The following is a 111675-nucleotide window of genomic DNA, read 5'->3' as shown; positions in this document are numbered from 1 at the left end:
CCATCGCAGCTATCTCTACGAACCGAACAGTTTCAGGCCGCTGGTCCTGTTGGAAGGCTTCGGCCCAAAAGACACCAAGCCCTACCACTACCAACTCGACCACCTCGGCACGCCGCAGGAACTGACCGACCCCGACGGCGAAATCGTCTGGTCCGCGCACTACCGCGCCTACGGCCAGATCAGCCGTCTCGACAAAGGCAAAATCGACAACCCGCTGCGTTTTCAGGGCCAGTACTTTGATCAGGAAAGCGGACTGCACTACAACCGCCATCGCTACTACAATCCGGATATTGGTCGCTATCTGACGCCTGATCCGGTGAAGTTGGCAGGTGGGATCAACACGTACCAGTACGTGCCCAATCCGACGGGGTGGGTGGATCCGTTAGGGTTAAGCTGTAAGATTGGAAATTGCCCGGATTCAAAAAACGATTTAACAAAAAAAGCACCTCCTGGAGTATTAACTACTCACGAGAAGGCTGGAGGACACCTGATTGAAAAACATGTCGGTCGAACAGACGAACAGTTAGCGGCAAGATTTGAATCTGAACCGCACATTCCAGCCTCATCCACCTTCAAAACTCTAGAAGAGGCTGAGGCTATAGTGTCCAAAAGCTTGACTGCACACCAGCAAGAAATAACTACATTTTTAAGTGGAAACAAGGAAAAACTCCTAATTAAAGACAGCTCAAGTCAACCCGTAGGGGTAAGCATTCTAAATGGAGCAACAAAATCCGTACCTGTTTATAAGTTCCTATTAGTCATAAAACGAGATCCTAAAATGCCAGATGGCTATCTATTGCTAACAGGATACCCAGAAAAATGAATGAACCATTAACAGAGCTACAACAATTTTTTGGTGCTTACTTTAATCAGGATTGGGCGGAAGATCATTCATCGGCCGATGATGTCATCGATACATTTCTACTAGACTCGCCTAGAGAAATAATCATGACAGTAAAACAGGAAATTTTAGAGCTGATAAGTTCGTATACCAACGAGCCAGACCTTCAAGAAAATTTACTGCATATACAGCATTGCTATTACTACTATCCATACCAATGGGCCTCAGGCCCGTTATGGCTAAATCACATAGTTCGAAAGTTTGATGAACACCTACAAAAAAACCAATATTCAACTTAAAAATCAGCCGTATAACGATCTTTGCTATTAATATTTTGGCCTGCTGCGCAGTCCACGCAGGGCAAGCCTGCTCACCACAAGGAATGAAGGCTCAGCCAAGTTGAATGGGTGAGCCTCCCAGGCTGATCAGCGTTTACTCAGCTCCATAATCATCCGACTCAGCAAGTAGATCCGTGGCGCCACGCTCTCCACCTCCGCATACTCCTGCGCCGTATGAATATTCCCCCCTACAATCCCAAACCCATCCAACGTCGGCGTGCCCACCCCGGCTGACAAACTGGCATCCGCCGCGCCGCCGCTGCCTTCAATGGTTAACTTTTTACCCAGCTCCCCATAAATGCCCTGGGCAATCGCCACCAGCTTGTCCGACTCCGGCGTCTGCGGCATGGGCGGCAGGCCGCGTTTGAGGGTGGTGGTCACTTCGGTTTCCGGGATCAATTTGTTGGCGGAGACCCGCACCAAGTCCTTCTCGATCCGATCGAACTCTTCCGGCAACGCTGCACGCACGTCGGCTTTGGCGGTGGCTTGGTCGGGGATGACGTTGGTGCGGTCGCCCGCGTTGATCACGGTGAAGTTAATCGTGGTTTTCTTTTCTTCATCGCCGAGTTTGCCCAGTTGCAGAATCTGGTGCGCGGCTTCCATGGCGGCGTTGCGCCCCAGTTCCGGGGCGACGCCGGCGTGGGCGGCTTTGCCTTTGACTTCGACCACGGCGGTGGCACTGCCTTTGCGCCACACCACCAGGCCGTCGGCGGGGCGGCCGGGTTCGAGGTTCAGGGTGACGTCGTGGGCCTTGGCGGTGTTGCGGATCAAGTCAGAGGCGATGTCCGTGCCGGTTTCTTCGCTGGCATCGAGCAGGAAGGTAATCTGTGCGTAATCCTTGAACCCTTGGTTCTTCAGGACTTTGAGCGCGTAGATCCCGGCGACGATGCCACCTTTGTCATCCATCACGCCGGGGCCATAGGCGCGGCCATCCTTGATGTGAAACGGACGTTCGGCAGCAGAGCCTTCCTTGAAGACCGTGTCCATGTGGGCCATCAGCAGGATTTTGGCCTTGCCGTTGCCCTTGAGGGTGGCGATCACATGGCTGCTGTTGGCGGCGGCATCCGGCACCCGTTCAATGGTGAAGCCCAACTGTTTGAGTTCATCGACGGCGATGTCACTCACCTGGGTCAGGCCTGGCCCGTAGCCGGAACCCGAGTCGATATTCACCAGGCGCTCCAGCAGTTTCAGGGCCGGGGCCTTGTACTGCTCGGCGTCCGCCTGGATCTGCTTGTGGGGTTCAGCGCTGTAGGCCGGGAGTGCGAAGGACAAGGCCAGCGTGGCGGCCAGGAGGGAACGCGGGAACGTGAAGAGCATGAACCGATCCTTGTTGTTTGTTGGGGTGCGGCCTCACCCTACCCCACTGAACCGATCGCAACCAAGTGCCTTGCACCGAACTGACCCGGTTGGGCCCGCTGCTCTTGGCTTCATACAGCGCCAGGTCTGCATCGTTGAGCCAACGGGTGGAATCGGCGTGTCCCGGTTGATACGGCGCCAAGCCGATGCTCAAGCTGGAAAGCCCCGGGCCAGCATCCACGCCACCCCCAGCAACAGCACCGCCATGACCCGCTGCAACAACACGCGGCGCCTGGGGTTTTCCAGCACTTGCTTGATGCGCTGGCCGAAGTAGCAATACAGGCAACCGCTGGCAAATTGCAGCACCAGGAAGGTCGCCCCGAGGATGGTGATATCCGCCGCCGAACTGTGCTCCCCTGCCCCGGTGAACTGTGGGAAAACGGCGCTGAACATGATGAGGGTCTTGGGATTGGAAAACCCGGTGAGCAGCCCTTTGCCGAACAGGCTCCGTGTGCCCTCCACGGCAGCCGCCTTGCCGATCGACGCGCCGCTGCTGGTCCACTGCTTGTAGGCCAGGTAAAGGATGTAGGCCACGCCGACACACTGAATGGCCTGGGTAATGGCGAGATTGCCCTTGATCAGTTCCGAAAAACCCACGGCAAAGATCAGGATCGAAATCAGGTACGACACACTGGCACCGAGTTGCGCCGGAATCGAACTGCGCAAGCCGCTCTTCAAGCCCAGGCTCAACAACAGAAGGGTCATGGGGCCGGGGCTGAAGGTCATGGTGGCGCAAAACAGCAGGAAGTAGAGAAACGAAGAGAGCGTCAGTGCGCTGGTCATGGCCTTGGACCCAGGGTGAGAAGGCCTGCAGTGTAGGCAAGCGACGTTGCATAAGGCAGGTAAAGTCAGGCCTAATCCGGCCGAACTTCACCGGTAAAATCACCGGCAAACACAAGGAAGATTCATGCTTGTATCCGCCATCGCCTTTGTGGACGGCACGCCCAAGGTGCAGCAGATCGTCGAGGCGTTCAGCCAGTTCATCGAGAGCGGCGAATGGGCACCCGGCAGCAAGTTGCCGTCGGTGCGTGAGTTGACTCAGACCCTGGGCGTCAGCAAGTTCACCCTCAACGAAGCCCTCGACCGCCTGCGCGGGCGCAACCTGCTCACCTCCAGCCAGGGGCGTGGCTACTTCGTGGCGATGGACAGCGCGCGCCCGGCCTCGGTGGCGTGGGTCGACCTGCTGCCCCAGGACCTGCTCAGCGTCTTGCGTCGCCCGCTGGTCACCGCCGGCGGCGAGCTGCGCCCCGGCGGCGGCCACCTGCCGGAAGCATGGCTGAGCACCGAGGCTATCCGCCAAGCCATGCGCAGCGTGGTGCGCGCGCCGTCGTTACGCATCGCCGGGCTCGGCACGCCAGCTGGCTTATTGCCGCTGCGCCAGGCCTTGCAACAAAAGCTGCACGGCGAAGGCCTGTCGGTGCCGGTGGAACAGATCATCACCACGCCCAACACCGTGCAAGGCCTGGACATGCTGATGCGCCTGCTCGCACGCCCCGGCGACACCGTGCTGCTCGACGCACCGTGCTATTTCAACTTCCACGCCAACCTGGCGCTGCACGGCGTCAAGGTGGTGACCATCCAACGCCGCCCCGACGGTTTCGATTTCGCCGCCCTCGAACAGCTGCTGGCCGAACACCGCCCCAGCCTGTACCTGACCACCAGCGTGCTGCATAACCCCACCGGCCATTCCTTCAGCCCCAGCCAAGCGTTTCGCCTGTTGCAACTGACCCAGCAGTACCACTGCCATATCGTCGAGGACGATCTTTACGGCGACCTGCACCCCAACCCGCCGCCGCGCCTGGCCGCTGTCGCCGGCCTGGACCAGGTTACCTACCTGTCGGGCTTCTCGAAGATCCTCAGCGCCAATACCCGGGTCAGCTTCGTGGTGGCCGCGCCGCAACTGGCCGCCAACCTGACCAATATGAAGTTGATGAGCGGTGGCGTGACCTCGGAGCTGTTCGAGCAGATCGTCTATCGCATGCTCAGCGAAGGCAGCTATACCAAGCACCGCAAGCGCATGGTCCAACGCCTGATGGAGGCCGGCGGGCGCGTGGAGCAATGGCTCCGACGCTGCGGGTGCGATTTGACGATGGCCTACGAAGGCGGGATGTTCATCTGGGCACGCCTGCCACCGGGTGTGAACGGCGAGTGGTTGGCCCAGGAAGCGTTGAAACACAGCATGGTATTGGCGCCGGGCACGCTCTTCGGCTACGACCCGGCCCATCGCGATTCGATGCGTTTCAACGTGGCCCACAGTGATGAGCCACGGGTGCAGCAGGTGTTTGAAGCGCTGTTACTGAAGGCCGTGCGCGGGTCCTGAACCGCAGCGGCGGCTCTGCCGTCCCTGCGACGTTCGATCCCTTCTTCTGCGTTGACCAGCTTTGTTACACACCATATAGTGTGCCCACAAACAGAACAGACCACTACATAGTGTGCAGTATCGGTATTGACCGACCACACTCTGCGCAGTATTTCAATGCCTGGCAGCCTGCAAATCAGATTTTTTTGGACGGGTTCACACGCCGTCAAAACAGAACAGAAGGGAGTATTTCAATGCTGAGTTGGGATGAAGTCGACAACGAGGACACCGGTGCAGCTGTAATCAAGGGCGCCAACGCCGGCCACGCCAGCGAAGCCAACATGGACCGTCTCGACGGTGCCGGCGCCGCCGCCGCCCTGGAAGCACGCAACGTGACCGCCAACGACTCCGCCGCGATCATCCGTGCCAAGGCTGCCCTGGACAAACTCGACGTCGCCGAAGGCCTCGCCGAACTCGAAGGTGCCTCCGCCCGCGTCGCTGTTGACGAAAAGCGCATGATCAACTGCCGCGCCGACCTCAACCAGCTCGTGCCCTTCAAGTACGACTGGGCCTGGCAGAAATACCTCGACGGCTGCGCCAACCACTGGATGCCGCAAGAGGTCAACATGACCGCCGACATCGCCCTGTGGAAAAACCCCGAAGGCCTGACCGACGACGAACGCCGCATCGTCATGCGCAACCTCGGCTTCTTCTCCACCGCCGACTCCCTGGTCGCCAATAACCTGGTCCTGGCCGTCTACCGCCTGATCACCAACCCAGAGTGCCGCCAGTACATCCTGCGCCAGGCCTTCGAAGAAGCGATCCACACCCACGCCTACCAGTACTGCATCGAATCGTTGGCCATGGACGAAGGCGAGATCTTCAACATGTACCACGAGATTCCATCGGTGGCCAAAAAGGCAGCCTGGGGCCTGAAGTACACCCGCTCGATCTCCGATCCGAAGTTCGAAACCGGCACCGTCGACACCGACAAGGAACTGCTGCGCAACCTGGTCGCTTACTACTGCGTGCTGGAAGGCATCTTCTTCTACTGCGGCTTCACCCAGATCCTGTCCATGGGCCGCCGCAACAAAATGACCGGCGTCGCCGAGCAGTTCCAGTACATCCTGCGCGATGAGTCGATGCACCTGAACTTCGGTATCGACGTGATCAACCAGATCAAAATCGAAAACCCACACCTGTGGGATGCCGAGATGAAGGAAGAAGCGACCCAGATGATCCTGCAGGGGACGCAGCTGGAGATTGAATATGCGCGCGATACCATGCCGCGTGGGGTGTTGGGCATGAATGCGGCGATGATGGAGGATTACCTCAAGTTCATCGCTAACCGTCGTCTGTCGCAGATTGGTTTGAAGGAAGAGTATCCGGGGACGACTAACCCGTTCCCTTGGATGAGTGAAATCATGGATTTGAAGAAAGAGAAAAACTTCTTCGAAACCCGAGTAATCGAGTACCAGACTGGCGGTGCGCTGAGCTGGGATTGATTAAAAACGGCCCCTTTCTGGGGCCGTGTTGTTTCACTTGTCGATGTTTTTTATGCCCAATCAAACCATCAAGACGCCGTGCATAGGCCTGTGTTCCACCGTTTACGGGGACCTGGTCTGCCGGGGTTGCAAGCGTTATCACCATGAAGTGATCCAGTGGAATGGCTACAACGCCGAGGAAAAGCAGGCGGTATGGCTGCGCCTTGAGCAGTTGCTGGTGCAGGTGATGGCCAGCAAGCTGGAAGTGTTCGACCCACAGCGCCTGCGCCAGCAATTGGAAGACCGCAAGATTCGCTTTATGCCGCACCAGTCGCCGTATTGCTGGGCCTACCAGCTGATTGCCCGGGGCGCGCGGGTGATTTCCAAGTTGGATGCCTATGGGTTGGCGTTGTTACCGGAGTTTCGCGAGCGCAGCCTGGCGGATTTGCGCGATGCAATTGACCGGGAGTTTTTCCTGCTGTCCGAGGCGCATTACGAACGGTATATCGCGCCGGGGTTTATCAGGGACGCCTTCGGACCTGCCCTGATCGCCACGCTTTAAAACTCAGCGCAACACTAAAATGTGGGAGGTCCCACTGCCTCTTCAACGTAGCGCTGTCGCGCAGCAAACTGGAACTTCTGTGGCGGCGGTCGCCCGACATTGTTCAGGCAAGACTCAAGACTTCAGGGTGAAATTTTAACCTCTTAAAATCAGTCAGTTATTTTAAGGTTGATAAGAGGGAGCTTGCCCCCTCCCACATTCAGACCCAGGAAGCTGCGCGATCCACCTGCACGCCATACCGTTCAATTGCCTGCTGGCATACGTGCCGTTCAAGACTGCCCTGCTCTACCAACGCGGTAAGCGCCGCCAACACGATGTGATGCCGATCCACCTCAAAGAAATCCCGCAGCGCCGCCCGTGTATCACTGCGACCAAACCCGTCGGTGCCGAGCACGGTGTAGCTTGAGTCCAGATAGGACGCAATCATCTGCGGGACCGCGCGTACGTAGTCGGACACGGCAACCACCGGCGCACCCGCCGGTAAGCAATCATGCAGATGACTGACGCGCTTGCCGGCCTGTGGATGCAAGCGGTTCCAGCGCTCCACTTCCCGTGCCTCCCGTGCCAGTTCGCTGAAACTGGTGACGCTGTACACCTCGCTCGCCACGTGCCAATCCTCAGCCAGTAACCGCGCGGCAGCCTGGGCTTCACGCAGCAAGGTCCCCGAACCGAGCAGGCGTACCTTAGCCTCAGCGGCGCGCTCCAGGCGATACATACCCTTGATAATCGCCGCCTCCACGCCTTCGGGCAGGCTCGGCTGCGGGTAGTTTTCGTTCATCAGGGTCACGTAGTAGAACTCGTCCACGTCATGCTCCAGCATCTGGCGCATGCCGTGGTCGAGAATCACCGCAAACTCCCCGGCAAACGCCGGATCGTAGGCGCGGCAATTGGGCACGGTGGCGGCGGTGAGATGGCTGCTGCCGTCCTGGTGCTGCAAGCCCTCGCCGCCGAGGGTGGTGCGCCCGGCAGTGGCGCCGAGCAGGAAACCACGGGCACGCTGGTCGGCGGCGGCCCAGATCAGGTCGCCGACGCGCTGGAAGCCGAACATCGAGTAGTAGATGTAGAACGGCAACATACGCAGGCCATGCACCGAGTAGCTGGTGGCCGCCGCCACCCAGGAACTGATGGCACTGGCTTCACTGATGCCTTCTTCAAGAATCTGCCCGTCGGTGGCCTCGCGGTAGCTGAGGATCGAGCCGATGTCTTCCGGCTCATAGCGCTGGCCGACGCTGGAATAGATGCCGATCTGCTTGAACAGGTTGGCCATGCCGAAAGTACGCGCCTCATCCGCCACGATGGGCACGATGCGTGGCCCGAGCGCCTTGTCCTTGAGCAGGTTGGTCAGCATGCGCACGAAGGCCATGGTGGTGGACATTTCCTTGCCGTCGGCCGCCGTGGCGAAGCCGGCGTAACCGCTCACGGGCGGTACGTTCACCGGTGCTGCGGCCTGGCTACGGCTGGGCACATAACCGCCCAGGGCCGTGCGCCGCTGATGCAGGTAGCGCAACTCGAGGCTGTCATCCGTGGGTTTGAAGAAGCTCAGCGATTCGGCCTGTTCATCGCTCAGCGGCAACTGGAAGCGGTTGCGGAACGCGAGCAACGCCTCGCGATCAAGCTTCTTCTGCTGATGAGTGGTCATCTTGCCCTGCCCGGCCTCGCCCATGCCGAAGCCTTTTTTGGTCTGGGCCAGGATCACCGTAGGCTTGCCCTTGACCCGGCGCGCCGCATGATAGGCGGCGTGGATCTTTACCATGTCGTGGCCGCCACGCTTGAGGCGGTCGATTTGCTCATCGCTCATACCCTCGACCAGCTTGGCCAGCGCCTCGCTCTGTCCAAAGAAGTGTTCGCGGTTGTAGGCCCCGTCCTTGGCGGCGAAGGTCTGGAATTGGCCGTCCACGGTGTTCGACAACGTGTTGACCAGTAAACCGTCGGCGTCCTTGGCGAGCAAAGCGTCCCAGTCCGAACCCCAGACCAGCTTGATCACGTTCCAGCCAGCGCCTGCGAACAACGCCTCCAGTTCATCGATGATCCGCCCATTGCCACGCACCGGGCCGTCGAGGCGTTGCAGGTTGCAGTTGACCACCCAGGTCAGGTTGTCGAGGCCTTCACGGGCGGCCAGGGTCAGGGCCGACATGCTTTCCGGCTCGTCCATCTCGCCGTCGCCGAAGACACCCCACACGTGGCGCTCAGCAGTGTCCTGCAGGCCGCGATGCTGCAGATAGCGCATGAAGCGCGCCTGGAAAATCGAACTGATGGGGCCAATGCCCATGGAACCGGTGGGAAACTGCCAGAAGTCCGGCATCAACCACGGGTGCGGGTAGCTGGACAGCCCGCGGGCGCCGGCCTTGGCGCCGCCGAGTTCCTGGCGATAGTGGGCCAGGTCGTCCGCGCTCAAGCGCCCCTCAAGGAAGGCGCGCGCATAAATGCCGGGGGCCGAATGCGGCTGGTAGAACACCAGGTCGCCGCCAAAGTCGTGGTTGCGAGCGCGGAAAAAGTGGTTGAAGCCCACCTCGAACAAATCCGCAGCACTGGCGTAGCTGGCAATGTGGCCACCGAGTTCGCCATAGGCCTGGTTGGCCCCCACCACCATGGCCAGGGCGTTCCAGCGCACCAGTGAGGCCAGGCGCTCTTCGGTGGCCAGGTCGCCGGGAAACGCCGGCTGCTGCTCGACGCTGATGCTATTGATGTAGGGCGTGCCGTGGCGGGGCTTCCAGTCGATGTGCGGAGCGCTGGCGTCGCGAGCCAGCAGGTCCAGGATCTGGCGTGCGCGCTCAGGGCCCGCATTGGCTACCAGCGAAGCCAACGCGTCACGCCATTCGTCGAGCTCTTGTTGATCCTGGGCTGTGTGATTCACTGCAGTCGCGATACCGTTCATGGGCACCTCCGGGCTTTTTTCCAGTTTATGTCGGTGCCTGAGGATTTTTTGCCTGTTATCAGGCGCAGCTTGCAGCATTTTGAGCATGAATCACTGCCCACAGGCGTTTTTCCAGCACGTTGTGCTCAATCAACCCGAAACCTCACCATTGTGTTTAAAATGCCGCCCGCTCAACGAACGACGCTCAACGATGAACCCAGACGCACTCGCCACCCTGCACGCTCACCTGCTCACCGCCCTGGCCAGCGCCCCGGCCGAAACCCGGCGCCTGTTCCACGGCCGTGGTCGCTGCTGGCCGGGCCTTGAGCAGTTGACCGTAGACTGGCTGCAAGGCGTGGTGCTGGTCGCGCTGTTCAAGGCGCCCGACGCGACACACCTGGATGCGTTGAAACAACTGTTGATCGACTTCGACTGGGCCCCATTCGGCGCCCACACCGTCGCCCTGCAACACCGCTACCTGCCGCAAAGCACCACCGAATGGCTGGTGGGCGCAGCCATCGACGAGTTGACCATCACTGAAGGCGGCCTGCGTTACCTGATCGACCTGGGCAAAAAGCAGAACAGCGGGCTGTTCCTCGATATGCGTTACGGGCGCAACTGGGTGCGCGAACAGGCCAAGGGCCAGCGCGTGCTCAACCTGTTTGCCTACACCTGCGGGTTCTCGGTCGCGGCCATCGAGGGCGGCGCCAGCCACGTGGTGAACCTGGACATGGCCCGTGGCGCCCTGAGCCGGGGCCGCGATAACCACCGCCTGAACGGTCATGACCTGAGCAAGGTCACCTTCCTGGGCCACGACCTGTTCAAATCCTGGGCCAAGGTCACCCACAGCGGCCCCTACGACCTGGTGATCATCGACCCGCCGTCCTTCCAGAAAGGCAGCTTCCTGCTGACCAAGGACTACCAGCGCGTGTTGCGCCGCCTGCCGGATTTGCTCACGGCCCAGGGCACTGTCCTGGCGTGCATGAACGATCCGGCCTTTGGCGAAGACTTCCTGATCGACGGCGTCACCCGCGAAGCACCGGGCCTGCGCTTTATTGAACGGCTGCAAAACCCGCCGGAATTTCCGGATATCGACGCGCAAAGCGGCCTCAAGGCACTGGTGTTTCGCCAAGGCTGATGCTGAAACTTCCTACGCTTGCTACGCTATGTGATGCGCCGGGTGGTGAACCTTATGCCCCCCTTCCCGGTCGATACCTGCATTCCCCGGCCAGACTCGACAGCGTCACGTTGTCGGCTGCCCCGTTTCACCTTTTGGAGAACCGCCCGTGATATCGACCCTGCATGTAGCCAGAATCAAAGCCTGGGGCGCCCACGGCTTCACCGCCACCGGTGTGGTATTGGCCTTCCTGGCCACCCTGGCGCTGCTGGAAAACTCACCCAAGGCCTGCCTGCTCTGGCTGGGCCTGGCCTTGGTAGTAGACGGCGTCGATGGTTCCCTGGCGCGGCGGGTGAATGTCAGCACGGTATTGCCTAGCTTTGACGGCTCGGTACTGGACCTGGTGATCGATTACCTCACCTATGTGTTTATCCCGGCACTGTTTATCTACCGCTATATCGACCTGCCGGACTTTACCCACCTGTTCACGGTGTCGGTGATCCTGGTGTCATCGCTGTTCTGCTTCTGCAACGTGAACATGAAGAGCAAGGACAACTACTTCGTCGGTTTCCCCGCCGCCTGGAACGTAGTGGCCTTGTGCGTGTACATCATCCAGCCGGCCGCCTGGGTCACCTTGCTGACGGTGATCGGCCTGGCCCTGCTGACCGTGACGCCGATGAAGTTCTTGCACCCATTTCGGGTCAAGCGCTTCATGCCGATCAATATCGCAGTGACCACCATCTGGTTGCTGTGCAGCTTTTTGATGGTGGTGGATTATCCCAACACCAACCCGTGGACGTTTGGGTTGTGGTCGGTAATGTCGGCGTATTTCCTCGGGATTTGCGTGTGGCGCACGGCGCTGGAGTGGATGGGAACCCACAAATAGCCAGATGAACACAGTTCAACTGTGGGAGGGGGCTTGCCCCCGATTGCGGTGTGTCAGTCAGCTTATCTGTCACTGATACACCGCAATCGGGGGCAAGCCACCTCCCACATTTGGTTCTGCGTACATCAGGCAGGTAAGATGGCAGCCCTTCGCACAGCGCTTTGCTGCGCACTGCCAACCATAAGCCCTGCCCAATGCCCTTCGAACTCAGCGTAGACCTCACCACCCTCGCCATTCTCGCCGTCGTGGCCTTTATTGCCGGCTTTATCGATGCCATCGCCGGCGGCGGCGGCCTGCTTACCACCCCGGCGCTGCTCACCGCCGGGATGCCGCCCCATCTGGTACTGGGCACCAACAAGCTCAGCTCCACCTTCGGCTCGGCCACGGCCAGCTTCACCTTCTATCGCCGCAAGCTGTTCCACCCGCGCCAGTGGGTGCATGCGATCGTCGGCACGCTGATCGGTGCGTTGGCCGGTGCGGTGGTTGCCCACTACCTGCCCGCCGAAACCCTGAACAAGATGCTGCCGGTGATCGTATTCGGTTGCGGTGTGTATTTGCTGTTTGGTGGCACGCCCAAGGCGCCGCTGGACGCCGACGCGCCGATCAAGAAGAAATGGCAAGGCGCCCAGGGTTTTGGCCTGGGCTTCTACGACGGCGTGGCCGGCCCCGGTACCGGTGCGTTCTGGACCGTGAGCACGATGCTGCTGCACCCCATCGACCTGGTGAAGGCCAGCGGCGTGGCGCGCAGCATGAACTTCGTCAGCAACGCGGCGGCGCTGTCAGTGTTTATCATCAACGGCTCGGTGGATTGGATTGTCGGCCTGGCAATGGGGATTTCGGTGATGTGTGGCGCATTCTTTGGCGCCCGCAGCGCGATCAGCGGCGGCGCCAAGTTCATTCGCCCGGTGTTCATCACCGTGGTCCTCGGCCTGACCGTGCGCCTAGCCTGGCAGCACTGGTTCAGCGTGGCCTAGGCGACGGGCCAGGTAGAGGTCGATCAGGTAACGCGCAATCGAGCGTGATGCCGGCAACGGCGGCAGGTCGTGGATGCTGAACCACTGCGCGTCCTCGATCTCGTCAGCCTGGGGCACGATGTCGCCACCGGCGTACTCGGCATGGAAGCCCAGCATCATCGAATGGGGGAACGGCCAGCACTGGCTGCCCATGTACTGGATGTTCTTGACCTCCACCTGTACTTCTTCGCGCACCTCGCGGATCAGGCAGTCTTCGGCCGACTCACCCGGCTCGGCAAAGCCGGCCAAGGTGCTGTAGACCCCGGTGACAAAACGCGGCGAGCGCGCCAGCAGGATCTCGTCACCACGGGTCACCAGCACGATCATGCTCGGCGAAATCCGTGGGTAGCTGCGCAGGTCGCAGGCCTGGCAGTACATCGCCCGCTCCCGCGGCACCTGGACCATCGCCTGGCCGCAACTGCCGCAGAACCGATGCTCGCGCGCCCAGGTGCCGATCTGCGCGGCGTAGCCCAGCACTTTGTACAGGGTGTGATCACCTTGCAGCATGAAGCCGCGCAGGCCCTGCCAACTGCAACCTTGCACCTCGCCCGCCGAGTCGAGTTCCAGCAGGTACACCGGCTCACCGTCGAGGTGGCCGATGCCGTGCTCGGCAAACACCGAAAGGTCCTGGCGCTTGAGCCATTCCCGAGGGAACAGCGGGCCATTGGCGTCATGCAAAAAGCCGTCGCGGCTGCGGGCGACAGCCCAGCCGCCGGGGGCGTCGTTGTCCAGCAGCGTTGTGGTAATCCAGCCTGGGGTCATGTCAGTCAATCCACGAATTCGGGTTTCTGCTTACTCATATGGGCCGCGATGGCCACGCGCAGGTCGTTGGATTGCAACATAGCCGAGTTCCAGGTGGCAACGTATTCCAGACCGTCATTGACCGTATGGTCACGCATATAGCTGATCATGGCTTTGGTGCCGGTGACCGCAATCGGCGACTTGGCGGCGATTTCATGGGCGATTTCAAACACGCCGGCCAACAGGCTTTCCTGGTCGGCATACACACGATTGACCAGGCCGATGCTGCGCGCTTCCTCGGCACCGAACTGTCGGCCGGTGTAGGCCAGCTCACGCAGCATGCCGTCGCCGATGATGCGTGGCAGGCGTTGCAGGGTGCCGACGTCGGCGGCCATGCCGATGTCGATTTCCTTGATCGAGAATTGCGCGTCTTCAGCGGCGTAGCGCATGTCGCAGGCGCTGATCAGGTCGATGGCGCCACCGATGCAGTACCCCTGGATCGCCGCCAGTACCGGCTTGCGGCAGTTGTCGACGGCATTGAACGAGGCTTGCAGCTCGAGGATCTTGCGGCGCAGCAAGCGTGCATTGCGGCCCACGTCCTTGCCGAAGTCATTGGCCACCGAGGCCAGCATCATCAGGTCGATGCCGGAGGAAAAATGCTTGCCGGCACCGCTGAGCACCACGGCGCGTACGGCATCGGTGTCTTCGACCCATTGGAAGATGTCGATGATCTCGGTCCAGAACGCGGCGTTCATCGCGTTGATCTTTTCCGGGCGGTTGATCTGCACATGGGCAACGTTGCCGGTGAGTTCGACGACGAAAGCTTGGTATTCGGACATGGCAGTGATCCCTGGCTGGCGAGTGATAAGGCCCGAACTATAACAAGGCTACGTGACGGCGCATCGGCCAAAAGCGGGACTGGCAACGGCGATGGAAAAGACGCTGGATAAAAGCCCCGGCACACGCCATCCTTCGCGCTTTGAGCCGCCCCATCAGCGGCGTTCGACGTTTAAAGGATATGCCCATGCACGCCCAACCCCTCGCCCCCGCCGATTTCGAATTCATCGAAGAAACCCTGTTGAAGTACGGCGACGACCATTCGGTGCTGAACCTGGCCGAGCTCGACGGCTACTTCACCGCATTGGTGTCCAGCCCCGCGCAGGTGGATATTGCAGAGTGGTTCCCGGCGATCTGGGGTGGGCAGAACCCGGAATGGGAAAGCGCCGAAGAGGCCAAGCAGTTCCTGGACTTGTGCGTGCGTCATATCAACCTGCTCGCCGGGCAACTGGCGACTGACGCCGAGGGCTTCAAGGCGCGCTTCGATGAAACCGAACACCAGGGCCAGGACGTGACCCTCGCCGAAGAATGGTGCTTTGGCTATATCCGTGGCGCGGCGATCGGCAACTGGCCGGAACTGCCGGCCGAGCAGGCCGCACAGCTGGAGAAAATCTCCTGGTGCGCCGAGCAGGACAACTTCGAGTTGCCCGCCGACCTGGATGTGAAGCTGCATCAGCAACGGGTCAGCGCTATCGAACCGGCGGCACGGGCACTGCACGATTACTGGTTGAGCAAGCGCTAGACCTCGACAAGCACCGCACCTTTGGCCGATTATTCGGGTCCGCCCGTCGGCCACTCCGTACCACCTTGCCTTGATCAGGAGCCTTGTACCTTGAGTTCGCAGAAAACCGTGACCGTTACACCGCCCAACTTCCCCCTGAATGGCAAGGTCGCGCCCCCCGGCTCCAAATCCATTACCAACCGCGCCCTGCTGCTGGCCGCCCTGGCCAAGGGCACCAGCCGCCTGAGCGGCGCCTTGAAGAGCGATGACACCCGGCATATGTCGGTGGCCCTGCGCCAGATGGGCGTGACCATCGACGAGCCGGACGACACCACCTTCGTGGTCACGGGCACCGGCAAGCTGCAATTGCCAGCGCAGCCGTTGTTCCTCGGCAATGCCGGCACCGCGATGCGCTTCCTGACAGCCGCCGTGGCTACCGTGCAAGGTACCGTGGTATTGGACGGCGACGACTATATGCAAAAACGCCCGATCGGCCCGCTGCTGGCCACCCTCGGCCAGAACGGTATCCAGGTCGACAGCCCGACCGGTTGCCCACCGGTGACGGTGCACGGCGTGGGCAAGGTCCAGGCCAAGCGCTTTGAGATCGACGGCGGCTTGTCCAGCCAGTATGTCTCGGCCCTGTTGATGCTGGCCGCGTGCGGCGAAGCGCCGATTGAAGTGGCCCTGACCGGCAAGGACATCGGCGCCCGTGGCTACGTGGACCTGACCCTGGACTGCATGCGTGCCTTCGGCGCCCAGGTCGATGTGGCCGACGACACCACCTGGCGCGTGGCTCCCACCGGCTACACCGCCCATGATTACCTGATCGAACCCGACGCTTCCGCCGCCACCTACTTGTGGGCTGCCGAAGTGTTGACCGGTGGCCGCATCGACATCGGCGTCGCCGCGCAGGCCTTCACCCAACCGGACGCCAAGGCGCAGGCCGTGATCGCCCAGTTCCCGAACATGCAGGCCACCGTGGTGGGTTCGCAGATGCAGGACGCGATCCCGACCCTCGCCGTGCTGGCCGCGTTCAACAACACCCCGGTGCGTTTTACCGAACTGGCCAACCTGCGGGTCAAGGAATGTGATCGCGTACAGGCACTGCATGACGGTCTCAATAAGATCCGTCCGGGCCTCGCCAGCATTGAAGGCGATGATCTGCTGGTCGCGGCCGACCCTGCGCTGGCCGGCACGTCGTGCAACGCCCTGATCGATACCCACGCCGACCACCGCATCGCCATGTGCTTTGCGCTGGCGGGCTTGAAAGTCGCGGGGATCCGCATTCAGGACCCCGACTGCGTGGCCAAGACCTATCCTGGGTACTGGAAGGCCTTGGGCAGCCTCGGGGTCGCGTTGAGCTACTGACTCACCGGCGTCGGAATGGGGAGGTAAGGATCATGATAATTCGCCAACCCTGCCCACCCGGCGCCTGCGTCTGCGAGCGTGAACAACTGCTGGATGCCCCCGGGGCCGACCTGCGTATCCTCAGCCTGACGCGTCAGGAAGAGAAACGCCTGATCGAGCGCCTGGAAAACCTGCAAAGCCTGCAAGACCTGGAGCGCATGCAACAGCGGATGCATGAGCTATTGGGCATTCGCGTGCATGTCGCACCGGGGCACACCGAGGTCAAAAGCATGCGCGGCATCCAGATCGTCATCGACGAACTGCCGGGCATGTGCCGCAAGACCCGGCAAGCGATCCCGGCGGCGATTCGTCGGGGCCTGGAAAAAAACCCGGAAATTGCCTATCGCCTGCTGGACGCCCACGACCTGTTTCGCGAAGGTTGAATCAACCGGCGACCGTCTCGGCCTCGAACAGTCTCTGACCTACCGCCTTCGCCGTCTTCAGATGCGCCGGGGCTGCGCCGCCTTCAGAGTCCAGCAACAACTCGGACGTGAGCACCTTCGCCCCGCAGTAATCGAAGATGCCGTAGTCGATCTGCGTGCGCATCGCCTTGGCATAGCCATGACGGTCAAATGCACTGTCATCCGCACCGCCGAGGGCCAGCACGTGCACCTGCAAGTGCCGCAGTTTTTTCACCACGGGCGTGTCCGGGCCGTAATCGATCGCCCAGCCGTTGACGAACACGCGGTCGACCCAGCCCTTGAGCAGGCCTGGCAGCGACCACCAGTAGATCGGGAACGCCAGCACCAGGGCATCGGCGCGATCCAGCCGCGCCTGTTCGGCCAGCACGTCGGCCGGGGGCGTGGCGTGGGTGCGGTGTACCCGATGGTCGGCGGCGGTGTAGCGCGGGTCGAAGCCCTCGGCGGCGAGGTCGGCGATTTCGAAAGTGTGGCCCGCAGCCGTAAGGCCGGCAGCCACCTGCGTGGCCACGGCGTGGGTGAGAGATTGTGGGTCGTGATGGGCAACGACGATGAGTGCGTGCATGACTTTGACTCCCTTTGGGATTAAGCTACGTTTAGTAAGTTACGCCCATTAAGTTACTTTTGGTATATAAGCATGTCAAGCAGTGAGTCCCCTGCCCCGCGTCGGCGCTTGTCCCGTGAAGACCGACTGCGTCAATTACTCGATGCGGCCTGGCAACTGGTACATGATGAGGGCACCGAAGCCCTGACCCTCGGCCGCCTGGCGGAACTGGCCGGTGTCACCAAGCCGGTGGTCTATGACCATTTCGTCACCCGTGCCGGGTTGCTCGCCGCGCTGTATGAAGACTTCGACGGACGTCAGAACCAGGTGTTTGCCGAGGCCCTCGACGCCAGCAGCGCGACGCTGGAAGAGCGCGCAGGCGTGATCGCCTCGTGCTATGTCGATTGCGTGTTATTGCAGGGCCGGGAAATTCCGGGCGTGATAGCGGCACTGAGCAGCTCGCCGGAACTGGAAACGCTCAAGCGCAAGTACGAGGCGATCTTCCTCGACAAATGCCGCGACGCATTGGCGCCCTTTGGCCAGGTATCACAGGCAGGATTAAGGGCGATGCTGGGTGCAGCGGAAGCGTTGTCCTACGCTGCGGCCAGTGGCGAGATCAGCCGTGAAGAGGCGCAAGAGGAACTATTGGCAACCATCCTGGCAATGGTCAACCGCGCACGGCGCTGAAGACTGAAGACTGAAGAAGCTTCTGTGGCGAGCGGGCTTGCCCCGCGTTGGAGTGCGCAGCGCTCCCGTTTTTTTGGGGCCGCTACGCAGCCCAACGCGGGGCAAGCCCGCTCACCACAAAAAACCCACCTACCAGGCCCAGGCTAACGCCCTGCCACGAACAGCTGCACCTTGCGCGACAGTTGATCGAGGTGCCGGTCCCGCTGTTTCTCGGCATCCACCATCGCCCGCTTGCCGTGCTTTTGCAGTAGGTAGGTGTGGATCTGGCGTACCTCCAGCGAGCTGTAGATCGCCGCCACGTCCAACACCCCCATCAAGCCGTCGGTACCGTAGTCCCGCGTATTCATCAGCACTTGCGTGCCCCGCGCACCCCGCACTTGAAAGCCCATGGCCTCGAAGGCCGGTACCTTCTCCACGGCACACGCCAACTCGGCATGGGGATAGCGCGCCAGCACGTCCGCCATCATCCCGCGCGCCACGCCCTGGCGCCTGAAGCCGGCCTGCACCGCCATAAAAGCGATGCCACAGGCTTCGGGATCATCTTTCACCGGCAGATACAGGCAAAAGCCAATCACCTGTTCCTCAACCATCGCCACGATCAGCTCAACGGCAATCCCCTCCGACCCGCCCACCGCCTCCAGGTACAGGTGCACCTCAAAACCGACGGCGTATTGGTAGATGTTGTAGAGCAAGTTGCTCGGCGGCAGCGCGACGCTGCTGATGTCGGTGAGGTTATCCACCACCATCTGCAGGATCTGGGCATTGATGGGCTCGGGGCACGGTGTGGTGTAGCGGGTAAGGCTGAACATGCAGATTCCTGGGGTTTCGCGTCAAGGCAGCGGCGATTGTACCTGTTGCAGGCCGTTCATTGCCCGCACACCTCACGCACACACCCGCGCAACCAGCGGTGGGCCAGGTCGGCATCCAGCCGCGGATGCCAGAGCATCGCCACGGTGAACGGTGCCAACGTCAACGGCAACGCAAAACTGTGCAGGCCTTCGCGCTGATGGGTGGTGTAGCGTTCGGGCACGCTGGCAATCAGGTCGGTGTCGCGGGCCAAGGCGATGGCCGTGGCGAATCCGGCGACGATAGTGCTGATCTGCCGGGTGAGGCCCAACGCTTGCAAGGCATCGTCGACCTGGCCGCGCGCCTGTCCACGGCGGGACACGTAGACGTGCCGACCTTCGGCGAATCGCTGGGCACTGACCTCGCCCTGGCTGAGCGGATGGCCGCTGCGCACCACACCCACCAGGCGGTCACGGAACAGCGCCTGGGTCAGCACTTCGGGGCTGGCGGTGGGATCAACCACGCCGGTTTCCAGGTCGACGCTGCCTTCGCGCAGCAACGTGCTGTCCTTGTCGGTCTTGCTGACGAAACGCAGGCGTACACCGGGAGCCTCCCGTGCGATGCGCGCCAGCAACGCGGGACCGAAGTTTTCGACGAACTCTTCGCTGGTGCGCAAGGTGAAGGTGCGCTCCACCTGGGCCAGGTCCAGGGATTGTGCCGGGCGCAGCACCGCGTGGGCGTCCTGCACCAGGCGGCTGACCTGCTCACGCAACGCCAGCGCCCGCGGCGTCGGCACCAGCCCGCGCCCCGCGCGCACCAACAGCGGGTCGCCGGTGGTTTCGCGCAGGCGCGCCAGCGCACGGCTCATGGCCGAGGGGCTTAACTGCAAGCGTTTGGCCGCTCGGGCGACACTGCCTTCGGCCAGCAAGACATCCAGGGTGATCAGCAAATTGAGATCGGGCATCGGCGCTCCTCATCAGGCGTTTGACGCACGTATTAACTGCAAACCCTGCGTCTTTCGCCATGTTAGGCGACGTCGTAGATTTATGACAGTTGCGTCCACTCAAGGAATCTCCCATGCACACCTCTTCACGCGGCGGCCTTGCCAGCCTGTCGCTGTCCATGTTGCTCGCCTCCCTCGGCACCAGCATTGCCAATGTCGGCCTGCCCAGCCTGGTCCAGGCGTTCGATGCGTCGTTTCACGCAGTGCAGTGGGTGGTGCTCGCTTACCTGATGGCGATCACGGCGGTGATTGTCATGGCGGGCCGACTGGGGGATCGCCTGGGCCGTCGCCGGCTGCTGCTCGGCGGGCTGCTGTTGTTTGCGCTGGGCAGTGGGTTGTGTGCGGGCGCGCCCTCGCTGGGCTGGCTGATTGCTGCACGCCTCCTGCAGGGCTTGGGTGCGGCGAGCATGATGGCGATGGCGCTGGGGATGGTCGGCGATACGGTGCCCAAGGAGCGCACCGGCCGGGTGATGGGCCTGCTGGGCACGATGTCAGCCGTCGGTACCGCCATGGGTCCCGCCGCTGGCGGGTTATTGCTCAGTGTGTGGGGCTGGCGCGCGCTGTTTCTGGTGGGCATGCCCTTGGGGGTACTCACGGCCTGCCTCGCGTGGCGCTATTTGCCGGTTGATCGTCGCCCAGTGGGATTACCTTCCAGCTTCTGGTTGCCCTTGAAGGAAGCGCCATTGCGCACGGGGCTGGCGATGAGTGCCTTGGTGGCGGCGGTGATCATGGCGACCTTTGTGGTCGGCCCGTTCTACCTGTCCCAGGGGCTGGGGCTTGATCCGCAATGGATGGGCCTGGCCATGGCCGTCGGGCCTTGTGTGGCGGCGCTCAGCGGTGTACCGGCGGGTCGCCTCACCGACCGCCAGGGCTGGCGACCGATGACGTTCGCCGGGTTGGGCATCCTGTTTTGCGGTGCCTTGCTGTTGTCGGTGGCCTCGGGGTTGATCGCCTACCTGGCGGGGCTGGTGATTCTGACGACGGGCTATAGCCTGTTCCAGGCCGCCAACAACACGGCGGTGATGTGCGACGTAGACAGTGCGCGCCGAGGCACGGTCGCAGGCTTGCTCAACCTGTCACGCAATATCGGGCTGATCTTCGGTACCTCGGCCCTGGGGGCGGTGTTTGCCTGGGCAACCCCGGATGTCACCCACGCCACCGCGCAATCCGTGGCGGGCGGCCTGCATGCAACGTTCGCCGTCGCCGTGGGCCTGATCCTGCTGGCTATCGCGATGGCAACGGGCCGCATCCGCGCCTGGAATGCCCCGCAGAATACCCGTTGAGGCAAAAAAACAAAAAAGGCGTTGCGCCAGACGGGGTTACATCGCGCATCATGGGCACTTTCAAGCTCAAGGGTAACGTCCATGCGCGTTCTGTCATTGATGATGGGCCTCACGACGCTGGCCGCCAGTACGGTGTTCTGCGCCAGCGCGATGGCGAATGAAGAAAGTCAGTTGGTGCAACAGATCAACGAGTACCGCAGCCAGGTGCAGCGCTGCGGCGACCAGGGTTCCCAGGAACTGCCACCGTTGGCCAGCGATACACGGCTGGTGCTGCCGGCCAATAACGTCGGCGACCTGCAGCAGGCGCTGGCCCGCGCGGCCTACCCGATGGTCAACGTGCAGGCCATCAGTCTGTCCGGCCCCAAGGACGCCCAGGCGGCCATGAAAGCCGTGCGCGAGAGTTTCTGCCGCGTGGTGCTGGACCCGCAGTTCGTCGACATCGGTGTAAGCAACAACGGCCAGGACTGGCGCATCGTGCTTGCTCGCCCGTTGCTGTCCAGCGGCCTGGGCGATTGGCAAACCGAGGGCCGCAAACTGCTCGACCTGATCAATGCCGCCCGTACACAACCGCGCCAGTGTGGTACCCAGGCGTTTACCGCAACCACGCCATTGTCGTGGAACGAGGAGCTGGCCGGAGCCGCCAACAGCCACACGCGCAACATGGCCAACGGCAATTTCTTCGACCATCTGGACCACGACGGCCGCACGCCCGGCGACCGCGCCGAACTGGCCGGGTATATCGCGAAGAACATCGGCGAAAATATCGCCGCCGGCCTGGACACCCCGCGCAAGGTGGTCGACGGCTGGCTCGCGAGCCCAGGCCATTGTGCGAACCTGATGAACCCGCAGTTTCGCGAATTGGGCGCGGCTTATGCCATGGACCCGAAGAGTGATGCGGGCATTTACTGGACCGGTTTATTCGGCACGCAATAGGGATTGGGCCACCGGCCAATGGCACTGAATTCTACCGCTTCAAACGAATGAAGCATCAAATTGCCATCTAGCCGATAATTACGCTGAACTGGCAGCGTTCAACCGGGTCTGTAGCTCTGCGCCACACACTGGAATACGCGCTGAGACTCTGGAAAACAAGGTGTTCCCTCAATGATGAATTGGCTGCAAAGCAGCAGCGACATGGCTGAACGGGTGCGCCAGCATCACTGGGCCGATACACCTCTCGGTCCGTTGGAGCAGTGGCCGGACGTTTTGAAGACCACGGTCGCGCTGTGTTTCGCCTCAAGCTTTCCCCAAGCCATTGTCTGGGGGCCGCAGTTGATCACGATCTACAACGACGCGTTCATTCCGATCCTGGGCAATAAGCCCTATGCCCTCGGACGCCCCTTCAGCGACATATGGAGCGAAGTGTGGCCCCAGGTCAGCCCCATCGCCGACGCGGCTTTCCAAGGGCACGCCACCTATATCGAAAACTTCCCCCTGGTGATTGAACGCGGCCAGGCACGGGAACAGGCGTACTTCACCTTCTGCTACAGCCCGATTCGCGACCCCCAAGGCAAGGTGGTCGGTATGCTCGACACCGTCACCGAGACTACCGCGACGGTGTTCCTGGCACGCCGCCTGGCGGTGCTGGACACCATCGGCAACGCGGTGGTCAACGCCGCCGATGCCGAAGCCGTCATGACCGGCACCACCCGGTTGCTGGCCGAGCACCTGCAGGTGAGCAATTGCGCCTACGCCGACATGGACGCCGATGAAGACGGCTTTACCATCCGCGACAATTGGACCGCACCCGGTTCTCCCAGCATCATCGGCCGCTACAGCCTGGCGGCGTTCGGAGCGATGGCCGTCAAATGCCTGCGGGCCGGCGAGCCCCTGGTAATTCATGACAATGTGCGTGAGCTGCCGCCAGAAGAATCCGCCACCTTCCAGGCCCTGGGGGTGACGGCGACGATCTGCATGCCACTGATCAAGAACGGTCGCCTGACCGCCCTGATGGCCGTACATGACAAAAATCCACGCACCTGGTCACCCTACGACCTGGCCCTGTTGCGGGAAGTCACCGAGCGCTCCTGGGCGCATATCGAACGCGTGCGTGCCGATGCCGATGTGCGCAAGGGGCTGGCGGCCTATGCCGAACTGAACACCACCCTGGAACAGCGCGTTGAAGAACGCACCCTGGCGCTGGCCAAGGCCGAAGCCGCGCTGCGCCAGTCGCAGAAACTCGAAGCCATCGGCCAACTGACCGGCGGCGTGGCCCATGACTTCAACAACCTGCTGACGATCATTCGCTCATCGGTGGACTTCTTGCGTCAGCCAGACCTGTCGGAACAACGTCGCCAGCGCTATATGGGCGCGGTGGCGGATACCGTAGAGCGTGCCAGCAAGTTGACCAGCCAATTGCTCGCCTTTGCCCGTCGCCAACCGCTGAACCCGGAAGTCTTCGACGTGGGCCAGCGGGTACAGAACATCGGCGAGATGCTGGAGAGCGTGACAGGCGCGCGCATTCATGTGCGCGTCGAGATGCCTTCGCAGCCGTGTTTTGCGCGCATCGATGCCAGCCAGTTTGAAACCGCGCTGATCAACATCGCCCTCAATGCACGGGACGCAATGGATGGCCAGGGCACTCTGATCCTGAGGGTCATCGGGGAACAGCCGTTGCCCCGCATTCGCGGCGACGCCGGGTCGGGTAAGGCGTATGTCGCTATTTCGCTCGCCGATACCGGCCCCGGCATTCCCGAAGAGACCGTCGAACGCATTTTCGAGCCGTTCTTCACGACCAAGGCAGTGGGTAAAGGCACCGGCCTGGGCCTGTCGCAAGTCTTCGGCTTCGCCAAGCAGTCGGGGGGTAATATCGATGTGACCAGCAAGCCTGGCCAAGGCAGCGTATTCACCTTGTATCTGCCCCAGGTCGAAGCCGAAGCAGCGCTGCCCCCCCCCTGCGAGGAAACGCTGGCTTCGTCCCACGACGCATCACAATGCAGGGTGCTGATTGTGGAGGACAACCTGGAGGTCGGGCGGTTTGCCAGCCAGATTCTTCAAGACCTGGGCTACCAGGCCACCTGGGTAACCGATGCCGAACAGGCGCTGACCCTTGCGGGGCACGATGGGAGGGCCTTCGATGTGATCTTCTCCGACGTGGTCATGCCCGGTATCACCGGCGTTGCCATGGCCAAGCTGCTGCGCCAGCGCCGGGCGGACCTGCCCGTGGTACTGACCTCGGGCTACAGCGAAGAGCTGGCAGACAGCGGCTACGACGGTTTCGAGTTCCTGCCCAAGCCTTACTCTGCCGAGCAGGTTTCGCGGGTATTGATCAAGGCCATGCACAAGGATTGAGCCTCGCCCTACTCCGCCACGGCCACCTGGTTGCGGCCCAGCGCCTTGGCCCGGTAAAGCGCCTTGTCCGCGGTATTCATCAGGGTGTGCAGGTCCTCATCCACGGCATGGGTGAACGCCACTCCAAGGCTGGCTGAAAGTCCTTTGACCGGCTCGGCGGCCAAACCGGCTATAGCCTTGATCAGATCCTCGGCAATATTCCGAGCGGTTTCCAACGACGTATTGGGCAACAACACGGCAAACTCTTCGCCGCCCAAGCGCCCATACACATCGGCCTTACGGAACGACGCACTGATCACCCCGCCAATCTGGCGCAATACCTGATCGCCGGCCTGATGGCCGTAGGTGTCATTGATTTGCTTGAAGTGGTCCATGTCCATCATCAGCACGCACAGCGGCTGCTGGTTGTGACGGCATTGCGTGTACAGCAATTGGGCATGTTCGAAAAACGCCCGGCGGTTCATCAGGCCGGTCAGCTCATCGGTCTGTGCGACACGGGTCGAGATATTGTGGGCGAGTTCCATTTGCCGAGTCAGGCGAAAGGCCTTTTCCAGAGCACCGGACAACTTGCGCGTGGCGCTGGCCACATACGTGGAAAACACCAGGACCGCGATGGCAATGCCCACTTGCATCGATGACGGCTGGAACAGCAGCCACAGCGTGCACGGCAGCAACACCAGGCCCATGGACACCAGGGTCATGTAGCGATAGGCCGAATAACACGACACGGCACTGACCGACATCCCCACGGTGAACAGCATCACGAGCGCCTGGGACAGCCGATCATCGGTGGGCATCAGCGCGAACGCCCCAGCCCCCCAAATGCTCGCGGACAGCACCAGCGTGATCCAGTAACGGCGCTCCCAGCGGTCCGGCGTGCGTTCGCTGTGGGGGCAGCGGAACCAGTCCAGGAACATCTTGACCCGCAGCAGCGACGAGGCGCCCAGCAGCACCAGCCACACCAGCATAAAAGTGTGATCGAAGCGCTCCCAGCACAGCCAGCAGAGCATGGCGGCTGCCATGTAGCTGCCGAAAATGGCTGCAAATGACTGGCGAAACAACTGGTGCAAACGGTCGGTTCGCACCTGTGCCTCTATAAAACAATCCTGGTCCTGCCCATGCCCAAGGCCATTCATGAAATTCGCCTGATTCGACTGCCATGACAAAGGCGCCATTGTGGCACCCTGCCACCAGCGTGGACAACTGAATCCAGCAGGGTAGAGCCTTTAACTTGCTTCAGGCCGCAAAATCAGCACCCCCAACGGCGGCAGATTCAACGACAGCGACACCGGTTGCCCATGGCGTGGCTCATCCTCGGTGAACACGCCACCGCCATTGCCATAATTGGAACCCGCGTAGGTATCGGCGTCACTGTTGATCACCTCGCTCCAACGCCCGCCGAACGGTACCCCCACCTTGTAGGCCTCACGGGGCACCGGGGTGAAATTGGCCACCACCAGCACCGGCTTGCCGTCCTTGCTCCAGCGCAGCCAGGCGTAGACGCTGTTGATCGCGTCGTCGCCGATCAGCCACTGGAAACCCTGGGGCGCATCGTCCTGCTCGTGCAGGGCCGGTTCTTCGCGATACAGGCGGTTCAAGTCACCCACCAGTTTTTGCACGCCTTTGTGCTCGGCGTACTGCAGCAAGTACCAGTCCAGTTGCTGGTCGTGGTTCCACTCGCGCCACTGACCGAATTCGCAGCCCATGAACAGCAGTTTCTTACCCGGATGCATCCACATGAACGCCAGGTAGGCGCGCAGGTTGGCGAACTTCTGCCAGCGGTCGCCGGGCATCTTGTCGATCAGCGAGTGCTTGCCGTGCACCACTTCATCGTGGGAAATCGGCAGGATGAACCGCTCGGACCACGCATACACCAGGCCGAAGCTCAGCTCGTTATGGTGGTGGGCGCGGTACACCGGATCCTGCTGGATGTAATGCAGCGAATCGTGCATCCAGCCCATGTTCCATTTGTAGTTGAAGCCCAGGCCGCCCTGTTGGGTGGGTTGGCTGACGCCGGGCCAGGCGGTGGACTCTTCGGCGATCACCAGCGCGCCGGGGGCTTCCAGCGCCACCACGTCGTTCAAGTGGCGCAGGAAGTCGATGGCTTCCAGGTTCTCGCGCCCGCCATGGCGGTTCGGCACCCACTCGCCGGCCTTGCGCGAATAGTCGCGGTACAGCATCGACGCCACGGCATCTACGCGCAGACCGTCAATGTGGAAGTGTTTGAGCCAATGCAGCGCCGAGGCCAGCATGAAACCGTGGACTTCAGTACGGCCCAGGTTGTAGATCAGCGTGTCCCAATCCTGATGGAAGCCTTCCAGCGGGTTGGCATATTCGTACAGCGCGGTGCCGTCGAATTGCGCCAGGCCGTGGGTATCGGTAGGAAAATGCGCCGGCACCCAGTCGAGGATCACGCCGATATCGGCCTGGTGAAGTGCGTTGATGAAGTAGGCGAAATCTTCCGGCGAGCCAAAGCGCGCGGTCGGGGCGAACTGTGACAGCGCCTGGTAACCCCACGAACCGCCGAACGGGTGTTCCATGATCGGCATCAGTTCAACGTGGGTGAAGCCCAGTTGCTGCACATAGGGCACCAACCGTTCGGCCAGTTCACGCCAGTTGTATTGGCGCGCCACTTCGCCCGCCTCGTCCAGCTCGCACTGCCAGGAGCCCACATGCAACTCGTAGATCGACAGGGGCGCCGTGGCCTTCTGCCGCTCGACCCGCGATTGCATCCACTCGTGGTCCTGCCAGTCCACCTGCAACGGTGCGGCGACTTTCGAGGCGGTGTCGGGCGGCAGCTGGGTCGCGAGTGCCATCGGGTCGGCCTTGAGCGGCAGAATGCCGTTGGCGCCGAGAATTTCATACTTGTAGGCGGCGCCAGGTTGCAGGCGTGGAATGAAGATTTCCCACACGCCCGACGGATGCCGCAGGCGCATCGGATGGCGGCGGCCGTCCCAGATATTGAAGTCACCCACCACCGAGACCCGGCGCGCATTCGGCGCCCACACGGCAAAGCGCACGCCGTCGACGCCATCGACGCTGGTCACCTGGGCACCCAGGCAGCTGCTGAGGTCACGGTGATTGCCTTCGGCAAACAGGTAAAGGTCCATCTCCCCCAGTAACAGTTGCTGGAAGCTGTAAGGGTCTTCGGTGATCTGCTCACCGCCAGCCCACTGGATTTTCAGCACGTACGCCTGGCGAGTGTTGAACTGCCCGACGAACAGACCCGGCACCTGGGTCGCATCCAGGCTGCCGAGCTGTTCGCCGCCATCGCGGCTCAGCACCTGGACGCTCAAGGCTTCCGGCAGGAACGCGCGGATAAATTGCCCGCCCTGCTCGTCATCGTGTGGCCCGAGAATGGAAAACGGGTCGTGGTGCTCGGCGCGCACCAGCGCTTCGACGTCCTTGGACGCCGGCATGGCTGTCAACTTCGGTTGCAGCGGTTCTTTATTCGTAAAGCTCATGACGTCTCCCCACCGCGTGCAGTGTTCGATTTAGATGTAAGCCCGCTCAACAACCCGTGCAAGCCCTGTAGAGGCACCGGCAGCCAGGTCGGGCGGTTTTCCGCTTCGTAAGCCACTTCATACGCGGCCTTCTCCAGGCTGAACAACGTCAGCGCGGCGTCCTGGCCCTTGGCATCCTGCCAGTCATGCGCCAGTGTAGACGCAGCGGCCTGATAAGCCTGGATAAATGCCTGGCGGGCCTCTTTCAGGTAGCGATCCGTCACGCGTCTGCGCGCCTGATCCGCTTCGGGCGAGTGGTCCACCCCTTGTACGTTCAAGGCCATGGCCGCCGCGTAATCAAAGGAGCGCAGCACACCACTCACATCTTTATACGGGCTGTGCTTGCCGCGTCGTTCATGCAGCGGCCGCGCCGGTTCGCCTTCAAAGTCGATCAGGTAGGCATCACCTTTGACCACCAGCACCTGGCCCAGGTGCAAGTCACCATGGACCCGAATGCGCAACCCGCCCAACGTGGCTTTCGCCAGGGCCTGGACATGCGCGCCGATGGCTTTTTTCTGGCCCAGCAATTCACTGACCAATGCCTGATCGGCAGGGTTCAATTGGCTTTGATGAAGCTTGAGCAATTGCAGGGCACGGTCGATCTGTGCCCCAACGTCCTTGGCCCAGGCCTGGGTGTCCTTGGCCGTGGTGAGCTCGGGTTTGAAGTCTTTGTTGGTGGTTTTGGCCCCCAGCACCCCGTGCATTTCACCCAGGCGCTGGCCGAGCAACCCGGCGAAGTCCGCCAGCTCGCCCAGGGCGTTGTAATGCTGTTCCTGTTCGGAGATGGCCTCGGCCAGTTCATCGCGAATGGCACGCTCCAGGTTGTTCTGGGTCCACGCCCAGGCGTCGCCCTGGTTGCTCAGGTAGCCCTGGGCAATCATCAGCAGGTTGTCCTGGCCTGCGGCATCATGGCGAATCACCGAGCCCATCAGCGGCGAGATATTCGGGTAACCCGCCTCCGTCAGGTAGGCGCTCATTTCCAGCTCCGGGTGCACCCCGGCGCTGACTTTGCGGATCAGCTTGAGCACCAGACTCTCGCCCACCACCACCGAGCTGTTGGACTGCTCGGCAGACAAGTAGCGCACGGGCGACTCATCCGTCAGTTGCAGCTTGGCCAGGTGCGCCGTCGCTTCAAAACGCAGGTCGCCGTCCTGGCTGTTCAATACGGTACCGGCCTGCAAGCCCTGGATCACCGCGCGAATAAAGTGCTCGAGGCTGAAGGCATCGGTCACCAACCCCACCTGACGCACGCGTCGCACGCGGGCCATGGCCAATTGCTGCGGCAAGGCACTGGTGAACTGGTCCTCGCCAAGGAAACCGAACGGCAACTGATAACGGCTCACCTGGCCACCGGCGGTGACCTCAAGTTCGCTGAGCAATACCGGGTGCTGCGGGTCGCCAAAGCGCACGCCGTAAGCGATGCGCACACTGTCGATGGCCGTGTCCTTGCCGGCAAACCAACGCCGCTTGGGCAGCCAGGCCGGGAGCGAAGTCTGCTCCAGGGTGCTGCGACATGGCTCATCGAGCAGCTCTTCCATGCGTTTCTTCAGGACCAGGGTGGTGAAGTCCGGCATGCTTTGCGCCGGTTCCACGTGCCAGCTGGGCATTTGGTTTTCCGCCGCCAGCACGAACCAATAGAAGCCATACGGCGCCAGGGTCAGCAGGAAATTCAGCTGGCCAATGGGCGGGAACGCATTGCCGCCGAGCATTTCGACCGGGACCATGCCGGCAAAGGCCGACAGGTCCAGCTCGGCGGCCTGGGCACTGCGCGAGACGTTGGCCACGCACAGGATGATCTCGGTACGCCCGTCTTCACCGGTGAATTCACGGGTATACGCCAAGATGCGACGGTTGCTCGGCGAGAGCATCTTCAGGCTGCCACGCCCAAACGCCTTGGACTGTTTGCGCACCGCCAGCATGCGGCGGGTCCAGTTCAGCAGCGAGTGCGGGTCCTGGGCCTGGGTTTCGACGTTGACCGACAGGTAGCCATATTGCGGGTCCATGATCGGTGGCAGCACCAGGCTGGCCGGGTCGGCGCGGGAGAAACCGCCGTTGCGGTCGATGGACCACTGCATCGGCGTGCGCACCCCATCGCGGTCGCCGAGGTAGATGTTGTCGCCCATGCCGATTTCGTCGCCGTAATACAGGGTCGGCGTGCCGGGCATCGACAGCAGCAGGCTGTTGAGCAACTCGACCCGGCGGCGGTCACGCTCCATCAAGGGCGCCAGGCGCCGGCGAATACCCAGGTTGATGCGTGCACGGCGGTCAGCGGCGTAGTAGTTCCACAGGTAGTCACGCTCTTTGTCGGTGACCATTTCCAGGGTCAATTCATCGTGGTTGCGCAGGAAGATCGCCCATTGGCAATTGGCGGGGATTTCCGGGGTCTGGCGCAGGATATCGGTGATGGGGAAGCGATCCTCCTGGGCCAGCGCCATGTACATGCGCGGCATCAGCGGGAAGTGGAACGCCATGTGGCATTCGTCACCGTCATCGCCCTTGCGGTCACCGAAATACAGCTGCGTGTCTTCCGGCCATTGGTTGGCCTCGGCGAGCAGCATGCGGTCGGGGTAATGGGCGTCGATCTCGGCGCGGATCTGTTTGAGGACGTCGTGGGTCTCCGGCAGGTTTTCGTTGTTGGTGCCATCGCGCTCGATCAGGTACGGGATGGCGTCCAGGCGCAGGCCGTCGATGCCCATGTCCAGCCAATAGCGCATCACCGACAGCACGGCTTTCATTACCTGCGGGTTGTCGAAGTTGAGGTCCGGCTGGTGGGAATAGAAGCGGTGCCAGAAGTACTGGCCGGCGACCGGGTCCCAGGTCCAGTTGGACTTTTCGGTGTCGAGGAAAATGATGCGGGTACCGTCGTATTTCTGGTCGTCATCGGACCACACGTAGAAGTCCCGCGCCGCCGAGCCCGGCTTGGCCTTGCGCGCGCGCTGAAACCAGGGGTGCTGGTCGGAGGTGTGGTTGATCACCAACTCAGTGATGACCCGCAGCCCGCGCTTGTGGGCTTCGGCGATAAAGCGCCGGGCATCGGCCATGGTCCCGTAGTCGCTGTGCACGCCACGGTATTCGGCGATGTCGTAGCCGTCATCGCGGCGTGGTGAAGGGTAGAACGGCAACAGCCAGATGGTGTTCACACCCAGGTCGGCGATGTAGTCGAGTTTGGCGATGAGGCCGGGAAAGTCACCGATACCGTCGTTATTGGAGTCGAAATAGGATTTGACATGAACCTGGTAGATCACCGCGTCCTTGTACCAGAGCGGGTCTTTGATAAAGGTGGCAGCCTTGGGTTTCTTCGCCATTGGAGGCTCCTGAAATACTCGAAAAAGCTTGCAGACTGAACCGGGTCAATGTGGGAGGGGGCAAGCCCCCTCCCACATGTTGATCTTCACCAGGCTCAGGAGGTGCTGATGCGCCAGATCCCGAACGGCATCTGCGGCTCCAGCCGCGTCCACTGGGTCTTGCCATACCAGGTCCAGCGGTGGCCGTTCATCAGGTCTTCGCCCTGGGTTTGCGCATCGTCCGGCAGGCCCAGTTCCCACAATGGCAACTCGAAGTTGGCTTCCTGGGCATTGAACGGGTCGAGATTGACCGCCACCAGGATGAAGTTGCTGCCATCCTCGCTGCGCTTGCCGAAGTAGAGGATGTTGTCGTTCCAGGCGTTATAGAGTTTCAGGCCCAGGTGTGTCTGCAACGCCGGGTTCTGGCGGCGGATGCGGTTGAGCTGGGCGATTTCGGCGATGATGTTGCCGGGCGCGGTGAAGTCCCGAGGGCGGATCTCGTATTTCTCCGAGTCCAGGTATTCTTCCTTGCCGGGCACAGGTGCCGCTTCGCACAGTTCAAAGCCCGAATACATGCCCCACAGGCCTGAGCCCATGGTGGCCAGCGCCGCGCGGATCAAGAAACCCGGGCGGCCGGATTGGTGCAGGAAGCCTGGGTTGATATCCGGTGTGTTGACGAAAAAATTCGGCCGGTAGCATTCGCGCCACGGCGACTCGTTCAATTGCGTCAGGTACTCACCCAACTCGGCCTTGCTGTTGCGCCAGGTGAAATAGGTATAGCTCTGGGAGTAACCGACCTTGCCCAGGCGCGCCATCATCGCCGGGGTGGTGAATGCTTCGGCGAGGAAGATCACCTCGGGATGCTTTGCCCGTACATCGGCGATCAGCCACTGCCAAAAGGGCAGTGGCTTAGTGTGGGGGTTGTCGACGCGAAAGGTCTTCACGCCCTCTTCCACCCAGCCGACCACGATGTCGCGCAGTTCAGTCCACAGGCCCGGGATCGCATCCGCCGCATAGAAGTCGACGTTGACGATGTCCTGATACTTCTTCGGTGGGTTCTCGGCGTATTTGATCGTGCCGTCCGGGCGCCAGTTGAACCAGCCCGGGTGCTCTTTGAGCCACGGGTGGTCCTGGGAGCACTGGATGGCAAAATCCAGGGCGATCTCCAGGCCATGCTCGGCGGCGGCCTTGACCAGGCGACGGAAGTCCTCGCGGCTGCCCAACTGCGGATGAATGGCTTCGTGGCCGCCCTCCTCGCTGCCGATGGCATACGGGCTGCCCGGATCATCGGGGCCTGCGGTCAGGGAATTGTTCTTGCCCTTGCGGTGGCTGCGGCCGATCGGGTGGATCGGCGGGAAGTACAGCACGTCGAAACCCATGTCATGAATCATCGGCAACCGCGCGTGCACGTCATTAAACGTACCGTGACGTGCAGGATCGTCGGTGATCGAGCGGGGAAACAGCTCGTACCAACTGGCAAACTGCGCCGCCTCGCGCTCCACATCAATCGGGTAGACGGTACTGATGCTCAAGTAGGCGCGGTGGTCGGCCTGGGTCATCAAGTGTGCACTGTCTTCGTGCAAAAACAGCGCGACCTGCTCGGTTTCCAGCAGGCCTGAGAGTTCGTGATGCAACAGCATCAGGCGGTCGCGCAGTTCGTTGTCGCTGCGTTCGGCGGCCTGCAGCACCAGGCTGCGGCCTTCCTGCAATTCCAGGCTGACCGGCACGCTGGCTTCATGCTTTTTACGCAGTTCGTAGCAGAAGCTGGCGAAGGTATCGATCCAGGCCTCGATGCAGTATTCGTGAGGGCCTTGGACGGTGACGGTAAACCCACCTTCCCAGCCATTGTTGCCCACGTCGTTCATGACCACGCTGTGCCAGCTTTCTTCATGCAGGGGGCGCCAGCGGATCAATACGGCCAGCTTGTCGTGGCCGTCGGCGAATACCTTGCTGGTGACGTTGACCCGCTGGCCCACTACCGCCTTGACGGCAAATTCGCCGCCGTCGATCACGGGTGAGGTGCTTTCGATCGCGATCCTGGGCAGCAACAGCGCCTGGGACAGCGGCAATATGGAGTCTTCTGTAGCCAGTGTTTCAGCAGTCATCGAGCATCTTCCCCTTACGCCCTGTGGACGCTCTTTGCTTGATCCAAATTCTGATACGGCAGCGCTCTCCCTGAGCAGGGCCGCTATAGGTCCGAGCTTGGGCCGAGGTTAAAAGTTCAGCTGGATGTGACTCCATCGGGCGGGGGAATCAATTGGCCCCTGCGAATGTCCACCGCTAGAGCAAAGCACAAAGGAGGCCACACCGATGAATATCCCGATCCCGGCGGAAACCCCAGACCCGAATATCGACAACCCGACCCTGCCGCCTACCGAGCCGCAACCGATTCCCGAGAAAGAACCGCCGGAAAATGAGCCGCCGCCGGTGGAGGAACCGCCGACAACCATGCCGCCGGTGATCGTCAGTCCTTTTCAAACTGCTTGACGATTTTTGGCATCACACTGAACACCGCCAACGCCAGTAAGGTACTCAGCACCGCTGTCGATTCCCGACCCAATCCGGCCGAGACCCCAATCGCAGCGGTCATCCACAAACCGGCGGCCGTAGTCAGGCCCTTCACATGCCCCTCGTCATCATCCTTGCCCTTGATGATGGTGCCGGCGCCCAGGAAACCAATCCCGGCAATCACGCCCTGCACCACGCGGCTCATGGCATCTGCCTGATTGCCGGACATCTGCGGCACCAGCACAAATAATGCGGCGCCCATTGCGACCAGCATATGGGTGCGCACACCGGCAGCCTTGCCCTTGTGCTCGCGCTCAAACCCGAGGATGCCCCCCAACAGCGCCGCGATCAGCAGGCGAACGGTAATTTGAGTGAGCTGTTTTGCGTCGCCCAGGTCGGCGAACTCGGCCTGCAGGGTTTGCCACACTTCATGCCACCAAGCGTCCATGAACACTGTCCTTTGTCTTTATTGATAAAGAATGGACAGCCGCGACCGCCAGTCAGTTGCCTTGAACCCACGCACATTGCCGACCCCTAACCTTCATAGCCCAAGAAAAAGGAGATCGGCATGCCCCTACGTATCGAAAACCAACTGTGCTACTTCATGCTTGATGACAACGGCCAGGAACAGAGTGTGCCGGCGACAAGGGTCAATATCGTTACCGACACCGACAAATCCATGTCTTACGTGGAACTGGCAGCTGAGCGGATCTATATCACCGAAGCCGAGGCCGACGCCCTGACGGTGGCAGGTGCCCACGATGGCCGCCAACATGTAAAGACTGAAGAACCTGGTTCGCTGATTTAATTGATCTGTATCAGTACTGCTTCGACAGGGCTGCATCCCTTCAGCCACGGGGTGCAGCACATTGACGCAGGCGCTTGCACAAAACCCATCTGATCCGCTTTTTATCGACACACCTGAGTCTGTTATGCAAACAGACCGGCGCCCATAGTTCATCGGCCTGATGGAGGCTGATGAGCGAACGACCATGAGCGAACGAATCCCAACCGTGGAAACCTTTGAGCCGATGCACCCAAAGAAGGTGAAGGCCAAATCCAGCGACAACCTGATCCATACCCGCAGTTTCACCGGCCTGTTCCGCACCTTGCGCGTGGGCGGCGCGGGCTTTCTGTTCCTGGCGTTCTTCGGCACCGTGTGGCTGAACTGGGGTGGAAGGCAAGCCGTGCTGTGGGACTTGGCCGAAAGCAAATTTCATATTTTTGGCGCCACCTTCTGGCCCCAGGACTTCATCCTGTTATCGGCTTTGCTGATCATCTGCGCCTTCGGCCTGTTTGCGATCACGGTGTTCGCCGGTCGCGTGTGGTGTGGCTACACCTGCCCGCAAAGCTCGTTTACCTGGCTGTTCATGTGGTGCGAAAAGGTCACCGAGGGCGAGCGCAACCAGCGCATCAAGCTGCAAGCGGCGCCCTGGAACCTGAACAAGCTCGCGCGGCGCTCGGCCAAACACACGTTGTGGCTGAGCATCAGCGTCCTCACCGGGCTGACCTTTGTCGGCTACTTCACGCCGATCCGCCCACTGACCGCCGAACTGCTGACCTGGCAAATGGGTGGCGTGAGTCTGTTCTGGGTGCTGTTTTTCACCGGTGCTACCTACATCAACGCCGGTTGGCTGCGCGAAGCGGTGTGCATGCACATGTGTCCGTATGCGCGATTCCAGAGCGTGATGTTCGATAAAGACACGCTGACTATTTCCTACGACAGCGCCCGTGGCGAGCATCGCGGCCCGCGTAAACGCGAGGTCACGCCGGCCGATGTCGGCCTCGGCGACTGCATTGATTGCCAGCTGTGCGTGCAGGTCTGCCCCACCGGCATCGACATTCGCGACGGCCTGCAAATGGAATGTATCGGCTGTGCGGCGTGCATCGACGCCTGTGATTCGATTATGGACAAGATGGGCTATGCCCGTGGTCTGGTGAGCTACACCAGCGAGCATCAATTGCAAGGCGGCAAGACCCACCTGCTCAGGCCACGCCTGATCGGCTACAGTGCCGTGTTGCTGGTGATGATTGCCGCGCTGGTGGTGGCACTGGTGGAGCGGCCGATGGTCTCGCTGGACGTGACCAAGGACCGTGGCATGTTCCGCGAGAACGCCCAGGGTCAGATCGAAAACATCTACAGCCTCAAGGTCATTAACAAGACCCAGCAGCGCCAGGAATACCGCCTGGAACTGGTGGATGCCGAAGACTTCCAGTTGCAGGGCAAGACCGAGATCAGCCTGGCGCCTGGTGAAATCAGTGACGTTCCGGTCTCGGTGGCGTTGCTGGCCGACAAGCCGGCGAGCAGTTCGCAGACGTTGCGGTTCAAGGTGACAGACGTGGATGCACCGAGCATTTACAGCCTTGCCGATAGCCGATTCGTGGCGCCGCTCAACCGCTGAGACCTCGGTATCGAAAAATGATGAAGGTCACATGTGGGAGAGGCAAGCCCCCTCCCACAGTGGGATCTCCACTCATACAAAACATCTGTTTAAGGCCAAAATGAAACGCTACGAAAAATTCGCCGACGACATCGCAGAACTGATCCGCTCCGGCGTGCTCGGCCCCGGCCAGCGTGTGCCCTCGGTGCGCTATGCCAGCCAGACCTATGGCGTCAGCCCGTCCACGGTGTTCCAGGCCTACTACCTGTTGGAGCGGCGCGGGTTGATCCGTGCACGGCCGCGCTCCGGCTATTTCGTCAACACCCATGCCCCCAGCCCGTTCTCCGAGCCGGTGGTGAGCGAGCAGGTGCATGAGTCCACCGAAGTCGATGTCAGCGAGTTGGTGTTCTCAGTACTCGACTCAATCAAAGACCCCAATACCGTGCCCTTCGGCTCGGCCTTCCCCAGCCCCATGTTGTTCCCGTTGCCACGCCTGGCCCGTTCCCTGGCCAGTGCCAGCCGCGAAATGGACCCGCGCCTGGTGGTCACCGACATGTCGCCGGGCAACCCGCAACTGCGTAGGCAGATTGCCCTGCGTTATATGGTCGGCGGCCTGATGCTGCCCATGGAAGAACTGCTGATTACCAACGGCGCCCTGGAAGCGTTGAACCTGTGCCTGCAAGCGGTCACCGAACCGGGCGACCTGGTGGCTATCGAGGCCCCGGCGTTCTACGCCTGCCTGCAAGTGCTGGAACGCCTGAAGCTCAAGGCGGTGGAAATCCCCGTACACCCGCGCGACGGCATTGACCTGGGTGCCCTGGCGCAAACCCTGGAGCGCTACCCGATCAAGGCCTGCTGGACCATGACCAGTTTCCAGAACCCCATGGGCGCGACACTGCCGGAAGCGAAAAAACAGGCGCTGGTGGAACTGCTGCGTAGCCACCAGGTGCCGCTGATCGAGGACGATGTGTACGCCGAGTTGTACTACGGGCAGCAGGCCCCCAAACCGGCCAAAGCCTTCGACACTGAAGGCCTGGTGATGCACTGCGGTTCCTTCGCCAAGAGCCTCGCGCCGGGCTATCGCGTCGGCTGGGTGGCCGCTGGGCGCTATGCGCAGAAAGTCGAGCGCTTGAAGTTGATGACCTCGCTGTGCCCCTCGATGCCGGCACAAGCGGCGATTGCCGACTACCTGCAGCACGGCGGTTATGACCGGCATCTACGCAAGCTGCGTTATGCCCTGGAAGAACAGCAAAGCGCGATGCTGGCCGCCATCGCCCGCTACTTCCCGGCCCAGACGCGGGTGAGCCAACCGGCCGGCGGGTATTTCCTGTGGCTGGAATTGCCGGAGCAGACCGATTCGTTGAAGTTGTTCCAGATGGCGCTGGCGCAAGGCATCAGCATTGCACCCGGGCCGATTTTCTCGGCGACGCAACGCTTCAGAAACTGTATTCGCCTGAACTACGGCAGCCCATGGACCGAGGCCTCGGAGAAGGCGATGGAGACGTTGGGGCGGATTGTGCGATCGTTTTAAGTTGTGGCGTTGCGCTTTCTGACGCTATCGGGGGCAAGCCCCCTCCCACATTTTGAGCTGTGAATACTCTCAAGTGTGGGAGAGGGCTTGCCCCCGATGGCGCCGGTGCAGGCACTGCGTCACTAGCGACCGCCACCCAAATCCAAAAAAGTCCCCGTGGCATACGACGCCTTGTCCGACAGCAACCAGATAATCGCTTCCGCCACTTCATCCGGCCGACCGCCACGCGCCATGGGAATCCCGGACTCCAGCTTGCTGACCCGGTCCGGGTCGCCGCTCAGGGCGTGGAAGTCGGTGAAGATGTAGCCGGGGCGCACCGCGTTGACGCGAATGCCCTCGCCGGCCACTTCTTTGGACAGGCCCAGGGTGAAGGTGTCGAGCGCACCCTTGGATGCGGCGTAGTCGACGTATTCACCCGGCGAACCCAGGCGCGCGGCCACCGAAGACACGTTGACGATACTGCCGCCCTGCCCGCCATGCTTGGGCGACATGCGCAGCACCGCGTGCTTGGCACACAGGATCGGGCCGAGCACATTGGTCTTGAGGATATTCAGGATGCGGAACTCGGACATCTCGTCCACCCGCGACTTGTGCCCCACAGTGCCGGCGTTGTTCACCAATGCCGTGACGCGGCCCAGCTCGGCGTCGACACGGTGGAACAATGCAATCACTTCATCTTCGATGCTGACATCCGCGCGCACCGCAATGGCCTGGGCACCCAGGCCGCGCACCCGTTCCAGGACGCTATGGGCGGCTTTTTCGTCGGAGTGGTAGTTGATGCAGATGCGATAGCCCTCGCGCGCCGCCAGCAAGGCCGTTTCGGCGCCAATGCCGCGACTGCCCCCAGTGATGATGACAACTTTGTCCATGCGTGCGGTCTCCTGATCGAAGCGGGTGTACGGGGTGGATCCAATACTAACCGTCACGCAAGGCTTTTGTCAGGCATCGCTGCGTCTTCGGCGCGCTGGATATCGGCCATGAAGCTGTCCGCCGGCAGCGGGTGGCCGAGCAGGTAACCTTGCAGGGAGTTGCAGCCCAGTCGCGTGAGGAAGCTCTGCTGCACATTCGTCTCCACCCCTTCAGCGACAATCCGCAGCCCCAGGGCCTGGCCGAGGGCAACGATGGCCGAGACGATGGCCGCGTCGTCGCTGTCGTGCTCCAGGTCACGCACAAACCCACGGTCGATCTTCAGCTCGTTGGCGGGCAGGCGCTTGAGGTACATCAGGCTCGAATAGCCGGTACCGAAGTCGTCGATGGACAGGTCCACGCCCATGTCCGACAGCTGCTGCAACACCGTCATGCTTGCATCAGCATCGCTCATGGCGGTGGTCTCGGTAATTTCCAGGGTCAGGCTGTTAGCCGGCAACCGGTGCCGGGCAAGTGCGCCGGCGACGCTGTTGACCAACCCGGCGTGGCAGAACTGCAACGCCGACAAGTTCACCGCGATACGCCAGTGCTCATAACCCTGGGCGTACCATACGCTCATTTGGCGACAGGCCTCATTGAGCACCCATTCGCCGATGGGGATGATCAAGCCGGTTTTTTCCGCCAACTCGATAAAAGTGGCCGGCAACAACAGGCCTTGTTGTGGATGCTCCCAGCGCACCAGCGCTTCAGCCCCCACCGGGATGCCACTGAGCGCATCAAACTTGGGCTGGTAGTACAGACGAAATTGCTCTTGCTCAAGGGCATTGCGCAGGTCTTGCAGCAACTGCAATTGCTTGCGCGCATTGGTGTTCATCGACACATCAAAGAAGCTGTAGCCGTTCTTGCCCATGCCCTTAGCGTGGTACATGGCGGCGTCGGCGTTCATCAACAGCTCCTGGGGGTTGTTACCGTTGCCCGGGAACATCGCGATGCCGAGGCTGGCGGAAATTTTCAACTCATGCTCGGCCACCTGGAACGCGCGGTTGATCAGCATCACCTGGCGTTCGGCGAGGCCAAGGGCATCGTCGGACTGCGTCAACTGCACCAGCAAGACAAACTCGTCACCACCGATACGCGCCAGGGTGTCATGGCTGCGCAGGTCTTCGCGCAGGCGCAGGCCGACTTCGCGCAACAACTGGTCACCCATGTGATGACCAAAAGCATCGTTGACCGGCTTGAAGCCGTCCAGGTCGATAAACATCAAGGCGAAGCAACCGCCCTGCTCTTTTACCGCTTCAATGGCCTGTTGAATGCGATCCGCCAACAACGTGCGGTTGGGCAGGCCTGTGAGCATGTCGTGCAGGGCCAAGTGAGTCAGTTCCTGGTTGGCCAGGGACAAGGAGTCGGCGAGCACGGCGGTGCGTGCTTCCAGACGGGCATCGAGCAACGAGGTGAGCAATGCAATCGCCAGCACCGCCAGTGTCGTGACCAATACCAGGTTATCCAGGCCCTTGCCGCTCAAGCCGTCCAATGCCGCACCGCAGAAGCTTTCATCGGCAAAACGTGCCGCCGCCATACCGGTGTAATGCATGCCGACAATGGCGAACCCCATCACCATCGACGCCCCGCCTCGGGCCAGGCGCACAAACGGGGTATTACGGCGCAGGTTAAATGCGATCCACAATGCGGCACCGGAAGCCGCCACCGCGATCAGTAACGAAGCGCCGAACAACGTGGGGTCGTAATCGATACCCGGGGTCATGCGCATCGCGGCCATGCCGGTGTAGTGCATGCTGGCAATACCGCTGCCCATGACCAGCGCGCCGAACGCCAGTTGCCAGGCGGGCAAACGGGCTTGGCTGACCAGCCATAACGCAAAGCCGCTGGACAGCACCGCGATCAACAACGACAGGCCGGTGATACCCACGTCAAAGCCCAGCGCGAACGGCAAGCGCAACGCCAGCATGCCAATGAAGTGCATGGACCACACCCCCACGCCCATCGCCAGAGCACCGCCGGCTATCCATAAATAAACAGCGTGCCCTTTGGCCGTCGCGATGCGGCCGCTGAGGTCCAGCGCGGTGTAGGAAGCCAAGATCGCGACAAACAGGGAGATCACGACCAGCGAGGGTGAATAACTACCGATGAGCATGGGACTTCTCGTGGGCATCGGACCTGAAACGCCCGTGCCAAGTGGCAAAGCGCGCGATTGTAGCGAGAATAATTATTGGATAGTTGATTAATTATCAGAGGGCCATTAATGGCAATTTGACGCCAATCTACTGGCTCGAAGACCCACATGATTTAGGGCCATGGCTCGAAGGCACGTGCGTTTTCAGGTACGCCCAAGCGCTATCCCACTTCGGATAACTGAGCAAAAAGAGGCGAACCATGCGCCTTTAGCAGGCCTTCATCTTTGCTACAACCGGGAAGAGTATGAGGTGTGCGGGGAGAATAGATGGCTTTGAAAACAAGGTCGTAACCTATCGTTCTCGAGCCGGAAAAGAGTACGAAATTAAAGACTCGGACACTCGATTTTTAAAATTCAGAGTCTCCGGTGAGATAGGAGAAATTCTAAAATACGTCCCTTTGAAATCTAATCTTCTTATATATGCCAATACAACCGCCCTTCCTCCGGGAGGGGAGCTAGTAGCATTTGATAGCAGCAGAGGTACGGATTTAGGTCGGCGGCCTGTATTGGGGAGCTGCTATATAAGCAAGCTCCCTGCCAAGGAACCCCCGTCCTCCTCAAGATCAATCCTTCTCGGCAATCGGCGTCTGCCCATCCCAGCCACCGCCCAGTGCGGCGATCAGTTGCACGCTGGCCACCAGGCGGCTCTGTAGCAGGGTCAGCACGGTACGCTCGTTGCTCAGCGCAGTGGCCTGGACAGTCACTACGTCCAAGTAGGCAATCAACCCGGCCTTGTACTGGTTCTGGGTCAAGCGCAGCGATTCTCGGGCGGCCTCAAGCGCTTCGTTGCTGACTACCGCCTCGTCTTCCAGCACCTTGAGCTGGACCATGTAGTTTTCCACTTCACGGAAGCCGTCGAGCACGGTCTGGCGGTACTTGGCCACGGTTTCGTCGTAGGACGCCACAGTGCGGTCGACTTCCGCAGAGCGCTGGCCGCCGTCGAACAGGGTCATGGCGAGTTTCGGCCCTACCGACCAGAAGCGATTCGGCAGGCTGATCCAGTCGGCATAAGTGCTGCTGGAATACCCACCGGCCAGGCTCAGCGTCAGGTCCGGGTAATAGGCGGCCTTGGCCACGCCGATATTGGCGTTGGCGGCGATCACCGAGCGTTCGGCCGAAGCAATGTCCGGGCGACGCTCAAGCAACTGCGACGGCAGGCTGACCGGAATCTGCGGCAGCGCCGGAATGTCCTTGCTCACCGCCAGGTTGAAGTTGGCCGGTGCCTCGCCAATCAATACGGCGATGGCGTTTTCCAGTTGGGCGCGCTGCCAGATCAGGTCGATGAGGCTGGCCTGGGTGGTCTTGAGCTGGGTTTGCGCCTGGGCCACCGCGTCCTTGCCGGAGACGCCGGCACGGTATTGGTTTTCGGTCATTTGCAGGGAGCGCTGGTAGGTCTCCAGGGTCGCTTGCAGCAGGCGTGTCTGCTCGTCCATGACCCGCAGTTGCAGGTAGCTTTGCACCAGTTCCGACTGTTGGCTCAGGCGCATCGCGGCCAAGTCCGCCGAGCTGGCTTCGGCGCTGGCCTCGTTGGCCTCCAGGCCACGGCGCAATTTGCCCCAGATGTCCGCTTCCCAGCTCACGCCCAACTGTGCGTTGAGCGTGTCGCGAATCCCGCTGCTGGAACTGCTGAGGCTGGCGCTGCTGCTGCCGGTGCCCTGGCTGGCACGGGTTTTACCGGCGCTCAGGTCGACGCTCGGGTAAAACGCCCCGCGTGAACTGCGCACCAGCGCCTGGGCCTGGCGAAAGCGCGCTTCGGCCTGGGCCACGGTCTGGTTGGAATTATTCAGGCGCAGCACCAGGTCGTTGAGCTGGCGATCACCATACAGCTCCCACCAGGCGCCACGGGCCAGCGAGTCGCTGGGGGTGGCCTGGCGCCAGCCCTGGGCTTCCTTGAATTGCGCGGGCTCGACGACTTCCGGACGCTTGTAATCCGGGCCGACGGCGCAGGCGCTGAGCAGTGCGCCGCAAAGCACCAGACTCGCAACACGGGAACCACGGATCATGGCCAATTTGGCAAAGGTTGAATCGGTCATAGCGCAGTGTCCAGGGCAGCATCGGTACGCACGCCGCGCCAGGCGTTGAAGCGGTGGCGCGCGCGGTCGAGATAGAGGTAGACCACCGGGGTGGTGTAGAGGGTCAGGACCTGACTGAAGATCAGGCCACCGATAATGGTCAGGCCCAAAGGACGACGCATTTCCGCGCCATCGCCAGCGCCGAGCAGCAACGGCAAGGCACCGAGGATGGCCGCCAGGGTGGTCATCAGGATCGGCCGCAAACGCAGCAGGCAAGCACTGCGGATCGACTCCAGCGGGCCCATGCCGTCGTTACGCTCCAGTTGCAGGGCGAGGTCGATCATCAGGATCGCGTTCTTCTTCACCACGCCGATCAGCAGGAACAGACCCAGCAACGAGATCAGGCTGAACTCGCCGCCCGTCAGGTAGATCGCGAGCATGGCGCCGACACCGGCCGACGGCAGGGTCGAGAGGATCGTCAGCGGATGAATGTAGCTCTCATACAGAATGCCCAGCACCAGGTACACCGCCACCAGAGCGCCGAGGATCATGAACGGCTGGCCCTTCTGCGTGGCGGCAAATGCATCGGCGGTGCCGGCCATCTTGGCGATCACGTCTTCCGGCAGGCCGACCTTGGCAATCGCCCGCTCGATCGCGGCCGTGCCCTGCTCCACCGTAACCCCTGGCGCCATGTCGAAGGCGATGTTTTCCGAGGCGAACTGGCCTTCGTGGCTGACGCGGTCGTTCGCCAGGCTGTTCTCGTAATGGGCAATGGTCGACAACGGCACCCGCGCGCCGCTGGAGGTAATCACCTGCATCTGGTTGAGGGTGATCGGGTCCTGGGCGTATTTGGGGTTGACCTCCATCACCACCTGATACTGGTTGAGGCTGTCATAGATGGTGGAAATCTGCCGCTGGCTGTAGGCGTTGTTGAGCACTGCCGTGACCATGTCCATGTCGATGCCCAGGCGCTTGGCCTGGTCGCGGTCGACAATCAGCGTGACCTGGGCCGCGCCGCGCCCTTCACGGGCGTCAATGGCCGTCAGTTCCGGCAGCTCACGCAAGGCGGCCACGACTTTCGGGTACCACAGGCGCAGCGCTGCGAGATCACCGCTTTGCAGGATGTAGGAATACTGCGCGCTGGTCTGGTCACGGCTGCCGCCAAATTGCAGGTCCTGGTCGGCCATCAGGAACAGACGCCCGCCCGGTACCAGCGGTACGTCCTTGCGCAGCCGCTCGATCACCGCCTGGGCAGAAATCCTGCGTTCGCTGATGGGCTTGAGGCGCACCAGCATCACCGCATTGTTGGTGCCGTTGTTGCCACCGATAAAGCCGGCCACGCTGAGCACCGCCGGGTCCTTGAGCACCGCCTTGCGGAAGATTTCCATCTTCGGCTGCATGACGCTGAACGACAGGCCGTCATCGCCGCGCACAAAGCCGATCAATTGGCCGGTGTCCTGTTGCGGCATAAAGGTCTTCGGCACCACCACGTAGAGCGCCACGTTCAAACCAATGGTCAGCAACAGGCTGAGCAGGGTCAGGCGGCGGTGGCGCAGCACCCAGTCCAGGGTGGTGGCGTAGCCGGCGACCATGCGGTCGTTGATCTTCTGGCTCCAGCGCTGCAGGCCGGTCATCTGCCCTTTCACGTGGGGCTTGAGCCAACGGGCGCAGAGCATCGGCGTCAACGTCAGCGAGACGATCAGCGACACGATGATCGCCGCCGACAAGGTGATGGAAAACTCGCGGAACAGGTTGGTGACGATCCCGCCCATGAACAGGATCGAGAGGAACACCGCCACCAGCGACACGTTCATCGACAGCAGGGTAAAGCCGACTTCCTCGGCACCCAGGTAGGCGGCCCTCATCGGTGGCACACCCGCGTCGATGTGCCGGGAAATGTTCTCCAGCACCACGATGGCATCGTCCACCACCAGGCCGGTGGCCAGGATCAGCGCCATCAGCGAAAAGTTGTTCAGCGAGAAACCGTACAGGTACATCACCGCGAAGGTGCCCACCAGTGACACCGGCACCGCCAGGGTTGGAATCAGCGAGGCGCGGAAGTTGCCGAGGAACAGGTACACCACCAGGATCACCAGCCCCACCGCAATCAGCAGGGTCATCTCGGCTTCATGCAGGGTCGCGGTGATCACCGGCGAGCGGTCCATGGCCAGGCTGAGCTTGACGCTGGACGGCAGCACCGCCTGCAACGCCGGCAGTTGTGCCTTGATCTGCCTGACGGTTTCGATGATGTTGGCGCCGGACTGGCGGTTGATCACCAGCAGCACCGCCGCATCATTGTTGAAGAAGCCACTGTTGTAGCGGTCTTCCACGCCGTCGCTGATCTTTGCCACGTCCTTCAGGCGCAAGGCAGCGCCGTCCTGGTAGCGGATCAGCAGCGGCTCGTAGTCCTTGGCTTTTTCCAGCTGGTCGTTGGCCTGGATCTGCCAATTGCGCTCACTGTCTTCCAGGGAGCCTTTGGGCCGGCGCTGGTTGGCATTGGCGATGGTGTTGCGCACGTCGTCCAGGGCCACGCCGTACTGGTCGAGGGCCTTGGGTTCCAGCTCGATACGCACCGCCGGCAGGGAGCTGCCGCCGATCTGCACTTCGCCCACGCCCGGCACCTGGGACAGGCTTTGGGAGAGGATGGTCGAGGCCAGGTCGTACAACTGGCCCTTCTGCAACACGTCCGAGGTCAGCGACAGCACCATGATCGGTGCCTGGGACGGGTTGATCTTCTTGTAGGTGGGCATGCTGCGCATGCCGCTGGGCAGCAGGTTGCGCGAGGCATTGATGGCTGCCTGCACTTCCCGCGCGGCACCGTTGATATCACGGTCGGAGTCGAACGCTAGGATCACCCGGGTGGAGCCCTGGCTCGACGAACTGCTCATGGTGGTGATGCCGGCAATCGCGCCGAAGGAGCGCTCCAGCGGCGTCGCCACGGTGGACGCCATCACCTCGGGGCTGGCGCCGGGCAAGCTGGCCGAGACCACGATCACCGGGAAATCGATCTGTGGCAGCGGCGACACCGGCAGCAGGTTGAAGCTGACACCGCCCAGCAACATGATCGCCAGGCTCAGCAGCATGGTGGCCACCGGTCGGCGGATGAAAGGTCCGGACAGGTTCATGACTCAACCGGCTCCAGGCTTTGCGGCTCTTTACGCCAGCGGCGGCCGAGGCGATCGAAGTACAGGTAGATCACCGGCGTGGTGAACAGCGTCAACACCTGGCTCACCAGCAAGCCGCCGACCATCACCAGGCCGAGGGGCTGGCGCAATTCAGCGCCGGAGCCGGTGGCCAGCATCAACGGCACTGCACCGAACAGCGCAGCCAGGGTGGTCATCAGGATCGGCCGGAAACGCAGCAGCGCCGCCTGGTAGATCGCGGTCTGCGGGTCCAGGCCCTGATTGCGTTCGGCGTCGAGGGCGAAGTCGATCATCATGATCGCGTTCTTTTTCACGATACCGATCAGCAGGATGATGCCGATGATCGCGATCATGCCCAGGTCGTTGCCACTGAGCAGCAAGGCCAGTAAGGCCCCTACCGCTGCCGACGGCAAGGTCGAGAGAATGGTGATCGGGTGAATGTAGCTCTCGTAGAGCACACCGAGCACGATGTACATGGTGACCACCGCCGCCAGGATCAGCAGCAAAGTGCTCGACAGCGACGCTTCGAAAGCCTGTGCCGCGCCCTGGAACTGGGTCTGCACGCCCACCGGCATGCCGATGTCCTTCTGCGCCTGGTTGATCAGCTCCACGCCTTTGCCCAGCGCAACGCCGGGGGCCAGGTTGAACGACATCATCACCGCCGGGAACTGGCCGATATGCGCAATTGCCAACTGCGCCTGGCGCTGTTCCACATGGGCCAGGCTGGACAAGCGCACCTGACCGCCGTCGGTGGTTTTCACGTGGATCTGGTTCAGCGCCGCCGGGCCCAGGGTTTCTCCCGACTGGGCCTGCAAGACCACGCGGTACTGGCTGGCCTGGGTGTAGATGGTGGAAATCTGCCGCTGGCCGAACGCGTCATAGAGGGCATCGGTGATGGTCGACACACTGACGCCCAGGCGCGAGGCCGCATCGCGGTCGATCACCAGGTACACCTGCAGGCCTTTGTCCTGCAGGTCACTGGCGACGTCGGTGAGTTCCGGCATCTGGCTCAGCGCATGCACCAGCTTGCCGCTCCACAGGGCCAACAGGTCGGCGTCCGGCGAGGACATGCTGAATTGGTACTGGGTGCGGCTGACACGGTCTTCGATGGTCAGGTCCTGCACCGGCTGCATGAACAGGCGGATGCCCACCAGCTTGTCGATCTGCGGTTGCAGGCGGGTAATCACCTGGGCCGCGCTCAAGTCGCGCTGGCCGTGGGGCTTGAGGTTGATCAGCAAACGGCCGCTGTTGAGGGTGGCGTTGTCACCATCCACACCGATATAGGACGACAGGCTTTCCACCGCCGGGTCGGTGAGGATGATTTTCGCCAGTTCCTGCTGGCGCTGGCTCATGGCGGCGAATGAAATCGACTGCGGCGCCTCGGAGATCCCCTGGATCACCCCGGTGTCCTGCACCGGGAAAAAGCCCTTGGGCACCACCAGGTACAGCACCACCGTAAGGCCCAAGGTCGCGATGGCCACCAACAGGGTCAGCGGCTGGTGCTTGAGCACCCATTGCAACTTGCGCCCATAGGCTTCGATCAGCCAGTCGATCCAGGCGCCGCTGGCCTTGTAGAAACGGCTCTGCTCTTCTTCCTTGGGCTCGCGCTTGAGCAAACGCGCGCACATCATCGGCGTGAGCGTCAGGGACACCACCAGGGAAATCAGGATCGCCACCGCCAGGGTGATGGCAAACTCGCGGAACAGCCGCCCGACCACGTCAGCCATGAACAGCAGCGGGATCAATACGGCGATCAGTGACAGGGTCAGGGAAATCAGGGTGAAGCCGATCTGCTTGGCGCCCTTGAGCGCGGCGGCCAGCGGCGTCTCGCCTTCCTCGATATAGCGCGAGATGTTCTCCAGCATCACGATGGCATCGTCCACCACAAACCCCGTGGCGATGGTCAGGGCCATCAGCGTCAGGTTGTTGATGGAGAACCCGGCCAGGTACATCACGCCAAAGGTGCCCACCAGCGACAGCGGCACGGCAATCGACGGAATGATCGTCGCGCTGACCCGGCGCAGGAACAGGAACGTCACCATCACCACCAGGGCGATGGCGATCAGCAATTCGTGCTGCACATCGGTGACCGAGGCGCGGATGGTCTGGGTGCGGTCGGTGAGGACGGTCACGTCGAGGCCGGCCGGCAGGTTGTCGGTGATGCTCGGCAGCAGCGCCTTGATGCGGTCGACCACCTCGATCACGTTGGCACCCGGCTGGCGCTGGATATTAAGGAGCACGGCCTGGTTTTCATTGGCCCAGGCGGCGAGGCGTTCGTTTTCCGCGCCGTCGACGATCTGTGCCACATCTTTAAGGCGCAGAGGCGCGCCATTGTTGTAGGCCAGGATCAGTTCGGCGTATTGCTGCGGCGACACCAACTGGTCGTTGGCATCGAGCATCGACACCCGCGTGGGGCCGTCAAAGTTGCCCTTGGGCTGGTTGACGTTGGACGCGGCGATCAGGGTGCGCACGTCGGACAGGTTCAAGCCGTTGGCCGCCAGGGCTTCGGGATTGACCTTGATGCGCACGGCCTGGCGCTGGCCACCGGCGATGCTGACCATGCCGACGCCGCTGATCTGCGCGATCTTTTGCGCCATGCGCGTATCGACCAGGTCATTGAGCTTGGGCAACAGCATGGTCTTGGAGGTAATGGCCAGGGTCAGCACCGGGGTATCCGCCGGGTTGACCTTGTTGTACACCGGCGGCGCCGGCAAATCCTTGGGCAGCAGGTTGGTGGCGGCGTTGATCGCAGCCTGCACCTGTTGCTCGGCGACATCCATATTGACATCGAGGTTGAAACGCAGGGTCAGCACCGACGCACCGCCGGAACTGGTGGACGCCATCTGGGTCAGGCCGGGCATCTGCCCGAACTGGCGCTCAAGCGGCGCGGTGACCGCGCTGGTCATCACATCGGGGCTGGCGCCGGGGTACAGGGTCATCACCCGGATTGTCGGGTAATCCACCTGGGGCAGCGCCGAGACCGGCAACAAGCGGTAGGAAATAATGCCGGCCAAAACAATCGCCAGCATGCTCAGCGTGGTGGCGACCGGGCGAAGGATAAACAGCCGCGACAGGTTCATGAACCGACCTTTTGCGCCTTGCCGGCGGTGGTGCCGGTCTCCCCTTTAGCCGCTGGCTTGCCTTGCAGGTGTTCGGTTGGCGTCGTCGGCACTTCGCTGCTGTCATTGACCACTTCGATCTCGCTGCCATCCTTGAGGCGGTCGGTGCCTTCAAGCACCACGCGGTCGCCGGCGACCAGGCCTTCCTTGATCACGGTGTTGTCGCCATCGGTGTCACCCACCACCAGCGGCTGGACCTTGACCTTCTTGTCGCCATCGAGCTTGTAGACAAAGGTGCCGGTGTTGCCGAACTGAATCGCGGCGGAAGGCGCCAGCACCACGTTGTGCAAGGTATCGGCAAGCAAATGCACGTTGACGAACTGGTTGGGGAACAGCGCCTGGTCCTTGTTATCGAAACGCGCCTTGAATTTCAGGGTGCCGGTGGTGACGTCGATCTGGTTGTCCAGGCTCTGCAGCACGCCGGTGGCCTGCTGTTTCACGTCGCCACGGTCCCAGGCTTCCACGGGCAGCTTGTTGCCGGCGCGATAACGGGCGAGCACGGTTTCGAGGTTGTTTTCCGGCAGGGTGAAGGCCACGCTGATCGGTTGGGTCTGGGTGATCACGGCCAGGAAGGTGGTGTCGTTGGCCGCCACCAGGTTACCCACGTCGACCTGGCGCAAGCCGACGCGACCGCTGATAGGCGCGCGGATCCTGGTGAACTCGAGGTTGAGCTTGGCGTCGTCCACCGCGCCCTGGTTGGTCTTGACCGTGCCCTGGTATTGCAGGACCAGCGCTTCGGCGGTGTCCAGGGTTTGCTTGGCGATACTGTCCTGGGCATATAGGCCACGATAACGCTCGACATCGACCTGGGCGTTTTTCAGCAGGGCCTGGTTCTGCATCAGCGTGCCCTGGGCCTGGAGCAAGGCGTTCTGGTAGCTGCGCGGGTCGATCTCGGCCAGCAGGTCGCCGGCCTTGACCATCTGCCCTTCTTCAAAAGCGATCTTGACCAGCTCGCCGCCCACCCGACTGCGCACATTGATGGTATTGAGCGCGGTGACCGTGCCCAAGGCCTTGTAGTACACCGGGAACTCCCCCAGCACCGCCGGCGCCACACGCACCGGCACCGGGCCGGTGGACCCGCCGAAGCCCGGGCGCGCCATGCCGGTTTTGCCGGTGTGCCCGGCCGGTGCGTCTTTGTGGGCGGCGCCGCTGGGCCAGAATTTCCAGCACAGGCCGGCGATAACCAGCAGCACGAGCAGGCCGAACAGCCAGCGGCGGGAGTTGCGGGGGGAGGATTGCATGGAGTGATCAACCATTGGGCGCGAGAGCTTCTTCTTCGGGAGGCTGAAAGATAAGCACTGGAGCGCTTTAAGAAAAGCGCCTTTACCGGCTATTTACCTTGGGCTTACAACTTTTAACTTCTGCGGCTTAGTCCGACAGCTATTTCGCTAAGCGCCTGACATGCAAATAAAAACGGCCTGGACTAGGCCAGGCCGCAATCATGTATCGAACGTGTTACTGCAAAACGACAGTAATGCGCCGAAACAGTTACTTCAAAACAGCCAGGGCCGCTTCGTAGTTCGGCTCTTGGCCGATTTCCGAAACCAGTTCGCTGTGCAGCACATTGTTGTTTTCGTCCAGTACCACGACAGCACGGGCGGTCAGGCCTTTGAGTGGGCCATCAGTAATTGCCACGCCGTAATCGACTGCGAAACCAGGGTCACGGAAGTCCGACAGGCTCTTCACGTTTTCCAGGCCTTCGGCGCCGCAGAAACGCGCCTGAGCGAATGGCAGGTCAGTGGAGATGCACAGCACAACGGCGTTGTTCAGCTCGTTGGCCTGGGCGTTGAACTTGCGTACCGAAGTCGCGCAGGTCGGGGTGTCGACGCTTGGGAAGATATTCAGCACTTTGCGCTTGCCGGCAAAGGTAGCCAGGGTTGCATCCGACAGATCGCCGGCGGTCAGGGTGAAGTCTGCAGCTTCAGAGCCGACTTTCGGCAATTCGCCTTCAACCTGGACAGGGTTCCCACGAAGGGTGACTTGAGCCATGAACAGAATCCTTATGCTGGGTTTTGGTTAAACGAATTCGAGAGGCGGAAGTTAACCACAAAGTGCCGTGGCTACCTACCGCCAGACACAAATTGTCATGCCACGCGGTTGTGGTTTAATTGCGCGCTTTGCGCCTGCCCTCCAAGGAAACCGTTGTTGATGAATCAGCCCGCCACCAAAGTCCTGGTCATTGGTTATGTCTGGCCGGAGCCGCGTTCCTCGGCCGCGGGCGGGCACATGATGCAGATCCTCGAAATGTTTCTTACGCAAGGTTGGGACATTACCTTCAGCAGCCCCGCAGCGCTGGGCGAGCACAAGGCCGACCTGCTTGCGCTGGGCATCGCCGAATGCGCGATTGAGCTCAATAACAGCAGTTTCGACGATTTTATCCGCGAACTAGCCCCCGACATCGTGCTGTTCGACCGTTTCATGATGGAAGAGCAGTTTGGCTGGCGCGTGGAGAAATGCTGCCCCGACGCCCTGCGCGTGCTGGAAACCGCCGACCTGCAAAGCCTGCGCGACGCCCGTCACCAGCGTCTCAAGGCGCACCTCAAGGCCCATCCGGGCAGCGACGACTTCACTGCGCTGTTCGCCCCGGCCCTGGAGGAAGAATTCCAACTGATGGCCGACACCGACCTGGCCAAGCGCGAAATCGCCGCGATCTACCGCTGCGACATCAGCCTGATGATCTCCGACGTGGAAATCCGCCTGCTCACCGAACAGTTCAAGGTGCCGGCCGCCCTGCTCCACTGGTGCCCGCTGATGATGACGCCGCCAACCGACGCCTTCGTACCGTTCGAAGAACGTGCGCACTTCCTCAGCATCGGCAACTTCCGCCACGCGCCGAACTGGGACGCCGTGCTGTGGATGAAGAACAGCCTCTGGCCGCTGATTCGCCAGCAACTGCCGGGCGCCCAACTGCATATCTATGGTGCCTACACCCCGCCCAAGGCCACCGCACTGCATAACCCGGCGCAAGGCTTTCACGTGATGAACTGGGCCGAGGATGCCCTGCAAGTGATGACCGCTGCGCGTATCTGCCTGGCGCCCTTGCGCTTTGGCGCGGGCATCAAGGGCAAGTTGGCCGATGCGATGCTGTGCGGCACGCCCAACATCACCACGCCGGTGGGTGCCGAGGCCATGGGCAATGAACAGCCCTGGCCTGGCGTGATCGAACCGAGCGCCGCCGCCCTGGCCGCTGCCGCGGTGAGTTTGTACCAGGACCGCGAGCGTTGGACCCAGGCCCAGGAGCACGGCCGCCAGCTGCTGGCGCGCCGCTATGACCAAAACGTGCATGGTCCCGCGTTGGTGGAGAGCCTGGAACGCTGCCGCAGCCATCTCGCCGCCCACCGTCGGGACAACTTCACGGGCAGCATGCTGCGCCACCACGCCCATAAAAGTACGCAGTACATGTCCCAATGGATCGAGGCAAAAAACCGGACCGTGTAAACGCCGGTGCTGGCGAGGTCGTGCGCGAGGGGGCATTATCCTACGCAGCAACCACAATAAAGCGACGGCAGCATGACCCGAGCAACGCGAATCACCGACCCTTCCTACGAGCTGATGGACGATCACAACGGTCTGTCCATCATCTATCGCCAGCATGGTTTCCCCTGCCCGCTGGTGCGCTGGCATTTCCACAAGGAATACGAACTGCACCTGATCGTCGCCAGCTCGGGCAAGGTGTTTATCGGCGACTATATCGGCAACTTCTATCCGGAAAGCCTGTTCCTCACCGGCCCCAACCTGCCCCACAACTGGATCAGCCAGGTGGAGGAAGACGAAGTGGTGCCCAAGCGCGACATGCTGGTGAACTTCACCGATGAGCTGTTCGAGCAGGGCAGCCACATTTTTACCGAACTGAAAATGCTGGCACCGTTGCTGGAGCGCGCTCAATACGGCATCGAGTTCCGCTGCAAAAAAACCATCGCCCAGGCCATGACCCTGATGCAACGTATCGAAGACGCCCAGGGCATGGCGCGCCTGGGGCACTTCTTCATCTTGCTGGAAGTGCTGAGTAGCTGTGAGGACTACCACCTGCTGTCCGGTGTGACCACGCCGCAACTGGCCGATGAACACAGTATCGACCGCACCAACCGCGCGGTGGACTACATTTTCGCCCACTACGCGCGCGAGTTGCCCCTGGAGGAAGTGGCGGAACACCTGGGGATGAAGCCGACGTACTTTTCCCGGGTGTTCAAGCAGGCGACCGGGCGCACATTTATCGAGTTTGTAAACCGGCTGCGCATCAGCAAGTCGTGCGAGCTGCTGGCCGATGGCGACAAGGCCGTGACGGATGTGTGTTTTGAATCGGGCTTCAACAACATCTCCAATTTCAACCGGCGATTTCAGCAGCTCAAGGGCATGACACCCTCTCACTACCGCCGCCTGGCGGTACAGCGCTTGACCGAGCAGAACCTGGCCTAATGGTGATCGCTCCCACGTAGTGGACACGATCCTCGAGTGCAAAAAAGTATCAGTCCAAGTGTTCCCAAGGATTTGTCACAGCCCCGTTTGAAGGCTGTAATCAACGCACACTCTTCCTGACTGCTCGTAGGAAGACACAACAACAATAACTGTCCTTCTGTAGCCCCTGGGCGCGGAAATGGAGTGCGCGATGAAGTTCACAGCAAAAGCTCTGCTTGCCTGTACCTGTATGACCCTCAGCGCCGTCAGCCTTGGCGCGCAAACCCTGACCATTGCCACCGTCAACAACAGCGACATGATCCGCATGCAGAAGCTCTCGAAAACCTTCGAGGCCGAGCATCCGGAGATCAAGCTGAACTGGGTGGTGCTCGAAGAAAACGTACTGCGCCAGCGCCTGACCACCGACATCGCCACCCAGGGCGGGCAGTTCGATGTGTTGACCATCGGCATGTACGAAGCCGCACTCTGGGGCGCCAAGGGTTGGCTCGAACCGATGAAGGACTTGCCGGCGTCCTACGACCTCGACGACGTATTCCCTTCCGTGCGTGACGGTTTGTCCGTCAAGGGCTCGCTGTACGCCCTGCCGTTCTACGCTGAAAGCTCGATCACCTATTACCGCACCGACCTGTTCAAGAACGCCGGGCTGAGCATGCCCGAGCACCCGACCTGGAGCCAGATCGGCGAATTCGCGGCCAAACTCACCGACAAGAGCAAAGAGCAATACGGCCTGTGCCTGCGTGGCAAAGCCGGTTGGGGTGAAAACATGGCGCTGATCACCACCCTGGCCAACGGCTACGGCGCGCGCTGGTTCGATGAGAAATGGCAGCCGGAATTCAACGGCCCAGAGTGGAAGGACGCGCTGAACTTCTACGTCGACAACATGAAGAAATCCGGCCCGCCCGGCGCTTCCAGCAACGGTTTCAACGAGAACCTGGCGCTGTTCAACAGCGGCAAGTGCGCGATCTGGGTCGATGCCAGCGTCGCCGGCTCGTTCGTCACCGACAAGACCCAAAGCAAAGTGGCTGACCATGTCGGTTTCACCTTTGCCCCGCACGAAAAAACCGACAAAGGCACGTCGTGGCTGTACTCCTGGAGCCTGGCGATCCCGACCAGTTCCAAGGCCAAGGACGCCGCCAAGGTGTTCACCAGTTGGGCCACCTCCAAGGAATATGGCGCATTGGTCGCCAAGACCGACGGCGTAGCCAACGTGCCGCCAGGTACGCGCAAGTCGACCTACAGCGACGAGTACATGAAGGCTGCACCGTTCGCCAAGGTGACCCTGGAATCGCTGAAAGTCGCCGACCCGACCAAACCGACCCTCAAGCCGGTGCCGTATATCGGTATCCAGCTGGTGACCATTCCTGAGTTCCAGGCGATCGGAACCCAGGTCGGCAAGTTCTTCTCCGGCGCGCTGACCGGCCAGCAAACGGTCGATGCTGCACTGACCGCCGCGCAGACCACCACCGAGCGTGAAATGAAGCGGGCGGGTTACCCCAAGTAACCGGGGCCTCACCACAGTTCAGTGTGGGAGGGGGCTTGCCCCCGATAGCAATCTACCAGTTGATGATTTTGTGACTGATACACCGCTATCGGGGGCAAGCCCCCTCCCACACTGACCGCACTCCGATCCTTGCTCCGCACTGGTCTTGATTATCATGAATACACCACCCAAAAACCGCCTGGCCAACCCCGGCTGGTTCCTCGTCACGCCCTCGGTTGCCATGCTGCTGCTGTGGATGATCGTGCCGCTGTGCATGACCCTGTACTTTTCACTGATCCGCTACAACCTGCTCTACCCCGGTGAAAACCAATTCGTCGGGCTGGAGAACTTCACTTACTTCATCACCGACTCGGGTTTCCTGCCCGGCGCCACCAATACGTTGTTGCTGGTGGGCAGCGTGCTGCTGATCAGCGTGGTGTTCGGCGTGTTGATCAGTGCCCTGCTGGAGGCCAGTGAGTTCCTGGGGCGGGGCATCGTCCGGGTGCTGTTGATTTCGCCCTTCTTCATCATGCCCACCGTCGGTGCGCTGATCTGGAAGAACCTGATTTTTCACCCGGTGTCGGGGATTCTCGCCGCCGTGTGGAAGTTCTTCGGCGCCGAGCCGGTGGACTGGCTGGCGCACTACCCGCTGCTGTCGATCATCATCATTGTGTCGTGGCAATGGCTGCCGTTCGCCATCCTGTTGCTGATGACCGCCATGCAGTCCCTCGACCAGGAACAAAAGGAAGCTGCGCGCCTGGACGGTGCCGGCGCCATCGCGATTTTCTGGCACCTGACCCTGCCCCACCTGGCCCGCCCGATTGCCGTGGTGGTGATGATCGAAACGATCTTCCTGCTCTCGGTCTTCGCCGAAATCTTCACCACCACCAACGGTGGCCCCGGCTACGCCTCGACCAACCTCGCCTACCTGATCTACAACCAGGCATTGGTGCAGTTCGACGTGGGCATGGCCTCGGCCGGCGGCTTGATTGCCGTGGTCATCGCCAATATCGCGGCGATCATCCTGGTGCGGATGATCGGCAAAAACCTGACTGACAAGCCTTGAGGGCCGCGCCATGACGCTTCAACAATCCCGCCGCCTGCAAAGCCTGTTGCTCGGCACCCTGGCCTGGGCCATCGCGATCCTGATCTTCTTCCCGATCTTCTGGATGGTGCTGACCAGCTTCAAGACCGAAATCGACGCGTTCGCCACGCCGCCGCAGTTCATCTTCACGCCGACGCTGGAGAACTACCTGCACATTAACGAGCGCAGCAACTACTTCAGCTATGCCTGGAATTCGGTGCTGATTTCATTCAGCGCCACCGCCCTGTGCCTGCTGATTTCGGTGCCGGCGGCCTACTCCATGGCGTTCTACGAAACCAAGCGCACCAAGGGCACGCTGCTGTGGATGCTGTCCACCAAGATGCTGCCACCGGTGGGCGTGCTGATGCCGATCTACCTGCTGGCCAAGAGCTTTGGCCTGCTGGACACGCGCATTGCGCTGATCATCATCTACACCCTGATCAACCTGCCGATCGTGGTCTGGATGGTTTACACCTACTTCAAGGACATCCCCAAGGACATCCTCGAAGCCGCGCGCCTGGACGGCGCCACGCTGTGGCAGGAAATGGTCCGGGTGCTGCTGCCGATCGCCAAGGGCGGCCTGGCTTCCACGGTGTTGCTGTCACTGATCCTGTGCTGGAACGAGGCCTTCTGGTCGTTGAACCTGACCTCGTCCAACGCCGCGCCCTTGACCGCACTGATCGCCTCCTACTCCAGCCCCGAAGGCTTGTTCTGGGCCAAATTGTCAGCCGTCTCGACCCTGGCCTGCGCGCCGATCCTGATCTTTGGCTGGATCAGCCAGAAACAGCTGGTGCGCGGTTTGTCCTTCGGCGCCGTGAAATAACGGTTTCCTATAAAAATTCAAAAGGAGGCCCATCCCATGGCCAACCTGAAAATCAAGAATCTGCAAAAAGGCTTCGAAGGCTTCTCGATCATCAAGGGCATCGACCTGGAAGTGAATGACAAGGAATTCGTCGTGTTCGTCGGCCCGTCGGGCTGCGGTAAATCTACCCTGCTGCGCCTGATTGCCGGCCTCGAAGAGGTGAGCGAAGGCACCATCGAACTGGATGGCCGCGACATCACCGAAGTCACGCCGGCCAAGCGCGACCTGGCCATGGTGTTCCAGACCTACGCCCTGTACCCGCACATGAGCGTGCGCAAGAACATGTCGTTTGCCCTGGACCTGGCCGGCGTCGACAAGAAGCTGGTGGAAAGCAAGGTCAACGAAGCCGCACGTATTCTCGAACTGGGCCCGCTGCTGGAGCGCAAGCCCAAGCAACTCTCCGGTGGCCAGCGCCAGCGCGTGGCGATCGGCCGGGCGATTGTGCGCAACCCGAAGATCTTCCTGTTCGACGAACCGCTGTCCAACCTCGACGCCGCCCTGCGCGTACAGATGCGCCTGGAACTGGCGCGCCTGCACAAAGAGCTGCAAGCGACCATGATCTACGTGACCCACGACCAGGTTGAAGCCATGACCCTGGCCGACAAGGTAGTGGTGCTCAACAGCGGTCGCATCGAGCAGGTCGGCTCGCCGCTGGAGCTGTACCACCAGCCGGCCAACCTGTTTGTGGCGGGTTTTCTCGGCACGCCGAAAATGGGCTTCCTCAAGGGCAAGGTCACCCGCGTCGAAGGCCAGGGCTGTGAGGTGCAGCTGGACGCCGGCACCCTGATCAGCCTGCCGCTGAGCGGCGCCAGCTTGAGCGTGGGCAGCGCGGTGACCCTGGGCATTCGTCCGGAGCACCTGGAAATCGCGTCGCCTGGGCAAACCACCCTGACCGTCACCGCCGACGTCGGCGAGCGCCTGGGCAGCGACACCTTCTGCCACGTCATCACCTCGAACGGCGAGCCGCTGACCATGCGGATTCGCGGCGACATGGCCAGCCAGTATGGCGAGACGCTGCACCTGCACCTGGACCCGGCGCACTGCCATCTGTTCGACACCGACGGTGTTGCCGTGGCCCGTCCACTGCGCGCTGCCGCCTGATTTGCGAGATTTGTGATGAAACTGAATAAACAGAACCTCACCCAGCTGGCAGCGGAAGTCAAACTGCCGGCCTACGCCATTGCGAGTACCTCCCAGGGTATCGCCCATATCGGCGTCGGCGGCTTCCACCGCGCGCACCAGGCGTATTACACCGACGCGCTGATGAATACCGGCGAGGGCCTGGACTGGAGCATCTGCGGCGTTGGCCTGCGCGCCGAGGACCGCAAGGCCCGCGACGACCTGGCCGGCCAGGACTACTTGTTCACCCTTTACGAACTGGGCGACACCGACGACACCGAAGTGCGCGTGATCGGCTCGATCAGCGACATGCTGCTGGCCGAAGACAGCGCCCAGGCATTGATCGATAAACTGGCCAGCCCCGAGATTCGCATCGTCTCGCTGACCATCACCGAAGGCGGCTACTGCATCGACGACAGCAACGGCGAGTTCATGGCCCACCTGTCGCAGATCCAGCATGACCTGGCGCACCCCAGCTCGCCGAAAACCGTGTTTGGCTTTATCTGTGCGGCATTGACCCAGCGCCGCGCGGCCGGCCTCCCGGCGTTTACCGTGATGTCCTGCGATAACCTGCCGCACAACGGCGCCGTCACGCGCAAGGCACTGCTGGCCTTCGCCGCCCTGCACAATGCCGAGCTGCATGACTGGATCAAGGCCAATGTGAGCTTCCCGAACGCCATGGTCGACCGCATCACGCCGATGACCAGCACTGCCCACCGCCTGCAACTGCACGATGAACACGGCATCGACGATGCCTGGCCAGTTGTCTGCGAACCCTTTGTGCAATGGGTGCTGGAAGACAAGTTCGTCAACGGCCGCCCGGCGTGGGAAAAGGTCGGCGTGCAGTTCACCGACGATGTGACACCCTATGAAGAAATGAAGATCGGCTTGCTCAACGGCAGCCACCTCGCCCTGACCTACCTGGGGTTTCTCAAGGGCTATCGGTTTGTGCACGAGACCATGAACGACCCGCTGTTCGTGGCTTACATGCGCGCCTACATGGACCTCGACGTCACGCCAAACCTCGCGCCGGTACCGGGCATCGACCTGACCGACTACAAGCAGACCCTGGTAGACCGCTTCTCCAACCAGGCGATTGCCGACCAGTTGGAACGGGTGTGTTCGGATGGCTCGTCGAAGTTTCCAAAGTTCACCGTGCCGACCATCAATCGCCTGATTGCCGACGGGCGCGAGACCGAGCGCGCGGCGCTGGTCGTCGCGGCCTGGGCCTTGTATTTGAAGGGCGTGGATGAGAATGGCGTGAGCTACACGATCCCCGATCCGCGCGCGGCGTTCTGCCAGGGGCTGGTGAGCGATGATGCACTGATCAGCCAGCGATTGCTGGCAGTGGAAGAGATTTTCGGTACGGCTATTCCCAACTCGCCTGAGTTTGTGGCAGCGTTCGAGCGTTGCTATGGGAGCTTGCGTGATAACGGCGTCGCCGAAACCCTACAGAACCTCCTGAAGAAACCGGCTTAAATGTGGGAGGGGGCTTGCCCCGATGAGGGTGTGTCAGGCAAATATCCTTCACTGACCCACTGCCATCGGGGGCAAGCCCCCTCCCACACTGGACCGGGTTGCCAATCCAAAAAAATAACACCGCTGAGCACACTCTCATGACCCAGCAAAACCTGTTCCTCGGCATCGACTGCGGCACCCAAGGCACCAAGGCCATCGTCCTCGACGTGTCCAGCGGCAAGGTGCTGGGCCTCGGCGCCGCCGCGCACACCCTGATCAGCGGCGCCAATGGCCGGCGCGAGCAGCACACCCAGGAATGGCTGGACGCCTTTACCGAAGCCACCCACCGCGCCTTGCAACAGGCGGGCGTGGACGGCCAGGACATCCTCGGCATCGGCGTGTCCGGCCAGCAGCACGGCCTGGTGTTGCTGGATGACAGCGGCCAGGTGCTGCGCCCGGCCAAGCTGTGGTGCGACACCGAAACCGCGCCGGAGAACGAGCGCCTGCTGGCCTACCTGGGCGGCGAGAGCGGTTCGCTGGAACGCCTGGGCGTGGCGATTGCGCCAGGCTACACCGTGTCGAAACTGCTGTGGACCCTTGAGCAGCACCCGGACATCTTCGCGCGCATCGCCCATGTCCTGCTGCCCCACGACTACCTCAACTACTGGCTTACCGGCCGCGCCGTCGCCGAATACGGCGATGCCTCGGGCACCGGCTACTTCAACGTGCGCACTCGCGCCTGGGATGTGGCGCTGCTCAAGCACATCGATCCCAGCGGCCGCCTCGAAGCGGCGTTGCCGGCGTTGATCGAAGCCGATCAAACCGTGGGCAGCATCCTGCCGGCCATCGCCGAACGCCTGGGCATCAACCCCAAGGCCATGGTGTCCAGCGGCGGCGGCGACAACATGATGGGCGCCATCGGCACCGGCAATATCGCCCCCGGCGTGATCACCATGAGCCTGGGCTCGTCCGGCACCGTATATGCCTTCGCTGACCAACCCAACGTCAGCCCGCAGGCGTCGGTCGCCACGTTCTGCTCGTCCAGCGGCGGCTGGTTGCCGTTGATCTGCACGATGAACCTGACCAACGCCACCGGGGTGATTCGCGAGCTGTTTGAATTGGACCTCAACGCCTTCAACGCGCTGGTCGAGCAAGCCCCGATTGGCGCCGATGGCGTGAGCATGCTGCCGTTCCTAAACGGCGAACGCGTGCCCGCCCTGCCCCACGCCACCGGCAGCCTGCATGGGCTGACCATGACCAACCTGACCCGTGCCAACCTGTGCCGGGCCGTAGTCGAAGGCACCACCTTCGGCCTGCGCTACGGCCTCGACCTGCTGCGCCAGACCGGCCTGCAAAGCCAGAGCATCCGCCTGATCGGCGGCGGCTCGAAAAGCCCGGTGTGGCGGCAGATGGTCGCCGATATCATGAACACCGAAGTGATCTGCACCGAACAAAGCGAAGCCGCCGCCCTGGGCGCGGCGATCCAGGCGGCGTGGAGCCAGTCCGGCGAATCCCTGGCCAGCCTGTGCGACAAATGCGTGAGCGTCGACCCGACCAGCCGTACCCTGCCGGTGGCGGCCAGTGTCAGCGCCTATCAACTGGCTTACGAACGCTATCAACAGCACGTGGCAACCCTTTAAGAGCGAACGACTATGTATTTGGTGTGTGGTGAAGCGCTGTTTGATTTTTTCAGCGAGGAAGATGCCAGCGGGCAGGCCTCCAAGGTCAATTACAAGGCGATTGCCGGCGGCTCACCGTTCAACGTCGCGGTGGGTTTGCGCCGCCTGGGCATCGAGGCCGGGTTGTTCGGCGGCCTGTCCACCGATTTCCTCGGCCGGCGCTTGTTGCAGGTGCTGAAAGATGAAGGCGTCAGCGAGCAGTTCCTGGTGGAGTTCGCCGCGCCGACTACGCTGTCGATGGTCGCCGTGGGCGCCGATGGTTCACCGCAGTACAACTTCCGGGGTGAAGGCTGCGCCGACCGACTGCTGGAAGTCGCCCACCTGCCGGAACTGGGGTCTGATATTCGCGGCCTGCATATCGGCTCGTTTTCGCTGGTGGTGCAACCGATCGGCGACACCTTGCTGAACCTGGTCAAGCGCGAAAGCGGCAAGCGCCTGATCAGCCTCGACCCCAACGTGCGCCTTAATCCGCAGCCGGATATCCAGCTGTGGCGCGACCGTGTCGCCGAGTTGGCCAAGCATGCCGACCTGATCAAGGTCAGCGATGAGGACCTGCACCTGCTCTACCCCGGCCAGTCGCCGGAAAGCGTGCTGCAAGGCTGGCTGCAGCACCGTTGCCAACTGGTGTTCCTCACCCGTGGCGGCGATGGCGCCAGTGTGTTCAGCCGTCAGCATGGCACTTGGTCGCAACCGGCACAGAGCGTGGTGATGGCGGATACCGTGGGTGCCGGGGATACCTTCCAGGCCGCGTTGATTGCCTGGCTGACCGAGCAACAGCTGGACTCGGTGGAAGGCCTGCAACAACTGACCCGCGTGCAGATCGACGCCATGCTCGGTTTTGCCATCCGCGCTGCGGCACTGACGTGCGGCAAGACCGGGCCGGACCTGCCGTATCGCCAGCAGCTTGGATGAAGGTTTTGTCAGCCAGGGAAAATTAATCGATGGTTAATCCCGCACGTCGAGAGTGAAGTTCTACTCACTTGCGGAGCACCACCATGAAACTGCACACCTTAATGCTCGGCAGCGCCCTGGCGCTGGCAGCGGTGTCGGGCCTGGCCCAGGCTGACGATCAAACACAGGCGAACAAACCCGTGCCTTATCATTACGGCATGCCGATGAACATTGCCAAGGTCCTGGCCATGAACGAACCCCCAACCAACGACTGCAAAGTCATCAAGGCGGATATCAAGTTCCTGGACAAGGCGGGCAAAGTGGAAGACGTGAGCTACCGGAAAATGTCCGAAGCCTGCGATTTCCAGAATTGATGGGCAAACATACACAGCATTGGGCCTGGCATTTACCAGGCCCACCGTTCATAACCAACGATCAGTAGTAACCGCGCCCTCCAGCCCTTTGCTGGGCAGGTGCATGGCTGTGCTTGAGGTCTTCACGCAACCCGGTGATGAGGTTGCAAATAGCTCGACTGCTGTCGAGTTTGTCAGCATTTATACCTTTGACCTCCAAATCCACCCGGTCACGGTCGCGGTCGTCATAGACCTTGATCGTCAGCGAAGCATCTTCGGCTTTGGTGCATTCGCACCGTTTAGGCAGGAAACTTCCTTCAATAATGCTGCGAAGTTCTAATTCCGAAAGCATGGCCAACCTCTCCTTGTCTGAGACTTGCCAATCGATTGTTGTAGGTCTGCAGGCGCTTGCCTGCTACGTCTTGCCAACCCTGGAAGACGCTTACCCTTACCAGCCTACTCGGCAAATTCCGTTTTTGTTGTAACTTTTCCTCATAAGCAATGTAGGAATTTATACAGCTTAGGTCACCCCAGTTAAATCATCGTCGAACCGCTTCGATTAATCGTTTAACCCCACGCTTCGAATTAAACCGCAGCTTGTGCCGCCACTCTTTCAGCAACATATCGCAAACTATCAAAGTTGATATTTGCGCCTGAATTAATCGCGACCAAGGTCTGCCCACTGACCCCACGACTGGCCACATACTTGCGAACCCCCGCCACCGCCAGCGCACCGGAGGGCTCGGTGATGGAACGTGTATCGTCGTAGATCAACTTCATCGCGCTGCACAGTTCGTCATTGCTGACGGTGATCACTTCGTCCACCCAATCGCGGCAGATCTCAAAGCCATAGGCGCCGATTTGCGCGACCGCGGTGCCATCGGCAAACCCGTCGACACTGGCCAGCACCACCCGCTCTCCGGCTCGCAGCGCCGCGAGCAGGCAACTGGAGCCTTCGGGCTCGACCCCGATGATGCGCACCTCGGGCCGCAGGTATTTGACGTAGGCGGCAATGCCGGCGATCAGGCCGCCGCCGCCCACCGGCACGAAGATCGCGTCCAGCGGGCCCTGTTGCTGGCGCAGGATCTCCATGGCCACCGTGCCTTGGCCAGCGATCACATCCGGGTCATCGAAAGGCGACACGAACGTGCACCCGGATGTCTCGGCCAACTGCAACGCATGGGCCAGGGCAAACGGGAAGCTCTCGCCGTGCAGCACCGCTTCGGCGCCTCGGGAGCGCACGCCCAGCACCTTCAACTCGGGAGTGCTGCACGGCATGACGATCCGCGCCTGGATCCCCAACTCCTTCGCCGCCAGTGCCACGCCTTGCGCATGGTTACCCGCCGACGCCGTCACCACACCACGCGACTTTTGCTCGGCGGTGAGCTGCACCAACTTGTTGTAGGCACCGCGAATCTTGAAGGAAAAGGTCGGTTGCAGGTCTTCGCGCTTGAGCAGCACCTGGTTGCCCAGCAATGCCGACAACGCCGGCGCGGCTTGCAGGGGCGTACGCACCGCCAGGTCATAAACCGGCGCGGCGAGGATCTTCTTCACATAGTGTTCAAGCAATGCCGTATCAGCGGTGTGGGGGACGGGGCACGTGCTCATGGGTGTCTCCTGGTTTTTAAGGGCCTTGGAGACGGAAAAACAAAACCCGCCTCTAAGGCGGGTTGGGGTGCAGCCGTGTGCTATCCCGCCATATGAGGAATGGCGGTAATAATGCTTGGCTGGCTGCGGAAGGTTTGAAATGTCATGTCACGAAACTAACCGGCGGTGAGCAGGCAAGTCAATGGCCATGCGCCATTTAGCCTCGGGGGGTTTACGATGGATATACGAAACATATACGCTTTGTATATCCATCATTCACAGAGAACACCATGGGCATCGTCAAGATCAGCGACCAACTGCACGAACAACTCCGTCTGGCCAGCGCGGCCATGGACCGTTCCATCAACGCCCAGGCCGAGTTCTGGATCAAGGTCGGCCTGCTCGCCGAACTGAACCCCAGCCTGCCCTACCACGAGCTGATCAACAAACTGTTGCTGGACAAGCCCGACCTGATCCGGGGGCGCAGCTGATGATCAAGACCGCCGCCCAACTGGCTGTGATGCGCGAATCCGGGCGCCTGCTGGCCAAAGTGTTCGACATGCTCGACGGATTTGTCGCCGCCGGCCGTTCCACCCTGGAGCTGGACAGCGCCGTCGAAGCCTTCATCCGTAACGAGCTCAAAGCCCGCCCCGCCAGCCTCGGGCAGTACGACTACCCGTTCTCCATCAACACCTCGATCAACGAGGTGGTGTGCCATGGCATGCCCAGCGCGAAGGAGATCCTCAAGGACGGCGACATCATCAACATCGACATCACCCTGGAAAAAGGCGGCTTTATCGCCGACTCCAGCAAGATGTACATGATCGGCACCGTCGCCCCCAAGGCACGCCGCCTGGTGGAGAAGACCTTTGAGGCGATGTGGGCCGGGATCCGCCAGGTCAAGCCCGGCGCACGCCTGGGCGATATCGGCCATGCGATCCAGAGCCATGCACAGGCCAATGGCTACAGCGTGGTGCGCGAATACTGCGGCCATGGCATCGGCAAACAGATGCATGAAGAGCCGCAAATCCTCCACTTCGGCCGGCCCGGTACCGGGCTGGAACTGCGCGAAGGCATGGTGTTTACCATCGAACCGATGCTTAACCAAGGCAGTTCGAAGGTGCGCAGCCTGAAAGATGGCTGGACGGTGGTGACCAAGGACAACAGCCTGTCGGCGCAGTGGGAACATACCGTGGCGGTGACGGCGGATGGCTTTGAAGTGCTGACCTTGCAAACACAGCCAGGCCAATAACCTGGGGCGAGCGGGCTTGCCACAAAAAAGCCCGCCCACCACAAAGAACCTGCCAGCGACAATGAATGCCGGTCAGGCCACCTGCCTGATCCCGGCCTTGGCTTCCAGCTCGCGCACCAGCGGCAATACACGTTTGCCGAAGTACTCCACTTCTTCCTGGAAGTGCAGGAAGCCCGCCAGCACCAGGTCCACCCCCACCGCCTTGAGTGCAACGATGCGCTCGGCAATTTGCTGCGGGGTGCCGATCAGGTTGGTCTTGAAGCCATCGTTGTACTGCACCAGGTCTTCAAAGCTGGACTTGGCCCAGTTGCCCTCGCCTTCGGGGGACGCCTTGCCTGCCTGCTTGGCCGCGTCGCCAAAGGCATTCACGGCTTCCGGGTCGGCCTTGTCGATGATCTCTGCGAGTACGGCGCGGGCTTCTTCCTCGGTGTCGCGGGCGATGATGAATGCGTTCACGCCGACTTTGACCGAATGGTTGTTCGCGGCAGCCTTGGTGCGAATGTCATCGACCTGGGCCTTGATGCCTTCCGGGGTGTTGCCGTTGGTGAAATACCAGTCCGACACGCGCGCCGCCATGTCCCGCGCGGCCCGTGAACTGCCGCCCTGGAACACTTCCGGCTGGCCCAGCGGCTTGGGTTTGAGGGTGTAGTTGTTGAAACGGTAGAAGTCACCCTTGAAGGTAAAGTCGTCCTGGGTCCAGATGCCTTTGAGGGCGCGGATGAATTCCTCGGAACGGCGATAGCGCTCGTCGTGCTCCAGCCAGTGTTCACCGATGGCCTGGAACTCACCCTTGAACCAGCCACTGACGATATTCACCGCAATGCGGCCGTTGGTGAGCTGGTCGATGGTCGCCAGTTGCTTGGCCGCCAACGCCGGTTGCCACGGGCCGGGCAGGATCGCCGCGATGACTTTGAGCTTGGTGGTCGCGGCCAGCAACGCATGGCTGAATGCCACGGATTCATGCTGGTTCTCGGCGCCATAGCCGGCGGTGAAGCGGATCTGGGTCAGGCCATACTCGAAGCCGGCTTCTTCGGCCAATTGCGCCAGTTTGCGGTTGTAGTCGATGCCCCAGTGGGTGCGTTGTTCGATCTTGCTGACCACCAGCCCACCGCTGACGTTGGGCACCCAATAGGCAAATTTCACGGCTTGCTGACTCATCGAACGGTACCTCGCACAAAGGAATGTACTGAGGGGTTGAGCAGCAAGCGTGCCAGGCGCGGGCAAACGCCCGCGCCACAAGGGTTGCGACGCGAATTCGGGCCTGGGAGGCTTGGAATGCCAATGTCAGGGATTGCAACGGTTTGTCGGTTTGCTGTTGCTGGAGCAACAGCAAACAGCGTGCATCCCCCCGTAAACATTGGCCCTGGCACCCGGCACGGACTGTGCAATCACTCCCGGTACCGATCACTGCCCCGGAGCCCTGCTCATGACCAAACACCACGTTATCAACCCGCTGTCTGTCGGCGTCGACTACCCCACGCTGGCGGCACGCTTTCGTCCGATTTTCCAGCGCATCGCCGATGGCGCGGTGGCACGCGAACAAACCCGCGCCCTGCCCCATGAGCCGATCCAGTGGCTCAAGGAGGCCGGCTTCGGCGCGGTGCGGGTGCCGGTGGAATACGGCGGTGGCGGTGCTTCGCTGCCGCAACTGTTCGAACTACTGATCGAACTGGCAGAGGCCGACTCCAATGTGCCCCAGGCCCTGCGCGGGCATTTCGCCTTTGCCGAAGACCGCCTGAATGCGCCGCCCAGTGCCGGCCGCGACCTGTGGTTCAAGCGCTTTGTCGACGGCGACATCGTCGGCTGTGCCTGGACTGAAATCGGCGCCGTAGCCATCGGTGACGTTGTCACCCAGGTCAGTCCGGACGGCGATCGGTGGAAACTCAACGGTGAAAAGTTCTACAGCACCGGCAGCATTTTCTCTGACTGGATCGATGTGTACGCCCAGCGCAGCGACACCGGCGGCGACGTGATCGCCGCCACCCGCGCGCGCCAACCCGGCGTGGAACACAGCGATGACTGGGACGGTTTTGGCCAGCGCACCACGGGCAGCGGCACCTCGCGCTTTACCGATGCAGTGGTGGAGGCGGAAAACGTCATCGACTTTGCGACCCGCTTCAAATACCAGACCGCGTTCTACCAGCTCGTACTGTTAGCGAGCCTCGCCGGTATCGGCCGTGCCGCGTTGCGCGATGTGGCCCACCAGGTGCGCAGCCGCAAGCGCATCTACAGCCATGGCAATGCCCAGCATGTCAGCCAGGATGCACAAATCCAGCAGGTGGTGGGCGAAGTCGCGGCCTTGGTCTATGCCGCCGAAGCCAGCGCATTGAAGGCCGCCGAGCCGGCACAACGGGCGTACCTGGCGCGTTTCGGGGGGGATGAGGGTGTCGAGCGCGAAGCCAACGTAGCGGCCGAAATCGAGTCGGCCACAGCGCAGGTGGTGGTGTCGGAGCTGATCCAGCGCGCCACCAGTGAGTTGTTCAAAGCACTGGGGGCGTCGGATGTGCGCCAGGGCAAGTCCCTCGACCGCCATTGGCGCAATGCGCGGACCGTGTCGTCGCACAACCCGGTGATCTACAAGGCGCGGATCGTGGGGGACTGGGTGATCAATGGCACCGAGCCGCCGTTTGTGTGGCAGATCGGCAATGGTCCGGCGAAAGCCTGAGGCTGAGCGGGGTCAAAACTGTGGCGGCCCTGGCCCAGGACGGCTAACCCGGCGTCCTGCCGGGTTAGCCACGGATTCAAGCCTGCGTTCGGCCAATGTGTTTAATGGGGCGCCTAGGATCAAGATCAAAAGCCAGAGCAAAAACAGACCGAGGCCTACCTGCTGGATAAAGATCCAAATGTGGGAGGGGGCTTGCCCCCGATAGCGTCGGGTCAGTTAACCAATAAGTGACTGACACTCCCTCATCGGGGGCAACCCCCCTCCCACATTTGGCCCTTGTATATTTGAATCCTGTGTACGCCTCAAAAGGCCAATTTGTAGCCGATGGTCATCAACATGATCGCCAGGCACGGGCGCAATACGCCGTCCGGGACTTTGCCAGTCATGTGGCTGCCGAAATAAATGCCCGGCAGCGAACCCATCAGCAGAAAGCCCAGCAGGTGCCAGTCCATATTGCCCATGCCGGCATGGCCCAGGCCCGCCACCAGGGTCAGGGGTACGGCGTGGGCGATCTCGGTGCCGACCAGGCGGCGCGTGGCCAGGAACGGATAGAGGATAAATAACGCGACCGTGCCGAGGGCGCCGGCGCCGATGGAGGTCAGTGCAACCATGGTCCCCAGCACCGCACCGGTCACCACGGTCAACGCATTCAGGTTGCGCGGGTTCATATGGTAGTGATCGCCCGCATGGCGCTGGGCGAACGCCAACAGGCGCTGCTTGAACAGGATCGCCAGGGCGGTCAGCAGCAGCACCACGCCGAGGGCCTGCTTGATCACCGCGTTCATGGCGCTGGGGTCGGTGTGCAGGCTGGCGAGGAACCACAGGGTCAGCAACACCGCAGGCACACTGCCCAGGGTCAGCCAGCCGGTGATGGTCCAGTCGATGTTCTTGTTCTTGCTGTGTACCAGCACGCCACCGGACTTGGTGATGGCCGCGTACAGCAGGTCAGTGCCCACGGCCGTGGCCGGGTTGATGCCGAACCACAAAAGGATCGGGGTCATCAACGAGCCCCCGCCTACACCGGTCATGCCGACGATAAAACCAACGATCAGGCCCGCAATTACAAAACCAAAGTTACCCACTTCCATCAAAGCTACCTGCGGCCTTATAAAATTCTGGCCGCAGGATAGCGATTTTTCTTATAACGACTTATATCAATATGATCTGACTTTATGCCTTTTATGGCAGTCGGCGGCAGACATACGCCTGGGTTTGATAGGGAAACGCCACCGTGTCGCGGCCTTTCAGTGCCGGGTGGGTGGCGATCAAGCCACGCAACTGCTCGGTCACGAGGGCTTTTTCAGCCTCGGGCAACGCGGCAATAAAGCTCACGGAGAGGACGCGATCCATGATCACTTCCTGTGGGCTGCCTACATGGCTATAGGGGAAACACGTCATTTCGGGGTCGGAAAAGTACTCGCCGTTGAACGCTTCGCGCCAGCGCCCGGAGTGAAAGCGCGGGGTGTCACCTTCATAAGGCGTAATGATCGCGGTGATGGCCGCCACCCAATCCACCGATTCATCGCGCACATTCCACACCAGCCCAAGGCGCCCTGCGGGCTTGAGTACGCGATGGATTTCCGCCAGCGCGGCCTGGGTGGAGAACCAGTGGAAGGCCTGCGCGCAGACCACCGCGTCGGCGCTGGCAGTCTCCAGGGGGATGGCTTCGGCGGTGCCATTGACCAGGCGCACGTCCGGCAGCAGACGGGTCAACTGCGCCCCCATGGCCTGCACCGGCTCGACGGCGATCAACGTAGGCGCCAGGGTGCTGAGCAGGCGTGTGAACTTGCCGGTGCCGGCGCCCAGGTCGATCACCAATGAGTGCGCATCGACGCCGAGCACATCCGTGAGCCAGCCGGTGAGCTGCCTGGGATAATTCGGCCGACCTTGGGCGTAGGTGACGGCCTGGGTAGAGAAACCTTGTTGAGCAGACGCGTGAACACCAGTCATTGCCAATCTCTCCTCGGGTAAAGCGGGGGCACAGTGTGCGCCTTCAATCATTTATTTTCTAATCGCTGCATCCAATCGTGCGCGTCATGGGTAGTCCTTTCAGTAACCCCGCTGTTTGACTGAATGGAGAACTACCTATGAACGCTAAAGCCCTGCTCTGCTTCACCGGTTTGCTCATCGCCACCCCAGCGGCCTTTGCCCAGACCGGCTTGCCCGACAGTATCAAGGTGCCGGATGGCCACAAGGTGGCACTGGAAACCACCGGCATCGGCGAAATCACCTACGAGTGCCGCGACAAGGCCAATGCCGCCGGCCAGACCGAATGGACCTTCGTCGGCCCCAAGGCCGTGCTGAATGACCGCAGCGGCAAGCAAGTGGGCACCTACTTCGGCCCACCGGCTACCTGGCAGGCCAAGGACGGCTCGAAAATCACCGGCACCCAGCTCGCCGTAGCCCCCTCGGGTGCGGGTAACCTGCCCTACCAATTGGTCAAGGCCAACCCGGCCGAGGGCAAGGGCGCGATGAGCGGCGTGAGTTACATCCAGCGGGTCGCGCTCAAAGGTGGCGTGGCACCGAGCACCGAGTGCACCACTGCCAACAAGGGCAAGCAGGAAGTGGTGAAGTACCAGGCCGACTACATTTTCTGGGCGGCCAACTGAGCAAACTGCGCTACGCTGCCCCTGTAGGAGCCGGCTCCTACAGGGGGGTGGTTATCGTTATTACAGCGGTGGAAGTACGTGGCCTTGCCTGACACCCATTTTGATTATGAAGCCTGCCTATTGGCCTGTGCCCGTGGCGAGCAACGTGCCCTGCGTCAACTGTATGAGCAGGACAGCAGCCGTTTGCTCGGCGTGGCGTTGCGCATCGTCCGGGACAAAGCCCTGGCCGAAGACGTTGTGCATGACGCATTTATGAAGATCTGGCACGGCGCCGGCAGTTTCGACCCCGAACGCGGTTCGGCACGGGGTTGGGTGTTCAGTGTGACCCGTCACCTAGCCCTCAACTACGTGCGCAACCACCATCGCGAGGTGGCACTGGGCGAGGAACATGAACAGCTCGCCGCGCCTCACGACACCTTTGAATTCCCCGCACGCGCAGGCTTGATGCACACCTGCCTGCAACAACTCGACCCGGCCCGTCGCACCTGCATCCTGCATGCCTATGTCGACGGTTATTCCCACAGCGAAATCGCTTCAAGACTGGGCACCCCGCTGGGGACCGTCAAGGCCTGGATAAAACGTAGCCTCGCCGCGCTGCGGGAGTGCATGACATGAACGAAACACTCGACGAACTGGCCAGCGAATACGTACTGGGCACCCTGCCGGCCGAACAACGCGCCGAGGTGGAACAACGCCTCCCGCACGATGCGCAATTGCGTGCGGCGGTGGACGCCTGGGAGCAGCGCCTGTTGCCCCTGACCGCGCTGGCAGAACCGATGCCGCCCTCCGCTGAACTGTGGCGGCGTATCCAGCGCAACATCGCCCCTGCGCAAACCCGCGCAGGGTGGTGGAACCTGCTGGCGTTGTGGCGGAGCCTGGCGGGTGCGGGGCTGGTGACGACGCTGGTGCTCGCGGCCTTGTTGCTGACGCGCCCTCCTGCGCTGTCCCCCAGCTTTGTGGTGGTACTGGTGGCGCCGCAAAGCCAGGCACCGGGCTGGGTGATCCAGGCCAGCAATAATCAGCAGATCCAGTTGATTCCGTTGGGCGTGATGGAAGTGCCGGCGGACAAGGCCTTGCAGTTCTGGACCAAGGGCGATGGCTGGCAAGGCCCGGTGTCCCTGGGGCTGGTCAAGCCGGGGCAAACCCTGTCGGTGCCGCTGGACAAACTGCCGCCGCTGGCGCCCAACCAGTTGTTCGAACTGACCCTGGAAGACCCGCGTGGCTCGCCCACCGGTAAACCCACAGGACCGATCCAGGCAATCGGCCGTGCGGTCAAGGTGCTCTGATCAGGCGACATTGGGCAGCCACACCCGAAAGCGTGCGCCACCCAACGGCGAGGCCAATGCGGTCAGGGTGCCGCCCTGGGCTTCCATGGCGCGCCGGCTGATCGCCAGGCCCAGGCCAAAGCCGCCGGTGGAACGGTCGCGGCTGCGGTCGAGGCGGTAGAACGGCTCGAAGATACGCTCGCGCTGGTCCAGCGGAATGCCGATGCCATCGTCATCCACCCGGATTTCACAACCTTCGGCGCAGACCTTGACCCCCACCTGAATGCGCTTGTCGCAGTAACGTGTGGCGTTGCGCAGCAGGTTCTGCAGCGCGCGGGCAGTGAGGCGTGGGTCGAGGCTGAAGCGTTCCACGGCGCAATCGAGTGCCACATCGATGACGATCTCGGGGTTTTCCAGTTCGTCATCGACGCTGCCCAGCACACTGTCGATAAATTCATCGAGCACCACCTCAACCCGCTCCGGCAGTTGCGCCGGGTTTTGCAGGCGGCTGTAGGACAGCAACTCCAGCACCAGTTCATCCAACTCACGAATATGCGCCACCAGGCCATGCAGGCGTGCGCGACTGGCCTCTGGTAAATCCTCCGACAGCGCCAGGGCCAGGCCGAAATCCAGGCGTGTGAGCGGTGTGCGCAGTTCATGGGAGACCGCGTTGAGCAGGTCGCGCTGCTGGTTGAGCAGGTGTTCGATGTCGTCGGCCATGGTATCGAACACCGCCGCCAGGCTGCCGATGTTGGAGCTGGGCGGGATGTGTGTGCGCTCGGCCAGGTTGCCTTTGCCCAGTTGCGTGGCGGTGCTTTTCAGGCGTTCGAGGTCGCGCCAGTGCGGGCGCAGCCAGAACAGCAGGCAGGCCAGCAACGCCGCACCGATCAGCACGTTCATCGACCAGTACAACAGGTTCATGTCCAGCGGGTCCGGCGGGACGGTGAGCTTGACCACGAACTGCTCGTTGAGCGGCGAACTGATGTCCTCCATCCAGCCCCACTCCCCCAGGTGAATCACGGGTTTGCCCTGCTCCAGCAGTTTCGCTTCCTGCGCGGTGTAGCGGGCGTCCTGGCGTAACAGCAATTGCACTTTGAGTGGCGCGAAGTCACGGCCCAGTTGCTCGGTCACCTGGGACCAGCGCTCCACCGGCGCGCGCAGGTACTGCTTGACGATCAGCTTCTGCATGCCCCGGGATTGCTCGACGTTGTAGTCCAGGTAGCGGTGTTCGAAGAGTTGGATCACCAGCTTGGGAATCAGGAAGATCGCCGCGCTGTAGGTGATGATGGTGATCAGGTAAAGGCGTACCAGTACACGAAACATCGGTCAGCATTCCCACTCGGAACGGCTGAACAGGTAGCCCTTGCCCCACACGGTCTTGATCTTGCGCGCTTCACCGGCGTGGTCGTCGAACTTGCGGCGCAGCTTGGAAATGGCCACGTCCACCGAACGGTCGGTGCCGTTGAACTCGATACCGCGCAGGCGTTGCAGGATCTGGTCGCGGCTGAGCACCTCGCCGGCGTGCCGGGCCAGCACCACCAGCAGGTTGTATTCGCCACTGGACAACTCCACCGCCTGCTCGCGCCAGGTCACGGTGCGCTCCGACAGGTCGATGCACAGGTTGCCCATCAGGATCTGGTCGCTGGCCACCTGCGGCTCGGACAAACTGCTGCGCCGCAGCAAGGTGCGCACCCGCGCCAGCAGCACCCGCGGCTCGCAGGGTTTGGTGACATAGTCGTCGGCGCCCATTTCCAGGCCCAGCACCTGATCGTGGCTGTCGTCGCGCGCGGTGAGCATCAGGATCGGCAGGCCCGCCGAATCGGCGCGCAACAGGCGGCACACTTGCAAGCCATCGAGGCCGGGCAGCATCAGGTCGAGGATCACCAGGTCCGGCGGGTTGAGGCGCGCGCGTTCGCGGACGTGGTCGCCCCGACTGAGCACGCTGACGTGGTAGCCATTGCGTTCCAGGTAGCTGGCAATCAGCTCGGAGAGTGCGGCGTCGTCTTCCACCAGGAGGATGTTGGGCATGGTGTTTCCAAATAATGCGGTTTGTTGGTGTGTTGCAGGATTGTGCAAGGATATACGCCCTCGACGCCCCGCGCGCCGCACCTTACATTTCTTCACAGACGACCTACACAGCTTCACAGCACCACGGCGCAGGTGACCTTAGGATGCGTCAGTCAATATTGGGATAAGAGCATGTCGAAGAATCTGTTTGCGCCATTTTGCCTGTTGGCCCTGACGCTGGCCCTGAGTGCCTGTGACAAATCGGCCGCCGAAGCGCCAGAAATGCCCCTGGCCAAAGTGCGCATCGAAACCCTTGAGGCCAAGCCCCTCTCCATCACCAGCGAGTTGAGCGGCCGCATCGCCGCGCCGCGCATCGCCGAAGTGCGCGCACGGGTCGCTGGCGTGGTGATGCAACGGGTCTTCAAGGAAGGCCATGACGTCAAACAGGGCGACGTGCTGTTTCGCATCGACCCGGCACCGTTCAAGGCTGACCTGGACAGCGCCCAGGCCAACCTGAGCAAGGCCGAGGCCAATGCGTTCCAGGCACGCTTGCAAGAGCAGCGCTACAGCCAATTGGTGGAAGGTAACGCCATCAGCGGCCAGGACTACGACAACGCCCGCGCCGCCGTGCGCCAGACCAACGCCGAAGTCGCCGCCAACAAGGCCGCCGTCGAGCGCGCCAGGTTGAACCTGGGCTACGCCACGGTGACTGCGCCGATTTCCGGGCGCATCGGCCGTGCCCTGGTGACCGAAGGCGCACTGGTGGGCCAGAACGAAGCCACGCCCCTGGCGATCATCCAGCAACTGGACCCGATCCACGCCGACCTCACCCAGTCCACCCGCGAGCTGAACGACCTGCGCCGCGCCTTCCGCGCCGGCAGCTTGAAGCAGGTGGGCCAGGACCAGGCCAAGGCCACGTTGATCCAGGACGATGGCAGCCTCTACCCGCTGCCGGGCAAGTTGCTGTTCGCCGAGATCAGCGTCGACCCGGGCACCGGGCAGATCATCCTGCGCAGCGAGTTTCCCAACCCGGACCTCGACCTGCTGCCCGGCAGCTTCGTGCGGGTACGCCTGGAGCAAGCCGTCGACAAACAAGGCATCAGCGTGCCGCAACGCGCCATCACCCGCGACAGCGCCGGCATCCCCATGGTGCTGCTGCTCGACGCCGAGCAGACCGTCAGCCAGCAGCCGGTAGAACTGGGTGCGGTGATCGATGACCGCTGGGTGGTCAGCCACGGCCTCAAGCCCGGCGACCGTATCGTCGTCGAAGGCCTGCAGCACGCGCGCCCCGGTGAAAAAGTCCAGGTCGATGACAGCCCCATACCCGTTGCCCAGGCTTCCGGCCAATAAGGATCATTGACAATGCCGCAGTTCTTCATTGACCGCCCGATCTTCGCCTGGGTGGTCGCCCTGTTTATCCTGCTGGCCGGCTTGCTGGCCATCCCGCAATTGCCGGTGGCCCAGTACCCCAACGTCGCGCCGCCGAAGGTGGAAATCTACGCGGTGTACCCGGGCGCCTCGGCCCAGACCCTGGATGAAAGCGTGGTCAGCCTGATCGAGCAGGAGCTCAACGGCGCCGATCACCTGCTGTATTTCGAATCCCAGAGCAGCCTCGGCTCGGCGACGATTACCGCCACATTCCAGCCCGGCACCAACCCGGAAATGGCCCAGGTCGATGTGCAAAACCGCCTCAAGGCGGTGGAGCCGCGCCTGCCTCAAGCCGTGACCCAGCAAGGTTTGCAGGTGGAGAAAGTCTCCGCCGGCTTCCTGCTGCTGGTCACCCTTACCTCCAGCGACGGCAAGCTCGACGACGTGGCGCTCAGCGATTACCTGGCGCGCAACGTGATGAACGAGCTCAAGCGCCTGGACGGGGTGGGCAAGGCGCAGTTGTATGGCGCCGAACGCGCCATGCGCATCTGGATCGACCCGCAGAAGCTGATCGGCTTCAACCTCACACCGGCCGACGTGAACGCCGCGATCAGTGCGCAGAACGCCCAGGTCTCGGCCGGCAGCATCGGCGACTTGCCGGGTACCAGGACCCAGGAAATTACCGCCGCGATCCTGGTCAAGGGCCAGTTGTCCACGCCGGCGGAATTCGCCGATATTGTGCTCAAGGCCAACCCGGACGGCTCCACCGTGCGCATCGGCGATGTGGCGCGGGTAGAAGTGGGCAGCCAGGAATACCAGTTTTCCACGCGCCTGAACGGTAAACCGTCCACCGCCGTCAGCGTGCAACTGGCGCCGGGGGCCAATGCGCTCAACACCGCGACCCTGGTGCGGGCGAAGATGGACGAGCTGTCGCGCTATTTCCCGGCCAATGTGGAATACAAGATCCCGTACGACACCTCGCCGTTCGTCAAGGTCTCGATCACCAAGGTGGTCTACACCCTGCTCGAAGCGATGGCGCTGGTGTTTGCGGTGATGTTCCTGTTCCTGCAGAACGTGCGCTACACGCTGATCCCGACGCTGGTGGTGCCGATCGCGCTGATGGGCACCTTCGCCACCATGCTGTTGCTGGGCTTCTCGATCAACGTGCTGACCATGTTCGGCATGGTGCTGGCCATCGGCATCCTGGTGGACGATGCAATTGTGGTGGTGGAGAACGTCGAGCGGATCATGGTCACCGAGGGCCTGTCGCCCAAGGACGCGACGAAAAAAGCCATGGGCCAGATCACCGGCGCCATCGTCGGCATTACCCTGGTGCTGGTCGCGGTGTTCCTGCCGATGGCGTTCATGGCCGGGTCGGTGGGGGTGATCTACCAGCAGTTCTCGCTGTCGATGGCCACCTCGATCCTGTTCTCGGCGTTCCTTGCCCTGACCTTGACCCCGGCCCTGTGCGCCACCCTGCTCAAGCCGATTGCCAAGGGGGAGCACCATGCCAAGGGCGGGTTCTTCGGCTGGTTCAACAAGCGCTTCGAGCAGCTCACCGAGCGTTACGAAGGCTGGGTCGCCTATGCGCTCAAGCGCAGCGGCCGTTACCTGCTGATCTACCTGGTATTGCTGGTGGGCCTGGGGCTGATGTTCAGCCGCCTGCCCGCCTCGTTCCTGCCGGTGGAAGACCAGGGCTACACCATCACCGACATCCAGCTGCCGCCGGGTGCGAGCAAGAACCGCACGGTGCAGGTGGCCGAGCAGATCGAAGCGCACAACGCCGGTGAGCCTGGGGTGGGTGACACCACCATGATCATGGGTTTCAGCTTCTCCGGCTCCGGGCAAAACGCCGCGCTGGCGTTTACTACGCTCAAGGACTGGTCGGAACGCGGCAGCGATGACTCCGCCGCCTCGATTGCCGACCGCGCCAACATGGCCTTCAGCGAGCTCAAGGACGCGATCGCCTATACGGTCCTGCCGCCTCCCGTGGATGGCCTGGGCACCTCCAGCGGTTTCGAGTTCCGCCTGCAGGACCGCGGCGGTGTTGGCCATGCCGCACTGATGGCGGCACGTACCGAATTGCTCGCCGCTGCCGAGAAAAGCCCGATCCTGACCAACGTACGCGAAAGTGCCCTGGCCGAGGCGCCGCAAGTGCAGCTTGAGGTCGACCGCAAGCAGGCGAACGCGCTGGGTGTCTCGTTTGCGGATGTGGGCAATGTGCTGTCTTCCGCCATCGGTTCGGCCTATGTCAACGACTTCCCCAACCAGGGCCGCATGCAGCGGGTGGTGGTGCAGGCCGAAGGTGACCAGCGCAGCCAGGTGGCGGATTTGATGAAGATCCACGTGCGCAACAAGGCCGGGGAGATGGTGCCGCTGTCGGCATTCGTTGTAGCCAAATGGACCCAGGGCCCGGCACAACTGACGCGCTACAACGGCTACCCCGCCATCGCCATTTCCGGCGAGGCGGCACCGGGGCATAGCACCGGTGAGGCGATGGAAGAAATCCAGCGCCTGGTCAGCCAACTGCCTGCAGGCCTGGGCCAGGAGTGGACGGGATTGTCATTGCAGGAACGTCTGTCCGGCTCACAGGCGCCGATACTGCTGGGCCTGTCGCTGCTGATCGTGTTCCTGTGCCTGGCGGCGCTGTATGAAAGCTGGTCGATCCCGACGTCGGTGCTGCTGGTGGTGCCGCTGGGCGTGCTCGGCGCGGTGCTGGCGGTGACCTTGCGGGGCATGCCCAACGATGTGTTTTTCAAGGTCGGCCTGATCACCATCATCGGCTTGTCGGCGAAGAACGCGATCCTGATCATCGAGTTCGCCAAGGACCTGTATGACCAGGGCGAAGACCTGATCGACGCCACCCTGAAAGCCGCACGACTCCGGTTGCGGCCGATCATCATGACCTCGCTGGCGTTTATTCTCGGCGTGGTGCCATTGGCGATTGCCACCGGTGCCAGTTCGGCGAGCCAGCAGGCGATTGGTACCGGGGTGATCGGCGGGATGATCACCGCAACCTTGGCGGTGGTGTTTGTGCCGGTGTTCTTTGTAGTGGTGATGAAGTTGACAAAGCGTAAGGTTGCGATCAACAAGTCCTGAATCACTTATATCTTTTAGGTCTGAAGAAGCACATTTCAAGACTGTCATATTTGACAGTTTTGAAATGTTCAACATTGCTCTAAGCTGCTCTGGCGCGTAATAACCCAGTGCCATGCGGGTCCAGTTACGTCACTCATTCAAAACCAAGTAGAGGGTTTTAAAATGACGACTGACAACAATCAATATAAGGGCAGTATTACCGCCGATACCACGCTAACTAAAAATTTCAGCGCGACGGAAGTCATGATGTCGCGGTACTCATCAACCGATGGTGCTGTGTTGGCGGTGAGGGGCGATGACGCTGACTGGGATGGAAATTTTCTCGTCCTTTTAATACCAGTCCAAAATCAGACTTCAGGATCACTTGAGGTATCCGAATCTTATGAGCGCAACAAAGCTCGCATTCACTTTAATCGTTTTTTGGGTGGAGAAGAACCTGTCCGTGGATATGCGCAGAGCGGGAAAATCACATTTGAATATGATCAGCAAGGCAATACCGTGAACGGCACTGGCCACTTCAAGGTTCGATCTGATGACTTGGGCCACGAGTACACATTTGAAAAGCTGGAGTTCTCAGTTCAGCCCGTCAAATAACCGCTTCGGTGCGTCACCTGCCACAATCCCACACTATCATGGAGTTCCCTCTGTTTTTGTGTGAATACGCTATAGTGGCTCCCCTGTCTTTCGGGGAGCCTCTATGCCTTTCCTTGCCCGCACCCACCCTCGCCTCTCCGCCGCCGCCGTGCTCGGCCTTGTCATAGGCATCCTGGCACCCGCCGACACCCTCGCCAGCAAAATCCTCATTGGCTGGAACGCCGGAGTCTGGACTTACCTGGTGCTGATGCTGTGGCTGACCAGCCGTGCCAGGGCCGACGATGTAAAGCGCATCGCCGAAATCGAGGACGAGAACGCCGGGCTGGTACTGTTCACCGTGTGCATCGCCGCCATCGCGAGCCTCGCCACCATCACCTTCGAACTGGTGGGCAGCAAAGACCTGGCCACTTCCGAGCGCCTGCTGCACTACGGGTTCACCGGGCTGACGGTGATCGGTTCATGGCTGTTGATCGGGGTGATTTTCAGCGTGCATTACGCCCGCCTGTATTACACCTGGAACGGCAAGGAACCGGCGCTGCGTTTCGCCGAAGGGCTGTTGACGCCGAACTACTGGGACTTCCTGTATTTCTCCTTCACCATCGGCGTGGCGGTGCAAACCTCTGACGTCGGCGTCGCCACGCGCGGCATGCGCAAGGTGGTGTTGGGGCAGTCACTGATCGGCTTTTTGTTCAATACAGCGATCCTGGGGTTCTCGATCAACATCGCCGCCGGGCTGTTCAGCTAGGCTGCACAAACCTTCTAGACGCAATGGCGCCGGCAGACGCTAATACCCTTACACATCGCATGCTGGTGTTTTATGGCCGCGCACAATTGGATCGACTTGTCCCAGGACGCCGACACCGGCATCGAGACCCTGCGCGCGCATTTCGAGGGTCACGCCTACGACCCCCACTGGCATGACAGCTATCTGGTCGGCGTCACCGAACAAGGGGTGCAGCAATTCAACTGCCGCCGCACCCGGCACAACAGCGTACCGGGCCAGGTGTTCCTGGTAGAGCCTGGCGAACTGCATGACGGCGACGCGCCCACTGCGGACGGCTTTACCTATCACATGCTGTACCTCGACCCGCAGTGGCTGGCGCGGGAAGTGAGTGCGGTATTCGAAGAGGCGCCCCTCAACAGTCAACTGGGGTTTGCCAGCACCGTGACCAGCGACCCGCGCCTGGCCCTGGCCACCAGCCGTGCGTTCCAGACCCTGCACAGCGGCGAACTGCGCATCGTGCGCCAGCGCGCCATGGACCAATTGCTGGAGCGCCTTACCGCCCAACTCCAATGGCGCACCCGCTACCGTGAAGACCCGAGCTTGCCGCTGGTGGCCTATAAGGCGCGGGACTACCTGCATGCCCACCTGCAGCAAGACGTGGGCATGGACGAACTGGCCTTGACGTGCGGCGTCGACCGCTTTCGCCTGACCCGCGCCTTCAAGAGCGCCTTCGGCCTGCCGCCCCACGCCTACCTGGTGCAACTGCGCCTGGCCCGCGCCCGGCATTTACTGGCTAAGGGCGAACAACCGGCAGACGTGGCGATTGCCCTGGGCTTTGCCGACCAGAGCCATCTGGGCCGCTGGTTCATCCGCGCTTACGGCCTCACGCCCGCCGCGTACCGCAAGCGCTGCTCAAATCTTCCAGACAGGTAAGGCGCCGGCTTGTGAAGATCGACTCCATCGATTGGTTTACCGGAGTCCCCCGCCATGCTGTCCACCTTGCTGCCGTTCATGCTGTTCGCCTTCGTCGCCTCCATCACACCCGGCCCCACTAACATTCTGGTGCTGAGCAACAGCGCCCGCTACGGGTTCAAAGCCGCCATGCCAATCATCCTCGGAGCCTGCACCGGGGCGGCCGGGCTCGTGCTCCTGGTGGGGGCCGGGTTTGGCCAGTCGCTGGTACACCTGCCCAAGGTGCAAAGCGCCATGCAGTGGGCCGGCGTCGCCTGGTTGAGTTACCTGGCCTGGCAGATCTTCCGTGCCCCCCCTCAGGTCATCGAAGTGGACGCAGGCCAAAAGCCCCTGGGGCTGATCGGCGCTGCCAGCCTGCAATTGATCAACCCCAAAACGTGGATGATGGCGTTGGCGGTGGTCAGCGTATTTGCCGGTAATGGTGAGCAGCGCCAAAGCCAGGTGGTGTACCTGTCCCTGGTGTTTTTCCTGATATCGATGCCCTGCCTGGGCACCTGGGCGCTGTTGGGGGTGGGGTCTTCGCGGGTGTTTCGTTCGCCCAAGGCCATGCAGCGTGTTAACCGAAGCATGGCCCTGCTGCTGTTGGCGGCGGCGTGGTTGGGTATGCTCGTATGAGCACACCGATCATCTATCTTTGTCCTACAGCTTCTTGACGACTTTCCTACTTTAGTGATTTCCTGAAACCGGTTTCAGTCATTCCAATAAAAATAGAAGGTCGATGACCGTGAACAACTTTTCTGCCGCCCAGCGCAGCCGCGTGACCATGCTCGACGTCGCCGAGCACGCCGGCGTATCCAAGGCCAGCGTGTCGCGCTTTATCGGCGAAGACCGCGCCCTGCTCTCCGATGCCATCGCCCTGCGCATCGAACAAGCCATCGAACAACTCGGCTACCGCCCCAACCAGATGGCCCGCGGGTTGAAACGTGGCCGCACGCGCTTGATCGGCATGCTGGTGGCCGATATCCGCAACCCCTACTCCATTGCCGTGATGCACGGCGTCGAAACCGCCTGCCGCCGGCACGGCTACAGCCTGGTGGTGTGCAACACCGACCGCGATGACGAACAGGAGCGCCAACACCTGGCGGCGCTGCGCTCCTACAACATCGAAGGGCTGATCGTGAACACCCTCGGCCATCACCTCGACCAATTGCTGGAACTGCAACGGGAAATGCCTCTGGTGCTGGTGGACCGCAAGGTCGAGCCGCTGCACAGCGACCTGGTGGGGCTGGATAACCCGGCGGCGGTGCGCATGGCGGTGGAGCACCTGGAACAGCAGGGTTACCGCGAGGTGTTGCTGGTGAGTGAGGCCTGCGATGGCACCAGTTCACGGCAGGAACGCCTGGACAGCTTCAAGAGCGAAATTGCCCGGCACCCGGCGCTGACCGGCGCGGTGCTGGAGCTCGATGATGCGCTGGAACAACGCCTGCAAGCCTTTCTCGCCAAACCCGGCCCCAAGGCCCTGTTCTGCGCCAACGGCATCGCCGCGCTGGCCTGCACCCGTGCGCTCAAGGCGCTGGACTGCAACCTGTTCGACGACGTGGGGTTGATCGCCCTGGATGACCTGGACTGGTACCCGCTGGTGGGCAACGGCATCACCGCCCTCGCCCAACCCACCGAAGCGATTGGCGCCAGTGCGTTCGATTGCCTGCTCAAGCGGTTGCGCGGTGACACCGAACCGACCCGCACCCTGGATTTTTTGCCCCAGTTGATCATCCGAGGCTCAACCCAGCGCCCCTACACGTAGCCGCTGTCGAGCCTTGGCGAGGCTGCGGTTACGGCAGAGTCGACTGGACATTCAACGTCAAAAAATGAAACCGGTTTCAGAGGTAAACAACAATGCACAAATACCCCGTTTCCATCAGCCTTTCCAGCTACGGCGCCGACCTGGTCCGCCAGCAAGGCCAATTGAGTTTTGTCGAATTGCTGGCCGCCGCCGGTGCCCAGCGCATCGAGTGGCGCGAAGAACTGCTGACCGTTGAGCAACCCGCCGAATTGGCCCAGGCCGCCGCCGCACAGGGCCTGGAGTGCGTATTTTCATCGCCGCTTGAATTGTGGATCGCCGGCCGCGCCCAGCCGAATGCCGAACTGAACGCCACCCTCGACCGTGCCCAGGCCTTTGGTGCGCGCTGGCTGAAAGTCTCCCTCGGCTATTTCACCGACACCAATGACCTGGAAAGCCTGCACGCCCTGCTCGCCCGCCACCCGGTCAAGCTCTTGGTGGAAAACGACCAGACCCTGCACGGCGGGCGCATTGAGCCGATGCAGCGCTTCTTCACTGAAGTCGAGCGCCTGGGCCTGCCGGTCAAGATGACCTTCGATATCGGCAACTGGCAGTGGCAGGACCAATCCGCGTTGACCGCCGCACGCCTGCTGGGCCGGCACGTCGACTACCTGCACTGCAAGGCTGTGGCGCGCCGCGCAGACGGCAAGCTGGTAGCGCTGCCGCCCGGCGCCACCGACCTGCATCTGTGGGAACAACTGCTCAAGCACATGACTCAAGGCATTACACGGGCAGTGGAATTTCCGCTGCAGGGCGATGACCTGGTCGACGTCACTGCGCAACAAGTGGCGGCCCTCGCCCTCCTCGGCCAACCTCGTGGGGAGAATGCCCATGTCTGAGATCGATATTCTGTCGTTTGGCGAAACCATGGCGATGTTTGTCGCCGAGCAGACCGGCGACCTGGCCCAGGTGGCGCAGTTTCACAAACGCATTGCCGGCGCCGACAGTAATGTCGCCATCGGCCTGTCGCGCCTGGGCTTCAACGTCGCCTGGCTGAGCCGGGTGGGCGATGATTCCCTCGGGCGCTTTGTGGTCGACACGCTGAAAAAAGAAGGCCTGGATTGCCGGCATGTGGCGGTCGATCCGCTGCACCCCACCGGTTTTCAGCTCAAGTCCCGCGAAGAAGCCGGCGATGACCCGCAGGTGGAGTATTTCCGCAAGGGCTCGGCCGCCAGCCAGTTGTCCGTGGCCGCCATCAGCCCTGCGCTGCTGCAGGCCCGCCATCTGCATGCCACCGGTATTCCGCCGGCCTTGTCCGGGGCCACCCGCGAGTTGTCCCGCGAGTTGATGACACAGATGCGCAAAGCCGGGCGCAGCGTGTCGTTCGACCCTAACCTGCGTCCGTCGCTATGGACCAGCCAGGCGCAGATGATCGACGAAATCAACGCCCTCGCCAGCCTCGCCGACTGGGTCTTGCCGGGCCTGGGCGAAGGCCGTCTGCTCACCGGTTTCGACGACCCGGCGGATATCGCCGCGTTCTACCTCGACCAGGGCGCCGAAGCCGTGGCGATCAAGCTCGGCCCTGACGGCGCCTACTTCCGCACCCAGCTGAACCAGGGCTTTGTCGCCGCCGTGCCCGTGGACAAGGTGGTGGACACCGTTGGCGCCGGCGATGGCTTTGCCGTGGGCATGATCAGCGCCCTACTGGAAAACCTCAGCTTCCCCGAGGCGGTGCAACGCGGCAACTGGATCGGCAGCCGCGCCGTGCAAAGTCGCGGCGATATGGAAGGTTTGCCCACCCGCTCTGAATTACCCACCCGATCCGTCGCTTGACCCACACCCTGTTGCCACAACTACAACAAGCTCAGGAGCAACCTTATGGAAACCGTGAAACTCGCCACCCGCCGTTGGTGGTACATCATGCCCATCGTCTTTATCACCTACAGCCTGGCCTACCTGGACCGCGCCAACTACGGCTTCGCCGCCGCCTCCGGGATGGCCGAAGACCTGATGATCACCCCCGGCATGTCGTCATTGCTGGGTGCACTGTTTTTCCTTGGCTACTTCTTCTTCCAGGTGCCGGGCGCCATCTATGCGCAAAAGCGCAGCGTCAAGAAGCTGATTTTCGTCAGCCTGATCCTCTGGGGTGGGTTGGCTACCCTGACCGGCGTGGTGTCCAACGCCTACATGCTGATCGTCATTCGCTTCATGCTCGGCGTGGTCGAGGCCGCCGTGATGCCGGCCATGCTGGTGTACCTGTGCCACTGGTTCACCCGTGCCGAGCGCTCGCGGGCCAATACCTTCCTGATCCTCGGCAACCCGGTGACCATGCTGTGGATGTCGGTGGTGTCCGGCTACCTCGTGCAGCATTTCAGCTGGCGCTGGATGTTTATCATCGAAGGCCTGCCGGCGGTGTTCTGGGCGTTTATCTGGTGGAAGCTGGCGGATGAAAAACCCGCGGACGCCAAGTGGCTGAGCGAACAGCACAAAAAAGACCTGGAAAGCGCGCTGGCCGCCGAACAGGTCGGTATCAAGGCGGTGAAGAACTACGCCGAAGCGTTCCGTTCGCCCAAGGTGATCATCCTGGCGCTGCAGTTTTTCTGCTGGAGCATCGGCGTGTACGGCTTCGTCTTGTGGCTGCCGTCAATCCTCAAGAAAGGCCTGCAGATGGACATGGTCGAAGCCGGCTGGCTCTCGGCCCTGCCCTATCTCGCCGCCGTGATCGCCATGCTGGCGGTGTCCTGGGGCTCGGACAAACTGCAAAAGCGCAAGCGCTTCGTGTGGCCGCCACTGCTGATTGCTTCCATCGCCTTCTACGCCTCCTACGTGTTGGGCGCCGAACACTTCTGGTGGTCCTACACCCTGCTGGTGATTGCCGGGGCTTGCATGTATGCGCCGTACGGGCCGTTTTTTGCCATCGTCCCGGAAATCCTCCCCGCCAACGTCGCCGGTGGCGCCATGGCGCTGATCAACAGCATGGGCGCCCTCGGCTCGTTCGGCGGCTCGTACCTGGTGGGTTACCTCAATAGCAGCACCGGCTCGCCCGGCGCCTCGTACCTGCTGATGAGCGGCGCGCTGATGCTGTCGGTGGTGCTGACGATTTTCCTCAAGCCCGGCGCCAGTGACCGTGAGCGCGCGCCGCTGCCTACCCTCGAATTGAAGGTAAAAACTCAATGAAAAAATCTGTGGTTTTATACAAGAAACTCTCCGCACCGCTGATGGCGCGCCTGCATGAACACGCCGAGGTCACGCTGATCGAAGCGCTGGACGAGACCGGCCTGGCCAAGCTGCGCGACGCCCTGCCCACCGCCCACGGCCTGCTCGGTGCCAGCCTGCGCCTGGATGCCAGGCTGCTGGATCTCGCGCCGCACCTGGAGGCCGTGGCCAGCGTGTCCGTGGGGGTCGACAACTACGATATCGACTACCTGACCCAACGCGGCATCCTGCTCAGCAACACCCCGGACGTGCTCACCGAAACCACCGCCGACACCGGCTTTGCGCTGATCCTCGCCACCGCCCGCCGAGTGGTCGAGCTGGCGGACATGGTGCGCGCCGGCCAGTGGAACAAGAATATCGGCCCGTCACACTTCGGCAGCGACGTGCATGGCAAGACCCTGGGCATCATCGGCATGGGCCGCATCGGCGAAGCCTTGGCCCAGCGCGGGCATTTCGGCTTTGGCATGCCGGTGCTCTACCACAGCCACTCGCCCAAGCCGGCGGTGGAACAGCGCTTTGGTGCGCAGTACCGCAGCCTTAACGACTTGCTGCAACAGGCCGATTTTGTCTGCCTGACCCTGCCGCTGACCGCCGAAACCGAGAAGCTGATCGGCGCCGAGCAGTTTGCGCTGATGGGCCCGGAGACGATCTTTATCAATATCTCGCGGGGCAAAGTGGTGGACGAGGCGGCGCTGGTCGACGCCTTGCAGCAACGTACGATTCGGGCGGCGGGGTTGGACGTGTTCGAAAAGGAACCGCTTGATCAAGGCTCACCGTTGCTGCGTCTGAACAACGTGGTGGCGACCCCGCATATCGGCTCCGCAACCCATGAGACGCGGGAGGCGATGGCCAAGTGCGCGGTGGATAATCTGTTGCAGGCATTGGCAGGTGAAAAACCGAAGAACCTGGTCAACCCAGGCGCTTGGAAGCAATAAACACATGTGGGAGGGGGCAAGCCCCTCCCACATTTTTGCCAGTATTCCAAATACTTAGATAACGAACCTGGCCACCATCCCATTCAAATCCACCGCCAGGCGCGACAGTTCATGGCTGGCTGCAGTAGTCTGGTTGGCGCCCGCCGCCGACTGAGTCGCCAGGTCGCGGATGTTGACCAGGTTGCGGTCCACTTCGCGGGAGACCTGGGCCTGTTCTTCCGACGCGCTGGCAATCACCAGGTTGCGTTCGTTGATCAGGCTGATGGACTGGGTGATCTGCTCCAGGGCCACACCGGCGGCACGCGCCAATTCCAGGGTGTTTTGGGTGCGCTGGTTGCTCTGTTGCATCGACTGCACGGCTTCACCGGTACCATTCTGGATGCCGGCGACCATTTTCTCGATTTCCTGGGTCGACTGCGCCGTGCGATGGGCCAGGGCCCGCACTTCGTCAGCCACCACCGCGAACCCGCGACCGGCTTCACCGGCGCGCGCCGCTTCGATGGCGGCGTTGAGCGCCAACAGGTTGGTTTGTTCGGCAATCGCGCGGATCACGTCCAGCACCTTGCCGATGTCACGGCCCTGGGTGGCCAGGCCTTCGATCATCGCTGCGGTGTTTTGGACGTCCTGGGTCATGGTCTGGATCGCCCCGACGGTTTCCACCACACGGTCGCGGCCTTCGCGCGCGGCCTGGTTGGACTGGTTGGAAGCCTCGGAGGTGGACACTGCATTGCGCGCCACTTCCTCCACCGCAGCGGTCATCTCGTTGACCGCCGTGGCGGCCTGGTCGATTTCATTGTTCTGCTGTTGCAGGCCCCGGGACGCTTCCTCGGTCACGTTGCTCAACTCTTCAGCCGCCGAGGCCAGCTGCGTGGCCGAACCGGCAATGTGCTGGATGGTCTGGCGCAGGTTGGTTTGCATGCTCGACAAGGCGTTGATCAGGCGCGCGGGTTCATCGTTGCCATTATCTTCAATGACGCTGGTCAGGTTGCCACCTGCGATGGTTTCAGCCACCTGAACAGCTTTACGCAAAGGCGTGACAATGCTGCGGGTCAGCAACCAGGCCAGCAGCACCGTGAGCAGCGCAGCGGTGACCGACACCACGATAATCCCGGTGATGGCGCTGGTGTAGCTCTGCCCTGCGTGGTCGTCGGCTTGCTTGGCGTTGGCGGCATTGATCGCGATCAGCTTGTTCAACTGCTCGCCCATCTGGTCAGTACCGTCCTTGACACGGGTATTGATCAGGGCGCGCATCTCCTCGACGTTGCCTTGCTTGGACAACGTCAGCATGTCCGCCTGGGCCTTGAAGTAGTTATCCAGGGTGCTGACAAATGTCTTGTACAGCGCCGCTTCCTCAGTACCGGCAGGTAACGCCGCGTAGCCGGCCTGGGCCTTCTTCACCTTGTCGACCAGCACGCCGATGCGCGTTTCGGCTTCCTGCAGGGCGGCGGGCTCGCGGTTGACCAGTACTCTAAATGACAGAATACGCATGCGCAGGACGTTCTCCGTCATCTGGCCCAGGTACGTCACGCTGGGCAGTTGGTTCGCGCTCATGTCCACCGAGGCTTGGCGCATCAACGTCATGCGGTTGGCCGCGAAGCCGCCCAACACCACCACTAACAGGGCGATGAAAGCGAAGCCGAGAGAAGCTCGAGGGGCGATGTTCAAGTGACGGAGTGACATAGGGGTGATCTCGAAATGGAGTGGCGGCTCGCGCCCATGCCACAAAACGACCAGCCAGCGTCAACGCACTGTCTGACCTCGGCCATCACTGTTGTTTTTGATAGGTGGGCCTATAAGCAGTATCGGCAGGAATCGAGGTTTTATGCAGGGTCTTTATAAATATTTTTTTACACTTCTGACGCTGAGCAGTTTCTGGCATCCTGCGCCTCCCTTTTCTGACCCGAGCCATCATTTTGTCTGACGCTCATGCCCCCCGCCCCCGCTATAAATCCGACCTGATCTACGGCCTGGAAGATCGCCCGCATTTCAGCGCAGCGATCTTCGCCGCGTTGCAGCATGTGCTGGCCAGTTTTGTTGGCATCATCACCCCCACCCTGATCGTCGGTGGCGTGCTCGGCCTGGAAAGCGAAGTGCCCTACCTGGTGAGCATGGCGCTGTTTGTGTCGGGGCTCGGCACCTTCGTCCAGGCACGCACGTTCGGCCCCATTGGTTCGGGGCTGCTGTGCCTGCAAGGCACCAGTTTCTCGTTTATCAGCGTGATTCTCAGCGCGGGGTTCATGGTCAAGGCCCGGGGCGGCGGCACCGATGAGATCCTCTCGACGATCTTTGGCATCTGCTTTTTTGCAGCGTTTATCGAAGTGGTGTTCAGCCAGTTCATCGGCAAGCTGCGCAAGCTGATCACCCCGGTGGTTACCGGCACCATCATTACCCTGATGGGCCTGTCACTGATCAAAGTGGCCGTCACCGACATGGCCGGCGGCTTTGGCGCCAGCGACCTGGGCGCGGCGAGCAACATGGGCCTGGCAGCCCTGGTGCTGCTGACCATCGTGGTGCTTAACCGCTTCAATAACCCGTTCCTGCGCCTGGGTTCGATCGTGATCGGCCTGGCCTTGGGTTTTGTGGTGGCCTGGTGCCTGGGGCGCGTCGATATGGCGGCACTGCCCCAGGTGCCGCTGATCAGCGTGCCGGTGCCGTTCAAGTACGGTTTCTCGTTCGACTGGCTGGCGTTTATCCCGGTCGCGGTGATCTTCCTGATTTCGCCCCTGGAAGCGGCCGGTGACCTGACGGCCAACTCGATGATTTCCCAACAGCCGGTCAAGGGCCCGCTGTACATCAAGCGCATCAAGTCGGGCCTGTTGGCCGACGGCCTCAACTCGGCGATGGCCGCGACCTTCAACAGCCTGCCGATGGTGACGTTCGCCCAGAACAACGGCGTGATCCAGTTGACCGGCGTGGCCAGCCGCTACGTGGCGTACTTCATTGCCGGCCTGCTGGTGCTGCTGGGGCTGTTCCCGATGATCGGCGCGGTGCTGCAACTGATGCCCAAGCCGGTGCTGGGCGGCGCGACCCTGATCATGTTCGGGACCGTCGCCGTGGCCGGCATCAAGATCCTCGCCGAAGCCGGGCTGCATCGCCGCAATGTGCTGATCGTGGCGATCTCCCTCGGCATGGGCCTGGGCGTTGCCGCCGTGCCGGAAGTGTTGCGCGAGCTGCCCAAGGCGCTGCACAACATCTTCGAATCGCCGATCACCGTGGGTGCGTTCTGTGCAATCCTGCTGAACATTTTCCTGCCGGAAGAGTTCATAGAGCTGGAAGAAGATGAATTTGATCCGGAGTCCTCTACCCTCAAAGTGATGCAGGACCCGGACGTCACGAAATAGGAGCACCCTTTGTATGCGCAAGCTCATGGTTCTATCGCTGTTGCTGCTGAGCTTGAGCGCCTGCGCGCTGTTCCCCAACCGCGACCCGGTGAATATCAATGTGGTGGGCATCGAGCCGCTGCAAAGCCAGGACCTGGAAGTGCGCTTCGCCGTGAAGCTGCGGGTGCAGAACCCCAATGAAACGGCGATCGACTACAACGGCGTGGCCCTGGACCTGGAGGTCAACGGCCGGCCGCTGGCGTCGGGAGTGAGTGACCAGAGCGGAAGCATCCCACGTTTTTCCGAGACCGTGCTGGTGGTGCCGGTGAGTGTTTCGGCGTTTTCCGTGCTGCGCCAGACCTTGGGCCTGAGCCAGACCCAGAGCTTGAACAACCTGCCCTATGTGCTACGGGGCAAACTGGCGGGTGGGCTGTTCGGTACGATGCGCTTTGTGGACCGTGGCACGCTGGACTTGCCGAATACCGCGACCTGGTGATGACACCATGCAACCGACACTCTTTACCGAACGCCTGATCCTGCGCCCGCTGACCCTGGACGATGCCGAAGGGATCCAGCAGCAATTTCCGCACTGGGACGTGGTGCGTTACCTCAACGCCCTGGTGCCCTGGCCCTACCCGGCCGACGGCGCGCGCACCTACCTGGAGCACATCGCCCTACCCGCCATGGCCCGTGGCGAGGAATGGCATTGGTCGCTGCGCCTGAAAAGCGCACCTGAACAGTTGATTGGTAACGTCAGCTTGATGGACGAGCAGGATAACAACCGCGGGTTCTGGCTAGGGCCGCAATGGCAGGGGCAAGGTTTGATGTCCGAAGCCAGCGCGGCGGTGACCGACTACTGGTTCGGCGTGCTCAAGCGCCCCGTGCTGCGAGTGCCCAAGGCCGCACCCAACCTGGGCTCACGGCGGATTTCCGAGCGTACGGGCATGCGTTTGATCAGGACGGATGAAGGTGAGTTTGTGGCAGGGACTTTCCTGCGGGATATCTGGGAAATGACCCGCGAGGAATGGCTGGAAACCCAATCGCCCAAACGCTGAGGGCCACCTCCCACAGTTCGACCGTGGTTCAGTCGGTGATATAGCGCACGCCTGGCTTGGCGCGCTCATCCACCACCAGTTCGAACACATCCGGCCGGGCGTAATGCCCCACCACGTCATAGTCGTACCGCGCGCGCACCAGGTCATCGGTGTTGATCTGCGCGGTCAACAACCCCACCTCACCCAGCAACGGCCCTGCCAGGATGTCGCCCATGGGGCCGACAATCACGCTGCCGCCGGCGATCAACGGGCGTTCCGAAGGCCAGTTGGCGACCTCGATGCCCAGCGCCTGAGGCGAGGCCTGCACCTGGCAGGCACTGACCACAAAGCAGCGCCCTTCATGCGCCACATGGCGCATGCTCACCTGCCACATCTCGCGTTCATCCACCGTCGGCGCGCACCACACCTCGACGCCCTTGGCGTACATCGCAGTGCGCAGCAGCGGCATCATGTTTTCCCAGCACACCGCGCCGCCGATACGCCCTACCGCCGCGTCGATCACCGGCAAGGTCGAGCCGTCACCCTTGCCCCAGATCAGCCGCTCGGTGCCGGTGGGCATCAGTTTGCGGTGCTTGGCCACCAGGCCGCCCGACGGTTCGAAATACAGCACGGTGCAATACAGGCTGCTGCCACTGCGCTCGATCACGCCCAGCACCAGGCTGGCGCCGGTACGTGCCGACAAGCCGGCCAGGGCTTCGGTCTCGGCGCCCGGCACATCGATGGCGTTGGCAAAATAGCGGGCAAAGGCTTCGCGGCCTTCGGGCAGGCGATAGCCCAATTGGGTGCCAAAACCTTCACCCTTGGGATAGCCGCCTAGCAGCGCTTCGGGCATCACCACCAATTGCGCGCCGCTGCGCAGGATCTCGTGTTCATAGGCGAGAATTTTCGCCAGGGTGTCGGCCTTGCCGCCAGGCAGGGAACCGATTTGCAGGGCCGCCACAGTGGAAACTGGCATCACGATCACTCCAAATAAAGGGGGTTGCCCATTCTCTCGCCAGGCTCGATCATGAATAAAGCCCACCTCAGTGCTGAACGATATGAGCCAAATGAATATCGCCCAGGTTGACCTGAACCTGCTGAAAACCTTCGAAGCCCTGCACGATGAGTCCAGCGCCAGCCGCGCGGCGTTGCGCCTGGGTGTTACACAGTCGGCCATCAGTGCAGGCTTGCGCCGTTTACGCGACGTCTATGGCGACCAACTGTTTGTGCGCACCGGCCGTGGCCTGGCGCCCACGCTGCGGGCCAACCAGTTGAAACCGGTGATCAGCGAGGCGCTGGAGCGCTGTCGGCAAAGCCTGGCGATGGTCAATCCAGACAACCCGAACTATCAAGGCCGCTCGGTGGTGGTGGGCCTGTCCGACGACTTCGAGATTGCCTATGGCCGCCGACTGATGGACGCCATCGCACAACGTCTGCCGAAGCTGCGGGTGATTTTCCGCCAGACCCACAGCCAGATCGTTGCCGGCGCTCTGCTCGACCGCACCCTGGACCTGGCGATTACGGCGGGCGGTTTTGCGCAAAGCCGGTTGAGTCGGCAGATATTGGGAGAGGGGGATTATCGCTGCGTCGTGGACCCTCGCAGCTTGGCGTCGGGCCAGGAAAGCCTCAGCCTGGATGAATTTGTCACCCGCGAGCATGTGCTGGTGTCGTCGGGCGGTTTTATCGGCATTACAGACGAAGGGTTGGCGGCGCAGGGGCTGAGCCGGCAGGTGTGCGCCTCGACCAGTCATTTTGCCGCGCTGCCGTTTCTGCTCAAGGGCAGCCAGGCGGTGGCGACCATTCCCGGGCATGCGGCGCAGGCCATCGCCGAGATGACCGGACTGCGGGTACTGCCCTGCCCGCTGGCGCTGCCGCGCTACCCCGTGGAGCTGGGTTGGCGAACCCAGGCCCAGCTCGACCCGATGTTACTTAAAGTCCGCGAGGCGATTGCCGCCAGCTTTACTTCGCCGCCGCCATCAGTTTGTTGACTTCACTGCGCACCATGTTGGAAAACTCCGGTGGCGACATGCCGTCGAGTTCGGCGCGGACCCATTCGGACCACTTGCCCTTGCGCTTGGCGCGCTCACCGAACAAGCGCGCGGCTTCGCCCTTGGCCTTACCCAGGTTGGTTTGCCACAGGTCGTAGAGGCGGGACTTTTCATCTTCCAGCTCGGCGCGTTCGGCGAGGGTCTTGTTGGCGAGATTGAAGCTCATGTCAAAATTCCTGCTGCACAAATAGACGACATCTTACACTGTAGGTCGAATTTTCCAGATTTGGATTTCGCTCGCCAGTGCTGACCCGACAAAAAACTGCAACTTTTGCCGCCGCCCGGCACTCCATTGTTCACTGTCACATTCACCTGCAAGGAGTCACACCCATGGCCCGCAAAACTGCCGCCCAAGCTGTTGAAGATCAAATCAAGGATCAAGCATTCAGTGAACTGACGGCCCTGATCGAAGAATCGGACAAGCTGCTCAAAAGCAGCGCTGCCCTGGTGGGCGAAGAAGGCGAAACCCTGCGCGAACAGGTCGCCATCAAACTCAAGCAGGCATTGGATTCGGTATCCAACGTGCGCGAGCGCAGCAAGCCGGTGGTCGATGCCACCGAAACCTACATCGGCGGCCATCCATGGCAGACCGTGGCCATCTCCGCGGGCTTTGGCCTAGTGGTTGGCCTGCTGCTGGGTCGCCGTAACTGACACCTTCCGTATAGCTCCATGCGTACGCAGCTGCCGAGTGCAAGCGAGGCAGCTGCGTATTTGCGCGGAGCGGGATAAGACAGCATCTACGTAGCCCAGTCTCGCAGCTGGTTCAATGCTTCCAGATCCACCTCCACCCCCGCCTCCAACGACTTCGCCCGCGTGCGATGACGTCGATCCCCCGGCAAGCGCCGCAACCCTGCCGCATGCATCTGCCGCACCAACTCCTGGCTGCGCTCGGCGAAGCTTTGCCCGGCGGTTTTGCTCGGGTCGATCACAATCAGCAGTTGGCCGGTCCAGGGCGTGCGCGCGCCAGGATGGTCGGCCCAGTTGAACTCGAAAGAGAAGTTGCCGCCCGTCAGGGCCGCCGCCAGCAACTCGACCATCATCGACAACGCCGAGCCCTTGTGCCCGCCAAACGGCAGCAGCGCACCGCCCTCCAGCACGGCCTTGGGGTCGGTGGTGGGCTGGCCAAGGCTGTCAACACCCATGCCCGGCGGCAGGCGCTCGCCTTTGCGCGCAGCGATTTGCACGTCACCGTGGGCAATGGCGCTGGTGGCCAGGTCGAAAACAATAGGGGCGCCATCGGCACGCGGCGCCGCGAAGGCAATGGGGTTGGTACCGAACAACGGGCGGTCGGCGCCATGGGGCACGACGCAGGTCATGCTATTGACCACGCTCAGCGCCACCAACCCCTCCTCGGCGAAAGGTTCGACATCGGGCCACAACGCGGCGAAGTGATGGGAATTGTGGATCGCCAGCAGCGCGATGCCGGCACTGCGTGCCTTGGCCACCAGCAACGGACGCGCGGCCTCAAGGGCCGGCTGGGCGAAGCCATTGCCGGCATCCACCCGCACGAAACCCGACGCGACATCCGTGACCACCGGTGTAGCCTTGCCGTCGACCCAGCCACTGGCCAGTGTGCTGAGGTAACCGGGGATACGGAAAACCCCGTGGCTGTGGGCGCCATCGCGCTCTGCACTGGCGCAATTGCGTGCCAGGATCGCGGCAACTTCCGGCGACGTGCCGTGCTTCACAAACACGGCGTGGAGCAAGCCCACCAGGTCGTTGAAACGGATGAGCGCTGTAGCGTTTTCAACTATCGGGGACTGGGCAGACATCTGTAGCTCCGATTTTATAATTGGAAGAGACAACAAGAATCCAGACCGTTGATTAAACAACGGCCCATGTGCCTGCTGTCAACGGACGCTTGAAGCCGGGTCCAGTTATCTACCGCCACACACGCCGCGGCGCCGCCTACCCTGGTCTCCATTCCCCTTTGTTGAACGGAGAGCACACCTTGGCGACCATCACCCCGCCGTATTTTTTCGATGAGTTCCTACTGCCAACCCGACGCAAGCAACCCACGCCACGGGAACATGCACTGGGGTTCACAGTCAAGGACCTCGATTGGCTGCATACGCTGTACTACGCCACTCATACGGCACGTACGGACCTGACCCTGCAGCGCTACCCGATGCGGGTGGAAAGACTGTTGATCAACGCACCGGGCCAAGCCGCCCTCCCGATGGCCGGCGCCTTCATGATGAGCCCGACCCCGGACGACAACAAAGCCGTGCTGTACACCCCGTATGGCGGGCTGGAGTTATTCGAGAGCCGCACCGCGCTGCTCAGTGAAGTGCAGGAGCGTTTGAAGCAACCGAGCTCGCGCACCGACCTGCTGCAATTTCTGTCGATTGCCGAGCGTGACGCATTGCCGGTGACGGTGCACCTGACGGTGACGGCGAGCGTCATCGAAGGCGCCGTGATGGAAGACCAGAAGAACACCGTCCTGGCCTGTCAGCAAAAAAATGCAGTGGCCCTGCTTGATGAGCTGCGCAAATTTCCCAGCCTCAATGGGATGCTCGACACCTTGCTCAGCATCATGGCCCGCACCTATTTCCCCGGCCTGAACCAGGCCGACACTCGGGTGAATTTCTTCAGCCGCGCGTCCGTGGGAGAGCACAGCCGCTGGGTCGACTCGCTACCGTTGCGCGACGCGCTGTTACGGTTTTACGTCTCCCATGCCTGGCCCGCGGGCCAGACTCACTCCTTTTTCAACATCGGCCATGACACCCGCGCCTTTACCCAGGCGCAACTGGCCGACGACCTGCAACGCTGGGACAGCGTGGTCGAGCAAACCAGCGGGATTCTTTCAACGCTGTTGAACAGCCTGTTGCAGACCTACTGGAATGAAGACTTCAACGCAGGGCAGTCACGTCGGCAGTTTTGCGCCCGGGTCATGAGTGACAAGTGCCGCACCGACCTGCTGCTCAAGCACCAGGACAGGGTTCTGTCCACCGATGAAAGTCAAAAACTGCGGGCGTTGTTCCTTCCGGACCACGCTTCGCGTATGGCCTTCGCCGGCCCGTTGAATATAGAAAAAGTGCGGGTTCACGCACCTTTTCAACACTACGTCGAACTGGGCGGCACCCTGATGATCAGCAATGCCCAGGCGTATCTGTATACCCAATCGCGTGGCTTGCAGGTGCTCGAGAACCTGAATGACCTCAAGGACATCCTACTGACCATGCTCAAAACCGCCGGGCATGAAGATGAGCTGCTCAATTTCCTGTCGCTGGACGAGCGCAGTGTGTTTATCGGCATGGATCACATTGAGGTGACCGGGAACCCTGTCGCTGGCGATCTATTTCTCGAAATGGTTGAGGACATTCTCGCCAAGCAGTTCGACAACCTGGAGTACGCGCTGGGGCTTTTTCGGCGCAGCGCGGGGGAGATCGACCTGGACGCGCTGCTCGACAGTGCCCTGGACGTACGCACCATGCTCGACAGCCGCTTGATGGCGTTGGAAACGGGCGGCCGCTGGAGCGTCCACCCCATTACCCTTGGCAATGGCCGCCCGTCCACGGTGCATGCCGAAAAGGCCAAGGCACACCTGCAGCGCCTGCAAGCCGTCGAGGCGGCCATGGCGCTGGAACGCAGCAAACAGCCGACCTTGCGCGACCTGGCGGCCCATGCGCTGGACGCCGAACTGGCCAAGCGCCGGCTGGACCTGAACGCCGACGATGTCTATATCAATACCTATGCCACACACGCCAGCGATCGCGAAGAGCGCTTGCCCCAACGGTCTTCCAGCATGGTCGAGCACTTTATTGCGCGCCTGGCCAAGCAAGCCATTGCGCTGACGGACTCGTCCCTGAGCGGGTTTTATGGCAGGCGCAGCGCGGGCGTCGCCAACAAGCTGCAAAACCTGACAACTGCTGGCTTCAATGCGGTTATCGAGCAGGTCCTGACCACCTTTGCAGAACGCGACTTGCGTGGGCTGCCACATCTGTTTCTGGACAATAACCGGGCCCACCTCAGCGATGGGATGCTGCAGGGGCTGAGCGGCGAAGCGCGACTGAGGCGGCTGGACAAAAGCTTGTCGCACCCCGGTCTCGCACTGCTGGACAGCGTCCTGCATGCCGACAGCCTGACCCGCCTGACCCGCCGAGGCCTCAACGGCTTCATCCCGGATGCGTTTGGCCTGACCCTCAAGATCGGCACTGACACCATCCCCCAGGCCCTGGCCAACTGCTTTGTGCTGACTGAACGCGGCGGCATAGACCCGGACCATTCAGGGGTGGCACTGCTGTGGACACCCCGTTGCGGCTATGAGGCATTTGCGTCGATCAAGGTGCTGTGCGAAGCCCTGAAACAACGTTTACAAGACCCCTTCGGGCGGTTGCCGCTGATGGAGAATTTGCCGGTTTCCACGCGCGCGCCCCATCAGGCCTGTCAGCTCGGCCCCCTGCGTCGGATCGACGACCACCTGCTGCACAACCGCCAACAGTCCTACAGCGACTTCATGCGTGACGCGATTGAGCATCTACTCTCGATGAAGTTGAGCGCCCGGCGGTTTCAGGACTGCATGGACAGCTTTATCCGCCAGGCACCACCGACCAACCTGCCCAGGGCCATTGCCATCGCGCGCGCCATGGTCCAGCAGCAAGCACTGCCTGTGTGGCTGGGCATGGCACTGCCCCATGAACAGATCCTGCAGGCCGAATTGCTCGAGCAGTATCGCGTCAACAGCGCGGACGAGCGTGACTACCTGCACGGCATCACGCCCATGCGCGAACTGGCCAAACGCACCCTTTCGACCCTGCTCGATGCGCGTTTTGCCGGGCAAATCGTCAACCCGGACACCGTTCTGATTCCCGGCCGTATCGACCTGGAGGGGCACGCTGAAACCCTGACGGATTTCGCCCTGCGACACCTGCCTGATCTACGCGCCGAAGACATCCGGCCACAATCGCGCACAGCGACGCCTTTGCCTGCCGCACTGGACGGCAATGCGGTGGTGCAACTGGTTCGCCAACTGGACTTGAAAAGCCTTTACCAGACACGGCTAACCACGCGCCTCAAAGGTCAGACCGAAGACGCCCGTGAGCGCCGCCAATTGTTCTGCCGGCAGTTGCCCTGGCAATTGCTGCAATACGCTCATGAACAAACACTGCAGGAGCGGCTATCCGCATCAGCCTGGAGCTTCGTCCAGCAAGTATTCGACATGCCAGATGCCGTGGCGCGTGCCGCCGTGGCTGGCGCGACGGCGATCATACGGCCCCTTGAACTGATCGCCACTGCGGGCGCAGCCCAGGTCAAGGCACTGGGCTGCTACCTGATCGGTCCCAAAGCGGGCGCGTCCGGCCCCCTGATCCTGTATGCGCCCTACAGTCCCAAGCATTTATTAAAGGAGTACGCCAATGAGGCGGCGCTACTCAATGAGTTCACCACCGCCGGTGCGCTGCAGGACTGGGTAATCGGCCGGATGCCAGCCCCTCATCAGGCCACTTACCGCAATTTGCTGGGCCAACGCTGGAGCCAGGGGCACTCGGAAATCCAACTCGGCGCCTCGCCCATTACCGGCAACCTGTTGAGCCAGCTGTTTGAGGACAACCTCGAGATGCTGCTTCAGATGTTGGCCAGTCAGTTCTCTCCGTCGGGCAAGGTGCAGTGGAACGCAGCCACCAGCCTGTTCACCGAAGATATCCCTAAAGGATTGCAGTTCATGGCCGGCAAACTGGCGTACCCGCTGGCCGTGTGGCGCAGCCACAAACTGTTCCTGGCCTCGGCTGAAGACCTGCAGCGACACCGCTGGCAACACGCGCTCAAAACCTTTATCGGCGGTGTGGCCGAGCTGGCCTCCTTGCGCAAGGAGCTGGACAAACTCCTGCCGCAGACCGCCTCAACTGAGGAGCAAGTTCCACTGGAGCAATGGCTGCAAGCCCCTGCGCCGGCCGCCGCCACACTGGCCGACCTGGACCTGACCGCCCCTGCCCGCACCCGATTGCAAGCCTTTGAAAACCACGCAATTGCCTTGAAGGATCTGGAGCAAGACGCACAGAGCCGCCTGTACAGCGACAAGACTGGCAGCGGTCATTTCGTGCCGTTGGCAGGCAAGGTGTACCCGGTGAAAAAAGCCGGTGAACACTGGCGCGTGAGCAATGACGAACTGCATGGCCCTTATGTGCAACGCAATGCCCAAGGCGCATGGACGCTGGACCTCGGCCGGCACCACCCGCGCTACGGCAAGACCTTGAGTCGCTACGCAGGCAGGGCCAAAACCCGGGCAGCCGAACGGGACACCATCAATATCGAAGCCGTAGGCATGCGGGAAATTGCCGCGTTATCCAGTTGGAAAGCCCAGTGCATTGATGAAGCACTCAATGTTGCGACGTACTATGCGGTCACCTGCAAGCGCAACCTCCTGCACTTTGCCACACACCTGAAGCCCAACAGCCGGCCGGGGCGGTTTTTCAGTGAGTTATTCGGGGTTGTCACGCTGACGTCCGATCAGGTGCAACGAGTCGAGCGGCGCGTCGACGAGGTGCTCGATGAATTGACCAATCACACCCTGATCAGCCCGGACTCTCGGCGGTTTGTCAGCGGCACGCGCCGCTACAGCCAACAGGATACATTTGCCTTTGTGCTGCCCGATGATGCGGAGCAGAAGATCTACTTGCTGGACCGTTTTTTTGATCCGCACATGGATATCTACCAAAACCGATTGAACACCCCATTCAACCTCTCGGCCCATGCACGGGCAACGGTGTTGATTCATGAAATCACGCACATCAAGTCCTTGACCGAAGACCTGGCGTATCTGGACACCATGCGACCGTTCCATGACCTGATTAACGTAAAGATTCGCGGCGCCCAGCTGATGCAGACCGACCTTGGCAACTTGCGTGATACCGCACTGTCGACCCTGACGCCCGCCACCCTGTTGTTCAAGACATGGGACGAGTTCACCCAGGAATGGGAGGACTTCGGCAGCAGCCACGTGACGTCGGATCTGAAGGATAAAGTCCTCAGCACCACCGGCTGCCGGACCCTCGATGACGCACGGTCAATGTTCATGAGCAACGCCGACAAGCGTATCGACACGATTCTGGCCAATGCCGATTCCGTCACTTACCTGATCAGTCAACTCGGCCGGGAACTGGATGCGGGAGCCTGAACAGGCTCCCGGCGGGTCTATCAGTCTTTCTGGTCACGCAGGATATTGCCCGAAGCCCCATCGATGCGCGCTTCATACACGGTGCCGTCAGACTTGCGGCCTTTGACTTCCCAATAGCCGTTGTCATCGGCTTCGGCTGCATAGACTTCGATGTAGCCGGCCTTGGTCTTCGCCACTTCAATCGCCTTTTCAATGGTGATCCAGCCCGCACCGGGCTTATCGGCCAGAGCGGCGCCTGCACTGAGCAGCGCGGTGGTTGCACACAGGGCGACTAAGGTTTTCTTCAGCATATTCGTACTCCATTGTGGGAATGTCCTGAATTTTTTAGGTCGCGCCAAACAAGAATAAGTTCCAATTGATGTGCAATCGCCATGACGCCTGTTCTCGCGGTCCACCTCAGGAGGTTAGAATGTGCGAAATCAGGATGAGTTAATGAGCGAAAAGTCCCTTTCAGAAGCCGAATATGACGCCATCACCGACGCCGCCGCGCATTGGTGCATGCGCCTGCACGCAAGTGATTGCACCCCAGGTGAGCGTCAGGCTTTTGCGCAATGGCATGATTCCCACCCGCTGCACGCCTTTGAATACGCAGCGATGCTGGAAATCTGGGACGTCGCCGACCACCTGCCCCGCCACGAAACCCCGGCGTTGGTGGTGCCCTTCAAGAAGCCACGCAGCCGCTTGCGCACCTACGCGGTAGCGGCGGCGATCTGCCTGACCGCCTTGCCTCTGGTCGCGTTTACAGGCTGGGAAGCCGGCTGGTTGCCGAGTTCCTATGAACGTTTCCAGGCCGCCAATGGCTTGCGCCACGTCACCCTGGGCGATGGCAGCGAGGTGGAGCTCAACCTGGGCACCGAACTGGTCTACAGCAACTACAAGGATCAGCGCCGCGTCACGCTGAAAAAGGGCGAGGCGTTCTTCAAGGTCAGCCATGACAGCGCACACCCGTTTATCGTGCACGCAGGCTTAGGCCAGGTGCGCGTCACGGGCACCCAGTTCAACGTCTGGAAGTATGAAGACCAGGTGCGGGTGATGTTGCTCGAAGGCTCGGTGCAGATTGCCAGCGACTCGTTACACGGCAGCGTACCCCTGAGGCCGGGCATGCAGGCCAGCTACCAACAGGGCGATGCAACGCCGCGCATACAGGCAATCACCGCCAATGACACCGCCCTGGCCTGGCGCCAGGGCAAGCTGGTGCTCGACAATCTGGCCTTGGTCGATGCGTTGCCGTTGATCAACCGCTACCTGAACAAACCGGTGATGCTGGCAGACGCCAACACCGGGACGATTCGGATCGGCGGCATCTACAACATCACCGAGGTGAATAACCTCATCCCCTCGTTGCCCAAGGTTTTGCCGGTCTATCTGACCCAGAACCAGGATGGCAACCCTGTACTCAATTCCATCCCGCGTACCCCCCCCAAAGGCTGAGCCTGCCCCCCAGCCCGGGCGTCGTTGCGCCTGAAGTGTCCATTTTTGAAACACTCGACTTCCCTGGATCGCCCGTGTTGTGCGGATTCTTCGTTTTGTCATACGCAGTGTTACAGCGCCGATACAGCGGGGTGAATCGTTTGTGGTACGGCGCTGTGTGTGTGTGCCTGGACGGCAGGTGTCTCAGCGATGAAACAGCACTGACATCAGTTTGCCCACAAATAACTCCAACCCATTGAATAACAACAGTAAATAAAAAGCGGCACGGCTTCTGCTCTATCCCTTACAGCGCTGTTTAGGGTCAGCGCGACGAATAAGGAATGCCGCCGTGGCCACACTCACTCAAGGTTCGATGAACGTACTGCTGATCAGCTGTGTACTCAGCGCCGGCATCAGTACTCCAAGCTTTGCAGATGATGGCGTGATCGTGACAGGGCGCAACGTACAGGCTCATATGTACGGCCGCGCCGCCTTCGGTAAAGACCCCTACCCCTCCACTGCCAACGCCAATCCCAGCCGGGAAATCATCGGTGCCACTGGCGAGCTCAGTGATAGGGATATCGGCGGCGTCAGCAGCGGCTCAAGCATCGTCCGCGCAGTTCAGACCAACGGCACCTTGACCGGCCTGCATGCCACACAAAGCAGCATGTCCACCCTGGGGGCCGGCTCTGCCGCCGGCCACGGTGCGGGCAGCAGCATGGGCGGGCAGATCAGCGACTCGGTCCAGCGCGGCATGGCGCCGTTGAACAACATCGGCAGCATGCTGGGGGGCAAGTAATGAATCGTTCCCTGCTCGTTCTCGCCCTGTTGGCCAGCGCCCCGGCATTCGCCGACGACACGGCAGTGATCAACAACAGCGGCCAACAATACGAGGGTGTCGTGTCGATCAACCAGGCGGCCGGCAACCAGCAACAAATGTCCAACAGCCGCGCCATCGCGCTCGGCGGCCAGGCCACCAACGTCAACATCCAGCGCCTCGATGGCAGTGTCGACCCGTCCCTGAACGCCAAGGCGGCGATCCAGGGCAGCTCTTTTACCAATGGCAACGGTGTACTGGGCATCAACCAGTCGGCCGGCGCCAATAACCAAACAATCAATGCCGTGCGGATCAGCATCAACCCTGGCCCGCAAAGCATTGATGACAGCGTCCTGTTGCAACAGAACACCACGACGCTGGCAACCGACTCAGGGCTCACCCCCACCACTGGCAGCCGCCTTGTCGTTACAAGCGACCAGGCCTTCACAGGCAGCCGAGGAGTGATTCAGGTGAACCAGAGTGCAGGGGTGGGGAACCGAGTGGCTAACACCCTGGGCATCACTATCAAGTAAACGCTTGGTAGCACTCGTTAGACCGTACCAACACTTAACCAACTAATTAGAAGCAAGGAGAAACACCATGAAACCTCAAATGGCTCTGAAACCACTGGTTTTCGCTCTGGCTGCACTCATGGCTGCTGCTGCTCAAGCAAATGGTGGTGGCTGGCACCCTGCGCCTCAACCAACCGGGGTTGTCGCCTCTGTCGTGACCGATGTACAAAACAGCGTCGGCAATAAGTTTGACGACACCAAGACCGAAAACAATGCCTCTGCCGATGACTCGGTAAACGGCAACAGCGGCAACACCGGTGTTAACGTCCAGTCGGGCAGCGGTAACCAGGCAGACAACTCCGGCGCCATCTCCAGCGCCAAAGGTGACTTTGCAACCGTATTCGCTGTCGTCGATGTCAATCAAAACAGCGGGCTGAACAACTTCGTCAACAAAGGCACCCAAAACAACGCCTCGTTGGATGGCTCGGCTAACGGTAACTCCGGCAACCTGGGTTACAACGGCCAGGCCGGTCAAGGCAACCAGGGTAAAAACAACCTGGCAATCACCACGGCTGATGGCAAAAACATCGCAGCGGCCGCCAACACCGAGCAAAACTCGCTCGCCAACAGCTACCTGAACGCTGCCGCTACCAGCTACGGGTATGGTCATGGCAGCAAAGCCCAATACGTGTCCAACAACTCCAGCCTCGACAACTCGGTTAACCGCAACTCCGGCAACGTAGGTGTGAACCTGCAGTCCGGCTCGGGCAACCAAGGCAGCAACAGCCTGTCGATCGGTCAAGGTTGCAGCGTCTGCGCCAGCGGCGTGCGCTTCTGATCCAACGGGGCCTTGGCAACAAGGCCCTTTTTTATTCCAGTGTCCAGCAGGTCACATGATCATGCGCCTCGCGACCCTCACCCTCCTGATGCTGCTCACCGGCCCGACCTGGGCAGGCACCATGGCGATCTCCGCCCTGCCTGGCGGTACAGTAATCTACAAGAAGGTCGAGAGTATTCGTGAGCGCCGGTTCGCCAACCTGGTGGAACAGAAAACCGATTTCAGCTGCGGTGCTGCGGCACTCGCCACCATCCTGCGCCAGGGTTATTGGCTGGACGTAGACGAAGATCACGTCATCAAAGGCATGCTGGTCAATGCAGACCAGGACCTGGTACGTACCCAGGGGTTTTCCATGCTGGACATGAAGCGCTACCTCGAAAGCATCGGCATGCGTGCCCGGGGCTACAAAATCGCGCCAGAAACACTGGTCACCGTAAAGATCCCCGTGGTGGTCCTGCTGGAAATTCGTGGCTACAAGCACTTCGTGGTGATGCAGCGCGCCGACAAGGACTGGGTCTATATCGGCGACCCTGTACTAGGCCATAAGCGCTATTCGCATGACGACTTCGTCAAGGGCTGGAACGGCATCGTCTTCGCCGTGCTGGGTGAAGGTTATGACAAGGCCAATGCCCTGCTCGACCCGCCCACACCGCTGACCGCCAAAAACCAGATGAATGAATTCAGGCCCGTAGGCGATGCCGAGCTGATGGATTTCGGTTTTATCCAGAGCGACTTCTTCTAAGAAGCGCAATAAGGGGCAGGACGCTCCAGGAGCAGCAGATGAACACTTCCCGTTGGCTGACGGTCTTGTGTCTGGCAGCCTCAATGCCCGCTTATGCTTCGTCGGGGTTCAAACCCATCGAACTCAAGGACTCGGAAATGGCCGACCTGCGCGGCCGTTACGTGATGCCCGGGCGAATCATCAGCTTCGGCATTGTCATGAGCAGCACCTGGACCAATGCCGTGGGTGACAGCATCACCGGCAAGGCCAGTATGCAGGTCGACTCGTCGACCATTACCCCGCAATTCTACGTACAAACCACTGGCTCGACCGGCAACGGCACGAACCCGAACACCGGCACCGGCACGGTAACCGGTGGCGCCGGCCTGGGCAGCGGCCAGGGCGTGACGCAGAGCGTGCGTACCGCCGGCGATGGCAACACCGCTTATAACAATGTGGGCATCACCGTCGAAAACGGTTTTGCACCCTCCAACATCGTGCAATCGGGGCAAGTGCTGGTCGCCGGAGGTACGGTGACCGGTGACAGCGCGGCAGGCCGCGTGAGCGTGTCGGCCAACAACGGTGGCTTGCAGATGGCGATCCAGGCCAACCACAACCAAGGCAACAGCCTGCAGCAGATCGGTGGCGGGAATGTGCTGCAAGGCACGGTCCTGACCGGCAACACTAACTTCGTCAACAACATGACCCAACTCAACGTAGTGATGAACAACAACGGTTTGAACAACGGCGCCTTAAATTGCAACTTGGATCAACTCAAAGCCCTACGCACGCTCGGTTATTGAACTACGCTGACCGTCGACACTTACGCATTAGATAAAGGACGGCTTATTTCATGCATCGATCGTTATCGCTCCGTGCTGTGATCTGTTTAAGTACGCTCTTGCCCGCATCTGTTCTGTATGCAGCGCCAGATAGCGACATCGAAACCCTCAAACAGGAACTTCTGGAACTCAAGCAGCGATACGAAGTGCAGCAAAAAGCCCTGGCCGTCCTGGAGCAGCGTGTGCGTCAGGTCGAAGACCAACCGGCCACCCCGGCTCCCAAACGCCTGGCCAAGTCCCCGGCAGACTTTCAAAAAGCCAAAGGCACCACCGTCGCGGGCACGGGTGCCACAGCAGCATCCGGTGGCGCAGGAGGGGGTGGCGGCAGTTCCTACGGCCAGTCCCTCAAGGATGACTCCGCGCCGGCGCAAAGCGTCAGTAACCTCTATAACGAAGCCAGCGGCTTTTTCGGCAATGGCAAGTTCAGCTTCGAAACCGGCGTCACCTATGCCCGTTACGACGCCCGCCAGTTGACCCTCAACGGGTTCCTGGCGCTGGACTCGATTTTCCTCGGCGATATCAACCTGGACCGAATCAAGTCCGATAACTGGACCCTGGACCTGACCGGGCGCTACAACGTCGATAACCGCTGGCAGTTCGACGTGAACGTGCCGGTGGTGTACCGCGAATCGACTTACCAGTCTGCCGGTGCCGGCAACAACGGTACCGCGACGTCGGAACAGTCGGTCACCCGCGACCCGACCATCGGCGACGTCAACTTCGGCGTAGCCTACAAGTTCCTCGACGAAACCCCCACCCTGCCGGATGCCGTGGTATCGGTGCGGGTCAAGGCCCCTACGGGTAAAGAACCGTTTGGTATCAAGCTGATCAATACACCCGGCAACGACAACCTGTTCGTGCCGGAAAGCCTGCCTACGGGCAATGGGGTCTGGTCGATCACGCCGGGGATCTCCCTGGTCAAGACCTTCGACCCTGCCGTGTTGTTTGGTTCGCTGTCCTACACCCATAACTTCGAAGAATCGTTCGATGACATCAGCGGTGACGTCAACCAGAAAGTCGGCGGCAAGGTCAGCCTGGGCGACAGTTTCCAGTTCGGTGTCGGCGTGGCCTTCGCCCTCAACGAGAAGATGAGTATGTCGTTCTCGGTGTCCGACCTGGTGCAGCGCAAGAGCAGGCTCAAGCCCAACGGCGGCGACTGGCAATCGGTGGTGTCCAGCGATGCCAACGCCGGCTATTTCAACGTGGGGATGACCATTGCGGCGTCGGATAACCTGACGATCGTGCCGAACCTTGCAATCGGCATGACGGATGATGCGCCGGACTTTACGTTCAGCCTGAAATTCCCGTATTACTTCTGATTAACTTGACGCAACATCCATAAGGAAAAGCCCCGCAACGATAAGGGTCGTTGCGGGGCTTTTCGGTTTACCCGCCCTAGCGGATCTGGTGCTTGTGCAACAACCGGTAGAACGTCGGCCGGGAAATGCCCAGCACGCGGGCCGCGACACTCAGGTTGTCGCTGTGCCGGTTAAGCACATCGCACAGCGCCTGGCGTTCGGCGCGGTGCTTGTAGTCTTCCAGTGTAGCCATGGGTGGCGAAATTGCCTGTTCGCCCACCAATCCCAGATCGGCGGCTTCGATCTGACGCCCTTCGGCGAGTACCAGGCCGCGGCGCACGCGGTTGGCCAGTTCGCGCACATTGCCCGGCCAAGGGTGTTGCCCCATGGCCACCAAGGCGTCATCGCTGAAGCTGCGAGGGCGGCGCCCGGTTTCCTGGCTGTAGAAGCGCGAAAAGTGATTGGCCAACATCGCCACATCACCATGGCGATCGCGCAAAGGCGCGGTGACCACCTGCAGCACATTGAGCCGGTAGTACAAGTCTTCACGAAAAGAGCCCTTGGCGACAGCCGCTTCGAGGTCGACGTGGGTGGCCGCCAGCACTCGCACATCGACCGGAATGGGCTGGCTGCCGCCGACCCGCTCGACCTGCTTTTCCTGGAGAAAGCGCAGCAGGTTGGCCTGCAGCTCCATGGGCAAATCGCCGATTTCATCGAGGAACAGAGTGCCGCCATGGGCCGCTTCAATGCGCCCGACCTTGCGCTGATGGGCACCGGTAAACGCGCCCTTCTCATGGCCGAACAGCTCGGATTGGATCAGGTGTTCGGGAATGGCGCCGCAGTTGATCGCGACAAAGGGCTTGGCATGGCGCTGGGACTGGCGGTGCAGGGTCTTGGCCACCAACTCCTTACCGGTGCCGCTGTCGCCACGGATCAACACCGGGGACTCCGTGGGCGCCAGCTTCGACAATAATTTGCGCAGCTCACGAATGGGTCGGCTGTCACCCAGCAGTTCATGCCCTTCATCAACCGGCGTGTGACCCTTGCCGCGCAGGCGCGCCATGCCAAACGCGCGGCCCAGAGTCACCTGCACCCGCGCGACGTCAAATGGCAAGGTATGGAAGTCGAAAAACCACTCGCAGACGAAGTCGCCCACATTTTGCAGGCGCAGCACATCCTGGCTGAGTACGGCGATCCACTCGGTGCCACTGCGGCTGATCAGTTCCTTGACGGCTTCGGGCCGCTCCAGGTGATAGGGCTGCAGGCGCAACAGGCCGACATCGCAGGAGCGCTCTCCCACCGATTGCAGTGCACAGCTGTCCACATCCCACCCCGCCGTACGCAAACCGGGCAGCAAGCCGTGACAGTCGTCACAGGGGTCAACCACGAGCAAACGACGTTGGACGAGGGGCACACCCATGACTGATCCTTGGCGTCAATATTATTAAAGTTATTTAGAAACAATAGTTTGTATTGGCTGTCGATAACCCTAGCAAGATATTGACGCCCGCTTGTATCGTTTTGCTATAAGAGCGGGCAAAAAGCCACTGCTCGGGTTAGAGGGCAGAAAGTTGCGCCATCGCAAAGCTTTCAATCCGCTTTCAAAACAGCCGCTTACATGACGTTAGTCAGGAAAAGTTGAAAATTGTTGCTCTAACATGTGACCCGTACCCCGCCATCGCGCATCAGTACAAGTAACCCGCCGCACGGTCAGCCCAACCGCCGGTACTCACTTGAATGGGCATTTAGAGAGAGACCCACATGAACGCCCCGCTCCGCATCAACGAAGCTCTTTTGATCGCAGACCGTGCTTTCCAGCCCTTTCAATGCGTGGCCTGGCACGATGGCAACGGCGCCCTGAGCCTGAGTGTCATCGACCGCACCAATACCCGTATCGGCAGCAAACAACTGTCGTCGAACACTTATAGCGACCCGGCGCAATTGGAAGACTTGCTGTTGCAAGCCCGCGCCGAGCTCGACAAGGATGGCTACCAGTTGCAGTCCTGGGCCATGCCGAAGTAAATCGCGACCAACTTGCGATCACTGCAAAACAGTGATCGCAAGTTGCGCAATACAACTTAAGACGCTTATCGCGCCGCGAGAATAAACCGTTCGATTGCTTCGGCAGCGCCATCCTCGACATTGCTGCCGGTAACGACACTGGCCTGGCGCTTGACGACCTCTTCCGCCTGCCCCATGGCAATCGACAACCCGGCCACCTGAAACATCGCCGGATCATTGCCCCCGTCACCGATGGCCGCCGTCTGTTCCAGCTGCACCCCAAGGTGCGCCGCCAGCGTCTTCAAAGCCTCGCCCTTGTTGGCCAACATGGCCGTCACATCCAGATAAATCGGCTGCGAACGCGACACTTGGGCCAAGCCCTGGACCTTGGGCTGCAATTGCGCTTCCAACGCCACCAGCAATTGGGCGTTGTTGCTCGCTGCAACGATCTTGTCGATACGATCCAGGTAGGGCTCGAAACTCTCCACCACCACCGGCCCATATCCCAGGCCATGGGCTTCGCGCGGTTCCACCGGCCCTGGCGGGCCGCGGCGCAGCCAGTCACCGTCGGCAAACACCCACGCCTCCACATCCGGCTCGGCCGAGAATAGCGCCAGGGTCACCAGCGCCGCCTCCGCCGGCAGGTGGTGGGCAACCAGGATGCTGCCATCCGGGTTGATCAAGGTGCCGCCGTTGAAGCCCGCCACCGGCATATCGATCCCGAATGTCTCGATCAGATGCAGCATGGCCTTCGGCGGTCGCCCGCTGGCCAGGCTGAAAAACACCCCGGCCTCGCGCAGGGCGCTCACCGCATCGGCGGTGCGCTGGCTCAGGCTGTGATCCGGATGCAGCAAGGTGCCGTCCACGTCGCTGAGGATAAAACGGATGGGATGAATCGCTGCATCACTCATCCTAGCGAGTGCCAGGTGCGGCCATCGCGCGCCAGCAACACATCAGCCGCTGCCGGCCCGTCTTCACCGGCCTTATAGGTCTGGATCCCGTCGTCCTCCTTCCACGCATCCAGAAACGGTTGCACTGCACGCCAGCCGTTCTCGATGTTGTCGGCACGCTGGAACAAGGTCTGGTCACCGGTCATGCAGTCGTAGATCAGGGTTTCGTACCCGGTCGACGGTTGCATCTCGAAGAAGTCCTTGTAGGCAAAACCCAGCTGGATGCTAGCCATGTCGAGCGTTGGCCCGGGCTTTTTCGCCAGCAGGTCGAACCACATGCCTTCATTGGGCTGGATCTGGATTTTCAGGTAGGTGGGCTTGACTTCATCCACCTCGGTGTCGCGGAACTGCGCATAGGGCGCCGGCTTGAAGCAGATCACGATCTCGGTGTCGCGCACGCTCATGCGCTTGCCGGTGCGCAGGTAGAACGGCACCCCGACCCAGCGCCAGTTGTCGATCATCACCTTGAGGGCGACGAAGGTCTCGGTGCTGCTGTCGGGAGCGACGTTGGCTTCTTCGCGGTAGCCGGGCAGTGACTTGCCGGCGATTTCGCCAGCGGTGTATTGCCCGCGCACCGAGTTGGCCCGCGCGTCTTCCAGGGACCACGGGCGTACCGCACCGATGACCTTGGCCTTTTCACCGCGCACCGCATCGGCACCAAAGGCGGCCGGGGGCTCCATGGCCACCATCGCCAGCAGCTGGAACAGGTGGTTGGGCACCATGTCGCGCAGGGTGCCGGTTTTTTCGAAGAAATTGCCCCGCGTCTCCACGCCGACGGTTTCGGCGGCGGTGATTTGCACGTGGTCGATGTAATGGTTGTTCCAGAACGCTTCGAACAGCACGTTGGAGAAACGGCTGATGAGGATGTTCTGCACCGTTTCCTTCCCCAGGTAATGGTCGATGCGATAGATCTGCTTCTCGCTCATCACCTTGAGCAGGCTGGCGTTCAACGCTTCGGCGGTGGCCAGGTCGGAGCCAAAGGGCTTCTCGATCACCACGCGACGGAAACTGTCATCGGTTTCCGTCAGCAGGCCGGCACTGCCCAGGCGCTGCACCACGTCACTGAAGAAGCGCGGTGCAGTGGCCAGGTAGAACACCGCGTTGCCGGTGCCGCTGTCAGCGATCTTCTTGCCGATGTCGGCGTAGGTGCTGTCATCGAGGAAATCGCCCTCGACGTAGCTGATGCCTTTGGCCAGTTGCGCCCACAATGTCGGATCGAGGGCGTTATCCGCATTGCCCTTGATCTTGCTCGCCGCCTCGGTGCGGATAAAGTCCTCGAGTTTCTTGGCGAAGTCGGCATCACTGATGGCGTTGTGATCAACGCCAACGATGCGCAAGCCATCCCCCAGCAAGCCATCACGACGGAGGTTGTACAGCGCCGGCATGAGCAGACGTTTGACCAGGTCGCCATGGGCGCCAAACAGAAACAGGGTGGTGGGTGGAGCAGGTTCGGCCTTGAGTTTCTTGCCGTTGGCGGTCATTTTTTGGAAGTCTCCACGTGGCCGCCAAAGCCAAAGCGCATGGCAGACAGCATCTTGTCACCGTAGGTGCTCTGCTGGCGCGAGCGGAACCGCGCGAACAACGAAGTGGACAATACCGGCACCGGCACGGCTTGTTCCATGGCGGCTTCGATGGTCCAGCGGCCTTCGCCACTGTCGGCCACGGAACCGGAGTAACCGTCCAGCTTGGGGTCGGTGGCCAGGGCGTCGGCGGTCAGGTCCAGCAACCAGGACGAGACCACGCTGCCACGGCGCCAGACTTCGGCGATATCGGCAACGTTGAGATCGAAGCGCTGGTCTTCGGGCAGGTTTTCCGAGTTCTTGGTCTTGAGGATGTCAAAACCTTCGGCAAACGCCTGCATCATTCCGTACTCGATGCCGTTGTGGATCATCTTGACGAAATGCCCGGAGCCCGCTGGGCCGGCGTGGATGTAGCCCTGCTCGGCACGTTTGTCAGCCGCAGCGGAACGGTCCTTGGTGCGCGGGATATTGCCCAGGCCCGGTGCCAGGCTGGCGAAGATCGGGTCGAGGCGCTGCACAGTCTCGGTGTCGCCGCCGATCATCATGCAGTAGCCACGTTCCAGGCCCCAGACGCCGCCGGAGGTACCGACATCGACATAGTGCAGGCCTTTTTGCGCCAGGGCCTTGCCGCGACGCACGTCATCCTTATAGTTGGTGTTGCCGCCGTCGATGATCACGTCACCGTCTTCCAGCAGCTCACTGAGTTCATTGATGGTGTTTTCGGTGGGGTCGCCTGCCGGCAACATCACCCAGACAGCACGCGGTTTCTGCAGCCCGGCCACCAGGGCCTTCAGGTCGGCAACGCCGGTGGCGCCCTCTTCGCTCAAACCTTGGACAAATGCTTCGTTACGGTCGTAAACAACGGTGGTATGCCCATTGAGCATCAG

96 protein-coding genes and 1 pseudogene (1 of these 97 running past the window's edge) are annotated in these 111675 nt (G+C 61.5%); 60 read left to right on the top strand and 37 right to left on the bottom strand.

Annotated features, from left to right (window positions below; genetic code table 11):
- A partial coding sequence (locus HCF10_RS11145) for an RHS repeat-associated core domain-containing protein (RefSeq protein ID WP_205885644.1) occupies positions 1-823 on the top strand: 823 nt, incomplete at its 5' end.
- Positions 820-1140 carry a contact-dependent growth inhibition system immunity protein gene (locus HCF10_RS11140; protein WP_131696527.1) on the top strand — a complete coding sequence of 107 codons (321 nt, stop codon included), beginning with the start codon at positions 820-822 and terminating at the stop codon, positions 1138-1140. The genes HCF10_RS11145 and HCF10_RS11140, both read left to right, overlap by 4 nt.
- A gap of 126 nt (positions 1141-1266) precedes the next feature.
- On the opposite strand, the gene HCF10_RS11135 is transcribed toward HCF10_RS11140, so the two are convergent.
- The 3 genes and pseudogenes from HCF10_RS11135 to HCF10_RS11125 form a co-directional block, all read right to left on the bottom strand.
- Positions 1267-2496, bottom strand: coding sequence for a M20/M25/M40 family metallo-hydrolase (locus tag HCF10_RS11135; protein WP_167655520.1), 1230 nt, complete (start codon positions 2494-2496; stop codon positions 1267-1269).
- 49 nt (positions 2497-2545) lie between these two features.
- Positions 2546-2695: pseudogene (locus HCF10_RS31400) on the bottom strand (diguanylate cyclase); the annotation flags it as partial.
- The gene (locus HCF10_RS11125; protein WP_131696529.1) at positions 2686-3318 is read right to left on the bottom strand and encodes a LysE family translocator; all 633 of its coding nucleotides are present in this window, start codon (positions 3316-3318) and stop codon (positions 2686-2688) included. The pseudogene HCF10_RS31400 and the gene HCF10_RS11125, both read right to left, overlap by 10 nt.
- A gap of 124 nt (positions 3319-3442) precedes the next feature.
- Here HCF10_RS11125 and HCF10_RS11120 point away from each other — a divergent pair, with 124 nt between their 5' ends.
- The 3 genes from HCF10_RS11120 (at position 3443) to HCF10_RS11110 (ending at position 6880) form a co-directional block, all read left to right on the top strand.
- The gene (locus HCF10_RS11120; protein WP_167655519.1) at positions 3443-4855 is read left to right on the top strand and encodes an aminotransferase-like domain-containing protein; all 1413 of its coding nucleotides are present in this window, start codon (positions 3443-3445) and stop codon (positions 4853-4855) included.
- Positions 4856-5088: 233 nt separating this feature from the next.
- Positions 5089-6339 carry a ribonucleotide-diphosphate reductase subunit beta gene (locus HCF10_RS11115; protein WP_003173711.1) on the top strand — a complete coding sequence of 417 codons (1251 nt, stop codon included), beginning with the start codon at positions 5089-5091 and terminating at the stop codon, positions 6337-6339.
- A 52-nt stretch (positions 6340-6391) separates the two neighbouring features.
- The gene (locus HCF10_RS11110) at positions 6392-6880 is read left to right on the top strand and encodes a DUF1289 domain-containing protein (protein ID WP_167655518.1); all 489 of its coding nucleotides are present in this window, start codon (positions 6392-6394) and stop codon (positions 6878-6880) included.
- A gap of 199 nt (positions 6881-7079) precedes the next feature.
- Here HCF10_RS11110 and mdeB read toward each other — a convergent pair whose 3' ends face one another.
- Positions 7080-9755 carry an alpha-ketoglutarate dehydrogenase gene (gene mdeB, locus HCF10_RS11105; RefSeq protein ID WP_167655517.1) on the bottom strand — a complete coding sequence of 892 codons (2676 nt, stop codon included), beginning with the start codon at positions 9753-9755 and terminating at the stop codon, positions 7080-7082.
- Between the two features lie 190 nt (positions 9756-9945).
- On the opposite strand from mdeB, the gene HCF10_RS11100 reads away from it, so the two are divergent.
- The 3 genes from HCF10_RS11100 (at position 9946) to HCF10_RS11090 (ending at position 12711) form a co-directional block, all read left to right on the top strand.
- A complete protein-coding gene (locus tag HCF10_RS11100) occupies positions 9946-10872 on the top strand; it encodes a class I SAM-dependent methyltransferase (protein WP_167655516.1) in 927 nt (308 codons plus the stop codon).
- A gap of 148 nt (positions 10873-11020) precedes the next feature.
- Complete coding sequence (gene pcsA, locus HCF10_RS11095; RefSeq protein ID WP_090404995.1) at positions 11021-11737, top strand: phosphatidylcholine synthase; 717 nt, start codon at positions 11021-11023, stop codon at positions 11735-11737.
- 194 nt (positions 11738-11931) lie between these two features.
- Positions 11932-12711 (top strand): TSUP family transporter, encoded by a 780-nt coding sequence (locus HCF10_RS11090; RefSeq protein WP_131696534.1) that lies wholly within the window; start codon positions 11932-11934, stop codon positions 12709-12711.
- Here HCF10_RS11090 and nudC read toward each other — a convergent pair.
- Together nudC and HCF10_RS11080 are read right to left on the bottom strand one after the other, a co-directional pair.
- Positions 12679-13512, bottom strand: coding sequence for an NAD(+) diphosphatase (nudC, locus tag HCF10_RS11085; RefSeq protein WP_131696535.1), 834 nt, complete (start codon positions 13510-13512; stop codon positions 12679-12681). The genes HCF10_RS11090 and nudC overlap by 33 nt on opposite strands.
- Positions 13513-13517: 5 nt before the next feature.
- Entirely contained in the window at positions 13518-14330 is an 813-nt protein-coding gene (locus tag HCF10_RS11080; protein ID WP_131696536.1) for a crotonase/enoyl-CoA hydratase family protein, read from the bottom strand.
- Between the two features lie 185 nt (positions 14331-14515).
- Between HCF10_RS11080 and HCF10_RS11075 the strand changes: the two genes are divergently transcribed.
- The 3 genes from HCF10_RS11075 to HCF10_RS11065 all read left to right on the top strand — a co-directional run bounded on the left by HCF10_RS11075 (position 14516) and on the right by HCF10_RS11065 (position 16839).
- Positions 14516-15070: a UPF0149 family protein gene (locus tag HCF10_RS11075; protein ID WP_131696537.1), complete on the top strand. Its 555-nt coding sequence runs from the start codon at positions 14516-14518 to the stop codon at positions 15068-15070.
- 90 nt (positions 15071-15160) lie between these two features.
- Positions 15161-16417 carry a 3-phosphoshikimate 1-carboxyvinyltransferase gene (gene aroA, locus HCF10_RS11070; RefSeq protein WP_167655515.1) on the top strand — a complete coding sequence of 419 codons (1257 nt, stop codon included), beginning with the start codon at positions 15161-15163 and terminating at the stop codon, positions 16415-16417.
- Positions 16418-16449: 32 nt separating this feature from the next.
- Positions 16450-16839 carry a hypothetical protein gene (locus tag HCF10_RS11065; RefSeq protein ID WP_167655514.1) on the top strand — a complete coding sequence of 130 codons (390 nt, stop codon included), beginning with the start codon at positions 16450-16452 and terminating at the stop codon, positions 16837-16839.
- Between the two features lies 1 nt (position 16840).
- Here HCF10_RS11065 and HCF10_RS11060 read toward each other — a convergent pair whose 3' ends face one another.
- Complete coding sequence (locus tag HCF10_RS11060) at positions 16841-17440, bottom strand: NAD(P)H-dependent oxidoreductase (RefSeq protein WP_167655513.1); 600 nt, start codon at positions 17438-17440, stop codon at positions 16841-16843.
- A gap of 72 nt (positions 17441-17512) precedes the next feature.
- Between HCF10_RS11060 and HCF10_RS11055 the strand changes: the two genes are divergently transcribed.
- On the top strand, positions 17513-18106 hold the full coding sequence (locus HCF10_RS11055) for a TetR/AcrR family transcriptional regulator (protein WP_167655512.1): 594 nt from the start codon (positions 17513-17515) through the stop codon (positions 18104-18106).
- 143 nt (positions 18107-18249) lie between these two features.
- Here the strand turns inward: HCF10_RS11055 and HCF10_RS11050 are convergent, their stop codons facing one another.
- Positions 18250-18915, bottom strand: coding sequence for a GNAT family N-acetyltransferase (locus tag HCF10_RS11050; RefSeq protein ID WP_167655511.1), 666 nt, complete (start codon positions 18913-18915; stop codon positions 18250-18252).
- A gap of 56 nt (positions 18916-18971) precedes the next feature.
- Positions 18972-19856, bottom strand: coding sequence for a LysR family transcriptional regulator (locus HCF10_RS11045; protein ID WP_167655510.1), 885 nt, complete (start codon positions 19854-19856; stop codon positions 18972-18974).
- Between the two features lie 113 nt (positions 19857-19969).
- Here HCF10_RS11045 and HCF10_RS11040 point away from each other — a divergent pair, with 113 nt between their 5' ends.
- The 3 genes from HCF10_RS11040 (at position 19970) to HCF10_RS11030 (ending at position 24469) form a co-directional block, all read left to right on the top strand.
- Complete coding sequence (locus HCF10_RS11040; protein ID WP_167655509.1) at positions 19970-21178, top strand: MFS transporter; 1209 nt, start codon at positions 19970-19972, stop codon at positions 21176-21178.
- A gap of 81 nt (positions 21179-21259) precedes the next feature.
- The gene (locus HCF10_RS11035) at positions 21260-22111 is read left to right on the top strand and encodes a CAP domain-containing protein (RefSeq protein WP_131696545.1); all 852 of its coding nucleotides are present in this window, start codon (positions 21260-21262) and stop codon (positions 22109-22111) included.
- Positions 22112-22282: 171 nt separating this feature from the next.
- Positions 22283-24469, top strand: coding sequence for a GAF domain-containing hybrid sensor histidine kinase/response regulator (locus tag HCF10_RS11030; protein ID WP_145337329.1), 2187 nt, complete (start codon positions 22283-22285; stop codon positions 24467-24469).
- Between the two features lie 8 nt (positions 24470-24477).
- On the opposite strand, the gene HCF10_RS11025 is transcribed toward HCF10_RS11030, so the two are convergent.
- The 4 genes from HCF10_RS11025 to HCF10_RS11010 all read right to left on the bottom strand — a co-directional run bounded on the left by HCF10_RS11025 (position 24478) and on the right by HCF10_RS11010 (position 33361).
- Positions 24478-25644: a GGDEF domain-containing protein gene (locus tag HCF10_RS11025; RefSeq protein ID WP_145337328.1), complete on the bottom strand. Its 1167-nt coding sequence runs from the start codon at positions 25642-25644 to the stop codon at positions 24478-24480.
- 51 nt (positions 25645-25695) lie between these two features.
- Positions 25696-27933 carry a 1,4-alpha-glucan branching protein GlgB gene (gene glgB, locus HCF10_RS11020; protein WP_131696548.1) on the bottom strand — a complete coding sequence of 746 codons (2238 nt, stop codon included), beginning with the start codon at positions 27931-27933 and terminating at the stop codon, positions 25696-25698.
- On the bottom strand, positions 27930-31277 hold the full coding sequence (gene treS, locus HCF10_RS11015; RefSeq protein ID WP_167655508.1) for a maltose alpha-D-glucosyltransferase: 3348 nt from the start codon (positions 31275-31277) through the stop codon (positions 27930-27932). Before treS ends, glgB begins: the two co-directional genes overlap by 4 nt.
- Positions 31278-31372: 95 nt before the next feature.
- Positions 31373-33361 carry an alpha-1,4-glucan--maltose-1-phosphate maltosyltransferase gene (locus HCF10_RS11010; RefSeq protein WP_167655507.1) on the bottom strand — a complete coding sequence of 663 codons (1989 nt, stop codon included), beginning with the start codon at positions 33359-33361 and terminating at the stop codon, positions 31373-31375.
- 205 nt (positions 33362-33566) lie between these two features.
- Between HCF10_RS11010 and HCF10_RS11005 the strand changes: the two genes are divergently transcribed.
- The gene (locus HCF10_RS11005; RefSeq protein WP_167655506.1) at positions 33567-33743 is read left to right on the top strand and encodes a hypothetical protein; all 177 of its coding nucleotides are present in this window, start codon (positions 33567-33569) and stop codon (positions 33741-33743) included.
- Here the strand turns inward: HCF10_RS11005 and HCF10_RS11000 are convergent.
- Positions 33721-34212 (bottom strand): MgtC/SapB family protein, encoded by a 492-nt coding sequence (locus HCF10_RS11000; RefSeq protein ID WP_131696551.1) that lies wholly within the window; start codon positions 34210-34212, stop codon positions 33721-33723. The genes HCF10_RS11005 and HCF10_RS11000 overlap by 23 nt on opposite strands.
- Positions 34213-34332: 120 nt before the next feature.
- On the opposite strand from HCF10_RS11000, the gene HCF10_RS10995 reads away from it, so the two are divergent.
- From HCF10_RS10995 to mapR, 3 genes are all read left to right on the top strand, one after another.
- Positions 34333-34572: a DUF3203 family protein gene (locus HCF10_RS10995; RefSeq protein WP_145337325.1), complete on the top strand. Its 240-nt coding sequence runs from the start codon at positions 34333-34335 to the stop codon at positions 34570-34572.
- Between the two features lie 184 nt (positions 34573-34756).
- Positions 34757-36166 carry a cytochrome c oxidase accessory protein CcoG gene (gene ccoG / locus HCF10_RS10990; protein WP_131696553.1) on the top strand — a complete coding sequence of 470 codons (1410 nt, stop codon included), beginning with the start codon at positions 34757-34759 and terminating at the stop codon, positions 36164-36166.
- A gap of 100 nt (positions 36167-36266) precedes the next feature.
- On the top strand, positions 36267-37676 hold the full coding sequence (gene mapR, locus HCF10_RS10985; protein ID WP_027606390.1) for a GntR family transcriptional regulator MpaR: 1410 nt from the start codon (positions 36267-36269) through the stop codon (positions 37674-37676).
- Between the two features lie 122 nt (positions 37677-37798).
- On the opposite strand, the gene HCF10_RS10980 is transcribed toward mapR, so the two are convergent.
- From HCF10_RS10980 to tpx, 7 genes are all read right to left on the bottom strand, one after another.
- Positions 37799-38545, bottom strand: a complete 747-nt coding sequence (locus tag HCF10_RS10980; protein WP_131696554.1) for an SDR family oxidoreductase — start codon at positions 38543-38545, stop codon at positions 37799-37801.
- A 53-nt stretch (positions 38546-38598) separates the two neighbouring features.
- A complete protein-coding gene (locus tag HCF10_RS10975; protein ID WP_167655505.1) occupies positions 38599-40695 on the bottom strand; it encodes a putative bifunctional diguanylate cyclase/phosphodiesterase in 2097 nt (698 codons plus the stop codon).
- A 602-nt stretch (positions 40696-41297) separates the two neighbouring features.
- Positions 41298-42767 (bottom strand): efflux transporter outer membrane subunit, encoded by a 1470-nt coding sequence (locus tag HCF10_RS10970; RefSeq protein ID WP_131696558.1) that lies wholly within the window; start codon positions 42765-42767, stop codon positions 41298-41300.
- Positions 42764-45871: an efflux RND transporter permease subunit gene (locus HCF10_RS10965; RefSeq protein ID WP_167655504.1), complete on the bottom strand. Its 3108-nt coding sequence runs from the start codon at positions 45869-45871 to the stop codon at positions 42764-42766. Before HCF10_RS10965 ends, HCF10_RS10970 begins: the two co-directional genes overlap by 4 nt.
- Positions 45868-48969, bottom strand: a complete 3102-nt coding sequence (locus HCF10_RS10960) for an MdtB/MuxB family multidrug efflux RND transporter permease subunit (RefSeq protein WP_145337322.1) — start codon at positions 48967-48969, stop codon at positions 45868-45870. The genes HCF10_RS10965 and HCF10_RS10960 overlap by 4 nt, the downstream gene beginning before the upstream one ends.
- Positions 48966-50264, bottom strand: coding sequence for an MdtA/MuxA family multidrug efflux RND transporter periplasmic adaptor subunit (locus tag HCF10_RS10955; RefSeq protein ID WP_167655503.1), 1299 nt, complete (start codon positions 50262-50264; stop codon positions 48966-48968). Before HCF10_RS10955 ends, HCF10_RS10960 begins: the two co-directional genes overlap by 4 nt.
- Positions 50265-50496: 232 nt before the next feature.
- Positions 50497-50997 carry a thiol peroxidase gene (tpx, locus tag HCF10_RS10950; protein WP_131696562.1) on the bottom strand — a complete coding sequence of 167 codons (501 nt, stop codon included), beginning with the start codon at positions 50995-50997 and terminating at the stop codon, positions 50497-50499.
- A gap of 159 nt (positions 50998-51156) precedes the next feature.
- On the opposite strand from tpx, the gene HCF10_RS10945 reads away from it, so the two are divergent.
- The 10 genes from HCF10_RS10945 to HCF10_RS10900 all read left to right on the top strand — a co-directional run bounded on the left by HCF10_RS10945 (position 51157) and on the right by HCF10_RS10900 (position 62371).
- Positions 51157-52446: a glycosyltransferase gene (locus HCF10_RS10945; RefSeq protein WP_167655502.1), complete on the top strand. Its 1290-nt coding sequence runs from the start codon at positions 51157-51159 to the stop codon at positions 52444-52446.
- Between the two features lie 72 nt (positions 52447-52518).
- Positions 52519-53424 (top strand): AraC family transcriptional regulator, encoded by a 906-nt coding sequence (locus tag HCF10_RS10940; protein WP_131696564.1) that lies wholly within the window; start codon positions 52519-52521, stop codon positions 53422-53424.
- Between the two features lie 190 nt (positions 53425-53614).
- A complete protein-coding gene (locus tag HCF10_RS10935; protein ID WP_145337318.1) occupies positions 53615-54925 on the top strand; it encodes an ABC transporter substrate-binding protein in 1311 nt (436 codons plus the stop codon).
- 154 nt (positions 54926-55079) lie between these two features.
- Complete coding sequence (locus HCF10_RS10930) at positions 55080-55970, top strand: carbohydrate ABC transporter permease (protein ID WP_145337317.1); 891 nt, start codon at positions 55080-55082, stop codon at positions 55968-55970.
- Between the two features lie 10 nt (positions 55971-55980).
- Positions 55981-56811, top strand: coding sequence for a carbohydrate ABC transporter permease (locus tag HCF10_RS10925; protein WP_032886872.1), 831 nt, complete (start codon positions 55981-55983; stop codon positions 56809-56811).
- A gap of 36 nt (positions 56812-56847) precedes the next feature.
- Positions 56848-57951: an ABC transporter ATP-binding protein gene (locus HCF10_RS10920; protein WP_090405114.1), complete on the top strand. Its 1104-nt coding sequence runs from the start codon at positions 56848-56850 to the stop codon at positions 57949-57951.
- Positions 57952-57966: 15 nt separating this feature from the next.
- The gene (locus HCF10_RS10915) at positions 57967-59448 is read left to right on the top strand and encodes a mannitol dehydrogenase family protein (protein WP_167655501.1); all 1482 of its coding nucleotides are present in this window, start codon (positions 57967-57969) and stop codon (positions 59446-59448) included.
- Between the two features lie 137 nt (positions 59449-59585).
- A complete protein-coding gene (gene xylB / locus HCF10_RS10910; protein WP_167655500.1) occupies positions 59586-61067 on the top strand; it encodes a xylulokinase in 1482 nt (493 codons plus the stop codon).
- A gap of 12 nt (positions 61068-61079) precedes the next feature.
- Entirely contained in the window at positions 61080-62018 is a 939-nt protein-coding gene (locus tag HCF10_RS10905; protein ID WP_167655499.1) for a carbohydrate kinase family protein, read from the top strand.
- Between the two features lie 83 nt (positions 62019-62101).
- Positions 62102-62371: a DUF2790 domain-containing protein gene (locus HCF10_RS10900; RefSeq protein ID WP_131696570.1), complete on the top strand. Its 270-nt coding sequence runs from the start codon at positions 62102-62104 to the stop codon at positions 62369-62371.
- A 61-nt stretch (positions 62372-62432) separates the two neighbouring features.
- Here HCF10_RS10900 and HCF10_RS10895 read toward each other — a convergent pair whose 3' ends face one another.
- Positions 62433-62702 (bottom strand): DUF1652 domain-containing protein, encoded by a 270-nt coding sequence (locus tag HCF10_RS10895; protein ID WP_145337315.1) that lies wholly within the window; start codon positions 62700-62702, stop codon positions 62433-62435.
- 233 nt (positions 62703-62935) lie between these two features.
- A complete protein-coding gene (gene ilvA / locus HCF10_RS10890) occupies positions 62936-63958 on the bottom strand; it encodes a threonine ammonia-lyase, biosynthetic (protein ID WP_167655498.1) in 1023 nt (340 codons plus the stop codon).
- A gap of 269 nt (positions 63959-64227) precedes the next feature.
- Between ilvA and HCF10_RS10885 the strand changes: the two genes are divergently transcribed.
- Both HCF10_RS10885 and map read left to right on the top strand, forming a co-directional pair.
- Positions 64228-64428 (top strand): ParD-like family protein, encoded by a 201-nt coding sequence (locus HCF10_RS10885; RefSeq protein ID WP_027606410.1) that lies wholly within the window; start codon positions 64228-64230, stop codon positions 64426-64428.
- Complete coding sequence (gene map, locus HCF10_RS10880; protein ID WP_167655497.1) at positions 64428-65189, top strand: type I methionyl aminopeptidase; 762 nt, start codon at positions 64428-64430, stop codon at positions 65187-65189. The genes HCF10_RS10885 and map overlap by 1 nt, the downstream gene beginning before the upstream one ends.
- 72 nt (positions 65190-65261) lie before the next feature.
- Here the strand turns inward: map and sfnG are convergent, their stop codons facing one another.
- Positions 65262-66347 (bottom strand): dimethylsulfone monooxygenase SfnG, encoded by a 1086-nt coding sequence (gene sfnG, locus HCF10_RS10875; protein ID WP_167655496.1) that lies wholly within the window; start codon positions 66345-66347, stop codon positions 65262-65264.
- 268 nt (positions 66348-66615) lie between these two features.
- Between sfnG and HCF10_RS10870 the strand changes: the two genes are divergently transcribed.
- Positions 66616-67854 (top strand): acyl-CoA dehydrogenase family protein, encoded by a 1239-nt coding sequence (locus HCF10_RS10870; RefSeq protein WP_167655495.1) that lies wholly within the window; start codon positions 66616-66618, stop codon positions 67852-67854.
- Positions 67855-68156: 302 nt separating this feature from the next.
- Here the strand turns inward: HCF10_RS10870 and HCF10_RS10865 are convergent, their stop codons facing one another.
- On the bottom strand, positions 68157-68942 hold the full coding sequence (locus tag HCF10_RS10865) for a sulfite exporter TauE/SafE family protein (protein ID WP_027606416.1): 786 nt from the start codon (positions 68940-68942) through the stop codon (positions 68157-68159).
- A 91-nt stretch (positions 68943-69033) separates the two neighbouring features.
- Entirely contained in the window at positions 69034-69804 is a 771-nt protein-coding gene (locus tag HCF10_RS10860; protein WP_167655494.1) for a class I SAM-dependent methyltransferase, read from the bottom strand.
- Between the two features lie 137 nt (positions 69805-69941).
- On the opposite strand from HCF10_RS10860, the gene HCF10_RS10855 reads away from it, so the two are divergent.
- The 3 genes from HCF10_RS10855 (at position 69942) to HCF10_RS10845 (ending at position 71749) form a co-directional block, all read left to right on the top strand.
- Positions 69942-70463: a DUF3455 domain-containing protein gene (locus HCF10_RS10855; RefSeq protein WP_131696579.1), complete on the top strand. Its 522-nt coding sequence runs from the start codon at positions 69942-69944 to the stop codon at positions 70461-70463.
- Between the two features lie 84 nt (positions 70464-70547).
- On the top strand, positions 70548-71078 hold the full coding sequence (locus tag HCF10_RS10850; RefSeq protein WP_167655493.1) for a sigma-70 family RNA polymerase sigma factor: 531 nt from the start codon (positions 70548-70550) through the stop codon (positions 71076-71078).
- Positions 71075-71749 (top strand): anti-sigma factor, encoded by a 675-nt coding sequence (locus tag HCF10_RS10845; RefSeq protein ID WP_167655492.1) that lies wholly within the window; start codon positions 71075-71077, stop codon positions 71747-71749. The genes HCF10_RS10850 and HCF10_RS10845 overlap by 4 nt, the downstream gene beginning before the upstream one ends.
- Here the strand turns inward: HCF10_RS10845 and HCF10_RS10840 are convergent, their stop codons facing one another.
- The gene (locus tag HCF10_RS10840) at positions 71750-73051 is read right to left on the bottom strand and encodes an ATP-binding protein (protein ID WP_131696581.1); all 1302 of its coding nucleotides are present in this window, start codon (positions 73049-73051) and stop codon (positions 71750-71752) included.
- 3 nt (positions 73052-73054) lie between these two features.
- Positions 73055-73756, bottom strand: a complete 702-nt coding sequence (locus HCF10_RS10835) for a response regulator transcription factor (RefSeq protein ID WP_053135156.1) — start codon at positions 73754-73756, stop codon at positions 73055-73057.
- A gap of 171 nt (positions 73757-73927) precedes the next feature.
- Here HCF10_RS10835 and HCF10_RS10830 point away from each other — a divergent pair, with 171 nt between their 5' ends.
- The 11 genes from HCF10_RS10830 (at position 73928) to HCF10_RS10780 (ending at position 86363) form a co-directional block, all read left to right on the top strand.
- Positions 73928-75085 carry an efflux RND transporter periplasmic adaptor subunit gene (locus tag HCF10_RS10830; protein WP_167655491.1) on the top strand — a complete coding sequence of 386 codons (1158 nt, stop codon included), beginning with the start codon at positions 73928-73930 and terminating at the stop codon, positions 75083-75085.
- A gap of 12 nt (positions 75086-75097) precedes the next feature.
- Positions 75098-78202, top strand: coding sequence for an efflux RND transporter permease subunit (locus HCF10_RS10825; RefSeq protein WP_145337306.1), 3105 nt, complete (start codon positions 75098-75100; stop codon positions 78200-78202).
- Positions 78203-78364: 162 nt separating this feature from the next.
- Positions 78365-78796, top strand: a complete 432-nt coding sequence (locus HCF10_RS10820) for a hypothetical protein (RefSeq protein ID WP_167655490.1) — start codon at positions 78365-78367, stop codon at positions 78794-78796.
- Positions 78797-78899: 103 nt separating this feature from the next.
- Positions 78900-79541 (top strand): DUF1345 domain-containing protein, encoded by a 642-nt coding sequence (locus tag HCF10_RS10815; RefSeq protein WP_131696586.1) that lies wholly within the window; start codon positions 78900-78902, stop codon positions 79539-79541.
- A 72-nt stretch (positions 79542-79613) separates the two neighbouring features.
- Positions 79614-80453, top strand: a complete 840-nt coding sequence (locus tag HCF10_RS10810) for an AraC family transcriptional regulator (protein ID WP_167655489.1) — start codon at positions 79614-79616, stop codon at positions 80451-80453.
- Positions 80454-80507: 54 nt separating this feature from the next.
- Entirely contained in the window at positions 80508-81107 is a 600-nt protein-coding gene (locus HCF10_RS10805) for a LysE family translocator (protein ID WP_167655488.1), read from the top strand.
- A 109-nt stretch (positions 81108-81216) separates the two neighbouring features.
- Positions 81217-82236 carry a LacI family DNA-binding transcriptional regulator gene (locus tag HCF10_RS10800; RefSeq protein ID WP_145337302.1) on the top strand — a complete coding sequence of 340 codons (1020 nt, stop codon included), beginning with the start codon at positions 81217-81219 and terminating at the stop codon, positions 82234-82236.
- A gap of 92 nt (positions 82237-82328) precedes the next feature.
- Complete coding sequence (locus HCF10_RS10795; protein ID WP_131696590.1) at positions 82329-83111, top strand: sugar phosphate isomerase/epimerase family protein; 783 nt, start codon at positions 82329-82331, stop codon at positions 83109-83111.
- Complete coding sequence (locus tag HCF10_RS10790) at positions 83104-84045, top strand: sugar kinase (RefSeq protein WP_167655487.1); 942 nt, start codon at positions 83104-83106, stop codon at positions 84043-84045. Before HCF10_RS10795 ends, HCF10_RS10790 begins: the two co-directional genes overlap by 8 nt.
- Positions 84046-84090: 45 nt before the next feature.
- Positions 84091-85389 carry an MFS transporter gene (locus HCF10_RS10785; RefSeq protein ID WP_167655486.1) on the top strand — a complete coding sequence of 433 codons (1299 nt, stop codon included), beginning with the start codon at positions 84091-84093 and terminating at the stop codon, positions 85387-85389.
- Positions 85386-86363: an NAD(P)-dependent oxidoreductase gene (locus HCF10_RS10780; protein ID WP_167655485.1), complete on the top strand. Its 978-nt coding sequence runs from the start codon at positions 85386-85388 to the stop codon at positions 86361-86363. The genes HCF10_RS10785 and HCF10_RS10780 overlap by 4 nt, the downstream gene beginning before the upstream one ends.
- Positions 86364-86417: 54 nt before the next feature.
- On the opposite strand, the gene HCF10_RS10775 is transcribed toward HCF10_RS10780, so the two are convergent.
- Positions 86418-88043, bottom strand: coding sequence for a methyl-accepting chemotaxis protein (locus HCF10_RS10775; RefSeq protein ID WP_167655484.1), 1626 nt, complete (start codon positions 88041-88043; stop codon positions 86418-86420).
- A gap of 233 nt (positions 88044-88276) precedes the next feature.
- On the opposite strand from HCF10_RS10775, the gene HCF10_RS10770 reads away from it, so the two are divergent.
- Genes HCF10_RS10770 through HCF10_RS10760 form a run of 3 tightly spaced genes read left to right on the top strand, consistent with a single transcriptional unit; the run spans position 88277 to position 90738 of the window.
- Positions 88277-89704, top strand: a complete 1428-nt coding sequence (locus HCF10_RS10770; protein WP_167655483.1) for a nucleobase:cation symporter-2 family protein — start codon at positions 88277-88279, stop codon at positions 89702-89704.
- A gap of 13 nt (positions 89705-89717) precedes the next feature.
- Positions 89718-90179, top strand: coding sequence for an LEA type 2 family protein (locus HCF10_RS10765; RefSeq protein ID WP_145337296.1), 462 nt, complete (start codon positions 89718-89720; stop codon positions 90177-90179).
- Positions 90180-90186: 7 nt separating this feature from the next.
- Positions 90187-90738 carry a GNAT family N-acetyltransferase gene (locus HCF10_RS10760; protein WP_167655482.1) on the top strand — a complete coding sequence of 184 codons (552 nt, stop codon included), beginning with the start codon at positions 90187-90189 and terminating at the stop codon, positions 90736-90738.
- A 28-nt stretch (positions 90739-90766) separates the two neighbouring features.
- Here the strand turns inward: HCF10_RS10760 and HCF10_RS10755 are convergent, their stop codons facing one another.
- Entirely contained in the window at positions 90767-91693 is a 927-nt protein-coding gene (locus tag HCF10_RS10755; RefSeq protein ID WP_167655481.1) for a carbon-nitrogen hydrolase family protein, read from the bottom strand.
- 91 nt (positions 91694-91784) lie between these two features.
- On the opposite strand from HCF10_RS10755, the gene HCF10_RS10750 reads away from it, so the two are divergent.
- The gene (locus tag HCF10_RS10750) at positions 91785-92705 is read left to right on the top strand and encodes a LysR family transcriptional regulator (RefSeq protein ID WP_167655480.1); all 921 of its coding nucleotides are present in this window, start codon (positions 91785-91787) and stop codon (positions 92703-92705) included.
- Here the strand turns inward: HCF10_RS10750 and HCF10_RS10745 are convergent.
- Entirely contained in the window at positions 92677-92931 is a 255-nt protein-coding gene (locus HCF10_RS10745; protein WP_053135090.1) for a hypothetical protein, read from the bottom strand. The genes HCF10_RS10750 and HCF10_RS10745 overlap by 29 nt on opposite strands.
- Positions 92932-93095: 164 nt before the next feature.
- Here HCF10_RS10745 and HCF10_RS10740 point away from each other — a divergent pair, with 164 nt between their 5' ends.
- Entirely contained in the window at positions 93096-93416 is a 321-nt protein-coding gene (locus tag HCF10_RS10740) for a DUF883 family protein (protein ID WP_032887039.1), read from the top strand.
- A gap of 86 nt (positions 93417-93502) precedes the next feature.
- On the opposite strand, the gene HCF10_RS10735 is transcribed toward HCF10_RS10740, so the two are convergent.
- Positions 93503-94537, bottom strand: coding sequence for an Ldh family oxidoreductase (locus tag HCF10_RS10735; protein ID WP_167655479.1), 1035 nt, complete (start codon positions 94535-94537; stop codon positions 93503-93505).
- A 179-nt stretch (positions 94538-94716) separates the two neighbouring features.
- Here HCF10_RS10735 and HCF10_RS10730 point away from each other — a divergent pair, with 179 nt between their 5' ends.
- Positions 94717-99879, top strand: a complete 5163-nt coding sequence (locus HCF10_RS10730) for a dermonecrotic toxin domain-containing protein (RefSeq protein WP_167655478.1) — start codon at positions 94717-94719, stop codon at positions 99877-99879.
- A 20-nt stretch (positions 99880-99899) separates the two neighbouring features.
- On the opposite strand, the gene HCF10_RS10725 is transcribed toward HCF10_RS10730, so the two are convergent.
- Positions 99900-100169: a PepSY domain-containing protein gene (locus HCF10_RS10725; protein ID WP_025857288.1), complete on the bottom strand. Its 270-nt coding sequence runs from the start codon at positions 100167-100169 to the stop codon at positions 99900-99902.
- Between the two features lie 142 nt (positions 100170-100311).
- Here HCF10_RS10725 and HCF10_RS10720 point away from each other — a divergent pair, with 142 nt between their 5' ends.
- From HCF10_RS10720 to HCF10_RS10690, 7 genes are all read left to right on the top strand, one after another.
- Positions 100312-101310, top strand: a complete 999-nt coding sequence (locus HCF10_RS10720; RefSeq protein ID WP_131696602.1) for a FecR family protein — start codon at positions 100312-100314, stop codon at positions 101308-101310.
- 328 nt (positions 101311-101638) lie between these two features.
- Entirely contained in the window at positions 101639-102088 is a 450-nt protein-coding gene (locus HCF10_RS10715; protein ID WP_167655477.1) for a hypothetical protein, read from the top strand.
- Positions 102088-102639: an adhesin gene (locus HCF10_RS10710; protein WP_167655476.1), complete on the top strand. Its 552-nt coding sequence runs from the start codon at positions 102088-102090 to the stop codon at positions 102637-102639. Before HCF10_RS10715 ends, HCF10_RS10710 begins: the two co-directional genes overlap by 1 nt.
- A gap of 67 nt (positions 102640-102706) precedes the next feature.
- On the top strand, positions 102707-103456 hold the full coding sequence (locus tag HCF10_RS10705) for a hypothetical protein (protein ID WP_131696605.1): 750 nt from the start codon (positions 102707-102709) through the stop codon (positions 103454-103456).
- A 61-nt stretch (positions 103457-103517) separates the two neighbouring features.
- Positions 103518-104198 carry a C39 family peptidase gene (locus HCF10_RS10700; protein WP_131696606.1) on the top strand — a complete coding sequence of 227 codons (681 nt, stop codon included), beginning with the start codon at positions 103518-103520 and terminating at the stop codon, positions 104196-104198.
- Positions 104199-104236: 38 nt separating this feature from the next.
- Positions 104237-104980, top strand: a complete 744-nt coding sequence (locus HCF10_RS10695) for a hypothetical protein (protein WP_053135060.1) — start codon at positions 104237-104239, stop codon at positions 104978-104980.
- A gap of 50 nt (positions 104981-105030) precedes the next feature.
- Positions 105031-106338: a transporter gene (locus HCF10_RS10690; protein ID WP_167655475.1), complete on the top strand. Its 1308-nt coding sequence runs from the start codon at positions 105031-105033 to the stop codon at positions 106336-106338.
- 76 nt (positions 106339-106414) lie between these two features.
- On the opposite strand, the gene HCF10_RS10685 is transcribed toward HCF10_RS10690, so the two are convergent.
- Positions 106415-107737, bottom strand: a complete 1323-nt coding sequence (locus HCF10_RS10685; RefSeq protein ID WP_167655474.1) for a sigma-54 dependent transcriptional regulator — start codon at positions 107735-107737, stop codon at positions 106415-106417.
- Between the two features lie 341 nt (positions 107738-108078).
- On the opposite strand from HCF10_RS10685, the gene HCF10_RS10680 reads away from it, so the two are divergent.
- Positions 108079-108339: a hypothetical protein gene (locus tag HCF10_RS10680; RefSeq protein WP_032887053.1), complete on the top strand. Its 261-nt coding sequence runs from the start codon at positions 108079-108081 to the stop codon at positions 108337-108339.
- 65 nt (positions 108340-108404) lie between these two features.
- On the opposite strand, the gene HCF10_RS10675 is transcribed toward HCF10_RS10680, so the two are convergent.
- The 3 genes in view from HCF10_RS10675 to gnd are tightly spaced (each overlapping or abutting the next) and all read right to left on the bottom strand, a layout consistent with a single transcriptional unit that may run on beyond the window.
- A complete protein-coding gene (locus HCF10_RS10675; RefSeq protein WP_145337287.1) occupies positions 108405-109229 on the bottom strand; it encodes an HAD family hydrolase in 825 nt (274 codons plus the stop codon).
- Positions 109226-110749, bottom strand: coding sequence for a glucose-6-phosphate dehydrogenase (zwf, locus tag HCF10_RS10670; RefSeq protein ID WP_131696611.1), 1524 nt, complete (start codon positions 110747-110749; stop codon positions 109226-109228). Before zwf ends, HCF10_RS10675 begins: the two co-directional genes overlap by 4 nt.
- Positions 110746-111675: the 3' portion of a phosphogluconate dehydrogenase (NAD(+)-dependent, decarboxylating) gene (gnd, locus tag HCF10_RS10665; RefSeq protein ID WP_167655473.1), read on the bottom strand. Its footprint extends 54 nt past the window's final position; only the last 930 of its 984 coding nucleotides appear in the window; its start codon lies off the right edge, out of view — the gene reads right to left on this strand; the stop codon is at positions 110746-110748. The genes zwf and gnd overlap by 4 nt, the downstream gene beginning before the upstream one ends.

It is taken from the genome of Pseudomonas sp. B14(2022) (assembly GCF_012030485.1).
Taxonomy (GTDB): Bacteria; Pseudomonadota; Gammaproteobacteria; order Pseudomonadales; family Pseudomonadaceae; genus Aquipseudomonas.
The sequence above is the reverse complement of the archived record's forward strand: the minus strand, read 5'-3'. Positions and strand labels throughout refer to the sequence as shown.

Excerpts from the sequence above, each read along its gene's own strand:
- HCF10_RS10870 (WP_167655495.1), top strand. The coding sequence starts at position 66,616 with ATGACCAAACACCACGTTATCAACCCGCTGTCTGTCGGCGTCGACTAC.
- HCF10_RS10675 (WP_145337287.1), bottom strand. The coding sequence starts at position 109,229 with ATGAGTGATGCAGCGATTCATCCCATCCGTTTTATCCTCAGCGACGTG.
- HCF10_RS10915 (WP_167655501.1), top strand. The coding sequence starts at position 57,967 with ATGAAACTGAATAAACAGAACCTCACCCAGCTGGCAGCGGAAGTCAAA.
- HCF10_RS11010 (WP_167655507.1), bottom strand. The coding sequence starts at position 33,361 with ATGACTGCTGAAACACTGGCTACAGAAGACTCCATATTGCCGCTGTCC.
- HCF10_RS11040 (WP_167655509.1), top strand. The coding sequence starts at position 19,970 with ATGCACACCTCTTCACGCGGCGGCCTTGCCAGCCTGTCGCTGTCCATG.
- HCF10_RS11035 (WP_131696545.1), top strand. The coding sequence starts at position 21,260 with ATGCGCGTTCTGTCATTGATGATGGGCCTCACGACGCTGGCCGCCAGT.
- HCF10_RS11005 (WP_167655506.1), top strand. The coding sequence starts at position 33,567 with ATGAATATCCCGATCCCGGCGGAAACCCCAGACCCGAATATCGACAAC.
- HCF10_RS10690 (WP_167655475.1), top strand. The coding sequence starts at position 105,031 with ATGCATCGATCGTTATCGCTCCGTGCTGTGATCTGTTTAAGTACGCTC.
- HCF10_RS11025 (WP_145337328.1), bottom strand. The coding sequence starts at position 25,644 with ATGGCGCCTTTGTCATGGCAGTCGAATCAGGCGAATTTCATGAATGGC.
- HCF10_RS10785 (WP_167655486.1), top strand. The coding sequence starts at position 84,091 with ATGGAAACCGTGAAACTCGCCACCCGCCGTTGGTGGTACATCATGCCC.
- HCF10_RS10975 (WP_167655505.1), bottom strand. The coding sequence starts at position 40,695 with ATGCTCATCGGTAGTTATTCACCCTCGCTGGTCGTGATCTCCCTGTTT.
- HCF10_RS10755 (WP_167655481.1), bottom strand. The coding sequence starts at position 91,693 with ATGCCAGTTTCCACTGTGGCGGCCCTGCAAATCGGTTCCCTGCCTGGC.
- HCF10_RS10855 (WP_131696579.1), top strand. The coding sequence starts at position 69,942 with ATGAACGCTAAAGCCCTGCTCTGCTTCACCGGTTTGCTCATCGCCACC.
- HCF10_RS10705 (WP_131696605.1), top strand. The coding sequence starts at position 102,707 with ATGAAACCTCAAATGGCTCTGAAACCACTGGTTTTCGCTCTGGCTGCA.
- HCF10_RS10795 (WP_131696590.1), top strand. The coding sequence starts at position 82,329 with ATGCACAAATACCCCGTTTCCATCAGCCTTTCCAGCTACGGCGCCGAC.
- HCF10_RS10830 (WP_167655491.1), top strand. The coding sequence starts at position 73,928 with ATGTCGAAGAATCTGTTTGCGCCATTTTGCCTGTTGGCCCTGACGCTG.
- HCF10_RS10745 (WP_053135090.1), bottom strand. The coding sequence starts at position 92,931 with ATGAGCTTCAATCTCGCCAACAAGACCCTCGCCGAACGCGCCGAGCTG.
- HCF10_RS10740 (WP_032887039.1), top strand. The coding sequence starts at position 93,096 with ATGGCCCGCAAAACTGCCGCCCAAGCTGTTGAAGATCAAATCAAGGAT.
- HCF10_RS10835 (WP_053135156.1), bottom strand. The coding sequence starts at position 73,756 with ATGCCCAACATCCTCCTGGTGGAAGACGACGCCGCACTCTCCGAGCTG.
- HCF10_RS10920 (WP_090405114.1), top strand. The coding sequence starts at position 56,848 with ATGGCCAACCTGAAAATCAAGAATCTGCAAAAAGGCTTCGAAGGCTTC.
- HCF10_RS11140 (WP_131696527.1), top strand. The coding sequence starts at position 820 with ATGAATGAACCATTAACAGAGCTACAACAATTTTTTGGTGCTTACTTT.
- HCF10_RS10810 (WP_167655489.1), top strand. The coding sequence starts at position 79,614 with ATGGCCGCGCACAATTGGATCGACTTGTCCCAGGACGCCGACACCGGC.
- HCF10_RS10825 (WP_145337306.1), top strand. The coding sequence starts at position 75,098 with ATGCCGCAGTTCTTCATTGACCGCCCGATCTTCGCCTGGGTGGTCGCC.
- mapR (WP_027606390.1), top strand. The coding sequence starts at position 36,267 with ATGAAACGCTACGAAAAATTCGCCGACGACATCGCAGAACTGATCCGC.
- HCF10_RS10725 (WP_025857288.1), bottom strand. The coding sequence starts at position 100,169 with ATGCTGAAGAAAACCTTAGTCGCCCTGTGTGCAACCACCGCGCTGCTC.
- HCF10_RS11100 (WP_167655516.1), top strand. The coding sequence starts at position 9,946 with ATGAACCCAGACGCACTCGCCACCCTGCACGCTCACCTGCTCACCGCC.
- HCF10_RS10935 (WP_145337318.1), top strand. The coding sequence starts at position 53,615 with ATGAAGTTCACAGCAAAAGCTCTGCTTGCCTGTACCTGTATGACCCTC.
- HCF10_RS10840 (WP_131696581.1), bottom strand. The coding sequence starts at position 73,051 with ATGTTTCGTGTACTGGTACGCCTTTACCTGATCACCATCATCACCTAC.
- HCF10_RS10925 (WP_032886872.1), top strand. The coding sequence starts at position 55,981 with ATGACGCTTCAACAATCCCGCCGCCTGCAAAGCCTGTTGCTCGGCACC.
- HCF10_RS11055 (WP_167655512.1), top strand. The coding sequence starts at position 17,513 with ATGTCAAGCAGTGAGTCCCCTGCCCCGCGTCGGCGCTTGTCCCGTGAA.
- HCF10_RS10820 (WP_167655490.1), top strand. The coding sequence starts at position 78,365 with ATGACGACTGACAACAATCAATATAAGGGCAGTATTACCGCCGATACC.
- HCF10_RS11090 (WP_131696534.1), top strand. The coding sequence starts at position 11,932 with ATGCCCTTCGAACTCAGCGTAGACCTCACCACCCTCGCCATTCTCGCC.
- HCF10_RS10765 (WP_145337296.1), top strand. The coding sequence starts at position 89,718 with ATGCGCAAGCTCATGGTTCTATCGCTGTTGCTGCTGAGCTTGAGCGCC.
- HCF10_RS10680 (WP_032887053.1), top strand. The coding sequence starts at position 108,079 with ATGAACGCCCCGCTCCGCATCAACGAAGCTCTTTTGATCGCAGACCGT.
- HCF10_RS10815 (WP_131696586.1), top strand. The coding sequence starts at position 78,900 with ATGCCTTTCCTTGCCCGCACCCACCCTCGCCTCTCCGCCGCCGCCGTG.
- treS (WP_167655508.1), bottom strand. The coding sequence starts at position 31,277 with ATGGCGAAGAAACCCAAGGCTGCCACCTTTATCAAAGACCCGCTCTGG.
- sfnG (WP_167655496.1), bottom strand. The coding sequence starts at position 66,347 with ATGAGTCAGCAAGCCGTGAAATTTGCCTATTGGGTGCCCAACGTCAGC.
- HCF10_RS11115 (WP_003173711.1), top strand. The coding sequence starts at position 5,089 with ATGCTGAGTTGGGATGAAGTCGACAACGAGGACACCGGTGCAGCTGTA.
- HCF10_RS10735 (WP_167655479.1), bottom strand. The coding sequence starts at position 94,537 with ATGTCTGCCCAGTCCCCGATAGTTGAAAACGCTACAGCGCTCATCCGT.
- zwf (WP_131696611.1), bottom strand. The coding sequence starts at position 110,749 with ATGACCGCCAACGGCAAGAAACTCAAGGCCGAACCTGCTCCACCCACC.
- HCF10_RS11030 (WP_145337329.1), top strand. The coding sequence starts at position 22,283 with ATGATGAATTGGCTGCAAAGCAGCAGCGACATGGCTGAACGGGTGCGC.
- HCF10_RS10775 (WP_167655484.1), bottom strand. The coding sequence starts at position 88,043 with ATGTCACTCCGTCACTTGAACATCGCCCCTCGAGCTTCTCTCGGCTTC.
- HCF10_RS10780 (WP_167655485.1), top strand. The coding sequence starts at position 85,386 with ATGAAAAAATCTGTGGTTTTATACAAGAAACTCTCCGCACCGCTGATG.
- HCF10_RS10790 (WP_167655487.1), top strand. The coding sequence starts at position 83,104 with ATGTCTGAGATCGATATTCTGTCGTTTGGCGAAACCATGGCGATGTTT.
- HCF10_RS11060 (WP_167655513.1), bottom strand. The coding sequence starts at position 17,440 with ATGCACGCACTCATCGTCGTTGCCCATCACGACCCACAATCTCTCACC.
- nudC (WP_131696535.1), bottom strand. The coding sequence starts at position 13,512 with ATGACCCCAGGCTGGATTACCACAACGCTGCTGGACAACGACGCCCCC.
- HCF10_RS10750 (WP_167655480.1), top strand. The coding sequence starts at position 91,785 with ATGAATATCGCCCAGGTTGACCTGAACCTGCTGAAAACCTTCGAAGCC.
- HCF10_RS10955 (WP_167655503.1), bottom strand. The coding sequence starts at position 50,264 with ATGGTTGATCACTCCATGCAATCCTCCCCCCGCAACTCCCGCCGCTGG.
- HCF10_RS10685 (WP_167655474.1), bottom strand. The coding sequence starts at position 107,737 with ATGGGTGTGCCCCTCGTCCAACGTCGTTTGCTCGTGGTTGACCCCTGT.
- map (WP_167655497.1), top strand. The coding sequence starts at position 64,428 with ATGATCAAGACCGCCGCCCAACTGGCTGTGATGCGCGAATCCGGGCGC.
- HCF10_RS11110 (WP_167655518.1), top strand. The coding sequence starts at position 6,392 with ATGCCCAATCAAACCATCAAGACGCCGTGCATAGGCCTGTGTTCCACC.
- HCF10_RS11080 (WP_131696536.1), bottom strand. The coding sequence starts at position 14,330 with ATGTCCGAATACCAAGCTTTCGTCGTCGAACTCACCGGCAACGTTGCC.
- HCF10_RS10895 (WP_145337315.1), bottom strand. The coding sequence starts at position 62,702 with ATGCTTTCGGAATTAGAACTTCGCAGCATTATTGAAGGAAGTTTCCTG.
- HCF10_RS10710 (WP_167655476.1), top strand. The coding sequence starts at position 102,088 with ATGAATCGTTCCCTGCTCGTTCTCGCCCTGTTGGCCAGCGCCCCGGCA.
- HCF10_RS11045 (WP_167655510.1), bottom strand. The coding sequence starts at position 19,856 with ATGCCCGATCTCAATTTGCTGATCACCCTGGATGTCTTGCTGGCCGAA.
- HCF10_RS11120 (WP_167655519.1), top strand. The coding sequence starts at position 3,443 with ATGCTTGTATCCGCCATCGCCTTTGTGGACGGCACGCCCAAGGTGCAG.
- glgB (WP_131696548.1), bottom strand. The coding sequence starts at position 27,933 with ATGAGCTTTACGAATAAAGAACCGCTGCAACCGAAGTTGACAGCCATG.
- HCF10_RS11065 (WP_167655514.1), top strand. The coding sequence starts at position 16,450 with ATGATAATTCGCCAACCCTGCCCACCCGGCGCCTGCGTCTGCGAGCGT.
- HCF10_RS10860 (WP_167655494.1), bottom strand. The coding sequence starts at position 69,804 with ATGACTGGTGTTCACGCGTCTGCTCAACAAGGTTTCTCTACCCAGGCC.
- HCF10_RS11075 (WP_131696537.1), top strand. The coding sequence starts at position 14,516 with ATGCACGCCCAACCCCTCGCCCCCGCCGATTTCGAATTCATCGAAGAA.
- HCF10_RS10980 (WP_131696554.1), bottom strand. The coding sequence starts at position 38,545 with ATGGACAAAGTTGTCATCATCACTGGGGGCAGTCGCGGCATTGGCGCC.
- HCF10_RS10885 (WP_027606410.1), top strand. The coding sequence starts at position 64,228 with ATGGGCATCGTCAAGATCAGCGACCAACTGCACGAACAACTCCGTCTG.
- HCF10_RS10945 (WP_167655502.1), top strand. The coding sequence starts at position 51,157 with ATGAATCAGCCCGCCACCAAAGTCCTGGTCATTGGTTATGTCTGGCCG.
- HCF10_RS11135 (WP_167655520.1), bottom strand. The coding sequence starts at position 2,496 with ATGCTCTTCACGTTCCCGCGTTCCCTCCTGGCCGCCACGCTGGCCTTG.
- HCF10_RS10905 (WP_167655499.1), top strand. The coding sequence starts at position 61,080 with ATGTATTTGGTGTGTGGTGAAGCGCTGTTTGATTTTTTCAGCGAGGAA.
- HCF10_RS10940 (WP_131696564.1), top strand. The coding sequence starts at position 52,519 with ATGACCCGAGCAACGCGAATCACCGACCCTTCCTACGAGCTGATGGAC.
- mdeB (WP_167655517.1), bottom strand. The coding sequence starts at position 9,755 with ATGAACGGTATCGCGACTGCAGTGAATCACACAGCCCAGGATCAACAA.
- tpx (WP_131696562.1), bottom strand. The coding sequence starts at position 50,997 with ATGGCTCAAGTCACCCTTCGTGGGAACCCTGTCCAGGTTGAAGGCGAA.
- HCF10_RS10995 (WP_145337325.1), top strand. The coding sequence starts at position 34,333 with ATGCCCCTACGTATCGAAAACCAACTGTGCTACTTCATGCTTGATGAC.
- HCF10_RS10700 (WP_131696606.1), top strand. The coding sequence starts at position 103,518 with ATGCGCCTCGCGACCCTCACCCTCCTGATGCTGCTCACCGGCCCGACC.
- HCF10_RS10900 (WP_131696570.1), top strand. The coding sequence starts at position 62,102 with ATGAAACTGCACACCTTAATGCTCGGCAGCGCCCTGGCGCTGGCAGCG.
- HCF10_RS10760 (WP_167655482.1), top strand. The coding sequence starts at position 90,187 with ATGCAACCGACACTCTTTACCGAACGCCTGATCCTGCGCCCGCTGACC.
- ccoG (WP_131696553.1), top strand. The coding sequence starts at position 34,757 with ATGAGCGAACGAATCCCAACCGTGGAAACCTTTGAGCCGATGCACCCA.
- HCF10_RS11050 (WP_167655511.1), bottom strand. The coding sequence starts at position 18,915 with ATGTTCAGCCTTACCCGCTACACCACACCGTGCCCCGAGCCCATCAAT.
- HCF10_RS11000 (WP_131696551.1), bottom strand. The coding sequence starts at position 34,212 with ATGGACGCTTGGTGGCATGAAGTGTGGCAAACCCTGCAGGCCGAGTTC.
- HCF10_RS11125 (WP_131696529.1), bottom strand. The coding sequence starts at position 3,318 with ATGACCAGCGCACTGACGCTCTCTTCGTTTCTCTACTTCCTGCTGTTT.
- HCF10_RS10930 (WP_145337317.1), top strand. The coding sequence starts at position 55,080 with ATGAATACACCACCCAAAAACCGCCTGGCCAACCCCGGCTGGTTCCTC.
- HCF10_RS10960 (WP_145337322.1), bottom strand. The coding sequence starts at position 48,969 with ATGAACCTGTCGCGGCTGTTTATCCTTCGCCCGGTCGCCACCACGCTG.
- HCF10_RS10865 (WP_027606416.1), bottom strand. The coding sequence starts at position 68,942 with ATGGAAGTGGGTAACTTTGGTTTTGTAATTGCGGGCCTGATCGTTGGT.
- xylB (WP_167655500.1), top strand. The coding sequence starts at position 59,586 with ATGACCCAGCAAAACCTGTTCCTCGGCATCGACTGCGGCACCCAAGGC.
- HCF10_RS10845 (WP_167655492.1), top strand. The coding sequence starts at position 71,075 with ATGAACGAAACACTCGACGAACTGGCCAGCGAATACGTACTGGGCACC.
- HCF10_RS10805 (WP_167655488.1), top strand. The coding sequence starts at position 80,508 with ATGCTGTCCACCTTGCTGCCGTTCATGCTGTTCGCCTTCGTCGCCTCC.
- HCF10_RS10720 (WP_131696602.1), top strand. The coding sequence starts at position 100,312 with ATGAGCGAAAAGTCCCTTTCAGAAGCCGAATATGACGCCATCACCGAC.
- ilvA (WP_167655498.1), bottom strand. The coding sequence starts at position 63,958 with ATGAGCACGTGCCCCGTCCCCCACACCGCTGATACGGCATTGCTTGAA.
- HCF10_RS10970 (WP_131696558.1), bottom strand. The coding sequence starts at position 42,767 with ATGACCGATTCAACCTTTGCCAAATTGGCCATGATCCGTGGTTCCCGT.
- HCF10_RS10695 (WP_053135060.1), top strand. The coding sequence starts at position 104,237 with ATGAACACTTCCCGTTGGCTGACGGTCTTGTGTCTGGCAGCCTCAATG.
- HCF10_RS10965 (WP_167655504.1), bottom strand. The coding sequence starts at position 45,871 with ATGAACCTGTCCGGACCTTTCATCCGCCGACCGGTGGCCACCATGCTG.